This window comes from Cupriavidus basilensis (genome assembly GCF_008801925.2).
Lineage (GTDB): Bacteria > Pseudomonadota > Gammaproteobacteria > Burkholderiales > Burkholderiaceae > Cupriavidus > Cupriavidus basilensis.
The window spans coordinates 115,344-230,249 of the sequence record NZ_CP062805.1 but is presented as its reverse complement, the minus strand read 5'-3'; the positions used below and the strand labels follow the sequence as shown (position 1 = coordinate 230,249).

At 61.4% G+C, this 114,906-nt stretch carries 102 protein-coding genes and 4 pseudogenes (2 of these 106 running past the window's edge); 50 read left to right on the top strand and 56 right to left on the bottom strand.

The genetic code is table 11. From position 1 onward, the window contains the following. The 6 genes and pseudogenes from F7R26_RS36600 to lpdA all read left to right on the top strand — a co-directional run. On the top strand, positions 1–491 hold the end of the coding sequence (locus tag F7R26_RS36600; RefSeq protein WP_081050232.1) for an FAD binding domain-containing protein. 712 nt of this gene lie to the left of the window's left edge; only the last 491 of its 1,203 coding nucleotides appear in the window; its start codon lies off the left edge, out of view; it ends in the stop codon at positions 489–491. A 240-nt stretch (positions 492–731) separates the two neighbouring features. Continuing rightward, complete coding sequence (locus F7R26_RS36595; RefSeq protein ID WP_058697603.1) at positions 732–1,844, top strand: alkene reductase; 1,113 nt, start codon at positions 732–734, stop codon at positions 1,842–1,844. A 304-nt stretch (positions 1,845–2,148) separates the two neighbouring features. Next, the gene (locus tag F7R26_RS36590) at positions 2,149–2,517 is read left to right on the top strand and encodes a DUF2917 domain-containing protein (RefSeq protein WP_058697602.1); all 369 of its coding nucleotides are present in this window, start codon (positions 2,149–2,151) and stop codon (positions 2,515–2,517) included. A 162-nt stretch (positions 2,518–2,679) separates the two neighbouring features. After that, the gene (locus F7R26_RS36585) at positions 2,680–3,348 is read left to right on the top strand and encodes a gamma-glutamylcyclotransferase (RefSeq protein WP_058697679.1); all 669 of its coding nucleotides are present in this window, start codon (positions 2,680–2,682) and stop codon (positions 3,346–3,348) included. Positions 3,349–3,457: 109 nt separating this feature from the next. Continuing rightward, positions 3,458–3,670, top strand: a pseudogene (locus F7R26_RS41245) (biotin/lipoyl-containing protein); the annotation flags it as partial. A gap of 168 nt (positions 3,671–3,838) precedes the next feature. Next, positions 3,839–5,254, top strand: coding sequence for a dihydrolipoyl dehydrogenase (gene lpdA / locus F7R26_RS36580; protein ID WP_058697678.1), 1,416 nt, complete (start codon positions 3,839–3,841; stop codon positions 5,252–5,254). A gap of 70 nt (positions 5,255–5,324) precedes the next feature. On the opposite strand, the gene F7R26_RS36575 is transcribed toward lpdA, so the two are convergent. From F7R26_RS36575 to F7R26_RS36550, 8 genes are all read right to left on the bottom strand, one after another. Further along, on the bottom strand, positions 5,325–7,070 hold the full coding sequence (locus F7R26_RS36575; RefSeq protein WP_058697601.1) for a glutamine--tRNA ligase/YqeY domain fusion protein: 1,746 nt from the start codon (positions 7,068–7,070) through the stop codon (positions 5,325–5,327). A gap of 174 nt (positions 7,071–7,244) precedes the next feature. Beyond that, positions 7,245–8,435, bottom strand: coding sequence for an FAD binding domain-containing protein (locus tag F7R26_RS36570; protein ID WP_058697677.1), 1,191 nt, complete (start codon positions 8,433–8,435; stop codon positions 7,245–7,247). Positions 8,436–8,632: 197 nt separating this feature from the next. Continuing rightward, positions 8,633–12,052: an adenylate/guanylate cyclase domain-containing protein gene (locus F7R26_RS36565; protein ID WP_081050230.1), complete on the bottom strand. Its 3,420-nt coding sequence runs from the start codon at positions 12,050–12,052 to the stop codon at positions 8,633–8,635. A gap of 174 nt (positions 12,053–12,226) precedes the next feature. After that, positions 12,227–12,421, bottom strand: coding sequence for a LysR substrate-binding domain-containing protein (locus F7R26_RS41655; protein ID WP_233528068.1), 195 nt, complete (start codon positions 12,419–12,421; stop codon positions 12,227–12,229). Continuing rightward, complete coding sequence (locus F7R26_RS36560) at positions 12,327–12,731, bottom strand: CoA transferase (RefSeq protein WP_412459402.1); 405 nt, start codon at positions 12,729–12,731, stop codon at positions 12,327–12,329. The genes F7R26_RS41655 and F7R26_RS36560 overlap by 95 nt, the downstream gene beginning before the upstream one ends. Before the next feature lie 31 nt (positions 12,732–12,762). Next, on the bottom strand, positions 12,763–12,906 hold the full coding sequence (locus tag F7R26_RS41885; protein WP_412459401.1) for a CoA transferase: 144 nt from the start codon (positions 12,904–12,906) through the stop codon (positions 12,763–12,765). Further along, positions 12,903–13,568, bottom strand: a complete 666-nt coding sequence (locus tag F7R26_RS36555; protein ID WP_058697600.1) for a 3-hydroxyacyl-CoA dehydrogenase family protein — start codon at positions 13,566–13,568, stop codon at positions 12,903–12,905. The genes F7R26_RS41885 and F7R26_RS36555 overlap by 4 nt, the downstream gene beginning before the upstream one ends. A gap of 1 nt (position 13,569) precedes the next feature. After that, positions 13,570–14,445: a 3-hydroxyacyl-CoA dehydrogenase family protein gene (locus tag F7R26_RS36550; RefSeq protein WP_058697599.1), complete on the bottom strand. Its 876-nt coding sequence runs from the start codon at positions 14,443–14,445 to the stop codon at positions 13,570–13,572. Between the two features lie 143 nt (positions 14,446–14,588). On the opposite strand from F7R26_RS36550, the gene tnpA reads away from it, so the two are divergent. The 6 genes from tnpA to F7R26_RS36525 are packed head-to-tail and all read left to right on the top strand — an operon-like array spanning position 14,589 to position 17,403. Beyond that, on the top strand, positions 14,589–15,002 hold the full coding sequence (tnpA, locus tag F7R26_RS36545; RefSeq protein ID WP_058697598.1) for an IS66 family insertion sequence element accessory protein TnpA: 414 nt from the start codon (positions 14,589–14,591) through the stop codon (positions 15,000–15,002). After that, complete coding sequence (gene tnpB, locus F7R26_RS36540; protein WP_058697597.1) at positions 14,996–15,241, top strand: IS66 family insertion sequence element accessory protein TnpB; 246 nt, start codon at positions 14,996–14,998, stop codon at positions 15,239–15,241. Before tnpA ends, tnpB (F7R26_RS36540) begins: the two co-directional genes overlap by 7 nt. Continuing rightward, positions 15,166–15,345, top strand: coding sequence for an IS66 family insertion sequence element accessory protein TnpB (gene tnpB / locus F7R26_RS41235; protein ID WP_338404736.1), 180 nt, complete (start codon positions 15,166–15,168; stop codon positions 15,343–15,345). The genes tnpB (F7R26_RS36540) and tnpB (F7R26_RS41235) overlap by 76 nt, the downstream gene beginning before the upstream one ends. A gap of 36 nt (positions 15,346–15,381) precedes the next feature. Further along, the gene (gene tnpC, locus F7R26_RS36535; RefSeq protein WP_081050229.1) at positions 15,382–16,788 is read left to right on the top strand and encodes an IS66 family transposase; all 1,407 of its coding nucleotides are present in this window, start codon (positions 15,382–15,384) and stop codon (positions 16,786–16,788) included. Beyond that, positions 16,758–16,916: a transposase domain-containing protein gene (locus F7R26_RS41880; RefSeq protein WP_081050228.1), complete on the top strand. Its 159-nt coding sequence runs from the start codon at positions 16,758–16,760 to the stop codon at positions 16,914–16,916. The genes tnpC and F7R26_RS41880 overlap by 31 nt, the downstream gene beginning before the upstream one ends. Next, on the top strand, positions 16,903–17,403 hold the full coding sequence (locus tag F7R26_RS36525) for a hypothetical protein (RefSeq protein WP_058697594.1): 501 nt from the start codon (positions 16,903–16,905) through the stop codon (positions 17,401–17,403). The genes F7R26_RS41880 and F7R26_RS36525 overlap by 14 nt, the downstream gene beginning before the upstream one ends. 352 nt (positions 17,404–17,755) lie before the next feature. Here F7R26_RS36525 and F7R26_RS36520 read toward each other — a convergent pair whose 3' ends face one another. The 3 genes from F7R26_RS36520 to F7R26_RS36510 form a co-directional block, all read right to left on the bottom strand. Continuing rightward, entirely contained in the window at positions 17,756–19,084 is a 1,329-nt protein-coding gene (locus F7R26_RS36520) for an MFS transporter (RefSeq protein ID WP_058697593.1), read from the bottom strand. A 352-nt stretch (positions 19,085–19,436) separates the two neighbouring features. Then, on the bottom strand, positions 19,437–21,173 hold the full coding sequence (locus F7R26_RS36515) for a thiamine pyrophosphate-binding protein (protein WP_058697592.1): 1,737 nt from the start codon (positions 21,171–21,173) through the stop codon (positions 19,437–19,439). Between the two features lie 18 nt (positions 21,174–21,191). Beyond that, positions 21,192–22,760: a class I adenylate-forming enzyme family protein gene (locus tag F7R26_RS36510; protein WP_058697591.1), complete on the bottom strand. Its 1,569-nt coding sequence runs from the start codon at positions 22,758–22,760 to the stop codon at positions 21,192–21,194. A gap of 463 nt (positions 22,761–23,223) precedes the next feature. Here F7R26_RS36510 and F7R26_RS36505 point away from each other — a divergent pair, with 463 nt between their 5' ends. Continuing rightward, positions 23,224–23,901, top strand: coding sequence for a GntR family transcriptional regulator (locus tag F7R26_RS36505; protein WP_233528044.1), 678 nt, complete (start codon positions 23,224–23,226; stop codon positions 23,899–23,901). 525 nt (positions 23,902–24,426) lie between these two features. Here F7R26_RS36505 and F7R26_RS36500 read toward each other — a convergent pair. The 5 genes from F7R26_RS36500 to F7R26_RS36480 all read right to left on the bottom strand — a co-directional run bounded on the left by F7R26_RS36500 (position 24,427) and on the right by F7R26_RS36480 (position 30,038). Further along, on the bottom strand, positions 24,427–25,437 hold the full coding sequence (locus F7R26_RS36500; protein WP_058697589.1) for an XdhC family protein: 1,011 nt from the start codon (positions 25,435–25,437) through the stop codon (positions 24,427–24,429). A gap of 36 nt (positions 25,438–25,473) precedes the next feature. After that, complete coding sequence (locus F7R26_RS36495) at positions 25,474–26,058, bottom strand: CoxG family protein (protein WP_070940825.1); 585 nt, start codon at positions 26,056–26,058, stop codon at positions 25,474–25,476. Between the two features lie 105 nt (positions 26,059–26,163). Further along, the gene (locus F7R26_RS36490; protein WP_058697588.1) at positions 26,164–28,644 is read right to left on the bottom strand and encodes a xanthine dehydrogenase family protein molybdopterin-binding subunit; all 2,481 of its coding nucleotides are present in this window, start codon (positions 28,642–28,644) and stop codon (positions 26,164–26,166) included. Beyond that, a complete protein-coding gene (locus F7R26_RS36485) occupies positions 28,641–29,138 on the bottom strand; it encodes a (2Fe-2S)-binding protein (protein WP_058697587.1) in 498 nt (165 codons plus the stop codon). The genes F7R26_RS36490 and F7R26_RS36485 overlap by 4 nt, the downstream gene beginning before the upstream one ends. 27 nt (positions 29,139–29,165) lie before the next feature. Continuing rightward, on the bottom strand, positions 29,166–30,038 hold the full coding sequence (locus tag F7R26_RS36480; protein WP_058697586.1) for an FAD binding domain-containing protein: 873 nt from the start codon (positions 30,036–30,038) through the stop codon (positions 29,166–29,168). A gap of 776 nt (positions 30,039–30,814) precedes the next feature. On the opposite strand from F7R26_RS36480, the gene F7R26_RS36475 reads away from it, so the two are divergent. After that, complete coding sequence (locus F7R26_RS36475; RefSeq protein WP_058697585.1) at positions 30,815–32,011, top strand: porin; 1,197 nt, start codon at positions 30,815–30,817, stop codon at positions 32,009–32,011. Between the two features lie 16 nt (positions 32,012–32,027). Here the strand turns inward: F7R26_RS36475 and F7R26_RS36470 are convergent. Both F7R26_RS36470 and F7R26_RS36465 read right to left on the bottom strand, forming a co-directional pair. After that, positions 32,028–32,123: pseudogene (locus tag F7R26_RS36470) on the bottom strand (IS5/IS1182 family transposase); the annotation flags it as partial. Positions 32,124–32,482: 359 nt separating this feature from the next. Next, positions 32,483–32,811: pseudogene (locus tag F7R26_RS36465) on the bottom strand (adenylate/guanylate cyclase domain-containing protein); the annotation flags it as partial. 86 nt (positions 32,812–32,897) lie between these two features. Here F7R26_RS36465 and F7R26_RS36460 point away from each other — a divergent pair. Then, the gene (locus tag F7R26_RS36460; RefSeq protein WP_058697583.1) at positions 32,898–33,989 is read left to right on the top strand and encodes an IS630 family transposase; all 1,092 of its coding nucleotides are present in this window, start codon (positions 32,898–32,900) and stop codon (positions 33,987–33,989) included. 264 nt (positions 33,990–34,253) lie between these two features. On the opposite strand, the gene F7R26_RS36455 is transcribed toward F7R26_RS36460, so the two are convergent. Beyond that, positions 34,254–35,153 (bottom strand): LysR family transcriptional regulator, encoded by a 900-nt coding sequence (locus F7R26_RS36455; protein ID WP_058697582.1) that lies wholly within the window; start codon positions 35,151–35,153, stop codon positions 34,254–34,256. Positions 35,154–35,249: 96 nt separating this feature from the next. Here F7R26_RS36455 and glaH point away from each other — a divergent pair, with 96 nt between their 5' ends. Beyond that, positions 35,250–36,182 carry a glutarate dioxygenase GlaH gene (glaH, locus tag F7R26_RS36450; protein ID WP_058697581.1) on the top strand — a complete coding sequence of 311 codons (933 nt, stop codon included), beginning with the start codon at positions 35,250–35,252 and terminating at the stop codon, positions 36,180–36,182. Positions 36,183–36,267: 85 nt separating this feature from the next. Next, complete coding sequence (locus F7R26_RS36445) at positions 36,268–37,503, top strand: alpha-hydroxy acid oxidase (protein WP_058697580.1); 1,236 nt, start codon at positions 36,268–36,270, stop codon at positions 37,501–37,503. 97 nt (positions 37,504–37,600) lie between these two features. Here the strand turns inward: F7R26_RS36445 and F7R26_RS36440 are convergent, their stop codons facing one another. The 4 genes from F7R26_RS36440 to F7R26_RS36425 all read right to left on the bottom strand — a co-directional run bounded on the left by F7R26_RS36440 (position 37,601) and on the right by F7R26_RS36425 (position 43,092). After that, positions 37,601–39,046, bottom strand: a complete 1,446-nt coding sequence (locus F7R26_RS36440; protein ID WP_058697579.1) for an aldehyde dehydrogenase family protein — start codon at positions 39,044–39,046, stop codon at positions 37,601–37,603. 9 nt (positions 39,047–39,055) lie between these two features. Then, positions 39,056–40,210, bottom strand: coding sequence for an iron-containing alcohol dehydrogenase (locus F7R26_RS36435; RefSeq protein WP_116318645.1), 1,155 nt, complete (start codon positions 40,208–40,210; stop codon positions 39,056–39,058). Positions 40,211–40,470: 260 nt separating this feature from the next. Next, on the bottom strand, positions 40,471–42,123 hold the full coding sequence (locus tag F7R26_RS36430) for a flavin-containing monooxygenase (RefSeq protein ID WP_081050244.1): 1,653 nt from the start codon (positions 42,121–42,123) through the stop codon (positions 40,471–40,473). 54 nt (positions 42,124–42,177) lie between these two features. Continuing rightward, positions 42,178–43,092 (bottom strand): alpha/beta hydrolase, encoded by a 915-nt coding sequence (locus tag F7R26_RS36425; protein ID WP_058697577.1) that lies wholly within the window; start codon positions 43,090–43,092, stop codon positions 42,178–42,180. Positions 43,093–43,833: 741 nt separating this feature from the next. Between F7R26_RS36425 and F7R26_RS36420 the strand changes: the two genes are divergently transcribed. Further along, positions 43,834–45,795, top strand: a complete 1,962-nt coding sequence (locus F7R26_RS36420) for a sigma-54-dependent Fis family transcriptional regulator (protein ID WP_058697576.1) — start codon at positions 43,834–43,836, stop codon at positions 45,793–45,795. Between the two features lie 568 nt (positions 45,796–46,363). On the opposite strand, the gene F7R26_RS36415 is transcribed toward F7R26_RS36420, so the two are convergent. The 6 genes from F7R26_RS36415 to F7R26_RS36390 form a co-directional block, all read right to left on the bottom strand. Next, a complete protein-coding gene (locus F7R26_RS36415) occupies positions 46,364–47,050 on the bottom strand; it encodes a gamma-glutamylcyclotransferase (protein WP_058697575.1) in 687 nt (228 codons plus the stop codon). A gap of 71 nt (positions 47,051–47,121) precedes the next feature. Then, entirely contained in the window at positions 47,122–47,349 is a 228-nt protein-coding gene (locus tag F7R26_RS36410; protein ID WP_143010701.1) for a hypothetical protein, read from the bottom strand. 77 nt (positions 47,350–47,426) lie between these two features. Beyond that, on the bottom strand, positions 47,427–48,524 hold the full coding sequence (locus F7R26_RS36405; RefSeq protein ID WP_058697574.1) for an alkene reductase: 1,098 nt from the start codon (positions 48,522–48,524) through the stop codon (positions 47,427–47,429). A 596-nt stretch (positions 48,525–49,120) separates the two neighbouring features. Then, on the bottom strand, positions 49,121–50,065 hold the full coding sequence (locus F7R26_RS36400) for a TIGR03571 family LLM class oxidoreductase (RefSeq protein WP_058697573.1): 945 nt from the start codon (positions 50,063–50,065) through the stop codon (positions 49,121–49,123). Between the two features lie 147 nt (positions 50,066–50,212). Then, a complete protein-coding gene (locus F7R26_RS36395) occupies positions 50,213–51,145 on the bottom strand; it encodes a nuclear transport factor 2 family protein (protein ID WP_081050243.1) in 933 nt (310 codons plus the stop codon). Between the two features lie 12 nt (positions 51,146–51,157). After that, positions 51,158–52,135 carry an LLM class oxidoreductase gene (locus F7R26_RS36390; protein WP_058697571.1) on the bottom strand — a complete coding sequence of 326 codons (978 nt, stop codon included), beginning with the start codon at positions 52,133–52,135 and terminating at the stop codon, positions 51,158–51,160. Positions 52,136–52,335: 200 nt separating this feature from the next. On the opposite strand from F7R26_RS36390, the gene F7R26_RS36385 reads away from it, so the two are divergent. From F7R26_RS36385 to F7R26_RS36370, 4 genes are all read left to right on the top strand, one after another. Further along, the gene (locus F7R26_RS36385) at positions 52,336–53,265 is read left to right on the top strand and encodes a LysR family transcriptional regulator (protein ID WP_058697570.1); all 930 of its coding nucleotides are present in this window, start codon (positions 52,336–52,338) and stop codon (positions 53,263–53,265) included. Between the two features lie 153 nt (positions 53,266–53,418). Next, on the top strand, positions 53,419–54,441 hold the full coding sequence (locus F7R26_RS36380) for an LLM class oxidoreductase (protein WP_058697569.1): 1,023 nt from the start codon (positions 53,419–53,421) through the stop codon (positions 54,439–54,441). Between the two features lie 50 nt (positions 54,442–54,491). Continuing rightward, positions 54,492–55,625 carry an alkene reductase gene (locus tag F7R26_RS36375; protein ID WP_058697568.1) on the top strand — a complete coding sequence of 378 codons (1,134 nt, stop codon included), beginning with the start codon at positions 54,492–54,494 and terminating at the stop codon, positions 55,623–55,625. Between the two features lie 96 nt (positions 55,626–55,721). Next, positions 55,722–56,708, top strand: coding sequence for an LLM class flavin-dependent oxidoreductase (locus tag F7R26_RS36370; RefSeq protein WP_058697567.1), 987 nt, complete (start codon positions 55,722–55,724; stop codon positions 56,706–56,708). Positions 56,709–57,075: 367 nt separating this feature from the next. Here the strand turns inward: F7R26_RS36370 and F7R26_RS36365 are convergent, their stop codons facing one another. Both F7R26_RS36365 and F7R26_RS36360 read right to left on the bottom strand, forming a co-directional pair. Beyond that, positions 57,076–57,582: an ankyrin repeat domain-containing protein gene (locus tag F7R26_RS36365; RefSeq protein ID WP_058697674.1), complete on the bottom strand. Its 507-nt coding sequence runs from the start codon at positions 57,580–57,582 to the stop codon at positions 57,076–57,078. A gap of 74 nt (positions 57,583–57,656) precedes the next feature. Then, positions 57,657–59,105, bottom strand: coding sequence for a catalase (locus F7R26_RS36360; protein ID WP_058697566.1), 1,449 nt, complete (start codon positions 59,103–59,105; stop codon positions 57,657–57,659). A 799-nt stretch (positions 59,106–59,904) separates the two neighbouring features. Here F7R26_RS36360 and F7R26_RS36355 point away from each other — a divergent pair. Beyond that, positions 59,905–60,978 (top strand): zinc-binding dehydrogenase, encoded by a 1,074-nt coding sequence (locus F7R26_RS36355; protein WP_058697565.1) that lies wholly within the window; start codon positions 59,905–59,907, stop codon positions 60,976–60,978. Positions 60,979–61,070: 92 nt separating this feature from the next. On the opposite strand, the gene F7R26_RS36350 is transcribed toward F7R26_RS36355, so the two are convergent. The 6 genes from F7R26_RS36350 to F7R26_RS36325 all read right to left on the bottom strand — a co-directional run bounded on the left by F7R26_RS36350 (position 61,071) and on the right by F7R26_RS36325 (position 67,353). Further along, the gene (locus tag F7R26_RS36350) at positions 61,071–61,448 is read right to left on the bottom strand and encodes a cupin domain-containing protein (RefSeq protein WP_058697564.1); all 378 of its coding nucleotides are present in this window, start codon (positions 61,446–61,448) and stop codon (positions 61,071–61,073) included. Positions 61,449–61,492: 44 nt separating this feature from the next. Next, a complete protein-coding gene (locus F7R26_RS36345) occupies positions 61,493–62,620 on the bottom strand; it encodes an alkene reductase (protein WP_058697563.1) in 1,128 nt (375 codons plus the stop codon). Between the two features lie 385 nt (positions 62,621–63,005). Further along, positions 63,006–64,460, bottom strand: a complete 1,455-nt coding sequence (locus F7R26_RS36340) for an MFS transporter (RefSeq protein WP_070940824.1) — start codon at positions 64,458–64,460, stop codon at positions 63,006–63,008. Between the two features lie 154 nt (positions 64,461–64,614). Further along, on the bottom strand, positions 64,615–65,409 hold the full coding sequence (locus tag F7R26_RS36335) for a class II aldolase/adducin family protein (protein ID WP_256333795.1): 795 nt from the start codon (positions 65,407–65,409) through the stop codon (positions 64,615–64,617). A gap of 411 nt (positions 65,410–65,820) precedes the next feature. Continuing rightward, positions 65,821–66,744: a LysR family transcriptional regulator gene (locus F7R26_RS36330; RefSeq protein ID WP_058697561.1), complete on the bottom strand. Its 924-nt coding sequence runs from the start codon at positions 66,742–66,744 to the stop codon at positions 65,821–65,823. A 27-nt stretch (positions 66,745–66,771) separates the two neighbouring features. Then, on the bottom strand, positions 66,772–67,353 hold the full coding sequence (locus F7R26_RS36325; protein ID WP_058697560.1) for a TetR/AcrR family transcriptional regulator: 582 nt from the start codon (positions 67,351–67,353) through the stop codon (positions 66,772–66,774). A gap of 445 nt (positions 67,354–67,798) precedes the next feature. Between F7R26_RS36325 and F7R26_RS36320 the strand changes: the two genes are divergently transcribed. Then, positions 67,799–68,566, top strand: coding sequence for an AzlC family ABC transporter permease (locus tag F7R26_RS36320; RefSeq protein WP_058697559.1), 768 nt, complete (start codon positions 67,799–67,801; stop codon positions 68,564–68,566). Then, positions 68,563–68,859 carry an AzlD family protein gene (locus F7R26_RS36315; RefSeq protein ID WP_256333794.1) on the top strand — a complete coding sequence of 99 codons (297 nt, stop codon included), beginning with the start codon at positions 68,563–68,565 and terminating at the stop codon, positions 68,857–68,859. The genes F7R26_RS36320 and F7R26_RS36315 overlap by 4 nt, the downstream gene beginning before the upstream one ends. A 27-nt stretch (positions 68,860–68,886) precedes the next feature. Here the strand turns inward: F7R26_RS36315 and F7R26_RS36310 are convergent, their stop codons facing one another. The 6 genes from F7R26_RS36310 to F7R26_RS36285 all read right to left on the bottom strand — a co-directional run bounded on the left by F7R26_RS36310 (position 68,887) and on the right by F7R26_RS36285 (position 74,887). Continuing rightward, positions 68,887–70,158 (bottom strand): NAD(P)/FAD-dependent oxidoreductase, encoded by a 1,272-nt coding sequence (locus F7R26_RS36310; protein ID WP_058697558.1) that lies wholly within the window; start codon positions 70,156–70,158, stop codon positions 68,887–68,889. Between the two features lie 28 nt (positions 70,159–70,186). Continuing rightward, entirely contained in the window at positions 70,187–70,891 is a 705-nt protein-coding gene (locus F7R26_RS36305) for an ABC transporter ATP-binding protein (protein WP_058697557.1), read from the bottom strand. Between the two features lie 9 nt (positions 70,892–70,900). Beyond that, a complete protein-coding gene (locus F7R26_RS36300) occupies positions 70,901–71,653 on the bottom strand; it encodes an ABC transporter ATP-binding protein (RefSeq protein WP_058697556.1) in 753 nt (250 codons plus the stop codon). Beyond that, positions 71,643–72,581: a branched-chain amino acid ABC transporter permease gene (locus tag F7R26_RS36295; RefSeq protein ID WP_241754817.1), complete on the bottom strand. Its 939-nt coding sequence runs from the start codon at positions 72,579–72,581 to the stop codon at positions 71,643–71,645. The genes F7R26_RS36300 and F7R26_RS36295 overlap by 11 nt, the downstream gene beginning before the upstream one ends. Before the next feature lie 62 nt (positions 72,582–72,643). Further along, on the bottom strand, positions 72,644–73,525 hold the full coding sequence (locus F7R26_RS36290; protein WP_058697554.1) for a branched-chain amino acid ABC transporter permease: 882 nt from the start codon (positions 73,523–73,525) through the stop codon (positions 72,644–72,646). A gap of 156 nt (positions 73,526–73,681) precedes the next feature. Beyond that, positions 73,682–74,887, bottom strand: coding sequence for an ABC transporter substrate-binding protein (locus tag F7R26_RS36285; protein WP_058697553.1), 1,206 nt, complete (start codon positions 74,885–74,887; stop codon positions 73,682–73,684). Positions 74,888–75,309: 422 nt separating this feature from the next. On the opposite strand from F7R26_RS36285, the gene F7R26_RS36280 reads away from it, so the two are divergent. The 5 genes from F7R26_RS36280 (at position 75,310) to F7R26_RS36260 (ending at position 79,830) form a co-directional block, all read left to right on the top strand. Beyond that, positions 75,310–75,789: a VOC family protein gene (locus F7R26_RS36280; RefSeq protein ID WP_058697552.1), complete on the top strand. Its 480-nt coding sequence runs from the start codon at positions 75,310–75,312 to the stop codon at positions 75,787–75,789. Further along, positions 75,786–77,009, top strand: coding sequence for an FAD binding domain-containing protein (locus F7R26_RS36275; RefSeq protein ID WP_058697551.1), 1,224 nt, complete (start codon positions 75,786–75,788; stop codon positions 77,007–77,009). Before F7R26_RS36280 ends, F7R26_RS36275 begins: the two co-directional genes overlap by 4 nt. 36 nt (positions 77,010–77,045) lie before the next feature. Continuing rightward, entirely contained in the window at positions 77,046–77,405 is a 360-nt protein-coding gene (locus F7R26_RS36270; RefSeq protein ID WP_058697550.1) for a DUF485 domain-containing protein, read from the top strand. After that, the gene (locus tag F7R26_RS36265; RefSeq protein ID WP_058697549.1) at positions 77,402–79,045 is read left to right on the top strand and encodes a cation acetate symporter; all 1,644 of its coding nucleotides are present in this window, start codon (positions 77,402–77,404) and stop codon (positions 79,043–79,045) included. The genes F7R26_RS36270 and F7R26_RS36265 overlap by 4 nt, the downstream gene beginning before the upstream one ends. Before the next feature lie 110 nt (positions 79,046–79,155). Continuing rightward, entirely contained in the window at positions 79,156–79,830 is a 675-nt protein-coding gene (locus F7R26_RS36260) for a TetR/AcrR family transcriptional regulator (protein WP_081050226.1), read from the top strand. A 118-nt stretch (positions 79,831–79,948) separates the two neighbouring features. Here F7R26_RS36260 and F7R26_RS36255 read toward each other — a convergent pair whose 3' ends face one another. Beyond that, complete coding sequence (locus tag F7R26_RS36255) at positions 79,949–80,407, bottom strand: Lrp/AsnC family transcriptional regulator (RefSeq protein WP_058697548.1); 459 nt, start codon at positions 80,405–80,407, stop codon at positions 79,949–79,951. 337 nt (positions 80,408–80,744) lie between these two features. On the opposite strand from F7R26_RS36255, the gene F7R26_RS36250 reads away from it, so the two are divergent. The 6 genes from F7R26_RS36250 (at position 80,745) to F7R26_RS36225 (ending at position 86,279) form a co-directional block, all read left to right on the top strand. Further along, entirely contained in the window at positions 80,745–81,767 is a 1,023-nt protein-coding gene (locus F7R26_RS36250) for an aldo/keto reductase (RefSeq protein WP_058697547.1), read from the top strand. Positions 81,768–82,065: 298 nt separating this feature from the next. Next, positions 82,066–83,424, top strand: coding sequence for an MFS transporter (locus tag F7R26_RS36245; RefSeq protein ID WP_081050225.1), 1,359 nt, complete (start codon positions 82,066–82,068; stop codon positions 83,422–83,424). Continuing rightward, positions 83,421–84,053, top strand: coding sequence for a DUF4286 family protein (locus F7R26_RS36240; RefSeq protein ID WP_058697545.1), 633 nt, complete (start codon positions 83,421–83,423; stop codon positions 84,051–84,053). The genes F7R26_RS36245 and F7R26_RS36240 overlap by 4 nt, the downstream gene beginning before the upstream one ends. Continuing rightward, the gene (locus F7R26_RS36235) at positions 84,053–84,496 is read left to right on the top strand and encodes a type II 3-dehydroquinate dehydratase (protein WP_058697544.1); all 444 of its coding nucleotides are present in this window, start codon (positions 84,053–84,055) and stop codon (positions 84,494–84,496) included. The genes F7R26_RS36240 and F7R26_RS36235 overlap by 1 nt, the downstream gene beginning before the upstream one ends. After that, the gene (locus F7R26_RS36230; protein WP_058697543.1) at positions 84,489–85,205 is read left to right on the top strand and encodes an SDR family NAD(P)-dependent oxidoreductase; all 717 of its coding nucleotides are present in this window, start codon (positions 84,489–84,491) and stop codon (positions 85,203–85,205) included. The genes F7R26_RS36235 and F7R26_RS36230 overlap by 8 nt, the downstream gene beginning before the upstream one ends. A 15-nt stretch (positions 85,206–85,220) precedes the next feature. Next, positions 85,221–86,279: an SDR family oxidoreductase gene (locus tag F7R26_RS36225; RefSeq protein ID WP_058697542.1), complete on the top strand. Its 1,059-nt coding sequence runs from the start codon at positions 85,221–85,223 to the stop codon at positions 86,277–86,279. A gap of 42 nt (positions 86,280–86,321) precedes the next feature. Here the strand turns inward: F7R26_RS36225 and F7R26_RS36220 are convergent, their stop codons facing one another. Then, positions 86,322–88,004, bottom strand: coding sequence for a sigma-54 interaction domain-containing protein (locus tag F7R26_RS36220; RefSeq protein WP_058697541.1), 1,683 nt, complete (start codon positions 88,002–88,004; stop codon positions 86,322–86,324). A 268-nt stretch (positions 88,005–88,272) separates the two neighbouring features. Between F7R26_RS36220 and F7R26_RS36215 the strand changes: the two genes are divergently transcribed. From F7R26_RS36215 to F7R26_RS36160, 12 genes are all read left to right on the top strand, one after another. Beyond that, positions 88,273–89,502, top strand: coding sequence for a CaiB/BaiF CoA transferase family protein (locus F7R26_RS36215; protein WP_058697540.1), 1,230 nt, complete (start codon positions 88,273–88,275; stop codon positions 89,500–89,502). A 12-nt stretch (positions 89,503–89,514) separates the two neighbouring features. Continuing rightward, a complete protein-coding gene (locus F7R26_RS36210) occupies positions 89,515–90,294 on the top strand; it encodes an enoyl-CoA hydratase-related protein (protein WP_058697539.1) in 780 nt (259 codons plus the stop codon). A 16-nt stretch (positions 90,295–90,310) separates the two neighbouring features. Beyond that, complete coding sequence (locus tag F7R26_RS36205; protein ID WP_058697671.1) at positions 90,311–91,993, top strand: class I adenylate-forming enzyme family protein; 1,683 nt, start codon at positions 90,311–90,313, stop codon at positions 91,991–91,993. A 2-nt stretch (positions 91,994–91,995) separates the two neighbouring features. Beyond that, positions 91,996–92,766, top strand: a complete 771-nt coding sequence (locus F7R26_RS36200) for an enoyl-CoA hydratase/isomerase family protein (RefSeq protein WP_058697538.1) — start codon at positions 91,996–91,998, stop codon at positions 92,764–92,766. After that, a complete protein-coding gene (locus F7R26_RS36195; RefSeq protein ID WP_058697537.1) occupies positions 92,759–93,514 on the top strand; it encodes an SDR family NAD(P)-dependent oxidoreductase in 756 nt (251 codons plus the stop codon). The genes F7R26_RS36200 and F7R26_RS36195 overlap by 8 nt, the downstream gene beginning before the upstream one ends. Before the next feature lie 202 nt (positions 93,515–93,716). Continuing rightward, positions 93,717–94,883, top strand: a complete 1,167-nt coding sequence (locus tag F7R26_RS36190; protein WP_058697536.1) for an acyl-CoA dehydrogenase family protein — start codon at positions 93,717–93,719, stop codon at positions 94,881–94,883. 9 nt (positions 94,884–94,892) lie between these two features. Then, positions 94,893–95,768, top strand: a complete 876-nt coding sequence (locus F7R26_RS36185) for a 3-hydroxyacyl-CoA dehydrogenase family protein (RefSeq protein WP_081050224.1) — start codon at positions 94,893–94,895, stop codon at positions 95,766–95,768. Position 95,769: 1 nt separating this feature from the next. Further along, positions 95,770–96,435 carry a 3-hydroxyacyl-CoA dehydrogenase family protein gene (locus F7R26_RS36180; protein ID WP_058697535.1) on the top strand — a complete coding sequence of 222 codons (666 nt, stop codon included), beginning with the start codon at positions 95,770–95,772 and terminating at the stop codon, positions 96,433–96,435. A gap of 5 nt (positions 96,436–96,440) precedes the next feature. Continuing rightward, positions 96,441–97,553: a CaiB/BaiF CoA transferase family protein gene (locus tag F7R26_RS36175; RefSeq protein ID WP_058697669.1), complete on the top strand. Its 1,113-nt coding sequence runs from the start codon at positions 96,441–96,443 to the stop codon at positions 97,551–97,553. A 12-nt stretch (positions 97,554–97,565) separates the two neighbouring features. Continuing rightward, a complete protein-coding gene (locus F7R26_RS36170; RefSeq protein WP_058697534.1) occupies positions 97,566–98,555 on the top strand; it encodes an NADPH:quinone oxidoreductase family protein in 990 nt (329 codons plus the stop codon). 111 nt (positions 98,556–98,666) lie between these two features. Continuing rightward, positions 98,667–100,211 carry a 3-hydroxyacyl-CoA dehydrogenase gene (locus F7R26_RS36165; protein WP_058697533.1) on the top strand — a complete coding sequence of 515 codons (1,545 nt, stop codon included), beginning with the start codon at positions 98,667–98,669 and terminating at the stop codon, positions 100,209–100,211. Next, a complete protein-coding gene (locus F7R26_RS36160; protein ID WP_143010700.1) occupies positions 100,208–100,840 on the top strand; it encodes a hypothetical protein in 633 nt (210 codons plus the stop codon). Before F7R26_RS36165 ends, F7R26_RS36160 begins: the two co-directional genes overlap by 4 nt. Before the next feature lie 82 nt (positions 100,841–100,922). Here the strand turns inward: F7R26_RS36160 and F7R26_RS36155 are convergent, their stop codons facing one another. From F7R26_RS36155 to F7R26_RS36130, 6 genes and pseudogenes are all read right to left on the bottom strand, one after another. Continuing rightward, positions 100,923–101,957, bottom strand: coding sequence for a branched-chain amino acid ABC transporter permease (locus tag F7R26_RS36155; protein ID WP_081050223.1), 1,035 nt, complete (start codon positions 101,955–101,957; stop codon positions 100,923–100,925). Next, complete coding sequence (locus F7R26_RS36150; RefSeq protein WP_058697531.1) at positions 101,957–102,844, bottom strand: branched-chain amino acid ABC transporter permease; 888 nt, start codon at positions 102,842–102,844, stop codon at positions 101,957–101,959. Before F7R26_RS36150 ends, F7R26_RS36155 begins: the two co-directional genes overlap by 1 nt. A gap of 14 nt (positions 102,845–102,858) precedes the next feature. After that, positions 102,859–103,584 carry an ABC transporter ATP-binding protein gene (locus F7R26_RS36145; RefSeq protein ID WP_058697530.1) on the bottom strand — a complete coding sequence of 242 codons (726 nt, stop codon included), beginning with the start codon at positions 103,582–103,584 and terminating at the stop codon, positions 102,859–102,861. A 13-nt stretch (positions 103,585–103,597) separates the two neighbouring features. Next, a complete protein-coding gene (locus tag F7R26_RS36140; protein WP_058697529.1) occupies positions 103,598–104,368 on the bottom strand; it encodes an ABC transporter ATP-binding protein in 771 nt (256 codons plus the stop codon). Between the two features lie 136 nt (positions 104,369–104,504). Beyond that, a complete protein-coding gene (locus F7R26_RS36135; RefSeq protein ID WP_058697528.1) occupies positions 104,505–105,704 on the bottom strand; it encodes an ABC transporter substrate-binding protein in 1,200 nt (399 codons plus the stop codon). Positions 105,705–105,992: 288 nt separating this feature from the next. Next, positions 105,993–106,173, bottom strand: a pseudogene (locus tag F7R26_RS36130) (electron transfer flavoprotein-ubiquinone oxidoreductase); the annotation flags it as partial. Between F7R26_RS36130 and F7R26_RS41645 the strand changes: the two are divergent. Continuing rightward, entirely contained in the window at positions 106,167–106,586 is a 420-nt protein-coding gene (locus F7R26_RS41645; protein ID WP_412459398.1) for a tripartite tricarboxylate transporter substrate-binding protein, read from the top strand. The pseudogene F7R26_RS36130 and the gene F7R26_RS41645 sit on opposite strands and share 7 nt — an antisense overlap. Before the next feature lie 297 nt (positions 106,587–106,883). On the opposite strand, the gene F7R26_RS36120 is transcribed toward F7R26_RS41645, so the two are convergent. The 3 genes from F7R26_RS36120 to F7R26_RS36110 form a co-directional block, all read right to left on the bottom strand. Further along, entirely contained in the window at positions 106,884–108,545 is a 1,662-nt protein-coding gene (locus tag F7R26_RS36120) for a thiamine pyrophosphate-binding protein (RefSeq protein WP_143010699.1), read from the bottom strand. 388 nt (positions 108,546–108,933) lie between these two features. Next, a complete protein-coding gene (locus tag F7R26_RS36115) occupies positions 108,934–110,052 on the bottom strand; it encodes a branched-chain amino acid ABC transporter substrate-binding protein (RefSeq protein WP_058697525.1) in 1,119 nt (372 codons plus the stop codon). Positions 110,053–110,288: 236 nt separating this feature from the next. Continuing rightward, positions 110,289–111,527, bottom strand: a complete 1,239-nt coding sequence (locus tag F7R26_RS36110) for an aminotransferase-like domain-containing protein (protein WP_058697524.1) — start codon at positions 111,525–111,527, stop codon at positions 110,289–110,291. 687 nt (positions 111,528–112,214) lie between these two features. Here F7R26_RS36110 and F7R26_RS36105 point away from each other — a divergent pair. Beyond that, positions 112,215–113,114, top strand: coding sequence for a helix-turn-helix domain-containing protein (locus F7R26_RS36105; RefSeq protein WP_058697523.1), 900 nt, complete (start codon positions 112,215–112,217; stop codon positions 113,112–113,114). A gap of 118 nt (positions 113,115–113,232) precedes the next feature. Here F7R26_RS36105 and pntB read toward each other — a convergent pair whose 3' ends face one another. Then, a complete protein-coding gene (gene pntB, locus F7R26_RS36100) occupies positions 113,233–114,690 on the bottom strand; it encodes a Re/Si-specific NAD(P)(+) transhydrogenase subunit beta (RefSeq protein WP_058697522.1) in 1,458 nt (485 codons plus the stop codon). Between the two features lie 24 nt (positions 114,691–114,714). Next, positions 114,715–114,906, bottom strand: partial view of a Re/Si-specific NAD(P)(+) transhydrogenase subunit alpha gene (locus F7R26_RS36095; protein WP_058697521.1) — the end only. The gene runs 1,431 nt beyond the window's last position; only the last 192 of its 1,623 coding nucleotides appear in the window; the start codon falls outside the window, past its right edge; it ends in the stop codon at positions 114,715–114,717.

Sequence of the window (114,906 nt, the reverse complement as noted above, 5' to 3'; positions counted from 1 at the left end):
CCCCGGGTCACCGTCGTTACAACTGGCTTTGGTACCTGAAGGCCGAGCCAGGCGCAGAGCTCGGCGGCGTGCTGACCGATCGCGAGGGGAACCGGCGCAGTCATTCTGTTCCGCCCGGGTCGCTTGCGGCCGACCAGGAGGAGTGGATTCGACAGATGGGCGCCAGTCACGCCAATCCGGCATTCCAGGCCCTGATCGAAAGCACCCAGGATATCTTCGTCCAGGAGATTCAGGACCTGCAGGTGCCGCGCATGCGGTTCGGTCGAGTCTTGCTGACGGGCGATGCGGCGTTCATCCCGCGTCCCCACACCGCAGGCAGCACGGCAAAGGCCGCCGCCGACGCCGTCTCCCTGGCGAAGGCGTTGGACGGTGTCACCAACCTCGGGCGCGCACTGCGGACCTGGGAGCAGGACCGTCTAGAGCAAGGCATGCAGATGACTGAATGGGGAATCGGCATGGGCAACCGCATCATGAGCATCGCGCGACACTGAATCCACATGCTTCGACAGACGGAGATGCCCCACAGGGCGTGGCCGTCTGTCGTGGCTGTCCTCCTTGGCCACACACAGCTTCCGGATTGCTGCCCACGCAACGCAATCTTGCGTCGCACTCCGATTCTCTTCAAACAGGTTGGCGCCTAACCTTTAGGAAATCTCGAACGAGATTCAAGCGCAAGCAGAGCACGAACAGTCTCCCGCTGATCGATCCATTCCGACTACAGGAAAACCACCATGACCAAGCATCTCTTCAATCCGATTCGTCTCGGCAACCACACCCTGGCCCACCGTGTCGCCATGGCACCGCTGACCCGTTCGCGTGCCGGCCAGCCGGGCAACCTCCCGACCGCGATGAACGTCGAGTATTACCGCCAGCGCGCCGGCGCGGCGCTTATCGTCACCGAGGCAACCCAGATTTCCCAGCAAGGCCAGGGCTACGCCTGGACACCGGGAATTCACACCGAGGAGCAGGTCGAGGCCTGGCAGGCCGTCAGCAAAGCGGTTCACAACGAGGGCGGCACGATCTTCCTGCAACTCTGGCATGTTGGACGCGTGTCGCACCCGGTCTTCCAGCCGAATGGGGCGCTGCCTGTCGCGCCCAGTGCCCTGCCGGTTCCTGGCAAGACATTCATCATCGACGAGCATGGCAACGGCGTCTGGGGCGATGTTCCTGTTCCTCAGGAACTGACTGACAGCGGAATTCGCGACATCGTCGAGGACTACCGGAAGGCAGCCCTCAACGCCATCGCTGCGGGGATGGACGGGGTCGAGATTCATGCCGGCAACGGGTATCTGCTCGACCAGTTCATCAACTCCAACAGCAACAAGCGCACCGACGCCTACGGCGGCACGATCGAGAATCGAGCCCGTTTGCTTCTGGAGGTGGTTGACGCCATCAGCGCGGAAATTGGCTCGTCACGCGTTTCGGTACGGCTAACGCCCATGGGCCGCTTCATGGGCATGGGCGACGATACGCCCGAGGCTACCTTCGGCTTTATCGTCCGGCAGCTCAACAGCCGCAAGCTGGCCTACCTGCACCTGGTCGAGCCTGCGATGGTCGGGACCGTCAAGGACGAGAACTTCGATCCCCGCTGGGACGCGATCATCCGGCTCCTGCGTGCGGAATACAGCGGCGTGCTGATGCTCGCCGGCGGCTACGACAGTGAGAGCGCGGAACGCGCACTGGCCAGCGGCCGCGCCGACATCATTGCCTTTGGCCGCCCGTTTATTGCCAATCCGGATCTGCCGGTACGCCTGAAGGAGAACCTCGCCTTGAACACGCCCGATGCCAGTTCCTTCTTTGGCGGCGGTGCCAACGGCTACATCGACTATCCGACAGCGGCATGAGCTGGACAAGCAGATACGGGGATTGATTGAGTGGACGTCGGCCTGTACGCGGAAGGGCGCCACGTTTTGGCACTGCCACAGGCCCATTCTCTCCTCGTTCCCCAATCGCACGAGCACTTTTTTATGTGAGGAAAATTATCAACAACTGGAAACATATTTCGTTTTGCCAGCGGCCGAGCGATCTCTAGAATTCGCTTGACCGGCGCACCAACTTTTCTGCTTTTCCGCCCCTTGATTGTCTAGTCAGAATGGACGCAGCACAGCTCCGGCAACAACGCCACAGGGGGCGGACAGGAGATCCATCATGCAAGCTTTTCTCACAAAGACAGAGTTCGCCCTGAGGCCTGGCGAAGTTACCACGCTGTCGATACATGCGGCACAGCGCCTCCACGTGGACGAGGCCGCAGGTACCGACCTGTGGATGACACGCGAAGGTGATCCAGAGGACTACTGGCTCGATAGTGGCGAAGACCTGCTGCTGCGGCGCGGGGACCAGATAACCCTTAGCGTAGACCCGCGCGCCGGCGACGCCGTCCGGCTGGAACTAATCAGTGAAGCGGACCGTCAGGCAGCGACCCTGGCCGATTTTCCGCACCTGCTGCACCGCTTTGGACGCAAACTGGTGCGAGGGACGGCATGGACTCCGGGCAAGGACCAAGTCGGGGCAGCCTGAGATCGAATGCGGGCAGTGTCCTTATGAAAGACACTGCCCCCGGGTGTCCGCATCTCCAAGCAAGGGCACGGCGAAAGTCCCAAGTTCCAACTGGCCATACTGGCTGCTCTCCGCGGCAGAAGTTGCCAGCCGGCTGCCATGACTCTCCGTGAAATGCACCCCATGGGCAATCTGACCCGAAAAGATCTTGTCGACGGCAGTATCCGCAGCAGACTTGCCATGCCTGCTGACCTGTCGTGGACCGACGCTGCTCTCGAGCAATCGCTTAATGCAACGCTCAATGCGCGCCTCGCTGGTTCGATTTGGGTCTTCGCCTATGGTTCGTTAATCTGGAACCCATTGATCGCCTTCGACGAGCACCGGACTGCCACACTCGAAGGATGGCGCCGCAGCTTCTGCATTCGCTCCATATCTGCGCGTGGTACGCCGGAGCAGCCGGGGCGCGTGCTTGGCTTGGAACCTGGCGGGAATACGCAAGGGGTTGCGTACCGGCTGCCCGACGATCAGGCGCTGAACGAATTGCGCCTCCTGTGGGCAAGGGAGATGTGCAGCGGAGTGTATCGGCCGATCTGGAACCCGCTGGTGCTCGAAAATGGCGAGAAGGTGCAGGCCATTGTCTTTGCCGCGAACACCGAACAGGCGCTTTATGAAGCCGATGCATCGGTACCTACCGTTGCACGGCTTGCGGCGAAGGCAGCCGGTGTATTCGGATCTAATGCGGACTACATACTGGGACTCGACACAGCCCTGGCGGACCGCGGCATTTCGGACCAGTACGTCTCACAGATAGCGCAGAGCATGAGGAGATTTCAGCGGACATTGACGGCCTAGAGCGGGCATCGCGGCTGAGATCACTCCTCCGAGACAAGTCGCTACCCGTCAAGGGTAAGCTCGCCTAAACTGAAAAACCCTCGCCACGCAAAAAACAAGGGAAGAGCACATGGCCGCGATCGAAGTGAAAGTGCCCCAACTCTCTGAATCGGTTTCGGAGGCAACACTGATTCAGTGGAAAAAGAAGGCCGGCGAGGCCGTCCAGCGTGACGAGATTCTGGTGGAACTGGAAACGGACAAGGTGACACTCGAAGTGCCCTGTCCGGCCAACGGTGTGCTGGCCAAAATATTCCAGCCCGATGGCGCCACGGTACATGCCGACGAAGTGATCGCGCTGGTTGATACGGAAGGCAAGGCAACCGTGGCTGCCCCTGCTGCCTCCGCACCTGTAGCGACGCCCACGTCAACGCCGGCTCCCACATCAGTCGCTGCGCAGGTCAACACGACTGCTGGAGGCGGCGCACCCGCTTCAGCCAACGCTGATTTTGACGTGATCGTGATCGGTTCCGGCCCAGGCGGCTATATCGCGGCGATCCGCGCAGCACAGCTGGGAAAGACCGTGGCCTGCATCGAGGAATGGAGAGACGGCGCGGGCAAGCCCCGGCTCGGGGGCACCTGCCTGAACGTCGGCTGCATCCCGAGCAAGGCGCTGCTCGCGTCCTCGGAACACTTTGAACATGCGCTGCACGGGCTCGCCGAGCACGGCGTAAAGGTCAAGGAAGTGGCGCTGGACCTTGCGCAAATGATCAAGCGAAAGGCTGCCATTGTTGACAAGTTCACGGGCGGTGTCGAATTCCTGTTCCGCAAGAACAAGGTGACCTGGATCAAGGGCCATGGCAAGTTCAAGAGTCGCGGCACCGACGGCGTGATCGCCGTGGAAGCGATCGAAGGCAACGACACCAAGACAGTCACGGCACGTAACGTCATCATTGCGACAGGCTCCAAGGCGCGTCATCTGCCTGACGTTCCCGTCGATAACAAGATCGTGTCGGATAACGAGGGCGCGCTGTCGTTCGACACAGTCCCCAGGAAGCTCGCGGTGATCGGTGCGGGCGTTATCGGGCTTGAGCTTGGTTCGGTGTGGCGGCGACTCGGCGCCGAGGTGACCCTGCTCGAAGCGCTGCCAACTTTCCTTGGGGCGCTCGACGAGTCCGTGGCGAAGGAGGCGGCCAAGCTATTCAAGAAGCAGGGACTGACGATCCATCTTGGGGTCAGTATTGGCAAGATCGACGCGAGCGCCAAAGGGGTCAGCATTGCCTACACGGACAAGGACGGCGCCGACCAGAAACTTGATGCGGATCGCCTGATCGTGTCGATCGGCCGGGTCCCCAATACCGACAATCTCGGACTGGACACCGTGGGCCTGTCCTCCGACCCGCGCGGCTTCGTTCCAGTTGACGATCAGTGCCGCACGTCCGTGCCGGGGATCTACGCAATTGGCGATGTAGTACGCGGCCCGATGCTGGCCCACAAGGCCGAAGACGAAGGCGTCATGGTTGCGGAAATCATTGATGGGCAGAAGCCGCACATCGACTACAACTGCATTCCGTGGGTAATCTATACGGAGCCGGAAATCGCCTGGGTGGGCAAGTCCGAGGCCCAGTTGAGTGCCGAAGGACGGGAGGTCCGAACGGGCCAGTTCCCGATGATGGCTAATGGCCGCGCACTCGGCATCGGCCGCCCGGACGGTTTCATCAAGATGATTGCGGACGCAAAGACCGACGAGCTGCTGGGCGTCCATATCATTTCGGCCAATGCCTCGGACCTGATCGCCGAAGCCGTGGCTGCGCTCGAGTTCAAGGCAGCGTCGGAAGACATCGGCATGATCAGTCACCCGCATCCCTCGCTATCCGAAGTCATGCGCGAAGCAGCGCTTGCGGTGCAGAAACGGGCGCTGAATATGTAGCGCTGCGCTCAACAGGGCGCTCGGGGCGGAGACCCCCCCTCGAGCGAAGCCGTAGTGGTCTCCTCGGCGCTTACCTGCCCCAGCTGTCCTTCAGCCCGACGATGCGGTTGAAGACCGGCTTGCCCGGCTGCGAATCGACGCGATCGGCGACGAAGTAGCCGTGGCGCTCGAACTGGAAGCGGTCTTCCGGCTTTGCCTCGCGCAGGCTCGGTTCCAGGTAGGCCGTGATGACCTTCTTGGAGTCCGGGTTCAGGGCCTCGAGGAAGTTCTTGCCGCCGGCATCCGGGTTCGGGTCATTGAACAGGCGGTCGTACAGGCGCACTTCGCACTCGTAGGCCGCGGCGGCGCTGACCCAGTGGATCACGCCCTTGACCTTGACGCTGTCGGCGCCCGGCGTGCCGCTCTTGGTGTCGGGCAGGTAGTTGGCATGCACGGCCACGACGTTGCCGTCGGCGTCCTTGTCTACGCCGGTGCACTCGATCACGTAGCCGTACTTCAGGCGCACCTTGTTGCCCGGGAACAGCCGGAAATAGCCCTTCGGCGGGGCCTGGTTGAAGTCCTCGCGCTCGATCCACAGCTCGCGCGAGAGCGGGAACACGCGCTTGCCCAGTTCCGGCTTCTTCGGATGGACCGGTGCCGAGCACTCCTCGGCCTGGCCTTCGGGGTAGTTGTCCAGGATCAGCTTGAGCGGCTCAAGCACAGCCACGCCGCGGGCGGCGCGGGCATCCAGGTCATCCCGCACGGCGCCTTCGAGCGTGCTCATGTCGATCCAGCTGTCAGCCTTGGCCACCCCCAAGCGATCGCAGAAAAGCTGGATGGCGTCCGGTGTGTAGCCGCGCCGGCGCATGCCCACGATGGTCGGCATGCGCGGATCATCCCAGCCGCCCACGCGTTGCTCGTCCACCAGCTGCTTGAGCTTGCGCTTGCTGGTGATGGCATAGGTCAGGTTCAGGCGGGCGAATTCATACTGGTGCGGCAGCGGATCGTGGAATATGCCGGCGTTCCGCAGGTGTTCCAACACCCAGTCATAGAGCGGGCGGTTGTTCTCGAACTCGAGCGTGCACAGCGAATGGGTGATGTTCTCCAGCGCATCGGAAATGCATTGCGTCATGTCGTACATCGGGTAGATGCACCACCTGTCGCCAGTCCGGTAGTGGCGCGCGTGGCGGATGCGGTACAGCACCGGATCGCGCATCACGACGTTCGGCGCCGCCATATCGATCTTCGCGCGCAGCACATGCTCGCCATCCTGGTACTTGCCGGCGCGCATATCACGGAAGAGTTGCAGATTCTCTTCGACGCTGCGGTCGCGATACGGCGACGGCTTGCCCGGCTCGGAGAAGTTGCCACGGTTGGCGGCAATCTGCTCGGCGCTCTGGCTGTCCACGTAGGCGACACCGCGCTCGATCAGCGTCTCAGCAAAAGCATAGAGCTGATCGAAGTAGTCACTGGCGTAATACAAGTACGGCGAGCCGCCGGGCTGTCCGTTGTCCCAGGAAAAGCCGAGCCAGCGTACGGCATCGATAATCGCGTCGACGTATTCGAGGTCTTCCTTGACCGGGTTGGTATCGTCAAAGCGCAGATGGCAGCGGCCGCCGTAGTCGCGCGCCAGGCCGAAATTCAGGACGATGCTCTTGGCGTGACCGATGTGGAGATATCCATTGGGCTCGGGCGGGAAGCGGGTGATGACCGTCGGCAGCAGATCGCCTTGCACGTCCCCGCGACCGGCGTACGTGCCAGCGGCGAGATCCTGATCGATGATGCTGCGCAGAAAGTTGGAGGCGACTGGCGTGTCGCTGGATTTGGCTTGGCTCATGGTGGTGCCGCAACGGGTGCGGCTTCGAATGCTCGGGGCGGACTATCTGAGTCTAGCTTGAGAGACCGCCTGGCGCAGGAGGCCTCTCTTCCCTTGTTGGCCAAGACCACCGACTGGTCCGCATGCCTTGGTCCAATAGACGCTTGGAACCAACGGGCCTAGTCTGACGTGAATTCAACCACTTACCGCGGCGCGTCGATGAAAAAGCAGATAGTTTCCAGCCTCTACGCCTTGTCGGCGAAGCACCTTGCCAATCGCGATCTGCTCGGGTTCCCAACGCGCCAACGCTGCCGGCACATCATCCGGCGAGCCTTGCAACGCATCGGCCAGGGCCAGCGCATTCGCTGCGGCCTTGGAGGTGCTGGCCGCCGTGTGGGGGCGGGGGATCGACGCGGCGTCGCCCAATATGACAACCCTGCCCGACACCATGTGCTCGGACACCAGATCGCGGATAGCCTGGGCAAAGGGCTGGGCTGTCGCTTCAACGATGTCGCGGAAAGGCGGTGGCAGTAGCGCTCTGGCATCGCGCTGGATATGAGCCAGCCAACGTTCATCTAGCATTCCCTCGGGAATGGAGTAGCCCCGACGGTGACCTTCTCGGTCAGTCATGATCTCGCCTAGCAGGCGATTGTCAGCAACGCGGTACCAGACCCAGTTGTAGAGCCTGTGTCCCGGACGCACATCATTGTTCTCGCCCGGCACTAGATAGCCCAGGATATGCGAACCCGTATTGTTGGCAAAGCCGAAATCGCCAAGCAGCATTTCCCGCGCAGTCGACGGCATCTCGTCCTCAGGAACAAGTCCGCGCCAGGCGAGATACCCGGCGTAGGTTGGCACGCGGTCCGGCCAGAACTGTTGGCGTACCGCCGAATTGCCGCCGTCGGCGCCAATTAGCAGGTCACCGGTTTCGCTAGAGCCATCAGCGAAATATGCCGTGACAGTGCCGGCTTGCTGATCCTGCTCGATCCGCGACAGGGTCTTCGCCCGATGGTAATTTGCATCGCCGAAGGCCGCTTTCAGAGTTGTATAGATCAGCGACCAGGACGTCTGAGTCTGGGGAGCGTATTGCTTGGACTGGATCGAGCCGTCCGGGTGAAAGACCGTGCGATGTGCGGAACGCACGCCAAGGTCGACGGTACTCAGGTCAACGCCGGTACGGCGGAAGACCTCGACCACATCCGGTTGCAGGACAATGCCGCCGCCGCGGCTGTCGAGATCATGGGCGGAACGCTCATATATGTCGACGTTCCAGCCTATGCGGCGAAGCAGATTGCCCACGAAAAGGCCGCCGAGCGAACCACCGATAATCAGAGCCCGGCGCGCCGGGTGGGCAGGGCGGGGAGTGGGTGTGAGCTGGGTGTCCATGAGCATCTCCATGTGATGGCTATACTTTGGAGCCGCCACACAGACATGACAATCCAGCTGATCTGGGTAATTGCTTTGCGTCCCACGCAACGATAAGCCGATAAGCGGGAAGTCAGCTTGCCAGCACGGACCATCTTGTACAAAAAGCTGCCTTTGCGCGTGACGCAACGTTCAGTTGCGCATCAAACCTATTCCCGCTATGGCCCATCGATCTGCGCCAATTCGTCAAGCAGCGCTTTCGCTTGGCTCAAGTCGGCAGTCTCGAACCCCTCGGTGAAGAAGCCATGAATCTCAGTCAAGATGTGCAAGGCTGGCTCCCGCTGGCCCTGTTGTTGCCAAAGACGAGCCAGGCTCAGTATGGCGCGAAGCTCAGGAGATTTTGCACCGCGGTGGCGCGCCACTGCAATTGCCTGATGAAAGCACGCTTCTGCTTCCTGTAGCCCCGGCGACTCCTTAGACTGACCACCCTGATGACGAAGGGTCAATTCTCCCTTGAGGCGATGCAGTTCCGCCTCGTAATAACCCTCTCCCGTCCCCTCCACTACCGAGAGCGCCCGGTCCAGCGCTTTCAGCCCAGCCTGCACCTGTCCGGCGTGCCCGTAGGCTGCGGCAAGCAGCCCCAGAAAGTACGACCGACCCAGAGCCGCCCCTGTGGCCTGGTAGGCTTCCAGACCCTGAAGTATCTCAGCGATCCCCTCCTCGCCGTGCCCCTGCTCTGCCAGTGCCCAGCCCCGGAGGATGGTTCCCCAAGCCCGGTACAGCGGAAACCCCTGCTCGGTCGAAAGCGTGATTGCCGACTCCGCGTACTCCCGGGTCAAACCCGCTTCAAGTCGAAACTGGCGAAACATGGCCGTGGTGACCAGCGTGAAGGCCAAGCCAAGCGGGTGGGAAATCTTTTGGGCCAGGGCAAGTGCCTCTTGGTTTTTTTTGCAGGCCTGATCCGGATAGCCCAGCTGCCACAGACTCAAAGCCGCGAAGTCCAGGGCGCGGACGCCCGGATCCAGACCGTAGATGAAAGCATGCGCACGATGCAGTTCGGGGTCGTAGAGGGCAAGCGCCTGCTCCTGATGAGCACGGGCGGGAACGAACTCCCCTTGCCAGAATGCGCTCCCCCCAAGTCCGCAATGGGCCTCCACAAGCAGTTCCGGATCCTGGGCATTCCGGGCAACATGGAGGAACTGCTCACCTATTTCCCTTGCGGTCTCGTACTCCGCTCGCAACTGATAGATCAGCCGCAGTCCCTGTTGCACCGGGAAAAGTTGGGGAGTTTCCCCAATCTGCCGACACAATGCGAGCGCGCGCGTATAAGTCGCTTCCACCTCCGCGGCGGCGTAACCCCTCGTCGCCATCAAGGCCGGCCCGAGCGTAACCTGCACTGAGAGTTCCTGGCGGCCCCGTTCCGGCGAATCGGGCAGGCGCCTGAGCAGGTCAAGGGCCGCGTTCAGGTGATGAACCGCTTCAGAATTGGATGAGCGCTGGAGGGCCTGTTGCCCCGCGCAGTGCAGGTATTGCACCGCTTTCGGAATATTGCCGCTCAGGCTGTAGTGGTGAGCCAGTACGCTGCAATAGTCCATCAACCGGGAGGGGTAGAACGCCTCGATAGCTTGGGCCGTGCGTTCATGTAGCGCAATGCGCTGCTCCGTAAGCAGGGAGCGGCCGGCGACCTCCTGCGTAAGGCCGTGCTTGAACGAATACTCCACCTCAGGGAAGGCTGGCAGCTCGTAGATGAACTCGCCAGTCTCGAGGCGGGATAGTAAACGACGAAGCTCATCTTCCGGCTGCCCGACAACCTGCCGAATCAGGCTCAGAGGGAACCCTTTGCCAATCACCGCAAGCGTTTGCAGCAGCGCCTTCTCCGCCAGGGGAAGCCGGTCGATGCGGGCGGCGAGCACCCCTTGCACCGTTGTCGGAATGTGCAAGCTGGCGGGCGTCTTCTCGATTCGGTAGTTTCCGGGCACGCCCAGCAGCGCCTTCTCCTCGGCCAGTGTCTGGACTACCTCCTCGATGAAAAACGGATTGCCCTCGGTCTTTTCCAGGATTCTCTGCTTGAGAGAGGCGAGTCCGGGATCATCGCCCAACAGGGTACTGAGCAAACCCTGCGCTTCGGCCGGCCCCAAGGGCGCCAGCACGAGTTGGGTGTGGCGGCACTTTGGGCCCCAAGTCGGTTGGTACTCGGGCCGGTAGTTCACCAGGAGAAGGATGCGGGCATCCGCCAGGCGCTCCGCCAAGAATGTGAGGAACGCCTCCGTCTCGGCGTCCAGCCATTGCAGGTCCTCGAACAGGAGCTCGATCGGCTGATTCAGGCTTTCGCGCACCAGCAGGCGCGTGATCGCATCAAAGGTACGCTCGCGCCGGATACTGGCGTCCATGTCGCCCAGCGCCGAGCCTTGCTCGTTGATACCTAGCAGATAGAGCAGGTAGGGCACCAGATCCTCCAGACCGCGCTCAAGCGTGAGGACCCTACCGGTAACCTTCTCCCGACACTCCCGCTCCTCATCCTGCGCATTAATCTGGAAGTAATTCCTCAAGAGTTCTATCAGCGGCAAATAGGCAAAGGCCCTGCCGTGAGAAACCGAGAAGGTTTCCAGCACAAGGCAGCCGCGCTGCGAACGCGCCTTGAACTCGTGGAACAGTCGTGACTTCCCTATCCCGGCCTCGCCCACCACGCCGACGATCTGGCCCTGCCCCGCCGCCGCTTCCCTGAACGCGTGGTGCATATGGTCCAGTTCAGCCTGGCGGCCCACGAACCGGGCCAGGCCCCGATGTGCCGCCACCTGCAGCCGGGTCCGCAGCGGGCCGAGGCCCAGGACCTCGTAGACATCGAGCGGCTTGGGGATTCCCTTGACCTGAATCGCCCCCAATGCCTTGAAATCAAAGTATCCATCGGTCAATCGATATGTCGATTCGCTCACCAGGATGGACGAGAGCGCGGCCATCGACTCCATCCGGGATGCAATGTGAATCGTATGCCCCACCGGGTCGTAGTCGGTACGCAGGTCGTCCTTGCGGATCGAGCGGACCACCACTTCGCCCGTGTGAATGCCAACCCGAATTTGCAGTGCAATACCCCGTTCCAGGCGAACACGGTCGGCATGGCGGCGCATCGCGTCCTGCATGCGTAGTGCCGCATACAACGCTCGCTGAGGATGGTCCTCATGGGCAATCGGCGCACCGAACAGCGCCAGGATCCCGTCGCCCAGGGACTTGGCGACGTAGCCCTCGTAGTGATGCACGGCCTCCATCATAAGTGCCACCACAGGGTCAATGAGATGGCGTGCTTCTTCGGGATCCAGGTCGTGGATCAACGCAGTCGATCCGGCCATGTCGGCAAACAGCGCCGTGATCGTTTTGCGCTCGCCCGCGCTCTCCCCCCTGGCCTCCAGCGTTGCCTGTTCGGCCAGGATGCGCTCGGCCAAGTGGGGTGGCGTGTAATGAACCGGGGCAGCAGACTCCGCAAGCGGGGTTGCACTTAGAGACGCGCCACACTCACTGCAATACTTGGCTGTTGGGCTCGACTCGTGGCCGCAGCGTGGACAGACGCATGTCAGCTTGGCGCCGCATTCTTCGCAGAATTTTGCCGCTATGGGATTCTCGAACCCACATTTTGTGCAGCGCATATAACCTCTCGACCACTCCGGCCCGCCTTATGGGCCATTAGACGCCCAATTGATGCCGGTATCAATCAGTGCTCGGGTGCCCGAAGGATCGGCTGCGGCCCGCAGACCCAGTCGAAGACCACCCTGCTCTGCGAGAGACAAGCCGAAAAAGCCCGTCACTTGAATACGGCAATGCTATGACCGAGTTTCACAAGACAATGACTCCTCAACAAAGGCGCGAACTGCAGGGGAAAGCTCTCGCTTCCGGCTAGCGATTGCCAAATCAACAGCATATTCAAAGTCCTGGATGGCTCTGTAACAAACCTCCGGCTGTAGAAAATTCCGCATGGACTCGGGTATGACAGCCACGCCGTACCCAGCCGAAGCCAGACTGATCGCAGAGATGAAATCCGGAACACGATAGTCGAGGATTGCCGAGAATCCCCCTGCGAACCCCAACGTCGTGCGCGGCCTCCGCGGCGCGGGGACCGTGTTGCCCGAAGCCGGTAATCGAGCAGTAGACCAGCCACGGATTGATCTCCGCCAGGGCCGCATAGCCCAGTCCGAGGTGCTCCATCAGACTGGCACAATACTGTTCGATCAGTACGTCGGCATCCCGGATCAGCGGCGTCAGTTGGTCGAGCGCGTCGGGCGACTTCAGGTCAATGGCAATCGAACGCTTGCCGCGATTGAGCAGCACGAAGTTTGCACTGTCCGCGTCGACCTTTGGCTCATAGGCGCATCTCGTCACCACGCACCGTGCGCTCGAGCTTGATGACGTCGGCGCCCGCTTCGGCCAGCAGCAGGGAGCACAGTGGCCCGGGCAGGAGGGTGCTGAAGTCCAGCACCTCGACACCGCTCTGTGGCTGCATCATGGCATTCCCCGCTTGACCCGGTCATCACGCTCGGCGGCCACCCGCGCACGACGCGCAGGGGCGTAGGGCTCCTGCCCCAGCGCTTCATGCAGCGCCTGGGTGACGTGGAAATGGTGGACCAGGCCGGTGCGCTCCAGCAGCGAGATCGGTCCTTCCGGATAGCCCAGGCCCAGGCACAGGGTCTTGTCGAGGTCGTCCGCGCTGGCCAGCTTCTCGTCCAGCCGGCGCAGCGCCGCATTGAAATACGGGCGGATCAGCCTGTCGACGATACGTCCCGGGAAATCATTGCACACCGCCACGACCAGGCCGGCCGCCTGGAAGGCCGCCTTGGCCGCCTGCAGCGCAGCGGGATGCGTGCCGGGCTGCCTGACCAGTTCCACGAGGGGGCTGGGTTCGCCATCGCCCAGACGGAAGCGGGCGAAGCCCACCACGTTGGACCCTTCGAGACCCCGGCTTTCGCCGGTGTGGAAGCCCAGGCATTCGGCTCCCAGCTCAATGGCGACGAACGTGCGAGACGCGTGCCCGGCGCCCCGGCTGTATGCCCGACCTGCCTTGGCGCCCAGGTAACACAGGCCTTCGCCTTGTGGCGCGGCTTGCTCCAAGAACGCGTGGGCGGAAGGAAAGGAGCGGCTCTGGCCGGCTTGTACGATCTCGTAGCGCATATCAGGCTCCAAACATCTTGGTGTCGTCATAAGTGCGAAAACCCTGTCCGGTCTTCTTGCCCAGGCGGTTGGCCGCGATCATGCGTCGCACCAGCGGGGGGCAGGCCGCGCGCGGCTCGTGGGTGAGGCCGTGCATGGCTTCACACAGCAGCTTTTGCGTATCCATGCCGACCAGGTCCAGCAGTTCGAGGGGTCCCATCGGATAGCCCATGGCTGTCTTGATGGCGACATCGATATCGGCGGGCTCGGCCACCCCTTGTTCGACCAGACGAATCGCGTCGTTGTTGAAGGGAATCAGGAAATAGTTAAGGATGAACCCCGGCGTATCCTGCGTGGCCACGGGCTTTTGTCCCATGGCCTGGGCGAAGGCCCACGCCTTCTGGAAGGTGTCGTCCGAGGTGGCCAGGCCAGGCGACATTTCGATCAGCTTCATCAACTGTGCCGGCAGGCAGAAATGCATGCCCACAAAGCAGTCCGGGCGGCCGGATCCGCCGGCGATCTGGGTGATTGATATCGTCGACGTATTGGACGCGAAGATGGTGCTTGGCTGGCAAACCTCGTTGAGCTTACCGAACAATTGATGCTTGACCGACAAATCCTCGAAGATGGCCTCGATGATAAGGTCGCACTCGGCCAGCCCAGACAGCTCCGTCGTTCCTTTCCAGCGTTGCATCGCGGCAGCGGCGGCGCCTGCCGGCAGCTTGCCGCGCTGCTCAGATCTCGTCAGGAACGCTTCCGTCTGGCCCCGGGCACGATCCAGCGCTTCCTGTCGCATGTCGAACACAATGGTCCGGAATCCCGCGCGGGCCGCAACGATCGCAATGCCCGCCCCCATGGTGCCGGCGCCCGCGACGCCGACGGTTTGAATGGTTGTCATATCCGTCTCCTATTTCCTCAGGAAGCTGCGGCCAATCAACTGGCGGTGCACCTGATTGATCTGTAACCGTCAGCGGAACCCGTCTGGCGAGTAGAGGGCGGCGATGAGAAGGTAGGAGCTTCACGATCACTGGGAGTGAAGCGATGGCCAATCAGCGGGAAGGCAAGAGCGGACGAGCCGGGGCAAGGTATGACCGCCACGATGAAGCTTTCTGGCGCGATCTACTGGCGCAATGGGGGAACAGTGGCGGGAGCATCCGCGCCTTCTGCCGGAAGCACGGCTTGGCGGTCAGCACTTTCGGTTTGTGGCGCAAGCGCTTGAGCCACGAGCAGCAACTGCCCGTGGTGCCGCCAATGGCATTGACCGCGGACACGGCATTCATCGCCGCGGCAACGGTCGCAGTACCGACTGTCGTGTCGGCGAGCGACCCACTACCGTCGAAGTCTCGCGACCAAGTGGTCGTCACGCTCGGCGGCGCGCGTATCGAGCTGAGTGGGATGCATGCCGAACGCATCGTGCGCTTCGTGCTGGGGCAGTTGGGAGGCGGCCGGTGCTGATCGGCGGCGATGTGCAGGCTTTCATCTGCCGTGACGCGGTCGACATGCGCAAGTCCATCGACGGCCTATCGTATCTGGTGGAGCCGTTGCTGGCCAAGAGTCCGCTGTCGGGGCACTTGTTTGTCTTCGTCGGCCGAGATCGATCGAAGGTCAAGATTCTGTATTGGGGGACCGCACCGGCTTCGCGTTGTGGTACAAGCGGCTTTCGCACGGCCGGTTTCCCTCGCCCGCGACACTAGCCCAGCGTGGCTTCACACTGGCCGAATTGAACGCTTGGCTCGAAGGCATCGAGATCCCGGCGGTTCGACCCCACCGCACTGTCACGGCCACGCGCATCTCGTGACTTGTAAACCTGCCGGCGCTGGCGCATCATGGCGCCATGCTTCCGGTACTGACACCCTCCGACCTGCCAGCCGATCTCGAGGCGGTACGTACTCTCGCGCTGGAGCAGAACCGGGTCGCCCGCGCGCTGTGGGAGCAACTGGAGATATTGAAGCATCAGGTCGCGCAGCTTAACCGTGCGCGGTTCGGCGCCAGTTCCGAGCGCCTGCCGGGGCAGGCCGAACTCTTTACGCAGCCGCTGGACTTGCCATCACCGCCGGCGGCGCCGCAGGTCAAGGTGACTGGCCACATCCGCAAGGGCCGTCCTGCCTTGCCCAAGGACCTGCCACGCACGCGCATCGAATACGACCTGTCCGAGGCGCAGAAGGCAAGCTTCGACTCCCTGGAGCGCATCGGCGAGGAGCGCAGCGAGACGCTGCACTACGAGCCGGCCAGGCTCAGCGTGATCGAGCACATCCGCTTCAAATACGTGGCCACGAAGGGCGGCGAGTCCACCATCGTGACGGCTGCCGCGCAGCCCTCGCCGCTGCCCAAGAGCAACGCCAGCGCAGGGCTGCTGGCCAGCATTCAGGTCGACACCTTCGTGGACCACCTGCCGATCAATCGGCAGGAAACGCGCTATGCGCGCCTGGGGGTGCACCTGCCAAGGGCCACCCTGTGCGAATGGAAGCTGGCTTCTGCCGAGCTGCTGGCAACGCTGCTGCCGCCCTTGCGCAACCACGTCCTGCGAGCGCCGCGCGTGCATCTGGACGACACCACGCTGCCATTGCTCGAACGCGGTCGCACAAGCACACGGCAGGCCCATCTGTGGGGCTACCTCGGGGCCGGGCAGCGGCAGGAGAACGGGTTGTGGGTTGACCACCCGCCGGCGGTCCTGTTCGAGTTCGCCGAGTCCCGCACCGGGACCTACCTCCTGAACTTCCTGCGCGACTACCACGGCTACCTGCAGGCTGATGCCTACAGTGGCCACGATGCGCTTTACCGTACCGGTCGGATCATCGAGGTCGGATGCTGGGCGCATTGCCGTCGACGCTTCTTCGAGATCGCCAAAGCCCAGAAGACACCAGGGCTGGCGGCGCAGGCGCTGACGTGGATCGCCCGGCTGTATGCCATCGAGGCCGACATCAAGGACAAGTCACCGGAGCACAAGCTGGCGGCGCGCCAGGCCGAGGCTGTGCCGCTGCTGGCGCAGTTCCACCAGTGGCTGCAGGGCAATGCCCACGGCCTGCTTGCCAGGCAGCCGCTGGCACAAGCCTTCGGCTATGCGCTGCGGCACTGGCAGGCGCTGGTGCGCTACACCGAGAGCGGCATCCTCGAGCCCGATAACAACCGCCTCGAGCGCGCGATCCGCCCGATTGCCCTCGGCAGGGCGAGCTGGATGTTCGCGGGCGCGGCGGGCGCACTGCTGCCACGATGTATTCCTTGCTCGGGACCTGCCGCCTGAACGGCATCGAGCCCTACGGCTGGCTCAAGGACACGCTGGAGCGCCTGCCGGCCCACCCCACAGCCAGGTCCACGAACTGCTGCCGCTGGCGCGCTAACCGCTACACTGCGCGTCATGGACATCCTTGACGCCCTGCGCCTGGCCCCAAGTGCCGACCTGTACCGCCTGTATCTGACCATCGGGCGAATGATCAACGATCCCAAGCGTATCCTCGAGGCCCGCAGGCACCTGCATATCGGCATGACCGTGGGCTACGTCGCCGACGACCTGACCCAGCCGCTGCGCCAGGGGCGCGTCCTCGAGCTGCGTCAGACCCAGGCCCTGGTCCAGGACACCAGCAGCGGCCGCCACTGGATCCTGCCCTACGCCGCCGTGCTCGCCGAGCCCACTACCGCCGCGCAGCAACCACCGCACGCTTCACCGCCACCACCGCCCCGGGCGCAGCGCGCGGACTTCCGGGTCGGCGATACCGTCACCTTCACCGACCAGCACCTCAGCGAACGCATCGGCACCATCGTGCGCATCAACCAGAAAACCGCCTCCATCGAGTGCGACCCGAACGAAGGCCACTGGCGGGTCTCCTTCGCGCTACTGCGCAAGGTCGTCGACCTGTAGCCCCCACCGCTTACCGTCGCTCGCCAGACGGGTTCCGCTGACGGTTACATTGATCTCTTCCCAGATCTGGGTAATTTTGGCGTCGCGCAGGCGCTCAACGCGATAGTCGTGGTTGTCAATAGCCGTAGCCGCCGAACAACTGCGGCGCGTCGGTCGTGATGCGCATGGCAGGCGGATCTGAATCTCTTCGCCATAACGGAGATCCGCAGTATGGCAATGGCGCCCCCGAACCGCGATCACGGAGACAAGCTTGTATCACCCCGCTGCAGTGCCCGGGTATCCGAGGACATGCGACCACTTACCCGCGGGATGACGGGCTTCCGTCACGCGTCTGTGCGACGCGCCGCTTGCCTTACGCGTCGGCCGCGGTGGGATCCTGTCCCGCCAGTGTGCGCGGCAGGGCAAAGAGAATCAGCAACGCTGCCAGAAGGGTGAATGCGGCAACCGCATAGAGCCCGAGGGTCGTGTCGCCGGTCAGGTCTTTGACCTTACCCACCAGATAAGGGCTGATCATGCCGCCAAGATTGCCCACGGAATTGATCAACGCAATACCACCGGCTGCAGCCGTACCACGGAAGTACTTGGGAGGAAGCGTCCAGAACACCGGAAGACATCCCATGATTCCCACGGCGGACAATGTCAGGGCCGCCAGTGCGATTCCGGTGTGCGCACCAAATGCCGCAGAAATGATGTAGCCAATTCCCCCGGCTAGCACGGCAAGGCCCAGATGCAAGCGGCGCTCCCCTGTACGGTCCGACCGATGCCCAATCCACACCATCCCGATACCGGCTGCTGCATATGGGATGGCGCTCAACAATCCGACGACCTCGGTGCTGGCAATCCCCGTGTTCTTGATCAATTGCGGCATCCAGAACGTCAGCCCATACATGCCCATCAGGATGAACATATAAACGACTGCCAGAAAAATGGTGGCCGGTTGACGCAGGGCGAGACCGAACTTGTGTACCGATGTTCCGGTTGCATCGCCGGCCAAGTTGGCTTGCAGAACCCTCTTCTCCTCCTCGGACAGCCATGTCGCCAGAGCTGGCTTATCGGTTAGGCAGAACAGCACCACGAAGCCCAACAATGCGGTTGGTATTCCCTCAAGCAGGAACAGCCACTGCCACCCTGCCCAATCATTGATTCCTGCAAAATTGGTCATGATGATACCGGCAAGCGGCCCGCCCAATACGCCGGAAATCGGGATCGATGTCATGAAGTAGCCGGTGATACGCGCGCGCCGCGGGGCGGGAAACCAGTACGTGAAGTACAGGATTGCGCCCGGCAGAAAGCCGGCTTCAGTTGCACCGATCAGGAAGCGCAGGATGTAGAACCATGTTTCATTGGTGACGAACATCATGGCGGCAGAGGCGATGCCCCACGAGATCATGATGCGCGCAATCCATCTCCGCGCTCCAGTCCGGGCGAGTATCAGATTGCTAGGTACCTCAAATATGAAGTAGCCCACAAAGAAGATGCTGGCGCCCAGCCCATAGGCCGCGTCCGAGAACCCGAGATCGGCCTGCATCTGAAGCTTCGCGAAGCTGATATTGACTCGATCTAGATATGCAAAGACAAAGCAGACCGCCATCAGCGGAATGATTCGCCACATGACCTTGCGATAGGCGACGGTCTCCAGACTGACCAGCCCACTTGGGGATAGCGCTTCTATTCGTTGCATATGAGTCTCCTTGCGGACCGGCGGTCCGCGCATGATGGATGAGTAGCCGGCGGCGTGGTGACCTCACCAGACCCGGCAACAACAATCACTCCACCGCACGTGGCGGGGTGACCGGCGCTTCTGTCGGCGCCTTTTCGACGACAAGGTGAGAAACGCAGACAACGAGATCGCTCGGCCTCGGCACCAGGCGCCTACAGGTGACCGCTTCTCCAGCGTGAGAATCGCTGCAGATCAACGGATACCCATCGTTTGCGACGCCCGATCCCGGCAATGTCACGGCCTGCCTTGACCACCCGAAGTGCCAGCGAACGAAAGCAGGATAGGCGGCCAGATCGCCTGGCCGCCGACGGACCTACTGTCGTCGGCGGCGTTCGGCTTCATCCCATGCCATCAAAGCCTGATAGTCAGGAACCAGACTCAAGCCCTTCTGCATGTCTGAGGAAACCACCGATTGTGAGGTCACGACGTCGATCAAGGCCGGAGCATTGGCGAGTGCGCGCTCCAATGCGCCCACCATATCTTCTGGCTTCTCCACGCGTTCACCATGGGCGCCGAGTGATCGCGCCAATCCGGCGTAGTCGGAATGACGTAGGGTCGTCCCCACGACACGTCCGCCATAGTTCATTTCCTGATCGATTCGCTCAAGGTTCCAAGCCGCATTGTTGGAGACAATGAAGACCACCTTGGCGCCATGCCTGACCGCTGTGTCGATCTCCATCGCGTTGATGCCGAACGCGCCGTCTCCATTCACCGAGATCACTTGACGGCCGGGTTGCGCAAGCGCTGCGGCAATGGCAAACGGAACGCCCGCGCCGAGGCACCCAAATGCCCCCGAATCCATGTAAGTATTGGATTGCAGCCCGGTTCGCGCGAAGCTCAACAAGTCTCCGCCATCGGCAACGCCAATGTAGTCCTGAAATGCCACTTCGGCGATGGCATCGAAGATCACCCGCGGGTGGATCTTCCCGTCACTGCCGAGCGTTTCGCGTTGCTCCAGCGCAGCCGCTCTGGCCACCCGCGACAGATGCCGGTCGCGCACATTCGCGGCCCACGACACATCCACGGCTGCGGATCGACCGTCCGCCAGAGACAGCATCGATTCGATGGTCTCTCGTGCGGAAGCCAGAATTTCAGGACGCCCGCGCCGGTTGTCGAACAATTCACCAGGCGCGTCGGCAATGCGAATGAAGCGCGCATGCGGGAACACCGCGGGAGAACCATAGCCGAGTTGGTAGTCCAGCTTTCGACCGACCAGCAGCACCACGTCGGCGTCAGTCATCACCTGAGACCGCGCCGCGCCCACCGACGCCGGGTGGTCATAGGGCACGACGCCACGGCTCTCTTGCGTGTCGAGATACAGAGCGCCGGTGGCTTCCAGCAAACGGACGATCGCGTCCCCAGCGCCTTTCGCACCACGGCCGGTAATAACTACCGGTCGCTTTGCCGCCCAGAACACCTCCATGGCTTCGCGCGTCGCGACGGGATCCGGGTACATGGGCCGTCGCGGCGTGGGTTGCATCCAGTCATCAAGAATCAGTTGTGGCAGTATCGGGGTGCGCAGCACATCAGTAGGTACCTCAATGTATGCCGGTCCCGGTTCACGCACATAGCCAGCGGCACAGGCGAAGGCCTCATTGAATTCGCGCACGACATGGTCGGCGATGCGAGCCGTCCGCGAATAACGCGTGACGGGCTTCAGGATGTCGACGTGAGGGATGTCCTGCAACGGCCCCATATTTGACTGCTGCTGCGACGGGCAACCGCCGATTAACAGTACAGGTACACGCGATACAAAGGCGTTCGCCATAGCCGTAACGGTATTGGTGACGCCGGGACCGGCGGTGGCCAGTGCTACTCCAATCTGTCCTGTCAACTCCGCATGAGCATGCGCCATATAAACCGCGGCATCCTCGTCGCGCACATCGACAATCTGTATCCCGGTTCGACCGATATGGTCCCACAGCGGTTGCAGATAGCTGCCCTGCAGGCCGAATACACGATCGATACCCTGTGCCTTCAGAAATTTGGCGATCCAGGCAGCACAACTATTAACGTCCTGATTGACGTCCTGATGCTTATTGAGACTCATGACTACTCTCCTCGTGCGTCAATGATTGCCGTCGCGCTCGGCAAACCTTGTTCTTAATAGACGATGTTGAATTTTTCCGGTCGCGGTTCTGGGCATTTCGCCGTCACAGATGAACGAGACGGAGCGCGGCCTCTTGTAGCCCGCGATTCGGTCCTTGCACCAGGCAATCACCTCGTCAGGCGTCAGTGTTTCCCCCACGCGAGGGACCACCACCGCGTGTACCCGCTCCCCCCACTTCTCATCGCTCAAACCGATGACAGCAACGTCTCCGACTTTCGGATGGGCGGCAAGCATGGTCTCGACCTCTGAGGGATAGATGTTTTCCCCGCCAGAGATGATCATGTTGCTCTTACGGTCAACAAGATGAATGTAGCCGTCCTCATCTCTGAATCCGAAATCCCCTACGGTGCAGTATTCCCCACGGAAAGCATCTTGCGTCTTCTCTGGCAGCCCCCAATAGCCGTCGAATAAGTAGGGGTTGCTTGCATAGAGCTCGCCGGGCTGACCATCGGGAACCTCGTTGCCGTCTTGGTCAAGGAAGCGGATTCTCCGGCCTCCCACGCATTCCCTCCCAACAGAGCCGAGCTTCGAAAGCTGCTCATTCGGGTGAAGCATCGTCACCCAACCGGTTTCGGTGGATCCGTACATTTCGTACAAGCCGGAATTCTTGAAGTATTCGAGAATCTCCAGCTTGGTTTCGCGACGAGCTGGAGCTGATGAAATCATCAGCTTTCGGACTCGACTCACATCGTAGTGATTGCGAATCTGCGGCTCCAAACCGAGCATCATGGTGTAGTGCGTCGGCACCAGAGAGGTGAATGTACTCTCGCCTGTCGAGAAGGTTTGTAGCAGGTGCTCGGGATCAAAGCTCTTGCGACTGTAGACCGTACAGGTGGCGCCTGCATAGAGAAAGGCGCCGAAGAAGTACAAGGAGTTAGCGTGGCAGAGTGGCATGACGAGCAAGGCGCCGTCGTCATGGCTGAGCCCCATCTCAGCCAGCGTGGCAAGCGAAAGCGATGCGCTGCCCGCATGGCTTCGGAGCGCACCCTTAGGCTTGCCTGTAGTCCCCGACGTGTACATCAACGTCCAGGGATCATCCGCAGCGAGCAGTGATGCCGGCTCGGTGTCCGCTGCTGCAGCGATCAATGCTTCGTATTGACTAAAGCCGGCTGCTGGTTGACTGCTCCCAAAGACGATGCAGTTCCTTTCAGGCAAGGACAATTCCCTGCGCGCGTCTTCGAACGGCCCGAGCAATTCGGCTTGCACGAGAAATGCTCGCGCATCGCAGTTTTGCGCGATATAGGCAATTTCGGTACCAACTAGACGGAAATTGACCGGCACTGCGATGAGTCCCGCAATCGCCGTTGCGGCATAGATTTCTAACCACTCGATGCTGTTGTATGCGAGGACACAAACGCGATCCCCCTTCTTAAGCCCAAGCCCCAACAGCGCGTTGGCCAGCTTGCGGGACCGCTGATGCCACTGGCGAAACGTCAGACTTCGCTCGAGATCCTGCGCGCCGATCTTATTCGGCGTGCGCTGAGCGTGAAGGGACAGCATTTGGGGAAGACTTGCGATCGTTGCCATTTCATTGCTCCGCTGACGCACCCATCGTGACAAGGACTATTTGGCGTCGCGATCGCTCGGGCAGGTGATCACTTCCGTTATGTGTTTGTCGGACATGGGTCGTTAGACGCCATGCCATAGGACCTGATTGCATTGACTGGTCTCCTTTCAGGTTTCCGCATTAGTCGTTCGACGCACCTGTTAAAACTTGGCCCTACACGGTGCTGATTCCGCGCGTGCGGTCGCGGCTGTTCGCACTGGCGGGGTTCGGCTCTGGGCTGCGGCTTATTGCTGGCTCCAGAATCCGGGGTTCTGGATTCTGGGTTCTGGATCCAAAGAATAGGACAATGCATCGCCCTTGTATTTATGGGTTTACCCTTCTGCCGGAATCGAAATGGCGCTGCACTCACATTCAACGTTTGACGGTTGCTAGTGCGCGATGTACTCTGGATCCAGAGTACAAGGTACAAACTTGGAGGCCAGTGTGATCAAGCTGCAGAAGATTTCTGCCAGACCGGACTATGTGGAGGAGGTGTACAAGACGCTGTTGGATGCCATCAGCGATGGATCCCTCGAGGCCGGAACCCGCCTGAAGCAAGAGGAAATCGCGGAACAGATGCAGGTTTCCCGCTCGCCAGTGCTGAAGGCCCTCCTTCTGCTGAAGAAGGACGGCTTTGTGCAGGACGTCCCCGGTCGAGGTGTAGAGGTTGCGCCCATGGACGCCACCGCTATTTCCAACCTTTACATGATCCGCGGCGCCCTCGACGCGCTTGCCGCCCGCCTTGCCGCCGAGCGCCGCTATGAGATCGATCCCAAGCTCCTCGCGGCTGGACGACGGGTTATCAAGGGCAAGGACGTCAAGGCCATGGTCGATGCGGATATGGCCTTCCATCGGGCGATTTACGACGCATCCGGCAATCCCCTCATTGCAGAGAGCGCCGAGGTCTACTGGGCCCATCTGCGACGCGCAATGGGTGCCGGCTTGCAGTTCGCCACGCAGCGCGAACCGATTTGGGATGAACACGAGGCAATTGCCAAGGCAATTGCAGCAGGTGACAGCGCGCGCGCGGCCGAACTGAGCGAACTCCACACCACCCGCGCGCGGGAATTGGCCGTTCGGCTCAGCCAGTCTCAGGCGGAGCAGCGGTTGGCGATTGCGTAGCCGGACGCCATCGCGCATGGCCCACAGCTTGCCATTTGCTCAGCGGAAAGCGATTTGCGGCGAGCAGTGAAAGACGTTCGCGAAGCGACTCTCATCAAGGTCCCGTCTGCGAACCAGGAAGTTAGCAAGTACATGGGGGGAGCCTGAAGGCGTGATGACAAGCTTCACAGTTGCTGGCGGGCGCACACGTTTCCGCAGCGCCACACCGGGACGAGTAGGGCTTTCCAGTTGCTTAGCATATCCTTGTCATCGTGCTGTCGCGCCCCCCGCCGAAGTGAGATAGCCCTGTTGGTCAGCTTTCGGCTACCCATATTGCCTTCGCCTGTCTACTGAAGGCTCGGCCCTCGGATCTTCCACCCCAATGACACTCGGTTCCATAGTTTGTACAAATTTTCCGAGAGATTCTGCTCGAACATGGCGATGGTTTCGTCATCGCTGGACCATCTCGACGCCAACCAAGTGGTGTTGACGGGGTAATTACGATTCTTCAAGGCACTCCGTCTTGATGTCCGGACACAGTTGGACTCACAGGACCGCACAGGCGTGCGTGTCCGTTCCCGCCTTGCGGGCCATAATGTTCCAGCCGTCAGGCAGTACGATGCCATTCTTTACTGCGGTTAGTTCCGCGACGATCGAGACAGCGATTTCGTGAGGGGTCTTGCTTCCAATGTGAATCCCGATCGGTCCATGCATGCAGCGAGCCTGGTCTTCTGTGACGCCGAACTCAAGCAGGCGCTCACGTCTCATCCGGTTATTTGCGCGCGAGCCGATCGCACCGACATAAAAGGCGTCCGATTGCAACGCCTCCATCAACGCAAGGTCGTCGAGCTTAGGATCATGCGTCAGGGCAATCACCGCTGTCCTACGGTCAGGCCCCATGGCGATGACCGTGTCGTCCGGCATGGTTCTCACCAGCGTCGTTCCCGCCACGTCCCAATCGCCGACGTACTCGTCGCGAGGGTCGCAAACTGTCACCTGGTACTCCAATGCAACCGCCATGCTCGCCAGGAAGCTAGACAATTGCCCTGCGCCGATCAACAAAAGCCGGTACCGTGGGCCGTACACCGTCACGAGGTGCTGCGCATCGAGACTCAGGACATCATCGGGTTGCGCCGGTCGGAAGCAAATCGCACCAGACCTTAAATCGAGCACACGAGCAAACAGTTCGCGACGCTCTACCCGTTCTAGCATTTCTCCGATGCGGGCCAAGTCGCGATGCGATTCAAGTACGAGTTGAATCGTACCGCCGCAGGGCAAACCCATTCGCCGCGCCTCTTCCGCATTAACACCGTAGGTCACGATCTCCGGCGTGTCGAAGGAGAGGAATCTCTTGGAATTCTGATAGATCAGGTCATCCTCAATGCAGCCACCTGACACCGAGCCAGACACACGACCGTCGTCGCGCAGGGCCAGCATTGCCCCGATCGGACGCGGGCTGGAACCCCAGGTCCTGGTGACGGTCGCCAACGTTACTCCATGACCAGCCTCCAACCAGGCCTTAGCGTCTTTCAGTACTTGCAGGTCAATACTGTCCATGTAGGCTCCTTGGCGCCTCGTTCCGGCCGCAGGCCCCTAACGGAGCAACGTGAATGCCGTGGCAGCAGCCGCGCTCAAGCCAATGATCCAAGGAAGCAGGCGGGCGTAGGGGATGCCGCTGCTCGTTCGTGCAATGGGCGCCGCCATGACCTCTTCTGCCGGAGTAGTGACGGCCGGCGCTGCGGCTGCCAACGTCTGCTCGAAGGCAGTAAAGAAATCGTCAGCCATCTTCCTGGCCGCGCTGTCAACCAGCCTGGAGCCAATCTGCGCGAGCTTGCCTCCGATTTGAGCCTTGGCGGTGTATTGAACCCGCGTACCCTGTTCCTCGGCGCACAGCACGACATCAGCGCCACCCTTGGCGAACCCAGCTGCGCCACCCTGCCCTTCAAAAACGAGTGAATACGAGGTCGGCGCGTGTGCGTCGACAATGGTCAACTTGCCCTTGAAGCGAGCGCTGACAGGACCGACCCTCGCTGCCACCACAACTTCAAATGCGTTATCGGAAGTTGCGGAGATACTCTCGCAGCCTGCGATGCAGGACTTGAGGATCTCCGGGTTATTCAATGCATCCCAGACGGCTTGCTGCGGGGCATTTACATGCTGATGGTTCGAAAGTTCCATGGTCAGACAACTCAAACGTTAATGCGATAGGGAGCGGGCCGTGGCTGCGCCCAATCTCCCCGGATCAAACCTCAATCCTGAGGCGCGCGTGGCTGAGCGGCGCAATCAGCCATTTTTGCACTGCGCTTCCCGTACAATCCGGCGAATACGGCTAGGGGTAAGCGGGACCTCGGTCAGTTCCACACCGTACGGTCGCAGCGCATCCTCAACGGCTTGCACCATCACCGGCGGTGCAGCCATGCGTCCGCCCTCGCCGCCACCCTTAATACCGAATTCCGTGTAGGGCGACGGCGTCTCCACGTGACCGACACGCAGATTCAAAGGCACCTCATGCGCAGTTGGCATGTGGTAGTCCGCAAAAGACGCCGTGAGCAACTGGCCATTGCTGTCGTAGTGGAATTGCTCATACAGGGCCGTGCCGATTCCTTGAGCCGCGCCGCCTCGCACATGGCCATCGAGCGTCATGGGGTTAACCACAGTGCCGCAATCGTGTACAGCGACATAGTCAAGGATGGTCACTTTCCCAGTCTGCGGATCAACCTCGACCGCAGCCGCGTGTGCCATATGCCCCATGATCGGGTAGAAGATGCCAAGATGGCTACGATCGGACGCCGGCATGGTTGTCAGCGGATGGTCGTAAACCGAGGTTGTTTCCAGGCCGCTGGAGAATTCTGGCGTATCCGGGAAGTCCAGACGGAAATAGTGGATAGCCGATGCAAGTTCCGCAATCGTCTTGCCCGATCCCGGGATGCCCTTGATGATAACGCGACCGCCGGACAGTTCCAGGTCGTCGCTACTGCATTCCAGCATATGTGCGGCAAACCGGAACATTTTGTTGCGCAGCGTCCTTGATCCCGCCACGACGGCCCCTGCAACCATCACCGTATATCGACTGCCGCCCGGCCCTGTACCGTTGAACCCCGCGTCCGTATCAGCGTAGCTGACCGAGATGTCAGACGGCTCAACGCTGAGCGCCTCCGAAACAATCTGCGTCACCACGGTCTCGGGACTGTTGCCCCAGAATGGCGCGTTCAGCTTGACAAATACCTTACCGGTGGGATCGATCCGCATCGACACCGCCTCGGGCGAACTGGTCAGCGCGAATCCAGGCTGCTCCGGAGGATTCAGCGACCAGAACTCGGTCGAACTGAACACGCTGCGCTCCTGGCAGGTCACCACGCCGATGCCGATGTACTTGCCTTCCTTGCGCGCGGCTTCCTGCCGGGCACGCCATCCCTCATAGTCGAACATCCTGAGCATCTCTTGCATGACCGCCTGGTAGTTGCCGCTGTCATACACATTGCCCGTGGGAATCACGAAGGGAAATTCCTCCGGGCGGATCAGGTTGCGCCGGCGGATCTCGACCGGGTCCAGATTTAGCTCTCGCGCGGCAGCATCCACCATCCGCTCTATCACGAAGTTGGATACTTCCGAACCAAAGCCACGATACGCGCCCTGCTGGCACTTGTTGGTCAGCACTGCGATGATTCTCGCCTGCACACTATTGATACGATAGGGCCCAACGATCTGAGAGAATGCATTGCCGTGTGTCCCATACCCATACTGCAGGTAAGCGCCATAATCATCCATGACTTCATAGCGAAGGGACAGGATAGTGCCATCGCGTTTGACCGCAAGCTCGGCTTCGTAGACACGGTCGGAGCCGTGTCCGTCAGCGTTGGTCATATTGTCGAGGCGGTCCTCGATGAACTTTACCGGCTGACCTGCAATGCGTGCCAGCCCCGCCGTCAGAACAATAACCTTGTGCAGGAACAGCTTCGAGCCGAAGCTGCCACCGGCAAGCGTCGGCACGATATTGAGCTGCGTCGAAGGGACGCCGAGAGAAGCTGCGCAGAGCCACCCGACATAGGTATACATCGACGTGTTGCAGTGGACCGTAAACTTCCCGGTGCCGGGATCGTACTCCGCAACCGCGCCGACAGTCTCCAGTGGCTGCGGCCCCGACCGGTTCCACCGCAGGCGACGCTTGATAACTAGATCGGAGCGAGCGAAGTCGTCGTCAACGGGACCGAACGCAAAGGTACGGTCCATCGCGACATTACTGTCACCCAGGTCCGGGTGGAGAACGGCTTCACCCTTGGCATGCAACGCCGCCTCGAAATCTGCAACGACCGGCAGCTCCTCGAAATCCACATCAATCAGTTCGAGTGCATCCTCCGCGATGTACCGGTCCACCGCAACGACAGCGGCAACCGCTTCGCCGACATGGCGCACCCGGTCGATGGCGATCGCGTGCTGAACGACAGGCGGGCTCGAGAATGTCACCGTCGGTCCAGTCGTTTCCGCAAACTCCTTGCCGGTGACGACGGCGATCACCCCGGGCAACTCGCGCGCACGACTGACGTCGATCGATTTGATACGGGCGTGAGCGAACGGGCTTCGCAGCAACGCAACATGAGCCATGTTCGGCAGCACGATATCGTCGACGTACTTACCGCGACCAGTGAGCAGTCGCGGATCCTCGACTCGCTTCATGCTCTTGCCGATCCAGCGCAAATTCTGACGAGGCGCTTCCGATTGCCGCGACGCCGGGATTTTTACGTCCGGGATATATCGCTCGGTCATGGCTGCACTCCTTGTTGTTGGCGCATGGTTTCGGCTGCCGACATGATGGCATCGACGATCGTCTGATAACCCGTGCATCGGCAGAGGTTGCCCGAGATGGCTTCTGCGACTTCTTCACGCGTGGGATTGGGATTGACACTCAGCAGCTCCTTGGCGGTCATGAGCATCCCCGGCGTGCAAAAGCCACATTGCAGGCCGTGCTTTTCCCAGAACGCCTGTTGCAACGGATGCAACTTCTCGATCGTGCCGAGGCTTTCGACTGTTTCTACAGCCGCCCCTTGCACCTGTACGGCGAACGTCAGGCACGAGCGTACCGTCTTGCCATCAAGCATGACGTTACAGGCGCCGCAGACCCCATGCTCACAGGCGACGTGTGTTCCGGTCAGATGGCATTCATTACGAAGAAAATCGGAAAGCAGCATACGGGTCGGTATGCTCCGCTCATAAGTTTTGCCGTTAACGTTGACGGCAACATCGATCTTGTGGACTGTCATGGCTTCAACTCCAGTGGTGCGTTGCAGTCAGGCATGCCCTTGGGCGCGCTCCGCCGCCCTGGCGAGCGCTCGGGCGGTCAGCGTACGAATCAGGTCGTGGCGGTACTGCCTGTCCGCATGGATGTCTTCGATAAGGTCGAACCCTTCACTAGCAAGCGCAGCGACGCGGTCGAACAACTCCGTTGACGGCGACTGGCCTGTCAGAGCTTGCTCGACCGCAGGCAGACGCCGCGCCCGGTCTGACACACCCGCGTAGGCGACCGACGCTTCCTCGATACGTCCACCGCGAATATCGAGCAGCGCGGCGACTAAAGTCATGGCGAAGTCGCCCTGGCGCGCCGACACTTCCTCAAACGCGTAACCGCGGCGGCTCGCCGGCACCGGGATTTGCACCTCGACCAATATTTCATTCGGTTCAAGTGCCGTGGCATAGATGCCCTGGAAAAAGTCCTCGGCCGCAATGCGGCGTTCGCCGCCAATGCCTCGAACCACCATAGTGGCCCCTACAGAGAGCATGACTGCCGGCATCTCCGAAGCCGGATCGGCGTGGCACAGATTTCCACAAAGGGTGCCGCGGTTCCGAACGGTTCCGTGCGCGACGTAGTGATAGGCTTCGCTCATCAAAGGACAGCATTCCTGGACTAGCGCTGAATCCTTCAGATCGGCGTGCCGCATTAACGCGCCGATACGGAGGATATCGCCGTCGCGACGGTGATAATCCAGTTCGCTCACGCCATTGATGTCAATCAGCACATCGGGCCGGGCCATCCGAAAGTTCATCATCGGCACAAGGCTTTGCCCGCCAGCAATTACCTTGGCGTCCGGGCCGGACTGTGCCAGCAGCCGCAGGGCGTCATCCAGCGTGCCGGGCCGGCGGTATTCAAAGGATGTGGGTTTCATATGTATTTCCAGGTCGTCGACTAGAGGCCAGTTGCAGATGTGGCCCGACGAATACATGAGGTTCCTGCTCTCGCGCCGATGACAGACGGTCACCGTTGCTGCTGCGACGCATGAGCCAACTGAAGGGGCGACCTAGGGACGCCTGACGAAATTAGAGGTGGAAGCGAGCGGCATCGAGGACGGAATGCCGTTCCACGGATGCAAAGGGCGGATGGGCAACATGTTGTCTCCTTTTGTCTTTATCGTTCGATAATTCTTGGTCGAAGCGCACACATTGTCAAGTGATAAATTACGAGAAGAAAGAAAGACAATATTTGATGCAGCTAGGTCCATGCTGGGGCGTGAAGTAAATCGGTTTCCGCCTTCCTGACAGCCCCCTCGCTCTTGCTGCGCTTCCCTAGCAGAGACATCCCTCTTCCATAATTCGAAGCGTGGGACATTTCTGTCTCCCAACCGGACACTTATGTCCGCCGGCTGTCTTCTGGGATTTGCTTAGGCTCACTTCAGAGCTGAGTTCGACAGCATTAATTACGGGATTACCCTCGAAAATTGCACCTAATCCTCCTTGGCACAGAACTTGATCATGCATCACCGCAATCGCAGCGCCGAACACACCAGCTGCGCATTGCTTGCGGCATGGCTCGCACCCCAAAGCCTGGCTCTGGGCGGCTGTGCAACAGAAATATTTACGCCCCTTCGACAAGGTCATCGCGACCGAACCGAACACATCAAAGAACTGGCGTCGCTCTGTCGCACGCCAACACAGGAGACGAAGTATGAGTCGTTGCGCAAAGCATTCTGCCGCCACGGTGTCAGCCCTGCTGGCCCTGGGCGCCACATTCAACGCCAACGCGCAATCTACTGTCACGCTGTATGGCGTGGCAGATATCAACGTCGAGTTTGCCAACCACGTCGGCAGCGTACCGTCGGCATCCAATCAATTCACTTCCGGCACCGGGGATAATGTCTACCGCATGAACTCTGGCGGCGTCGCCGGGTCGCGATGGGGCCTGCGAGGTGTTGAAGCACTGTCTGGTAGCTTGAACTCAGTCTTCGTGCTCGAAAGTGGCTTTGCCATCGATACTGGAGTCGGTGAACAAAGTGGACGGCTTTTCGGACGGCAGGCATACGTCGGACTGCAGGACCAACGCTATGGCCAGCTATCTTTTGGCCGGCAGTACACCTCTGCCTTTGATGCGCTGGCAAACTTCTCACCAATGGCATTTGCTACGCAGTATGATCCGGTTGTTGCACTCACCGGCCCAAACTTCCGGGAAGACAATTTGCTCAAGTATTCCGGCACATTCGGTCCGGTTACGGCGGTTGCGCATTGGTCCTTTGGTTCGGGCGTTGCCTTGCCACAAGTCGTAGCGCCCGGTGTCGCACTAGGCGGCAATGGCGAAGCGCCTGGGCACTTTCGGCGTGATACGGCGTATGGCGCCGGGCTGAACTATTTCGCCGGGCCGCTTGGCCTGGCGATCAGCTACGATCAGCTCAATCCGTCGATGGGTATCACTGGCGGCTCCATTAGCAGCGGTTCCTTCAAGAAAGCAGCTACTGCCGTCAGCTATAGCTTTGGCGCGGCGAAACTCATGGGGGGTTATCGCTGGGGACAAAACAAGGCACCCAATGGGGACACGCTTCAGCGCGACGATCTATACTGGATCGGTGGAACCTTTCAAGTCACACCCGCATTGAGCATTGCGCTCTCATACAACTACCAGAATCTGAAGAGACTCCTGGACAGCACGTCTTCACCGAATCCTTGGCAAGTAGGCTTTCTTTCCAGCTACTCGCTTTCCAAACGGACTGACCTCTATCTCACCAGCGCATTCTCGAAACATGCCGGGCTAATGCTTGACTCGGCCGCGACAGTGTTCGCAAACAGCCTCGCGCTCGGCAACAGCTACGCGCTTGCCACAGGGAAGGACAACATGTTCGGTGCTGCCGTGGGAGTCCGTCACACCTTCTGAGAGCCAGTTTGAAAGTTCAAGGATGGGCGGCTCTGCGCAGTAGAAGTCCGCCCATTGCAATATAGACCATGGCCTCGAATACGCCGGGACGCCGCTCATAGTCCCTGACCAGTGCATGTAGCGCAATGCGATGTTCCGTAAGCAGGGAACTGCCAGCGACCTCCTGCGCCAGGCCGTGCTTGAACGAATACTCTATCTCGGGAAAGGGGGGCAGGTCGTAGATGAACTCGCCCTCCAGGCAGGAGGGCGAGTTCATCTTCCGGCTGCCCGACAACCTGCCGGATCAGGCTCAGAGGGAACCGCTTGCCGATCACCGCAAGCGTCTGCAACAGTGCCCTCTCCGCGATGGAAAGCCGGTCGATGCGGGCGGCAAGCACCCCTTCTTTGTCGGAATATGCAAGCTGGGGAGCGTCTCCTCGATCTGGTAACTTTCGGGCACGCCCACCAGCGCGTTCTCCTCGGGACCAGAGTCCCGAACAGTGCGAGGATCCCGTCGCCCAGGGACTTGGCGACGTAGCCTTCGTAGTGATGCACGGTCTCCATCATGAGGCCACCACGGTCAATGAGATGGCGTGCTTCTTCGGGATCCAAGTCGTGGATCAACGCCGTCGATCCGGCCATGTCGGCAAATAGTGCCGTGATCGTTTTGCATTCGCCCGCGCGCTCCCCCTCGCTTCCAGCGTTGCCTGTTCGGGCAAGGTGCGCTCGGCCAGGTGGGGTGGCGTGTAATGAACCGGGGCAAACTCCGCAAGTGGAGTTGCACTTGGAGGCGCGCCACACTCACTGCAATACTTGGTTATTGGGCTCGACTCTAGTGTCCTGTCCCGTAAATAACTGGCATTAGTCTTGCATACCGTTTCGGCATTCTGGGAACGGAGATATCGAGATGATTACGGGCAGACCGAAGGCCGAATTGGTGTTGAGCGAAGACGAACGCGCGCAGTTGCAGGCGTTCGCGCGCAGCCGGTCGTTGCCTGCTGCGTTGAGCAATCGGGCGCGCATCATCCTCTGCAGCGCCGACGGTGAGCTCAATAGCGCGATCGCCGAGCGGCTGAAGATGGGCAACGCCACGGTCGGCAAATGGCGTGCGCGCTTCATTGCACGCCGAATCGCCTGTCTGTATGACGACGTTCGCCCGGGGGCCCCTCGCACGGTCGACGACGAACGGGTGGCGCAATTGATTCAGACCACCCTGCATACGAAGCCGGCCACTGGCTCGACACACTGGAGCGTGCGTGCTGTCGCGGCCGAGACCGGCATCTCCAAGAGCAGCGTGCAGCGCTACTTCCAACTCTTCGGGCTGCAACCTCATCGTACCGAAGGCTTCAAGCTGTCTACCGACCCGTTCTTTGTCGAGAAGCTGCGCGACGTGGTGGGCTTGTACCTGAGCCCACGTGACAACGCGCTGGTGCTGTGCGTGGATGAGAAAAGCCAGTGCCAGGCACTGGAGCGCACGCAGCCGATGCTGCCCATGGGATTCGGCTACGTCGAGGGCGTCACGCACGACTACAAACGTCATGGCACCACCACGCTGTTTGCGGCGCTGAACATCCTGAATGGAGCCGTGCTGGCGCGATGCAAACCGCGCCATCGCCATCAGGAGTTCCTGTCGTTCCTCCGAGAGATCGACCAGGCCGTGCCCGCCGAGCTGGACATTCACTGCATCGCCGATAACTACGCTACGCACAGCCACCCGAAGATCAAGACCTGGCTGGCAGCGCGTCCGCGTTGGCACATGCATTTCATCCCGACCTACAGTTCCTGGCTCAATCAGGTCGAACGTTTCTTCTCCCTCATTACCGATAAGGCTATCCGCCGCGGCTCGTTCACTAGCGTCAAGCAGTTGGTCCAACGCATCGATCATTTCGTGACCGCTTACAACGCGGACTGCCAGCCGTTTCGCTGGACTGCCACTGCCGACTCGATTCTCGAAAAGTTGCACCGACTTTGCTCACGTATTAGTGGGACAGGACACTAGTTGCCACAGCGTGGACAGACGCATGTCAGCTTGGCGCGGCACTCTTGAATTTTGCCGCAATTGGATTCTCGAACCGACATTTTGTGAAGCACATATCACTCTCCACCACTTCGGCCCGCCTTATAGGCCACTAGACGCCCAATTGATTCCGGTTTCAATCAGTGCTTGGGTGCCCGATCTGCTGCGGCCCGCTGACCTGCTCAAAGAACCGCCCCGCCCTGCGAGAGACAAGCCGAAAAAGCCCGTCACTTGAATACGGCAACGCTATGGCCGAGTTTCACAAGACAATGACTCCTCAACAAAGGCGCGAACTGCAGGGGAAAGCTCTCGCTTCCGGCTAGCGATTGCCAAATCAACAGCATACTCAAAGTCCTGGATGGCTCTGTAACAAACCTCCGGCTGTAGAAAATTCCGCATGGACTCGGGTACGACAGCCACGCCGTACCCAGCCGAAGCCAGGCTAATCGCAGAGATGAAATCCTGAACGCGATAGTCGAGAATCGCCGAAAATCCTCCGGCGGATCCCAACGCCGACAGTACCTCTCCGAAGCCCTCCTCCTCGTCGAACTGCGGCGAAACAAAGGACTGATCTTTCAGGTCACTGGCAACCAATCTTGGCTTCCTCGCCAGCGGATGGCTCTCCGCCATGGCAACGACCACACGTTCACTCTGTATGAGCGTTGCCGTCAAGCCCGCCGGATACTGGCGCCGCAGCCGCACAATGCCGACATCAATCTCGCCGCTATCCAGCGCTTCAAACTGCCGTGGCGTATCCATGGCCACGACCTCAACGCGCACATTTCCATGGGAAACGCGGAAATGGCGCATTAATCGCGTCAGCACACCGCTGCTCACGCCAGAAGCTACATATGCGATTCGGACAATGCCCGCAAGGCCTCGTGCCGCCAGCCGGCCGACCTGATCGGCTCGTTCCAGATGTCGCAACGCCCCCACGGCTTCCGCATGGAACAGACGCCCCGCATCCGTGAGCGTCACCGGTTGCCGTTTGTTCCGATTCAGCAGGCGAACTCCCATGTCCTGCTCCAACCGCTGAATCTGCGCACTCAGGGCGGATTGCGCCACATCGAGGCGATCTGCCGCCTTGGCGAAGTGCAGCTCCTCGACCACGGCAGTGAAGTATCGCAATTGCCGGGCATCGATCATTTGATCTCCATCTCCGAATAAAGATTATGTTCGGGCCGCTGGATGCCGACCAGGAAGCAGGCTGAAATGGAGTCCCGAACTTAGAAGGAGACCCCAATGAACGCACCGCTCGCAGACGCGATTCTCTCCACCCCCGAGCAACCCCTCTTCCATCTGTTGCCCCACGCCGATCACCATCGCCTCATGCATGTCACGGCCGACGAGGCCGCACTTTCCGGCTTTCTTGACGACGCCCGACATGTCGATGTCCAGAATCTCGAGTACGTCCCGTTCATGCGCTACCACCTCGCCAACCTGCTGGTCCAGCGCCTTGGCAACGGCTTCGCGCAAACCTTGATTGACTTGGTCAAGAACCGCCGCCACGGTGGATTCACGATGGGTCTCCAGGGCCTTTCGGATGACTCTGCAGACTTCGTCCGGCTCGGTACGGCCGTGTGCCATATCCTCGGCCCCAGCAATCACGATGCAATGTCCGGGACATACTACGCCCGCTTCATCGTGAAACACACGGACGACAGCGACTCCTACCTGCGCCAGGCCTATCGCCTGTTCACGATGCACACTGACGGGACGTTTGTCAGTGAGGCGACAGACTGGCTGCTGATGATGAAATTTTCCGAAGAAAATGCCATCGGTGGGGAATCGCGTTTCTTGCATCTTGATGATTGGGACGAGATCGAGCAATTCGTCAATCACAAACTTGGGACCAGGCCCTTCCAGTACAAGGCGCCAGGCTCCAAGAATGTCTCCGATAGAGTCGAGCGCCCCATTTTCTTCCAGAGCCAGTTCGGACTGTCGATGTCGTTCATTGATCAGTTCGTCCAGCCCGCCGACCGCGACGAAGCGGCCTTTCTCCATGCGTTGTCGGCCTCCATGGAGGCGTCCGCCGGCACGAAGGAAGTCTCCCTTCCGGTCGGCGACCTCGTCGTGCTGAACAACTATTTCTACCTCCACGGTCGGGCGCCTTTCAAGAAGAATGAGTCGCTGTTCCGTGAACTGATGCGACAACGCGGCACCCTCGCATCATGAGATGGGCTGGCGCTGTTAATCCCGTATTGCGATCGTGTCGATGCGGATGCCGCGCCACTCGAACGAGCAGAATGCAGGAAGACAAATGAAACTCCACGAAGGCACAAGAATTCCGGAGGGGCTGCCTGCCACGCAGCGCCATCTCGCCGCCTATGCGGCGAAGAAACATCTCCCTCCCAAGCTGCAGAAGATCCTTTCCCTGGCCGACTTCGAAGCCGCCGCGCGCAGCCATCTGCCACGGCCGTTGTTCGGCTACATTTCCGGCGCCGCCGAGGACGGCATATCCCTCAATGCCAATCGAAACGCATTCGAGCAGCTTAGATTTCTCCCCAAGGTCTTGATCGACGTATCCCATCGATCGCAAGACACCGCCATATTTGGCAAGACCTACGCATCTCCATTCGGCATTGCACCGGTGGGCATCAGCGCCATCTCGGCATATCGGGGCGACATCGCGCTGGCGCAGGCGGCGCAGGAGGAGAACATTCCGGCGATCATGAGTGGCTCGTCCCTGATTCCGATGGAAGCCGTCCATGCCGCTGCCCCCGGCACATGGTTTCAGGCCTATCTTCCCGGTGATACCTCGCGCATCGACGCGTTGATAGACAGAGTCGGCGCAGCAGGCTTCTCGACGCTCGTCATTACCGTCGACATCCCGGTATGGGCGAACCGCGAGAACAACGTACGGACGGGGTTCTCGTTGCCGTTGCGCCCCTCCCTCCGACTCGCAATGGACGGACTGGCCCACCCCCGCTGGCTCGCTGGAACCTTCTTGCGAACCCTCATCGCTCATGGCATGCCCCATTTCGAGAACTCCTTCGCGACCCGCGGCGCGCCCATGCTCTCGGCTTCGGCAATACGTGACACGACTGGCCGGGACCACCTGTCCTGGGCGGACATTGCGCGGATCCGCCAGCGCTGGACCGGAAACCTGGTCATCAAAGGCATTCTTCATGCTGACGATGCCAGGCACGCCGTTTCGCTTGGTGCGGATGGCATCATCGTCTCGAACCACGGTGGACGCCAACTGGATGGCGCAGTCGAACCCCTGCACGTACTGCCGCATATCTGCGATGCGGTCGGAGACCAGACGGTCGTGATGATGGACAGTGGCATCCGGCGAGGTGGCGATGTCCTCAAGGCGCTGGCGCTGGGCGCTCGCTTCGTCTTCCTGGGTCGACCATTCATGTATGCAGCGGTTGTCGGTGGCATACATGGTGTAAGACATGCTATCAGCCTGCTCAGGGAGGAAGTCGATAGGAACATGGCTATGCTCGGCACGCCAACGATTGCGCAGGTTCATCGCGACGTGCTTGCCTGAGCCTAACATGGGGTCGCGCAGACCGCGTGGCCCTTCGTACGCTACTCGATGCGTAGTGAGGCGGCCGGCTTGAACCGCCGACCGCCCCGCGCCACCATCACGACAGCGTGTAGGCCGTCTTGACCGCAGTGTAGAACTCGCGCGCATAAGTACCCTGCTCGCGTGCCCCGTAGCTGGATCCTTTGCGACCCCCGAAAGGCGAGTGGTAGTCGACCCCGGCAGTCGGAACGTTGACCATCACCATTCCTGCGACCGAGCGCCGTTTGAAGTCAGTCGCATACTTCAGGGAGTTTGTGCAGATGCCGGACGACAGCCCAAAGTCGGTGTCATTGGCCACGGCCAAAGCTTCCTCATAGTCTTTGACTCGAATCACCGTCGCAACAGGGCCAAAGATTTCCTCGCGATTGACACGCATATCATTGCGTGTCTCCGTGATCAGTGCCGGAGAAAGATAGAAGCCTGGGGTGTCGCGCTCAAGACGTTCGCCACCAGAAACCAGGCGCCCGCCCTCCGAAACTCCCAGGTCGATGTATTGGCAGTCCTGTTCAAGCTGATCCTGCGACGCCACCGGCCCGATATCGGTCCCGTCTTTCAACGCATGGCCGATGCGAAGTTCGGACATGCGCCTTGTCATCGCCGCCACGAAGGCATCGTGGATACCCTCCTGCACCACGAGGCGGCTGGACCCTGTGCAGCGCTGCCCGGTCGAGTAGAACGACCCCTGAATGGCGACGGAGACCGCAACGTCCAGGTTGGCATCATCGAGAATCACCAGCGGGTTCTTGCCGCCCATTTCCATTTGCACCTTTGCGCCACGCTGAACACACGTGACTCCGAGGTGCCGGCCCGTATCGACCGAGCCCGTGAAGCTGACGGCCCTGACCTTTCGCGAAGCTGCGATGGCCTGACCAACACTGGAACCAGGTCCCATGACCAGATTGAAAACGCCCGCGGGCAGTTTTCCTGCGCGGACGATAATTTCCGCCAACGCCCAGGCGCTTCCGGGCACCAGATCGGCGGGCTTGAATACGACGGTGTTGCCGTAGGCCAGCGCGGGAGCAATTTTCCAGGCCGGAATAGCAAGCGGGAAGTTCCAGGGTGTAATGATCCCCACAACGCCCTCGGGTTCGCGCGTCACTTCGACGTCGACACACGGGCGAATGACCGGCAGTTTTTCTCCGCTGACGCGCAACGCTTCGCCTGCAAAGAACTTGAAGATGCGACCAGCACGCACTGCTTCGGCAACGCCTTCGCCACGGGTCTTTCCCTCCTCGCGCGACAATAGTTCCCCCAACGCTTCGCACCGAGCCAGGAGCTCCGTGCCAACTCGATCGAGCGCATCGGCTCTTTGCTCTGCCGTCCACCTTTCCCAAACGCCTCGGACGTCAAAGGCGGCGTCAATGGCTTGCTCGGCTTGCTTGGCGTCGGCGCGGGTGTAGGCACCAATTACGTCGTCGGTATCAGAGGGGTTGATGTTCTGGCCGGTTCTCGGGCCTTCGACCCACTCGCCGCCGATGTAGTTTCTGTGAATGGATGTCGTCATATCAGTGATTCAGTAGGCTGCCTCGTACAGGGCCAGCGCCTGGTCGTATTCGATCTCGCGGGGATTGTGGACCAGTAGGCGCCGAATATTCATCACGTCCCGGGCCAGCATCGGGATGTCCTCCCCCCTTACCTTCACCTCGCGCAGGCTGTGCGCATACGGCATGTCGGAGACCAGTTTGCAGATGGCGTCGACAAAGTTTCTCGCAGCGTAGGTGTCGGTGGTCGATTCGAGTTCCGGCAGCAATGCGCGTCCCATCCGCGCGTAGATGGCGCTTGCCGATTCGAGATTGAATCGCAGCACATGGGGCAGCATTAGCGAGTTGGAGAGCCCGTGCGGCACGTGGTAGTGAACCCCGAGCGGATAAGCTAGTGCATGGACGGCACCGACGGAGGAATTGGCGAAGGCCATGCCGGCAAAAAGGGAGCCGAGCAACATTTGTTCCCGAACATCGAGGTTCTTGCCGTCGTGGATCGCCAGCGGAAGATTGCGGTAGAGCATCTTCAACGCCTCTATCGCCAGCGCATCCGACAACGGGTTCTTCTTCAGATGCGTGGTGAGGGTCTCGATGGCATGAACCATGGCATCCACGCCGGTCATGGCCGTCACCGCCGGTGGCAAGCCGACGGTCAATTCGCAATCGAGCAGCGCGAGATCCGGCAGGAGCAGCCCTGCGACAATCGGCTTCTTCTCATGCGTGGGTGTAGTCACCACGGAAATCGGCGTAACTTCGGAACCAGTGCCCGCCGTGGTCGGGATCTGGATCAGCGGCAGCCGGGGCCCGCGCGCCAGACCCACACCGTAGATCTCGTCCATCGCCTGAGGGGTACGGGCGAGCAAGGCCACCAGCTTGGCCGTATCGAGCGAACTGCCCCCACCGAAGCCGATCACGCCATCGGCGCCGGCCTGCCTCGCGCTGTCGGCGGCATTAATGATGGTGGCCTCTGGCGGATCGGCCAGCACATCAGCGTATACCGTGACCTCCACTGACGCGTCTCGTAGTGCCTCGATAGCCGATGTCGTCAGACCGGCCTTATGTAGTCCGCCGTCCGTGACCAGGAAGGCGTGCCGCATTCCGTGTTCGCGGGCCAATGTGCCAAGATGACGGATTGCGCCGCGCTGACACGTAATCTTTGGGGTGGTGTGGAAATCAAATTGACTCATGTTTGGGTTTCTCCTCGGCATCTCAGTGGACCCTCAACGGCTTCGGTAAGCCAACATGCGCCCGCCATGTTCTGCGTCAAGCGCCGCATGCGAAGGCGGCATTCCGACTGGCGCAATGCATGGTGAGATGCGACCGCAGGGTGATGTGCCACGTGAATGCGGTGCCGTCTGATCAAGACCAGACAGCACCGCCCGCGGGGCAAAGCGGATTGACCTGGCGCTGCTCACGCCAGGCAGACTTGCCGACTTACCTGGCCGGCTCAGCTCGACAGCACAAAGCCTTCATAGCCGTTCCGGGCGTTCTCTTCGCACTTCTCCAGATACAAAGGCAGGCCACCCGGGTAGTTGAGCATCTCGCGCTTCTTGCCAGGAATGTTGGCGCCCATGTACCACGAGTCGGTCTGGACGAACAGCGACTTGGATGCCACGTCATTCACGTGCTCGGCCCAGGATTCGTCGGCTTCCGTCGTCGACTCGATGCGCTGGTATCCGTTGTCCCGCAGGTGCTCGAGACACTGAATGACCACATCGCCCTGTATTTCGGCAGCGGTCGGCCCGTTCAGGAAGCCTGTGGGAGCATGGGGGCCATACACGAAAAGCAGGTTCGGGAAACCAGCGGTTGCCAGGCCCAGGTTAGCGCGAATGCCGTCTTTCCAGCGATCATTGAGCGTCGAACCATCGGTGCCGCGAATATCGATGCTCAGGATGCCGCCGGTGACCGCATCGAAGCCGGTGCCGAGGACAAGAATATCGAGCTCGTGCTCCGCCCCGTCGTTCATGACCACCGCCGTCGGTGTGACGTGGTGGATGGGGTTCTCGCGAATGTCCACCAGTGTGACGTTAGTCTGGTTGAAGACCTCGTAGTAGCCGTTTTCCAGGCACGGCCGCTTGGTGCCAAATGGATAGGGTGCGGTGTCGGGAGCCATCTTACTGGCGATTTCCGGGTCGTTGATGCGCGCACGCGTCTTGTCCCGCCAGAAGGCGTACGCCGTGTCGTTGGCCTCCTTGTTTGACAGCACGTCGTTGAACGTCGCCAACCATGGGTGGAATCCCGCTTTCGCCCAGACCGCCTCATAGGTTGCCTGACGCTCCTCCGGCGACACTTCCATGGCGCCTACAGGCAGGAAGTCCATATCGAATCCGGCGAATGTCCGTCGACGCAAGGCATATCGTTCGGGATAGGCTTCCTTCATCCTCGCTTGCATCTCGGAATTGGTTTGGCGAGGCCCCATCGGCAATGCCATGTTCATGGTGCGCTGGAAGACGGTCAGGTGGGATGCTGTCTTGGCCGCCTCCTGAATAACCTGCACCGCACTAGCACCGGTACCGATGACACCCACGCGCTTGCCCTTGAAGTCCAGCCCCTCCTGCGGCCAGACGCCGGTATGCGGCTTCGGACCGGAAAAGGACTCCAGACCATCGATCTTCGGAATATACGGCTTCGCGGCAAAGCCCGTGCACAGGATCACATAGCGGCCCTGGAACTGCTCGCCGCCGGTCGTCTCCAGCGTCCACTGCTTCTTTGCCTCATCAAAGTTTGCAGATGCCACGCGCGCGTTGAATTGCATGTCCTTGCGCACATGCCATTTGGAATCGACATAGTGGAAGTACTCGCGCAGCTCTTCCCAACCCGGGAAGAGTTCCTTCCAGGTCCAGTCCTTCCACAGGGTCTCATCGGAAAATTCGTAGATCGGGACCTGAGTGTCCACCCGGGCGCCCGGGTAGCAGTTCCAGTACCAGATCCCACCGATGTCCGGCGCGGCTTCAAGCAGGCGCACCTTGAAGCCGCGCTTGCGAAGGTTGTAGAGCTGGTAGACGCCCGAGAAGCCTGCGCCCACGATCAGGACGTCATAGTGGTCGCCCGCTGCATGACTGGCGGAAGGAGTCGTTGCTGAGGAAATAGCGCTGTTCATGATGAAATCTTCGTATAAGGCGATTGTCGAAAGTTCGTGGTTGGCGTTATCCATTCATGCCAATCCGATGCGGGGGCGCACCCACTGCGCCATCCTCTGGATGACGTCATCCGCTTCGGGCGCCACGCCGGCCAGGAACTGGAAGACGTGCTGCATATCGTCGTAGCAATCGAACTTCACCTCGACACCGGCCTGCTTTGCCTTCTCGACGATGCGAATGCTGTCATCGAGCAGCGTCTCCGCATTACCCACCGTCAGGTAGATCGGGGGATATCCGCTGTAGTCGGTGTAGAGCGGGTTCGCCAACGGGTCGTAGCGGTCTCCCTCCGGACCGATGAACAGCGGCCCCAGAAACTCCGTGGTGTCCTTCGACACAAAGGCATCCCGATGTGCGTTGGTCTCGTAGGTTTTCCCGGAGATATCCCAGCCCGCCCACGGCGAAATCGGCATGGTGGCCGCCGGCAGCGGAAGATCGCGCGCACGTGCTGACGCAATGGTTGTCAACGCAAGTGCGCCGCCTGCCGAATCCCCCACCAATGCAATATGCCGGGGCTTCAGGCCCTGATCCTTCAGGAGCCATTCATAAGCTGTCGTCATGTCATTGACCGGACCCGGGTGCGGATTCTCCGGAGCCCGGCCATAGTCGACAATCAGCGCCCGGCAGCCTACGGCCTTGGCAATGTGGGCGAACATCTTCCTGTGCGTGTACATCGATCCGACGACATAGCCACCTCCGTGCGAGCAGAGCAGTGCGCGGTCCGGATCGCACCCTTTGGGAATGGCCCACATTGCCGGCACGCCTGCGGCATTGACTTCGATGTAGTCGACACCACCAGGTTCGGCGGTGACATCGCCCCAATGGGAGAACAGTTGTCGCACTTCTTCCAGCGACATGTCGGGCTTCTCGCTCATTGTCTTGACCCAACCTGCATACAAGGTCTTGAGCGCTTCAGATTCAACGCTAGCCATACGTCTCCTTTCAGTCTTGTGAGTAGTAGTCAGTTCCCTTTGCATCGGGTCGGCGCGTCGCGAACCGCCGCCCCCAGATGCATTGGTGTTACCTGTAGATGCGACATCACGGGCAAACCTCATAGATCAAGTTCTGTGCCACCCGGTTTTGGCACAGAAAGCAAGGGTTTTCCCTGTGAAAATGCGCTGATTTCAAGTGGACGTGCCGCATCTGTCCGAGGCCGGTCGGACAAAAATGTCTCGCGAGTCTTGGGACAGGACACGCCGGCTTTGGAGCGAGTGGACTTGCTAGCGGCATGGCTGGCGCACGACCGCAGGTTGCAGGCCTCATCGCAGTGGATCGTGTGGACGCCCGCCTGGAAACGAGAAGTCGATGGGTGCCGATTTCGTGCTGGATCCGACGAAACGCAATGTGGTGCGCGACGTCATGGAGCCGAAGCAAGGCGCTGGCCCGGTCGTCGTGCCCGGGCGGCTAGGAGCGCATGTGCCGAATGCGCAATGTCGTTTTCAGCCAGCGCATCTGGCTTCCTTGCCTCGTCACGCACAAGTACTCGCTGGACGATGTGGTGGTGCACACGAGTTTGCCCGCAGCTTCACCCGGCTGCGACAAAGCCTGGCGAATCGTCCCCCTTTCTTCCCAAACGGAGTTGTGTAATGATCTAAAGATAAAGAAAAGGCTGCCTGGAAAGGCCCGGTAACTGGTCTCGCACTTCAGACTGTGCAGCCAGAAGGAGACAAGCGGTGACTTCAAACCAAAGCCCCTACTTCGGCTTCGACAAAGATGCCCGTGGCGTGCGAAGCCTGTGGGAACGCTTCAATGCAGGGCTGATCGATATCAGCGACCGGCGGCCGCCCTACCAGCAGTTTCTGCTCAACGAATGGCAACGCTGCACCACGCTCGGCGTCGACGTTGCGTTAACGGTAGCCCAGCGACTCAACGAGGAAGAGTTCCGGCAGCGTCTCCAGTCGGGCCAGCGCCTGCTGAACGCCTCTGTGCCAGTCATCCAGGATGTAGGGCATTTTCTCGATGAGATTCCCGGCCTGATCATCCTTACTGAAGCCACGGGATGTGTCCTGCATATCACGGGCGCTCCCAGGATCCGCGAACAGGCTGCCACTCGCTCGGGCATTGTGGAGGGCTCCAAATGGAACGAGGCTTCCGCAGGCACGAACGGAATGGGCACCGCGCTTGCCACGGGGCAGCCAGTCCATGTCTTTGCCACGGAACATTTTTGCGAAGGCTGGCATTCGTGGTCGTGCGCCGCGGCGCCGATATTCGACATTGACGGGCGCACCGTCCTTGGTGTCGTTGACTTCACTATTGAAGAATCCGCCTTCCGCGACCAGGCATTGGCATTGACTGTGTCGATGGCCAACTCGATTCAAGCGCGCATGGTCATGTACAGGGAACTGGAGCGTAGCCGGCTGATCTCAGCGTTCGGCGAAACGGCGCGCCGCTACCCTCACGACGAAATGTTAGCGCTGGATCACGTCGGACGCGTGGTTGCTCACTCGCCAACCGATCGCTGCAGCAAGATCGTCGCAGCCTGGGGGGCGGGATCGCTGCAGGTCACGCCGGTCAGGCAAACGATCGACGTTTCTTCGCCTGAATCCGGCGAGAGAATTGGCGCGATTATCCTGCTGGCCAGCGAGCCGCAAATCCGCTTGCCTACTTCCGAACGCGCGCCCTTTCCGCAAAGCGATGCGGATCCCGTCAGGCGGTTCGGCCAGTTCCTGACCCGCGACCCGGAAACCCGGCGCATGCTGGACGAACTCCAGCGCGTGGCAACGACGGACGTCAATGTGCTGATCATTGGCGAAACCGGCACCGGCAAGGAATTGCTGGCGAGACATCTGCACGCGTGCAGTCACCGCTCCAATGAGCCCTATCTGCCAGTCAATTGCGGCGCCATCAGCGCGGAGTTGATGGAAAGTACGTTTTTTGGCTACGTGAGAGGCGCGTTTTCCGGCGCCGATCCACGCGGCCGCGCCGGATACTTCGAATCAGCGAGGGGTGGCACCCTGTTTCTTGATGAGGTCGGCGAACTGCCGCTGGCAATGCAGGCCGGCCTGCTTCGGGTATTGGAAGATGGCTCGTACCAACGGGTCGGTTCGTGCGAATCGCAGCGCGCACAGTGTCGGATCATCGCGGCTACCCACCGGAATCTGGAGCAGTTGGTCGCCGAGGGACAATTCCGCCAGGACCTCTACTTTCGCCTGAAGATCGTGCAGAAGACCGTCAAGCCACTGAGGGCGCGCCCTTGCGATATCCCCCCTTTGATCGAACAGTTTGTCGGCGCCATGCGCGAGAAGCACAGGATCGCTGCCGTCGACATCACGCCAGAAGCCCGCGCGGCACTCGAACGCTACACTTGGCCAGGCAACGCCCGCGAGGTGCGCAATGTCATCGAGGCGGCGCTGCTGTGTTCTGAAGGGCCCATCGATATTTCCTGCCTGCCGCCTGAAGTCACGCAACCACCTCAGCAAACCGAGAGGCTAGAAGCCGGCCCGAAACCGCCACCAACGGACAACCTGTCTTCCATGCAGGATTATGAGCGTCAACTGATCATCGGGATGCTGCGCAAGTACCGGAAGGCCAACTACGCTGCCAAGGCGCTCGGCATCGCACGTTCCACGCTCTACCGAAAATTCGCCGAGCTCAATATCGATCCGGGTCAGTACACGTCGGGCCAGGACGATTAATTCGTACTGCATGCGTCCATATCACCCCAAGGTCAGGCTTGCAGACCGTTGAGACGCATCTTCCTTTCCCCTCGCCAAGCCAACTCGCGCGGCACATCTTCGCGTGATTGCGGCGTGCACCCCTTTCCCTTAAAGCTGTTCGGCTCTCTCACGCAGGCTCGCCTGTCACGGAAGACATTCGAAGGACAGCGGGGTCTCATCGATCGGTCGGATTTGTCCGGCGCATCTCGCCCGGACAGGGTGCAAGCCTGCTTCAACACAGCAATTAGACCCAATTTCCCCGGGAATACCTGCAAGCACCGTCTCAAGCGACGACGGCACGGAACTTGATCATGAATGCCGGCAATCAAGGCGCTGGTGCATCACCACCATGGATTGCACAGGGCTCGATCTGAAACACCAGCCTCACGTTCGGATCCGCTGACCACCATGTCAAGCCGCTTGCAACCCGGGAGGCGTCCACATACGCACTTCCGTAATGCGTGCGTATGACAAACTGGCTTAATCGGCAGACTATCGCACGGATGTCCTCTGGCTTGCCAAGCCAATGCCGGTGACCATGCCCTGGTTAGCTTTTCGGTGAAGAGGAACCGCCCGAAGTCCGGTGTACACGAACCGCCTCGGCAAGACTTTTAACGTAGTCGTCGGAAATGTCGTGCTCAACTAGGGATTCGTCGAGCTGCAGCAAATAGTCGCGATTGCTTCCAAGATGCCCATTTGCGGTCGCAATCATCGGAGCGGTTGTCGCGATCGACGAATCATCCTCGTACAAGGCGTGCGCCGTATCGGCGACAAACGTGATAGCGCTCACGGTCTTGCCATCGGCCAGCTTGACCTCCCCCCACGTCGGCTGATAAACACCGCCCACCATTTCTCGCACCCACACCATCATGAGTTCGTGAACCAATTCATCCTCTCTCAGCCTGAACGCCACACCAACCGACTCTCCGGCCAGCTCGAGCCCCAGCATGCGACCAGGGTGCGTGCTGGTTCCGCGTGCCGTGACGAGGCGAATGCAGAAGCTACGGTGCCAGCCATGCAGCGTCGCCCGTTGCTTCTCGGCAAAGTGGAATAGTGGATTCCAGATCAGCGAGCCGTATGCGAACACCCAGACCGGTTCCTCAGGTTGCGGACGTCGCGCCAGGGTTTCGCGCATTGAGGTTTCGATGCGCTCCCGGGACCAGCGGAATTGCTCCGGCAGATCCTGAAACGATTCCAGGTAAGCACCTGTGCTAATCAGCTCTCTTGTCAGCATGATTGGATTCCTGCCCAAGTCTGCACTGAATCACGCCATTCAATGCAGACGAAGGAGGCAAGTATTAACCGTTACGCCACTCGATTGCGCTCGTGTTCGCCTGTTCTCTTTGGCGGCTCCGAAGGCCCTGTTCGGTCCATTCCGGCAATCATTGTCGTTGAATTCATGGATGGCAGACTGCCGACGGCGGCCACTTCAATGCGCTCTAAAACCACAACACTAAAATTGGCAATTGCGAGTGCGCCAACTACAGCGAGAACAGCGGTCTTTGAAAATTTCTTCAGGTTGCTAAAATTCATGATCATTAATCTCGATTGCTCCCGGTACCAGGTCGATGAGGTGTTCCTCCTTTCCTGTTGAACGGAGGATCATTGCATCAGGCAGCATGCGCCGGGTAGTCGGTGTAGCCTTTGGCGGAACCGCCATACCAGTCTTCCGGGCTGGATTGTGCAAGCGGAATGTCGTGCTTCAGTCGCGACACCAGGTCCGGGTTGGCGATGAACGCACGGCCGAATGCAACCAGGTCTGTCGTGCCTTCGCTCACCAGTTGCTTTGCCTTTTCCGGACTGATACCGCCGTTGACAATCAGCGAGCCGGAGTACGCTGGCCGCACGATCTCGAGGATATTGGGCAAGTCTGGACGGTCGAACCAGCCATTGGTATCCGCGATGTGAACGTAAGCCACGCCAAGATCCTGAAGCATGGCTGCGACATATTGGTACGTGCCCACTGGATCGAGGTCACGCACATTGTTGTATGCCGCGAATGGGGAGATTCTCACCCCGATCCGATCTATCGGCATCACTCGCGAAACCTGCTCGATAATCTCGCGCAAGAAGCGGGCACGATTTTCGACGGAGCCTCCGTATTCGTCGTCCCGTTGGTTGGTCGTTGCGGACAAGAACTGATGTGGCAGATAGCCGTTGGCCGCATGGACTTCGACACCATCGAAGCCGGCAGTGCGCGCATTGGCGGCAGCATACCGATATTCCTGAATGGCGGCCTTCACCTCCTGCGTACTCATTGCGCGCGATGGGGTGGCATGGATCCTGGTGTATACGCCGTTCTGCAGTTTTCCCCAGACATGAAGCTGGTGCAGGTCATCGTTGACAGCCGAGGGAGAAACCGGCGCATTCCCGTTCAGGATCGCGAAAGAGCTCGCTCGACCGGTGTGCCAAAGTTGCGCTACGATGCGCCCGCCCGCCAGATGCAGGCTTTCCACGATGCGCCGCCACGCTTCGGTCTGCTCCGGGCTGTACAGGCCAGGCGATCCCTCGAAGGACTGGGAGTTGCGGGTCACATTGATCGCTTCGGAGATCAACAGCCCTGCACCGGCGCGCTGAACGTAGTACTGCTCCATCAATGCGGAAGGGACATCGTTTGCATCCGCTCTGGAGCGGGTCAGCGGCGCCATCACGACACGGTTGGCGAGCGGGATCGCGCCGAGTTGGTAGGAATCAAATAGGTTTGGCATGTGCGCTTTCTCCTGAAAAGACACGGGGTGTTCGGCGCGAAAGGAATACCCTGTTCGCTGCCTGAAAACGAAACGCCTCGATAAAGGCGAGCGTGGTGCAACGGGTAGCCATACTCGGCTGGCTTCCGCTCCTTATGCCGCCTTGCCTGGGCCGGACGACATCTCGGTGCGTCGGTTGATGGTGCGGTAGTCAGCTATTCAATGCTGCCCACCAACCCCGCTGTTGAATGACTGCAGTGTCAGGGATCTGATGTTGGTGATATAGAGGGATGGTGTCCCGGAATACGGGACAATGGATCCCTAATCGGCAGCTGGTTTGCGTTCCGGAACTATGACCCTTCCACACCGTTTAGCGCGCACCAGGTTCCACTTGGCAGGCGCGTCCAAGCATTCGTGTTTGAACTTGGTGGGGTGTTTAGACCTGATCGAGGCGCCGCTGTGAATCGTTGCCGATACGCTGAAGCGAAGAGCGAAACCGCAAGGCTGCCTGACGAAAGGCACGCACATGACCGACTGGGGAATCCTCATCGGCAATCGAGTGATGAGGATCGCCTGGTGTGAAGAAGGCCTGGTAAAGTCGGACCGGCAGAAACAATTCACTGGCGCAAAGCCGGAAGAACAGCCATACCAAGTTCTTCCACAACGCCCAAAAGAGGCCGCGGACCGGGGGCGAGATGCAGCATGGCGTGGGCGACACCATTGGCCTCCAGTCGCTTCAGATAATCGATCAATGCCCAGCGGCCAGTTCGCAGGCCCAGTTCGATAGGTACTGCCTCGGTCGAAGGGTCGTCGACCAGGTCCAGGTGTATGGACTGAACGAACGGCTTTGGCATACCAGGGGACCGTTCTCGTAGCGCGGATTGCCAGAGGCCAATGCGCCCCTGCTGGCGAACTTCCTCTCTGTGGTACGTGGCCCATGCGTCTGCATGGGCTGCGATCCATTGCAAGGTTTGCCGGGCTGAACCCACCGCCATCATCGGCACGCGAGCAGCCGGCGGCACAGCAAGATCGTAGCCATCGGTGGCGCTCAGCAAGGCGGCACGATCGGCCTGCGAAGGCGACAGCGCCGCCCTGACGATCGCCCATCGCGTCCGGAACGCTTCTGCCCTTTGTTCAGGGTCGAGGCCAAACGCCGCAAATTCGGCCTCCCTGTCACCGGAGCCTAAGCCCAGGATAAAGCGGCCCTGCGACAGCCGGTCCAGCGACAGGGCGGACTTCGCCAGGTGGATCGGGTGTCGCAGTGGAAGCACCGCTGCGGCCGTACCGAGTGCAATCGAACGGGTTACCCCGGCAAGGAATGACAACCACACGAACGGGTCATCCAGCGCCGCGGCTTCCATGGTGGATCCTTGCGGGATCATCAGAGGTACGTCGCGGGCCCAAAGCGCAGCGAACTGGAGGGCGTCGGCGCGTGCGGCCAGGCGCAGCTCAGACTCGATGTCGGCCATCTCACCGGGCTTGCGCCCGAGCGGGGTCATCAAGCCTACGGTCAATTGCCCGGCGGCAAGGGTGCGCTCATAAGCGTGATTGAGTAGGTCCATGGCTCGTTCCCGATCGTGACGTGGCTTTCGGTGCCCCCGATTTTGGCGCTACGCTCGACAACCGGAGACTCGGTGAAGCATAGGTGTGATTCGCGCACCTGGACAATATCTGTACGCGAGGCGCTCCCGCCGTTGCACGTGTCCAAATCAGACGCTGAACCAGCCCGGCACGTATGCCATCTGGCCAATCCGCCATGTCTCGCCATCGTCCTTGATCAGCTGTATGCGATAGTGCGCGCCGTAGAGCGGTTTGTTCTCCGGCGTTGTCGTCCGCCCGGGCATAACGCGTCCCAACAGGAGCGCCGCGCTGCTCCCGTCGGACTGGATCTCGACCTGCAGCGGCTCACCATAATGCTGCATCCACGGCCACGGCAGGCGGAACGCCTTGAGCGTTGCCATCAACTCGCGGCGCCCTTTCAGATGTCCCATGGGCGTCAGTTCAGCCTCGGCATCCTCGCTGAAGCATTGACCGAACAACACGAAATCGGCTTGATCCAGGGCCCAGGCATAGCGGAACCAAGCCTCGGCGGCCGCCTCCTCGTTGCTGGTGGCCAATTCCGACACCGGGATTCGATGCCACGGTGCATCCAGCTCGCTGACGACGACGGCAGGCGGATCGCCGGGCTGCCATGCCCTGTCGGTCGGCGGCAGCTGCCAGCCCGTCAGCCTGGCCGACTCGCCATGGACCCAATGGAGCTGGATCCTGATTTCGCGTATGCGCGCACGGCTTCCCTGGCTCTCGAAAGACAGGATCACCACGCCGCCGAACGCTACCGCTTCAGCGTTGCCGGCAGATTGCCGCGCCTCGCCATGAAAATAGGCGCTGACCATGCTCTCGCTCCCATATGCCCGAGGAACACGATTGGTCGCGGCGATATGCACGGCCTCCAGGCCTGGGAAGTCGCTGGCCAGCGCCCCAAGGACATCATGGGCTCCCCGGAAATGGCCACGGTGGCTGCTGAACAGCTCGACTGCATCGGCCAGCAGATCTTCCGCAGGCATCGACGGTCTTCCGGCCCACGTATCGCAGAAGGCAGCAAGCAGATCCAGAAGTTGATGACGTGTAACAGTGGACGACATTGATTTCTCCATTCAGTCGGCCCGGAAGTGGGGCAGGACAAATTCCGCCAGTTCCTCCAGCACCTCTGCCGCGGGCCGGCGCAAGGGCTTGAGGTTAAGCGCGACGTGGCTGACGCCCTGAGCCTGCTGCCTTCGCCACAGGGCGATCAAAGCGTTGCGGCCGGCGCGGATGCCGTTGCCGACGTACTGCAACGGGGCGTTGGGGTTCTCGGACAGGTCGAAGAACGCGGCATAGCCGTATGGCCGCAGCCACCCCTCCTCATGGCTGGCCCGCCAGCTTTCCAATAGCTGCGGCATCCGGTCGAGGTCGCTCAGGTGCCAGATCCAGCCATCGCTGTGCCTGGCGATCCAGCCGAGATCCTGGCGGGCCCGGCCGATCACCAGCATGGGCATGCGCCCACCCACCGGCTTCGGAATCAGATCGATCTCGCCGCGGAAGGTGCCGTAGTAGCTAGTGGCCGCGCGCGGAAAGGACTGCTCCGTAACCGTCTTGATCAGACCGAAGGCTTCGCGGAAGCGGTCCCCGCGGCTCTCGTAGTCCGCCCCGAACGCCGGATATTCGATGGCGCGGTCACCAGTTGAAAGCCCCAGCAGCAAGCGGCCTTGCAGCAGCTGATCAGCGGATGCGGCTTGTTTGGCGACGATGAGCGGGTCGCGCAGCGTCAGGATGATGCCGGCTGTGCCCAGCGCGATCTTTTTGGTGTGAGCAGCGAGAAAGCCCAGATACACCATCGGGTCCAGCATCTGCCCGGTATCCCCGAAGTTGGGGTCGTAGAAGGGAACATCGCGCATCCATAGCGCAGAAAATCCCGCCTCGTCAGCCATCGTGGCCAGGCGCTGATGGTCTTGCAGAGTGGGGAACGGCGACGATGGATAGCCCTCCAGGGGCATGATGAAGCCAAACGTCAGCCGGCCAGGCTGGAAGACCCGGCGGTATCCGGGGTGGGCCTGCAATTCCGCAGGCACTGGACCGATTGAAGGGTTATTCATAGTGATGACTCCGCTAAACGGCGAGCGGCACGCTCCGAGGTCTGCGTTGACCCAATGCCTTGGTAGCAACTCGGCCCGCCGCATTAGCCCGCATTGCTCTGCCTTGTGGACAGGTAGCAAGGATAAGGCGATGATTGGGGATTTGGATTCCCGTGTCAGGGAACGCTGATGCCCCGCTGTGGGTGTGAGGACACAACACCATGGAGCCCAACCGATTCGGCGACATCGCCGCGTTCGTGGCGGCAGTAAAGGCTGGCAGCTTTACCGCCGCCGCCGATTCGCTCAGCCTCACCCGTTCAGCCATTGGCAAGAGCATCGTGCGCCTGGAGGGGCGACTGGGCGTGCGCCTGCTCAACCGCACCACGCGCAAGCTGAGCCTGACTGACGAGGGCCTGGTGGTATATGAACGCTGGCGCCAGATCCTGGAAGACCTCGAGGAGGTGGATGCCACCATGGCACTGCGCCGCGGCAGGCCAACCGGCACCCTCAAGCTGACGGCACCCTTGTCCTTCGGACAGCGCCACATCCTGCCGGTCCTTGATGCCTACCTGAAGCAGTGGCCCGAGCTGCGTGCGGATATCTCGTTCACCGACCGCTTCGTGGACCTCATCGAAGAAGGCTTCGACATTGCCATCCGTATCGGCATCCCGAAGGATGACTCGCAGATCCTCACTCGCACGATTGCCGAGCAGCAGTTCCTCACGTGCGCCTCACCGGAGTATCTAGCCCGGCGTGGGGTGCCACAAGTTCCGCAGGACCTGGCCGGTCACGACACCATTGTCTTCCAGAGCGCGGAGCGGCCACGTCCGTGGCGCTTTGACACGCCTGAAGGCCACTATCTGTTTGATGGCCCGGGACGCCTGAGCATCGACAGTTCGGAGGCGATGCGCGAAGCGGCGCTGGCTGGCTTCGGCCTGGTCTGCCTGCCGTCCTATCTCACGGGCGCCGACGTTCGCGCGGGCACGCTGGTGGAAGTGCTTGGCGCGTATCGCACAACGCCTGACCCCATCCGGGTCGTTTATCCCAGCAAGCGCCACCTGTCGCCGCGCATCCGGGCGTTCATCGACCTGCTGGTGGCACGGTGGGAAGCTGGTGTGCCATGGGAGCCTGGTACACAGGCCAATACCTGACTCGCGCCACTTTGCTGAACAGCGGGCTGCAGGAGAGTGTTGGGGGGTGGGATTGGGGCCCATGAGGACCGAGTGCCGGTCTCGCAAAGCGGTTTATCTCCACACGGGATTCAATGAGACTTACGACATCCCAATCCCCAGTGGTCCTCTGCCATGACTGTCCCAGCCTCTGCCACCCCAAAGGCGTTGCCTGCCGAGCTGCCGAGCCCGCACCCGGCCCTGCAACAGCATCCGGGCTTCCAGCGCCTGTTCCAGCCAGGTGCCCTGACCATCGGGCTGATCCTCCCGCTCGAAACCCATCCGGGACGGCCCGCGCCGACCATGCGCGGCCACGTGCAGATGGCCCAGCGCGCCGAGCAGCTGGGTTTCGGCGCACTTTGGATGCGCGACGTACCCTTCTTCGATCCGAATTACGGCGATGTGGCACAGATTTTCGAGCCAATGGTCTACATCTCGTACCTGGCTGCTGCGACCGAACGAATTGCCCTGGGTACCACTGGCATCGTGCTTCCAACGCGCGAGCCGATGAACCTGGCCAAGCAGGCGACGTCGCTGGACCAACTCAGTGGTGGCAGGCTGGTGCTCGGGCTGTCCTCAGGCGACCGCTATAGCGATTACCCGATGTTCGGCATCGACTACGAGAGCCGCGGCGAGCGCTATCGCGACGCCTATGGCGTCTTCCGGACGCTGTCTGAAGAAAGCTTTCCGAGCTTTCAGTCTGCACGCTTCGGAGGATCGCCTGGCGCCCTCGACCTGGTTCCCAAGGCGCCGTTCGGGCGAGTTCCCGCCATCGCCGTGGGCCAGGCACAGCAAAGCATGGAATGGCTGGCGCATAACCTGGACGGATTCCTGGGAGGAGCGCCCGCTCCGTACGGGCTGGCACAGCTCGGCGAAGAGTGGCGCAAGCACGTGCACGCTGCGGCGGGTGAGCAAGCCTTCAAGCCTTTGGGGCTGGGAGGCTACCTCGACCTGGCCGAAGACCCGGATGTGCCGTTCCAGCGCTTCCCTGGCGGTTTCCGCGCCGGACGCAACGGGCTGCGTGACTATCTGGAACTGGCTCAGGCAGCCGGCATTTCCCACGTTGCCCTCAATCCGAAGGTCAGCCGCCAGCCCTATGGCGAGATCCTGGACGAACTGGCGGAGTACGTGTTGCCACACTTCCCTTCGCATCCGTGAACCGGCAGCACGCACGCCAATACTCGCACCTGCTACCCGGAGCCCTTGCCATGACATCCCTCTTCGATCCTTATGACCTTGCCGGCCTGCAGTTGCCAAATCGCGTCGTCATGGCGCCGATGACACGCGCCCGGGCAGTCGACACCGTCCCGCCGACGGATATGGCCACGTATTACGCCCAGCGTGCCAGCGCCGGCCTGATCATCACCGAAAGCGCCCAGGTCTCGGCTCAGGGCCGCGGCTACCTGTACACGCCAGGGATCCACACGCCCCAGCAAATCGCAGGATGGCAGCGCACCACCGACGCAGTGCATCGCGCCGGCGGCCGGATCTTCATCCAGCTCTGGCATGTCGGGCGGGTCTCGCATGTTTCGCTACAAGCGGACGGCAATGCACCGGTCTCTTCGGTGGCGGTAACGGCAGCCGATACCCAGGTACTCGCCTACGACACCAACGGTCAGCCGGCCCAGGTGCAGGTCAGCGCGCCGGCGGCCCTGGACCTGGCCGGCATCCGCGGCGTGATCGAGGACTTTCGCAACGCCGCACGCAACGCCATGGCCGCTGGCTTTGACGGCGTCGAAATCCATGCGGGTAACGGGTTCCTGTTCGAGCAGTTCATCAATGCCGGCCTGAACACCCGCACCGACCAATATGGGGGCGCGTCCATCGACAACCGGCTGCGCCTCCTGCTGGAGACCGTCGATGCGGTCGCCGGTGAGATTGGCAATGCGCGCGTGGGCGTGCGCGTGTCGCCGCAGGCCCGGCTTAACGACCTGCATGCGTTCGAAGAAGAGGAAGCGACCTGGCTCGCTTTGGCCGAGGCATTGTCCCGCCGCAGCCTGGCTTACATGCACGCGAGTCACCTCGAATCGCCCGCATTCCAGCAGGCTTTCCGCAAGGCCTACCAGGGCACGCTAATGCTGGCAGGCGGTTTCAATTCGGAAAGCGCCCGAGAGGCCCTGGACGCAGGGCAGGCCGATGTGATTGTGTTCGGCCGGCCGTTTATCTCGAATCCGGACCTGGTGGAGCGCTTGCGCAACGATTGGCCATTGGCGGAAGCCGGGCGTGAGGCCTTCTATGGTGGCGGCGCCCGTGGGTACATCGACTACCCGGCTTACGATCCGGCCAGAGCACCGGCAAACGAGCCGACCCATGAAAGACAGGCCAGCCACCGCCAGGCATGACAGGCGGACAAGGCATAGCGCCGCCTCAGACTTGCTCACCAAAACCAGGGGCGTGGGCCGCTGCCCTGCCCCTTGCAACCTCTCAATGGAGTTCCTATGACCGCCCTGTCCGTCCTGGATCTGGTAATGATCGGACAAGACAAGAGTCTTGCCGAGGCCGTGGATGAGTCGCGCCAGCTGGCCCGGCATGTCGAGCAGCATGGCTTCCGTCGCTACTGGGTCGCGGAGCATCACAATATGCCAGGCATTGGCTCGGCCGCCACCTCGCTGATCATCAGCGATATCGCCTCGGCCACGTCGTCCATCCGTGTCGGGTCCGGTGGCGTCATGCTGCCCAACCATGCACCGCTGGTTGTCGCCGAGCAGTTCGGCACCCTGGAAGCGCTATATCCAGGTCGAATCGATCTTGGCCTCGGACGCGCGCCAGGCAGCGGCGGCCCGACGGTTCAGGCGTTGCGACGCGGCGCCAGGGAACGCGACTTTGCGCAGGATGTCGTCGAGTTGATGGACTATCTGGCCGACAACGGCAAGCAGCCGGTGCGCGCGGTTCCGGAACGGCATGACGTACCGCTCTGGATTCTCGGCTCCAGCATGTACGGTGCCGATCTTGCGGCAAAGCTCGGCCTGCCCTATGCATTTGCTTCGCACTTCGCGCCGCGTTACCTGCACCAGGCGATCACCCACTACCGCAACAACTTCCGGCCCTCGCAGCAACTCGCCACGCCGTACGTCATGGTCGGCGTGAATATATTCGCGGCTGAGACAAACGAGGAAGCGGAGTACCTGGCGAGTTCGCACCAACAATGGATGCTGAACCTGCACATGGGGCGCCTTGGCCTGTTGCCCAAGCCCGTGGAGGACTACGTGCGGCGCTTGCCCGATCACGAGCGCGAAGTCCTGGACCAGGTCATGGCCTGCACCGTGGCCGGCGACAAGCCGACCGTCGGCGCGTGGATTGAGAAGATCGTTGACCAGACCGGTGCCGACGAGCTGATGATCGACTGCCGCATCTACGACCCGCAGGCGCGGATGCGCTCGCACCAGTATGCCGCGGAGTCCATGGGCGACCTCCTCAGCCGCTAGTCCATGGGCGACCTCCTCAGCCGCGTAGGACCTGACGCTTTGCAACTTGCCAAGCTGCAAAGAGCGGATGCCAGTAGCGGAGAGGGAACAGCGCAAACCCATCGGATTGGATCGTCCCGCACTTCCTTCGCAGAGACTGCACAATGCACACAAGGCGTCAGAGGGTGACTTGTAAAGGGAACCTGTAGCGTGGCTACCCGCCATTGTCCCCCTGTAGACCTCGGTGGGTGGCATGACGGTAAATTTTCCGATCTCCTGAATCAGAGACTGCTCGAACTCTCGAATCGTCAATACCACTTTAGCGTCGGTATTGGGGTAAATTGGCTCACGTTCAGCGGCATCGCTAAGAGGCGACGCGGCCAGCGTATCAATGACCGCGGTGCCGGCCTCCCATGAAGGCGGCTGCATCGGCGGCGGTCATGCCCCAATTGTCGCGCGCGCCGAGGTTGGCGCCGCTTGAGACTAGTAGATCTACGATTTCAGTCCTGTCGAACATCGCGGCGACCATTAGCGCAGTGCGGCCGTCTGGCGACGCGCCTTCGACGTCGGCGCCATACGCCAGCAGTACTTCAATTACGTCCTTGAAGCCCTTGTAGGCCGCTCCGGCAATTGGTGTCTGGCCAGCCGCGTTACACATGTCAGGCGAGGCTCCGGCATCAAGCAAAGTGCGCAGGGTGTCCACCTGTCCGTGGTAGGCGGCCAGCATCACAAGGCTGTCGCCCTTCTCGTTGCGCAGGTCCGGCGACAAGCCGCGCGCAATCAGGGCAGCAAGCGAACCCGCATCCCCTTGGCGCACCAGGTTGAAAACCTCGGCCAGCGCGGCGACCACGCGAGCCTCTTCCTCAGGCGTCATGTTCCGTTTCCAGTCTGATATAGCTTGGGTCATTATCCTTGTTCTCTCCCCCGCAAGGCGGGAGAGAGCTGTACAGGTCAGACGCAGGGCCGTTCTTACCTTTGGCTTTCGATACGTTCAATCGCCGCAGCTACGCCGGCACCGTAGGCCGGGTCGGCGGCCGTGCAGTGGTCGATGTGGCGTTGCTGAATGTGCTTCGATACACCCTTGATCGAACGAGACGTGTTGTCGAACAGTGACTGCTGCTGCGCTGGCGACATCAGGCGGAACAGCGCCCCCGGCTGAGAGAAGTAGTCGTCGTCCGCGCGATGGTTCCAGTGGTCGGCCGCGCCTTCCAGCGTCAGCGGCGGCTCGAGGAAGTCGGGCTGGTCAGCCCACTCGCCCTTCGTATTTGGCTCATACGCGATGGTGCCACCCTGGTTGTTGTCCGTGCGCATCCGGCCATCCCGGTGATAGCTGTTGACATACTTCGCGGCCTTCGGCGAATTCACCGGGATCAGATGGTGGTTGACACCCAGACGATAGCGCGCGGCGTCGCCATACGAGAACAGACGGCCCTGCAGCATCTTGTCCGGAGAGAAGCCGATGCCAGGAACAATTGTCGACGGTGCAAACGATGCTTGCTCGACTTCGGCGAAGTGGTTGTCCGGATTGCGATTGAGCTCCAGCATGCCAACTTCGATCAGCGGATAGTCCTTCTTCGGCCAGATCTTGGTCAAGTCGAATGGGTTGTACGGCACCTTGCTGGCATCGGCCTCGGGCATGATCTGCACGCAGAGCTTCCAGCGCGGGAAATCGCCACGGTCGATGGCTTCGTACAGGTCACGCTGGTGATACTCGCGATCCTGCCCCGTGACTTCGGCAGCCTCGGCGTCGGTCAGGTTCTGGATGCCCTGCTGGGTCACGAAGTGAAACTTTACCCAGTAGCGCTGCATGTCCTGACTAATGAAGCTGTACGTGTGGCTGCCGAAGACGTGCATATGACGCCAACTGCGCGGGATGCCGCGGTCGCTCATGACAATGGTGATCTGGTGCAGCGCTTCGGGCAGGCTGGTCCAGAAGTCCCAGTTGTTCTCGGCGCTTCGCAAGCCGGTACGCGGGTCGCGCTTCACGGCGTGGTTCAGATCGGGGAACTTGAGCGGATCGCGGAGGAAGAACACTGGCGTGTTGTTGCCCACCAGGTCCCAGTTGCCTTCTTCCGTGTAGAACTTGATCGCAAAGCCGCGGATGTCCCGCTCGGCATCGGCCGCACCACGCTCGCCGGCCACTGACGAGAAGCGCACAAACACTTCCGTCTTCTTGCCGATTTCCGAGAACAGGTCGGCACGCGTGTACTTGGCGATGTCTTTCGTAACCGTGAATGTGCCGTAGGCGCCGGAGCCTTTTGCGTGCATGCGGCGCTCGGGGATGACCTCGCGGTCGAAGTGCGCCAGTTTCTCCAAGAGCCAGACATCCTGTAGCAGTGCAGGTCCGCGCGCACCGGCAGTCTGGATATTTTGATTGTCGGCGACAGGAGCGCCAAATGCGGTCGTGAGCTTCTTCATGTTGGGGTTCCTTTGGTGCATGGCGCGACCTCATTGGCTCGCGCCGGATGTTTGTGGGCGTGCTGAATGCGGGCAGAGTGCTCCCTATTTAGTCGAACCGCAGCCACAAGAACTCCTCCGCCTGAAAATCAGTACGTTAGACGCTAACGGTACAGTGATACCGCCCGAAGCGCTGATAGCAATGTATGAGCGGCCGTGACTAGAATAGTCCAACTCCATCGAGCGCGGTATCAATGTTGATGGCACGAGATAAAAGATGCGATACGGACGAGGAGCGTCCGCGCATAGCTTTTGAGCTCTCCGTGTTGTCACGATCTCGGTGTATTCGTTGTGGACAAACTGTAGTAGCCGACGACATGTATTGCACGGCTCCAGTTTTCAATCCTGGAGTGCATCCGCATGATCGGTGGCACGGTGCAGCCCCCTAAGATCGTCGAAGTACTGTAGGTACCAACGCCATGATTACGCCGACCCAAAGGGGTAAACCACTAGCCCACAGAGCTACCCTGCCTCGAAAGCGCATTCTACAATTTATCCATCGATCACCATCTTGCATTGGCGAGAGCCGCTGAACGGGACCTGCCCGGACAGCACCATGATCATTCCCCACCTGAAACCATTGCTGGCAAGAACGAACCAGGAACCAGGATGGTTGGCGCTCGCTCGATAAGTGGTCGATCGATAACTATCAAGCGTCATTGACTCAGAGGCATGCTGATTGCCGCTGGAGACGCCGATCGTACGACGGGCTGCCCTGGCCCGTAGTGCGATCAGAATGCCCCGCCAACAGGAGACCCGCATGGCAACCATGAAAGCAACTGTGTTCGTAGAGCCTGGCCGTATCGCACTGGAGGACAAACCCATTCCCGACGTCGGTCCGACCGATGCGCTGATCCGCATTACCACTACAACCATTTGTGGTACCGACATCCATATCCTGAAAGGCGAGTATCCCGTCGAGAAGGGCCTGACGCTGGGGCACGAGCCGATCGGAATCATCGAGAAACTCGGCTCGCAAGTGAAGGGCTATCATGAGGGCCAGCGCGTGCTGTGCGCGGCGGTCACCCCGTGTGGCCAGTGCTCGTCATGCCTGATGGGGTTCCATTCCCAGTGCGGCAGCAATTCCGCCAGCGGCTGGAAAGTCGCGGGGGGCTGGAAGATCGGCAACTACCTCGATGGCTGCCAGGCGGAATACTTTGTTGTACCGGACGCGCAAGCCAACCTGACCGTGATCCCCGACAACCTCACCGACGAGGACGTGCTACTGGTGCCGGATATCGTCAGTACCGGCTTTTCCGCTGCCGAATCTGCCGGTGTCAAGATCGGCGACGTTGTGGTCGTGGTGGCGCAAGGGCCTATCGGACTGTGCGCGACAAGCGGTGCGCGGCTGATGGGCGCCGGCCTGATCATCGCAGTCGATCCGGTCGAGGACCGCCTGCAGAAGGCCAAGACAATGGGTGCAGATGTCCTGCTCAATCCAACGAAGTGCGATGTCGTCGAGGAAGTGATGAAGCTTACGCAAGGCGTGGGCGCGGATGTCGCGCTCGAATGCCTGGGCAGGGATGAGACGATCGCTACCTGCGTCAACGTGACACGCCCGGGCGGAACGATCTCAAGCGTCGGCATCTATTCCAAGAGCATCCCCATCCCGCTCGACGGGTTCGGGGCCGGCCTTGCGAACAAACGCATTGTGACTTCCACCTGCCCAGGCGGCAAGGAACGCATGCGGCGGCTGCTGAATGTGGTATCGAGTCAGCGTATCAAGCTCGATCATCTCGTCACGCACACCTACTCGCTCGATGACGTCGTTGCGGCATACGAACTATTCGGTCATCAGCGCGATGGAGTCGTGAAACTAGCACTGAAGCCCTGACGGGCAAGGCCCCTTCCAGCAAGTGCCACGCAAGAATGAGAAACCCGCCGGCTGGCGGGTTTCTCATTGGCGAGAAGCACTACTATGCTGAACTACCCGGCTCTGGCGCCTTCGATATGTTCGTAGTGGATATCGAAAGCCTTGTTGGTAATGAACAGGAACGTCACGTCATTGTCCTCGGTCGCTCCATGGAACATGGTGGTGCCCTCCTGGAACCACACAAAGCTCCCCGGGCCGAACTCTCCGGCATGCGTCTTCAGGATCCCGTCCAGAACGTAGATACCATGAGAGCAATTGTGCCAGTGAGACCGATTAATGAAGCCTGCCTTGTAGCAGATCTTGGAAATGGAGACGCCGGTTTCATCGTCGACATGGCAGGTCTTGACCGGCAGCTTTGCGCCTAACTCAGGAATTTCAAGGAACTCCCAGGGCACTCTGTTGGTGTCCACTGATTTGATTGGCATGTTCATATGTCAGCTATTTATTGGGTCGTGTACCGGAAAGGCAGGGGTATTCACGCCGCCTGACTTTGGTCCAGTTCGGGATAATCCACGTAGCCCTCCGCGCCGCCACCGAAGAAAGCGGCAGGGTCGGGCGTATTCAGCGGATGGTCGCCACGCAGCCGTTCAGGCAGGTCGGGGTTGCCGATGAACGGACGACCGAACGCAATGATGTCGGCACGGCCATCCGCGACGGCTCGTTCGGCGCTCTCACCGTCATAGCCGCCCGCCAGCATCAACACCCCCTGATAGGTCTTGCGCAACTGTCGGATGATGGCGTCCCAGCGAGGATCAACCTGCTCATCCCGCACAGTGCCGACGATGGCGGGCTCCACGAGGTGCAGGTAGGCGAGCGGCCAGTCGTTGAGGCGCCCGACGATGTAGCCGAAGGTGTCCTCCGGCGTCGCATCGCCCATGCCCATGAAGCGACCCATTGGCGTCAGGCGTACGGCCACGCGCTCGGCACCAATCTCCGCACTGACCGCGTCAACCACCTCGAGCAGGAAGCGCGCGCGGTTCTCGATGCTGCCGCCATAGTTGTCCTGCCGATGGTTACTGGCGGAATTGATGAACTGGTCGAGCAAGTAGCCGTTGCCTGCATGGATTTCCACGCCGTCCATCCCCGCAGATATGGCATTGCGTGCAGCCTGGCGGTAGTCCGCCACGATGTCTGCAATCCCCGCCGCCGTCAGGGCTTGCGGCACCGGTATTTCGGCCCAGATGCCATTGCCGTCCGCATCGGTTACGAAGGTCTTGCCAGGAACAGGCAAGGCGCTGGGGGCGACCGGCAACGCGTTGCCGGGCTGGAACATGGGGTGCGAAACCCGGCCCACGTGCCACAGCTGCAGGAACATCCTGCCCCCTTCAGCGTGAACGGCATCGGCCACGGCCCGCCAGCCATCGATCTGCGCCTCGGTATGGATACCGGGTGTCCAGGCGTAGCCCTGACCTTGCGGCGAAATCTGGGTCGCTTCCGAGATGATCAACGCCGCCGATGCACGCTGCCGGTAGTACGTCGTGTTCATGTCGGTCGGTATGTTGCCGGGCTGGCCCGCACGCGAACGGGTAAGTGGCGCCATCGCCACGCGATGCGGCAGGGACAGCGGACCGACCGAGATCGGACGGAAGAGATGAGTAGTCATGGATGGACTTCCTGATGCGTGGAGAAGTGCTTTCGATCCTGTTGCGCCGCGAGCTCCCGGTGATGGTGAGGCGGCGAACGATACGCGCGGAGCTTCGATGTCCTGCGAGCAATTGGCCCGACAGGGCTCCGGTGCCTTGAAGCGTAGGCAAGCCGCCCTTCGCTGAGAATGGGTTCGTAGCGCAAGTCTGCGTTGCGCGCGGCGCAACGTCTGGCTCAAGTCAGCCCGGGCGGCACACATGCCCCACCCTGTTCTCCCGCAAAGACGTGCCGCCAGGCTCAGAAAACCCTGTCCGCGGCACGCCTGGAGAATGGGCAGCGCGCGCAAGATGGGCTGGTGGCCGCTGCTTCCTTACGCGTAGCGCCGCGGAGCGCGCCCCGATGGATCATGAAGCAGCATGTGAATCCGCTTCCCCTCTTTCCTTTACATGCGTCGACGAACGGCCCCTGCCGAAGGAGGAGGCGGGCCCGCCATAGGCTGCGCTAGCGCGGCTTCCTGTGGTTACGAAGTCCGTATGACTCCCGCAACCTGTCGGTTGTCGCTGTGGTGTCAGGGAGAGACTGTTCCCCGGTCGGCCAGACAGCTTCCGGGTCAATACCATCAACACGATGAAGCCACAGGCACCGACCACCGAGATGAGAATCAGGCCATATGTGTAGCTTCCCGTCTTATCCCTGATGACTCCCATAAGCAGCGAGTGCGCGAAGCCGGAGATGTTGCCAAGCGAATTGATCATCGCAATGCCTCCCGCCCCGATCGAGGCGCCGAACAGCAGTGGCGGCAACGTCCAGAACACCGGCAGTGCCGCCATGACCCCGAAGGCCGAAACGCTGATGAGGACGATCTTGAGCCAGGGAGACGGCGCCATCGTGGACGCAGCAAGACCCACCACGGCAATCATCAACGGGATGAGGACATGCTGCCGGCGTTCCCCCAACCGATCGGAGCGCCTGCCCCAGACCACCATGCCAATGGCTCCGACGGCAAACGGCAACGCCGTAGCCACGCCGGTCTGCATCACGGACAGATTTGCATCTTTCAAGATCAGGGGCAGGAAGAAGGCCATGCCATAAGAAAATCCCGTGATGCCGAAGTAGACAAAGGCGAGCAACCAGACCCGTGGATTCTTCAGGATATCGACCAGCGTCTCCTTCTGCCCTCCACTCGCCTGCTGCCGTTCTGCGGCCAGTGCCTGCTGCAACCACCGCTTCTCTTCGGGATCCAGCCATTCAGCTTGGTCCGGCGTGTCACGCAACACCCTTAGCACAACGAAGGCGAGGAAGATCGCGGGCACGGCTTCGATCAGGAACATCGTCTGCCAGCTTTTCAGCCCCCAGAGTCCAGGGCTGTTGATCAGAAAGGCGGAGACCGGCGCACCGACCACGCTTGCCAGCGGAATCGCCACCATAAAGCTGCCGACGAAGGTTGCCCGCCATTTGCCCGGCACCCATAGCGTCAGAAAAATGAGGATGCCTGGGAAAAACCCGGCTTCCGCCGCACCAAGCAGCAGGCGGACCACGTAGAAGCCCGTCTCGCCCTGCACGAATGCCGTGGCACCGGACAGCAGTCCCCAGGTGAGCATGATGCGGGCAATCCAGCGTCTCGCGCCGAACCGCTCCAGGGCCAGGTTGGACGGAATCTCGAAAGCAAAGTACGTAATGAAGAACAGGCCCGCACCCAGCCCGAAGGCCGCCGTCGTCAAGCCGATATCGTGGTTCATCGTCAATGCCGCGTAGCCGACATTGACGCGATCCAGGTGCGCAACCACATAGCAGATCAGCAACAAGGGGAGGAACCGGATGAGGATCTTGCGCATACAGCGCTGATCGACTGGGGTCATGTCTCTTCCATCCTTATATAGTTATGCGTTGTACCAGGCGAGCAGGCGTGCGCGGTTGACCGCCTGCCTTGCTCGCTTTCGCAATTCGGGGCGATACACCTTTCGTACAGACTTTCGGAAGCCGGAGAGGCCCGGCGCTGCGCGACGCCAGGCGTCAGCTGTCGTATCTCGGAGCGTCGTCCTTGATCAATCTGATCGCTGCGTCAAAGCCGACCTGATGGTAGCTTTGCAGGCCACCGGTATCGATGGCGAGGTTGTCGGCAATATCGAGTTCTGCAAACTGCTGCGCGGTGTGCTGCCTCACCGCGACAGGCGGATATGTCAGCCTGGAGCCGCCGGCAAGTGCCGCCACTTGCGCCTGACATGCACGCTCCAGATAGTAGATGACAATAAACGCCTCCGCGACCGTGGTTCCCGCCGCCAGCAGTCCATGGTTGCGCAGGACCATTGCCTTGTTGTTTCCAAGGTCAGCTACCAGCCTGGCCCGCTCCGCTTCGTCTGACGCGATTCCTTCATACTCATGGTAAGAGATTCGCTCGTAGAACTTGAGCGCGTGCTGACTAATGGGCAACAACCCCTGTTCCTGTGCGGATACTGCGATACCTGCGGCGGTATGGGTATGCACGACACAGGAAATATCATGGCGGGCCATGTGGACTGCGGAATGAATCATGAAGCCCGCGGTATTCACCCGCTGCGGTCCCTTGCTTCCGCTCTCCAGGATCCGGCCATGCATATCGATCTTGACCAGACTGGAAGCCGTGATTTCATGGAACATCAGGCCATACGGATTGATCAGGAAATGATGTTCATCCGTGCCGGGCACCCGCGCGCTGATGTGCGTATAGATGTGATCCGTCATTCTGTGATGGGCTAGGATTCGATAGAGCGCTGCGAGTTCGCAGCGCGTCTTCCACTCGGCATCGCTGTAGTTCGAACGCATGGGTATCTCCTGTCTGTTGTTGTTGGCCTATCGGGCCCGAGCCAATCAGCAAGGCCTATGCCAGCAGCAGAACAACGGACCCCGATGCCACGGCGCAATTAAGCGTTTGCATAAGACCAACTGGAACAGCCGTTGGCAGCGCGCAGCGAAATGCCCGCGCGAGAGACACTTTGTCTTCGACATGTTCGTCGCGACGACACGGCATACGCCCGCAGCACCCTCGGCCTCATTCACTTATCAGAAGCGAATCGGATACGCCGTGTAGGAAATCTCGAGTTGCAGGAATGTTGTCGTAAAGCACAGCGCGGACTTGGCCACGCCTCTGGGGGACATCCTCCTGGAGGAGGAGGCATCAGGATCGCAAGCCTGGAGAATCAGCTTGAATGTAACCCGCAATGCGAGGTACACAACGGGCAATTAAGCCGCGGCCCTGTCCCTGTGAGTCGGGCCAGGTATCTCGCCCAGAAAGTCGAGGAAGGCCGCAATACGGCGGGAGCCGCGCTGGTTAGGCAGATACAGCGCTGTAATTGCCGAGCTGGCACGATTGGGATTGACCGTCCAGTCATCGAACAATGACGTCAGCTTGCCAGCCTGCACGTCCTCATCGACCATCCAATCCGGCAAAAGGCCGACGCCGCCGTCGGCGAGCGCCAGCTCGCGCAGCACCTCGGCATTGTTGCTGCGGAATCGCCCTGAGACAGGCACCTGAACCTCCTCGCCCTCGCGATGGAATGTCCAGACTTGAGGATGGGCCCCGTAGTTGAAGCGCAGACACGAATGGTTTGCCAGTTCGATCGGCGATGCCGGGATTTCACGCTCAAGCAGGTATGCCGGGCTGGCAACGACCCTTCGCCGGAATACGCCAACCTGGCGCGCCACGACATCGTCGTACGATGCCGCGCTGCCGAGCCGGATCGACACGTCGATGCGCTCGCCGATCAGATCGACGATCTCGTCGGTCATTGTCACCTCAAGTTCCAGCTGGGGATACTTGGCCATCAGGCCGCCGAGGAACGGGGCAATGCAGCGACGTCCAAATGCGACGGGCAAAGATACGCGCAACTGACCGACCGGCGTATCGCCCCGGTCAGCAATCAGTGAATCCGCCTCAGCCACGGCTTCAAGGATCTTGCGCGCCCGCTGGTAGTAGGCTGCACCGGCTTCGGAGACTGTTACCTGCCGCGTCGAACGGTTCAGGAGCACGGCGCCGAGCTCCTCCTCAAGTCCATCGATGGTGCGCGTGACCGACGAGGTGGCCAGGTTCAGCCGCCTGGCCGCTGCCGAAAATCCCTTGGCATCCACGGCCTCGACAAACATCTTCAGTGCCAGCAGCTTATCCATGCCATGCGTCTCCGAGCTTGCGCCTGCTCAGGTGCGCGCCTGCCGCAGCTTGCGCATGGCTGCCGGCGCGCCGTTAAGGAACATATCAACCTGCTGCCGCACGGCCGCATCAATATCCACCGGTACCTTCAGACCATACACCCACCTGCGCAACCCGAGATAGAAGATCGACGCATGCAGACTCCAGATCATCTCGATTTCCGCCTCCAGCTCCGCCGCATTGCGCGGCTCGCCGATGCCGAACTCGGCCCGCACCTCGGCCAGCACCGGGAGGAAGACTCGGTTGCGCAATTTGCTGAGATACTTGTTGTTGATCCCTTCCCGCGTCAGGCCGGCGAAAATAAAGATCCGGATCCACTCCTCGCGCAAGATCACCGACGCGTAGTCGACATAAAAGGCAGGCAGGCGCTCGACGAGCGGCACGGACCGATCGGCAATCTGCCGCTCCCACTCCCGGCGCCACTGGAATACCTCGTTGTAGACGCGGTCGATCAGCGCTTCCTTGTTTTCGAAGTAGCGGTACAGCAGCGGCTGGGTCACACCGATCTGCTTGGCCAGTTCACGCGTGCTGCCGGAGAAGCCATTGCGCGTGAAGTGCTCGATGGCCATGCGGACAATCTGCTCTTCCCGCTCCTCTGGTGGAAGCCGTCTACCGGTCTTCTCGGGCGCTTCCCCCCTCGCCCCTGTTTCCCCTCGCTCCATGCATCCCCCTGGCACCAGACAATGGCGTGTTACGCCTCCATTCTACCAATCAGGCGATAAATTGTAAGGCAAAGGCAGGGGCGAACCATTGGCCCTCCGATTGCGAAGAAGATCTCACGTTCCACTTCTGACGAGGCCCCGCGAAACCTATCAAGTCCCCGGCGAATGTATCACGCGGCACCAAGAAACCTACCTGGCATTGACTGCCAACGTTTCTGACATTTCTGGCATCAGACACCAAGCAACCAATCAATTTACCACAACAAAACAAGCAAATTGCTACCAAAAGCGCATACAATGCTTTCTTTGAATTGTGGCCTGACAAATCCGGCCAACGAAGGACTGTAGTGAGATGGAAGCAGTAGAGGGCCAGAACGTTGGAAGACGCCCGGCACAGGTTCAGCAACTTGCGGAGTTGAAGCGGGGAGCTAGGGACAGCGTGCCCATGCTGGTTGGCTTTGTTCCCTTTGGCCTCGTACTCGGCGCACAGGCGGCTCGCCACGGCCTGAACCCTGCGGAAGTCTCCCTGATGACCGGCCTGAACTTTGCCGGCGGCTCGGAATTTGCCGCAATCGCCTTGTGGGCGTCCCCGCCCAGCGTTCTTCTGATTGTTGCGATCACCTTGCTGGTCAATAGCCGCCATCTCCTGATGGGCGCAGTGCTCGCACCATTGCTTCACCACCTGCCTCGGCGCAAGGCACTAGCTGCGCTGTTCGTGATGTGCGACGAAAGCTGGGCGTTCGGGCTGGCAGATGCAAAACAACGCGCCCAACGCCAGCGAACGCCCGTGTTGCCCGTGTTGAGCCTGCCGTATTACTGGGGCGTCGCAGCCCCGTTCTATCTGACATGGGTCGGGTGCACTGCCATCGGCGCGGCAGTTGGACCGATACTTGGTGATGTTGAGGCCTACGGCTTCCACATGGCTTTCCCTGCCGTGTTTCTGGTGCTGATGCGTGGCATGTGGAAAGACCTTCGCACAGCCAGGCCATGGCTTGTCAGCCTGGCCGTCGCGGCGATTACACATCTTCTGGTGCCTGGCGCCTGGTATGTGTTGGCCGGTGCCTTGTCCGGCGTCACCGCCGCATACTGGATGGCTGATCGCAAGGAGGCGAAGCAGTGACATTCCTTACACTTGCCACGATCTTCGCTATGGCCTCGGTCACTTATCTGACGCGTATCGGAGGGTACCTCCTGCTGCACAACAGGAAACTGAGTCCGCGCGCTGCCGCCACGCTGGAAGTCGCACCGGGATGCGTACTGATTTCAGTCATTGCGCCATATTTTGTATCGGATCGCCCCGCCGACCTCGCAGCCCTCGCACTGACTTTAGCGGCCGCCACGCGGCTCTCGATCCTTCCTACCGTCGTGATCGGCATCGCTTCTGCGGGGACACTGCGATATTTGCTCGGCTAATTGACGCACGACGCAAGTAACGGCGCCTCACCCCTGATGGGCCAGGTGCTGATGAACGAACGACACCGCCATGGCGCCCTCGCCCACAGCCGACGCAACCCGCTTGATCGAGTTGTGCCGAACGTCGCCTGCTGCAAACGAGCCTGGCACGCTCGTCTCGAGATAAAACGGCGCTCTTTGCAGCGGCCACGACTCGGGGGCACGTCCATCCCGCAACAAATCAGGCCCCGTGACCAGATACCCGGCGGCGTCCCGCACGATGTCGGTATTGCGAGCCCATTCGGTATGTGGTGCCCCGCCGATACACACGAAGATGCGCGTGGCGGCAAGTGTTTCCGTCCCGCCGTTCACGCGATCGCGAACCGTTACCTCTCGCAAGCGATGGTCCCCGTCGACAGCAACCACTTCGCAGTTGCTGACGACACGCACGACACTCGATCGCTCGATCTTCTTCACGAGATAGTCCGAGAGCGTTGCGGCCAGCGACGGGCCTCGCACAAGCATCACAACCTCGTCGGCGTACTCGGACAGGTGCATGGCCGCCTGACCGGCGGAGTTACCTCCGCCTACCACATAAACCGTTTCACCTTTGCATATGGGTGCTTCGCTTGCGCCCGCCCCGTAGAACAACCCCGCGTGCAAAAAGCGGCTCTCGTTCGGCAGGTTCAACCTTCGCCATTCGATGCCCGTCGCGCAGATGTTGGTCTTTGCCCTGAGCTTCGAGCCATCGGCCATGTCGACGATGATTTGACCATTCTCGAACGTAGCATTGACACCCTCGCGCATCTGGAGAATCTCGGCACCAAATCGAACGGCTTGCTGGCGGGCGCGTTCCGCCAGCTCGGCACCACTGATGCCTTGCGGAAAACCCATGTAGTTCTCGATCAGCGATGAGCAGCCCGCCTGTCCACCTACCGCGTGACGTTCGATAAGAACGGTCTTGAGCCCCTCGCTTGCAGCGTAAACGGCCGCACTCAATCCGGCTGGGCCCGCACCGTAGATGGAAACGTCGTATTCTCGCAGCCGCGGTACCTGCACCCATCCCAGTCGCGCGGCGACCTCCTTGACGCTCGGATCAAACAAGCGCGTTCCGTCCGGAAACTCACAAACGGGCAAACGTGTATCGTCCAATCCACGGATGCCGGGTATCGTCCTGGCGTCCTCATCCGACTGCAAAGGCCTCCAGTCGAACGCGACAACACTACGGTTCAGGAAGTCCCTCAACTCGAAGGCCTTCTTGCTGTCCGTCGCGCCGGTAAGGACAACTCTCGCACGCCGTTCGGTGTCATCAGTCTTCATGGCTTCTGGCCCTCCGTCACTCGTCTGATCAGACCGAGCAATACCGCTCCTGGATTTCCTCGTCGCCCAGCATTGCTTGCGCCGTACCGCTGTAGACTACCTCGCCCTGATCCAGAATATAGGCGCGGTCGGCAATTCTCAAGGCCAGGCCCACGTTCTGTTCGATGAGGAGAATCGTGACTCCGGCGCGCTTCAATGCCGCGAAATACTCGAACATTTCATCCACGAGAACTGGCATGATCCCTTCGGACGGCTCGTCGAGCAGCACCATCTTCGGCTTCGATGCCACTGCCCGCGCAATGGCAAGCATTTGCTGCTCACCGCCAGACATTGTCACTGCCTGCTGGTCGAGCCGCTCCTTCAGTCGAGGAAAAGTCTCGGCAATTTCATCAATGACATCCGACTCTCGTGTACGGTGCGGCGACGCGAGCAGTCCGAGTCGAATGTTTTCCCGAACAGTGAGACCAGGTACGATGCGACGCTCCTCCGGGACGTAGGCGAGTTGCCGCAAGTATCTCTTATGCGCAGGCTGCCCCAGGAGTTCAACGCCTTCAAACTTTACCGACCCGGTGACCTTGGACATGAGACCAGCGATGGACTTCACGGTAGTGGTCTTACCTGCCCCATTGCGGCCGATAAGACAGACCAGCTCGCCCTCACCAACCTTGAGGTCGACACCTTGCAATACGTGACTCGACCCGTACCAGGCGTTGAGATTCGCAACTTCCAGCATGATGTGCCCTCAATGGTTGCCTTGTCCAAGGTACACGCGCTTCACCAAATCATTGGCCCGGATATCATCCGGCGTACCTTCCGCGATCAGTTCACCGTGATGCAGGACTACGACACGCTCGCTGATCCCCATGACAAGCTTCATCTTGTGCTCGACAAGCACGACCGTCCGCTGTTCCACGAGTCGGCGGATAAGTCCCATCATCACCTTTGTTTCCTCCGGGCTCATTCCCGCGGTCGGCTCATCCATCAGTAGCAACTTCGGTTGAGCAGCAAGAGCGACGGCGATCTCGAGGCACCGTTGCTGCCCATGCGCGAGTTCCCTGGCGAAGCTCTTTGCGCGGCCAGAAAGTCCCACTGTCTCCAGCAGGACGCTGGCTTGCTCCGTCAGCCCCGACAAGGCTGAGCGTCGGCGCCACATACCGTAGCGCGAAACGTGCGCTTGCAAAGCAATCCGTACGTTTTCGAGCACGGTGAAGTTCGGAAAAAGGCTGGTGATCTGAAACGACTTGGCGATCCCGATATGCGCGAACTCGTGTTGCCGCATGCCGGTGATATCCCTGCCCATGAACAGAATCCGACCTTCACTAGGCGCGAACGCACCGGACAGCAGGTTGAAGTAGGTACTCTTTCCAGCGCCGTTAGGGCCGATGATAGACGTCAGCATTCCGGGGCGAATGCTCACGCTCACATCAGTGAGCGCCTTGAAGTCACCGAAGCGCTTGCTGACCCCTCTGGTTTCAATAATGGCGTCAGCGCTCATGGTGCACCTTCTCCAGAAACGTGCCCCAGACGCCCTTTGGGAAGAAGAGCACGAAGACCACGAAGACCGCCCCGACAATCAGCTGCCAGTGCTCAGTCCAGCCTGAAGCAAAATCCTGAATAAGCAGGAACAGCGCCGCGCCGACGAACGGACCGAAATAAGTGCCCATGCCTCCGAGCAGGCACAACATTACAACCATCCCGGACGTCGAGTAATGGAGTGTTTCAATGGGAACACTTCCGAGATGGATAGCGTTGAGCGCTCCGGCAAGGGCGCAGAAGGCGGCGGAAAGGACGAATGCCAACAGCTTCGTGCGTTCAATATCGAAACCACAGGCACGGGCGCGAGCTTCGTTCTCGCGGACGGCTTCGATAACGCCACCCAGAGGAGATGCGAGGATGCGAGAGAGCACCCAAAGAGAGACCGAGACGAGCGCGAAGATGAAGTAGTACTTCTGCAACGGATCGAGCAGGTCCAGACGGAATCCAAAGAGATCCAGCTCGGCAATGTTCACGCCTCGCAATCCGTTCTCCCCCCCGGAGCTTGGCATCTGATAAACCAGGAAGTAAACACATTGGGACAGCGCCAGCGTCACCATCGCAAAGTAGATGCCCCTGGTCCGAATGGCCAGGAGTCCCATCACGAGGGCTACCATGCAGCCAGCGACCATGGCCGCGGGAATCGCCGCCCACCATGCCAATTGGTACTGTGCGATAAGAATGCCCGCCGAATATGCACCGACCCCGAGGAATGCGGCATGGCCAAACGAAAGGAGACCGGTGTATCCGAACAGCAGGTTGAAGCCGACTGCAAACAGTCCATAGATCAGAACGTTGATGGCCAATGAGTGGTAGGGCACCAGCCATGGAAATGCCGCGAAGAAGACGACAGTCGCCAGGACGCGGTGCATCGCGACAACCCTGCACATCTGGCTTGCAAGTCCGGTAGCTTCATTCCTTAGGCGAATGGCGCCATGAACATGGAAGTTCTTCATGTCATCAATCCTGTTCGGCCGAAGAGTCCTTGCGGCCGGATGAGAAGCACTGCGGCCATGATCACGAACATGGACACCTTCGCTGCCTCAGGGAAGAAGAGTACGGCCATGCTCTCCACAACGCCGACAAGCAAGCCCGCCACGACGGCACCCATCAAGGACCCCATCCCGCCCACAACGGTAACAACGAAAGCTACAGTGAGAACGGACGTCCCCATTTCCGGCGATACGCCTTGCAACGGCGCCGACAGGACGCCAGCCAGCGCCGCAATGCCAGTACCCATCCCGAACACGATCAGCCAGACACGTGAGACGTCGATGCCAAGTACGCGAACAATGACCGGGTCACGGGCTCCTGCCCGGACAATCAGGCCGAATGGCGTCCGCTCGATCAGCAACCACAAGGCGAGCAGCAGAAGCGAAACGACGCCGATCACAAACAATCGGTAGGTAGGAAAATCGGCAAAGCCAAGATTAGTAGCCCCTTGCAGGACTTCCGGGGTGTCGAACGGCAGCCCGGCCTTTCCGAACCAGATACGTATGGCCTCGACCATGATGTATGACAAGCCGAAGGTGAGCAGAAGCGGGTAGTCGATACCGCGACCATACAAGGGGCGAATCAGCCATCGCTCGCATAGCATGCCAATGGCCGCAACGGTCAACGGAGCAACTACGAGCGCAGCCCAGAAGCTTCCTGTCTTTTCGACAGCCAGCAGCCCAACATAGGCGCCTATCATGTAGAAGGCGCCGTGCGCAAAATTGACAACTGTCAGCATCCCGAAGATAAGGGACAGGCCGACCGCCAGCAGCACGTAAATTGCACCTAGCGCCAGCCCTGTAAAGAGCTGCAGTGCCAGTAGATCTAATGAGATTTCCATCGCTTTCCCGCCTCTCGCCGTGCGCCCGCTACGACAGCCCTAAAACTTCCTCTGGCGACGCTGCAGGTGCAAGGCGCTAGCCACGATCAGTGACATCATGCTCCGTAGGGACGACCAGCGTTGTAACGGATCGCCCCATACCGACCTGCCGATAGCTCAGCCCTTGAAGCCGAGTTCGGTGCACGGACGCAACAGCTTCTCGCTGGCTGGTTCGACGTGCAAAACCTTGAACACGTCGTCGGGATTGGCCGCTTCCTTGGAGTTCGACTGGATCACAAGTACCGACTGAACGGATTGCTGGTCACAGGGTCTGTAGTACTGCTGCCCCTTGTAGGTGTCATATTTCAGGTTGCGCAGCGCCGTCGCGACCTTTTCCGTCTCGCTGCTACCGGCGGACTTGACCGCCAGGAGCAATGACTTGACGGCCGAGTATGCCATCGCGCCATAGTCAGACGGGTAGCGTCCCTCGTTCTTGGCCCGGAAAGCCGCATTGAAGGCTTTCGCGGATGACGTTGTCGCTTCCATCTCCCAGAAGTACTGCGTCCCGCCAATGACACCTTCATATGTGTTAGCCCCGCCTGCGACGCGAGAGGTGTAAGTCATCACGGGGGTGACGAACTTTATGGACTTCTTCATGCCGTAGTCCGAGGCCTGCTTGATGGAGATCTGGTTATCGCGGCCGAAGTTGTTGAATATCAGCACATCCGGCTTGAGTGCCATCAGCCGTGGCAGAAAGGTGGAGTAGTCCTGTTGCCCAAGCGGATGCCGCACTTCGCCAACCACCTCGGCGCCAAGGTCTTTGGCCACTCGCGTGAAGCCGCGCGTCATCTCGTGGCCATAGGCGTAGTCAGCGGTCAGGAAGGCAATACGCATCCCCTTCTTGAAGACATAGCGGCCCACGGCCTGCGTCGTCATGTGGGGATTCATTGCCTCATGAAACGTGTAAGGGCTCGCATCGGTCGCCTCATTAATGACGTCGGACTGACTGATCGAGATATAGATGACCTTGCGCTGCTTGGTAACGTTGTTGATGGATAGCTGCGTCGCGGCAGAAAGACCACCTACGATGAACTGCGCACCGTCCTTCTCGAGCAATTCCAGGGTCCGCGTGGCTGCCTCACCGGGATTGAGCTTGTCGTCACGCACCAGCAACTCGGCCTTGCGGCCGTTCAGACCGCCGGCATCATTGAATTCCTTGACGGCCAGCTCGGCATTTCGCACCTGGTCCTTTGCCTCCGCGCCGTAGGGACCGGTAAGCGGTACAGGAAGCCCAATCTTGATCGTCTGTGCTTGCGCACCCACGGCGAGCAAGCCAGCGAACACCCCAATACAGAAGCGACGAGCGGTGCGCTGCGCACCCATGACTGCATGTCCCATGAAGGTCTCCTGTTAGGCCGCAGCTATTCGATGCAGCCCGGTTCTTTGTTTAGCTATCGATAACTTTGATATACGTCAAATTGCTTGTCAAATGATAAATACGAAGGGAAAACCCGGAGAAGTACACCTGGTCTGAGGACGCCTTGGGCAAGGCTGCCGCTGTGATTGTGACCTCCCGTCTACCCTGCCAACGGATCGCTTTTCAGTTTGCGCAGCAGCAATCAGACTGACGAACTCGCCGGCTTCCACGCTTCGGCGTCTAAAGGTGCACCCCAGGTCATTTATCGGCCGAAAATAATCAGGAAGTTAGGGTATGTCCCACCCTAGAGGTTCTTGGCCTCCAACAGCTTCCGCCCTACTATTTATCCATCGATCACTGATCGGTTGATAATTTACAGGAGGCTTCGATGGCACTGGCCAAACTAGCACACTATTCGATACGCACCACGGACCTGGAGCGGTCCTGCGCGTTCTACGAACGCGTCCTGGGGTTCCGGCGCGGCTATCGACCACCCTTCGACTTTCCCGGCGCATGGCTCTATATGGGTGACGACGAGAGCGACTACGGGACGGTTCACATCATTGGCGTGGATCCGGACAACCCTTCCGGCCTGTCCGCCTATCTGGGCGACAAATCCCTGCCCGCGTCTGGCACCGGCACGCTGGACCACATCGCCTTCCTGGCCACGGGCGTCGAGCAGATGTGGGCGACCCTGCGTGCTGAAGGCATCTCCTGGCGTGATCGCACGGTACCAAGCCTCGGCCTGCATCAGGTTTTCCTCGAGGATCCTTCCGGCGTCACGATCGAACTCAACTACCCCGCTGCCGAAGTGGCAGGACTGGCACTGCCCGACAGTGCACAAGCAAAGACTGGAGCACTGGCATGAATACCGTATTGCACAACAAGCCGAAGGCGATTGTCGTAGGTGGATCGCTGGGCGGGCTGTTTGCGGCCAACATGCTCAGCCGCAATGGCTGGAATGTAGAGATCTTCGAGCGCACGCCCGAAGCGCTGACTGGGCGCGGCGCCGGCATCGTCACGCACCCGGAATTGTTCGACGCGCTGGCATCGGCGGGCGTGGTGGTCGATGAAAGCATTGGCGTGCACGTCAATACCCGAATCACGCTCTCCCGGGAGGGTGTGTCGCTTGCCGATCGGGACATGCCTCAGACGCTGACCGCCTGGGGCAAGATGTATGACGTGCTCGGCAAGGCTTTCACGGGCACCTATCGGACGGGCGCGTTCGTGACGTCCGTCGATACGTACCGGGACCACGCTACGGTGACGCTGCAGGACGGTTCGACCCACCGGGCCGATCTGGTTATCGCCGCCGACGGCTTCCGTTCCAGCGTGCGCGAACAGCTCTTGCCTTCGGCCGGCCTGGAATACGCCGGATACATTGCGTGGCGCGGCCTGGTCGACGAGTCACAGCTTTCGCCCGACACTCACGCGGCGATCTTTGACAAGTTCGCCTTCTGCCTGCCTCCGCGCGAGCAAATCCTCGGGTATCCGGTGGCGGGTGAAGCCAACAGCACCGAACCTGGGCAGCGTCGCTACAACTTCGTCTGGTATCGCGCGACGCGCGAGGACGACGAATTGCCCGATCTGCTGACTGACGCCAGCGGCAAGCGCTGGCCCAACGGCATCCCGCCGGGCCTGATTCGCCCCGACGTGATCGCCGACATGGAAGATGCGGCGACATCCTTGCTCGCCCCGCAGTTTGCCGAGGTCGTCACCAAGACAGCCCAACCACTGTTCCAGCCGATCTTCGATCTGACGGTGCCGCGCATGGCTTTCGGCAGGATTGCCTTGCTCGGTGACGCCGCTTTTGTCGCCCGCCCTCACTGCGGCATGGGCGTCACCAAGGCTGCGGGAGATGCGATGGCAATCGTGCGCGCCCTCAGCGAACATTCGACCGTCGAGACGGCCCTCGACGCGTACAGTACCGAGCGCGTCCAGTTCGGACATGCGATTGTCGAGCACGCGCGCCACCTCGGCGCCTACATGCAGGCCCAGCTCAAGAGCGATCAGGACCGCGAAATGGCCGAACGTTATCGCACACCGGAGGCGGTCATGCGCGAGACAGCAGTATCCCGTCAGTTCTGACGCAGATCCAGACAACAGGCATATGGAGACAATGTCATGACCCACACCGCCCCCTTTCCTTCGGCGCCAGGACTAGCCCGCATCGACGGCTCGGTGGACCCGCACCCGATGCTGAGGCAACCGCGCTTCGAGCGCTTGCACCGCGCGCGTCGCGCCTTCTCCTGGACGCTCACCGCTGTCATGCTGCTGGTCTACTTCGGTTTCATTCTCACGCTGGCCTTCCGCCCGGACTTGCTTGCCGTGCCGCTGACGCCGGGACAGCCGATGACGGTGGGCATTCCCATCGGCTTTGGCATGTTTGCCTTCACGTTCGCGATGGTGGCAGTCTACGTGTACCGCAGCAACACCGTCTACGACAAGATGATCGACGAGATCCGCCAGGGAGAGCCGTCATGAAACGCGTACTGACTGCAGCCGCTGCCCTCACGGCTGCCACTCCCGTGCTGGCAGCCACCCCGCCGGTTGGCCAGGGCCTGAACCTGATCGCCATTGCCATGTTCCTGGTGTTCGTAGCCGCGACGCTTGTCGTGACGCGGTGGGCGGCAAAGCGCAATAACAGCGTCGCCGACCACTACGCCGCGGGCGGCAAGATCACCGCCATGCAGAACGGCTGGGCCATTGCCGGCGACTATATGTCCGCCGCATCGCTCCTCGGCATTTCGGCGCTCGTCTTCACCAGCGGCTATGACGGCCTGATCTATTCGATCGGCTTCCTGGCAAGCTGGCCGATCATCCTGTTCCTGATCGCGGAGCCGTTGCGCAACCTGGGCCGCTATACGCTCGCCGATGTGCTCTCGTACCGGCTCAAGCAGCGACCCATCCGGGCGTTCTCGGCGTCGAGCTCGATCGTGATCGTCCTGCTCTATCTGGTGTCGCAGATGGTGGGCGCGGGCAAGCTGGTGGAGTTGCTGTTTGGTTTCAGCTACACCTCGGCCGTGGTGCTGGTCGGCGTGCTGATGGTCGTGTACGTGTTCTTTGGCGGCATGCTGGCCACCACCTGGATCCAGATCATCAAGGCCGTCCTGCTGCTTGCCGGTTGCGCCTTCATGGCCTTCATGGTGATGAGCCGCTTTGGCTTCAACCTGAACAGCCTGTTCGAGCATGCCGTCACCACGCATGGCAAGCATGACGCCATCATGCGTCCAGGCGGTCTGGTGTCCGACCCGGTGTCGGCCGTGTCGCTCGGCCTGGCGCTGATCTTCGGCACCGCAGGCCTGCCGCACATCCTGATGCGCTTCTTCACCGTCAGCAATGTCAAGGCCGCGCGCAAGAGCGTGCTCTATGCCACCGGCATCGTCGGCACTGGCTACGCCATGATCATCGTGATCGGCTTCGGCACGATCGCACTGGTCGCCGGCGATCCGCTGTACCACAATGGCACAGGTGCCGTGATCGGTGGCGTCAACATGGTGGCCGTGCACCTGGCCCATGCGGTCGGCGGCAACGTGTTCCTCGGCTTCATCTGCGCCGTGGCGTTCTCGACTATCCTTGCCGTCGTTGCCGGGCTCGCCCTGGCTGGCTCTTCCGCCATCTCGCATGACCTCTATGCAACGGTCATTCGCCAAGGCAAGGCATCTGAGAAGGATGAGATGCGGGTCTCGCGTACCACTACGCTGGTGCTGGGTGTGCTGTCGATCCTGCTCGGCATCCTGTTCGAGAAGCAGACCATCGCCTTCATCGTCAGCCTGACGTTCTCGATTGCCGCCAGCTCCAACTTCCCGGTGCTGCTGCTGTCGATCTACTGGCGGGGACTGACTACGCGTGGCGCCGTAATCGGCGGGACGCTGGGACTCGTCACGGCTGTGGTTCTCACGATCCTGAGCCCAACGGTCTGGGTGCAGGTACTGGGCCATGCCTCGGCAATCTACCCGTACGAGTATCCGGCACTGTTCTCCATGCTGGTCGCGTTCGCCGGCATCTACGCCTTCTCGGTGACGGACCGTTCGGCAAGAGGCGCGTGGGAGCGTGCGGCGTATCAGAATCAGCGCGTGGCTTGTGAATTGGGGATGGGGACCAAGGGGACGGCCGAGGCGTAAGGGCATGACTTCTACCCTCTCCCACCTGGGAGAGGGGCCCTTAACCGGAGCATCCGCGGCATGGTCGGGTTCCCACGGGCGCGATCCGCGGCAAAGTCGGGCCATACATCATGGAAACAAGCAAAGTAGCGGATTGGGATAGCGCCTCCGACAAAGTTGCCCGTCGGCTCCTGCCCGCGGAACGGCAACAGCAGATTGTCGAAAAGGCGATCGAACACTTTACCCGGAGCGGCTTCGGAGGCAGTACGCGCGATCTCGCCAGGCAGATCGGGATCACCCAGCCGCTGCTCTATCGGTACTTCGAGAACAAGGAGGCCCTCATCGAGCGCGTGTACAACGAGGTCTTCCAGTGGCGTCCCGAATGGGAACAGCAGATCGCCGACTGTTCGCTCCCACTGATCGAGCGGCTCTATGCCTTCTATATCGACTACTCGTCAGTGATCCTGCGCGAAGAATGGATCCGGCTGTTCATCTTTTCCGGCCTGACCCACGAGGGCATCAACGACAGGTACATGGACATGCTGCGCAGCAAGGTCTTCCTGCCGGTCCTGGCTGAGATACGCGAAGCGTTCGGCATTGCCGCGCCGCGCAATGCCGCGGAAAACGATGCCGCGATCGAGATGGTCTGGAGCCTGCACGCGGCAATCTTCTATCTGGGCGTGCGCAAGTGGGTGTATGGACTCAGTGTGCCGGACGACATGGAAGCGGTCATCCGACAAAAGGTCGACATATTCTTGTGCGGTGCCCCGGCTACCTTGCGCAAAATCCAAGGCGCCACGATTTAGCGCAACGCTGGAACTTCCCTGCCGCGGGCTGACTCGAGCATGTGGCCACCTCGGCGGTCACATGCAGCCTCGACGGCTTTGATACGGCGAGATCTGCATCGCGCCACGCAATGCAGCTTCAAAGGAGGATCGTGGACGTCTGCTTGATCCGCTGCATCGGGATTTCGCTCTTGACGTTCTGGACGGCCTTCAACCGGGCAAGATGGGTCATCTGAAACTGCCGGTACGCGTCCAGATCCTGGCTCACGACGCGCAAGAGAAAGTCGCAGTCGCCCGCCATCAGGTGACACTCCGTCACCTCGGGCATGTCCTTGATGGCTGCCACGAAGCTGTTGACCGTCTCCTCGTCCTGCCCCTTGAGCCAAACTCGCACGAAGACCGTCAGGCCCACGCCCACCTTCGCCGGGTTCACAACCGCAACGTAGCGCTCGATAACTCCCGCCTCCTCCAGCAATCTGACGCGCCGCAAACAGGGCGAAGGAGACAGCCCCACCCGCTTGGCCAGATCCACGTTCTGCAAACGTCCATCCTCCTGCAAGGCGTTCAGAATCCGGCGATCGATGTTGTCGAGCTTCATGTTCTCACGGCGGGCAGGATGGGCCTGCTTGAGTGTTCGTGTGGCACGCCATGCTAGCACATCGATTCGTTGCACTTAGTCGCCGTGAATGACTGGTCTCGCAGGCTAAGGCGCCCAACTGTCTTCCGCGTGCACAACCGCGGACAGTCATTGTCCTCTGCGCGTACATGCCAACGCCACAAAAGCGCCTCTGCACACGCCGCCTGAACGTAGAGAGGACGATCCCAGGCTGGCATGCATAGTGCTCAGCCAATCGCTCGACCCGACAGACGGTGCGGAAGCAATGCCTTCCGCTCCGATCCTCGGAGCGTCATGCATACAACCTGGAGACATACGCATGGAATACGTCCGCCTCGGCACGACCGGCCTGAAGGTTTCGCGAATCTGCCTCGGCATGCTGACATTCGGGAGCCCTGAGTGGCGTCCCTGGGTCATGGATGAAGACGCATCCCGGCCGCTGGTCAAACGCGCGGTCGACCTTGGCATCAATTTCTTCGACACCGGCGACACCTATTCGGGCGGCATGTCGGAGGTCCTGACCGGCAAGTTCCTCAAAGAGATGTTTCCGGGGAGCCGACGCGAAGAAGCCGTGGTCGCTACCAAGGTCTACGAGCCGGTCGATATTGCCTACGAGGGCGTCAAGATGGCCTCGTTCGTGCGCCGGCCGAACAGGGATGGCTTGAGCCGTAAACGCATTTTCCATGCGGTCGACGCTTCGTTGCAGCGCCTGGGTACCGACTACATAGACCTGTACCAGATCCACCGTTACGACACGCAGACGCCGATCGAGGAAACGATGGAGGCCTTGCATGATGTGGTCAAGGCCGGCAAGGTCCGCTATCTCGGCGCCAGCAGCATGTGGGCGTGGCAATTTGCGAAGGCCCAGCAGGTGGCGAAGGAAAATGGCTGGACCCGGTTCGTCAGCATGCAGAACCACTACAACCTCTTGTACCGGGAAGAAGAGCGCGAAATGAATCCCTTGTGCAAGGACTCCGGTGTAGCCCTGCTGCCGTGGAGCCCGCTCGCCCGCGGCTTCCTCGCGGGCAACCGCAAGCGTGAGGGGTTCGGAGACACCGAGCGCGCAAAGACCGATCATCTGGCCAAGAAATTCTATTTTCGGGAATCGGATTTCAATGTCGTCGACAACCTCACCCGGATGGCCGGCCAGAAGGGCATCAGCAACGCGGAACTGGCCTATGCCTGGCTACTGCACAAGGGCGTGACGGCTCCCGTCATCGGCATCAGCAAGGCGGCCCAACTGGACCAGGCGGTGGCCGCGCTGGAAGTGAGGCTCACACCCGAAGAAGTTCGGCACCTCGAGGAAGGATATGAACCGCATCCGGTGCTGGGACACGTTTAGGACCTGGCACTGACAGCCCGACGCCGCCGCGACCGGCCGGCCTGATGCCGGCCGTTCTTTCCAGCCTTTTTTGAGTGGCGCGCGCCGCGCGCCAGGACCGATGTCCTCGCGGCAAACATGTACGTGGACACAATTGTCATCCTGACAACGCTCCGACCCCAGAAGGCACGCCTGTTTGCCCTTCAGTTGCGTCGTCGCGGACATGGCATCGATGTTGCGAGGCTTCCCCGGCGGAGGGATTTCCGGTGAGCTTCTTCCGTCCTAACTATCCAACATCCACTCCAACAATGGAGGAGACATGACGACATCGCTTCAGTCCATTCCCGGGGCACTTAGTCCCGATGCGGTTGATGAGAGCATCGCAGAACAGCAGCGCATCGTATCGAAAGTCATCCGAAAGATCATGCCTCTGGCATTGATCGGGATCTTCGTGTCCTATGTCGACCGCACCAACCTCTCCGTTGCCGGCCCCGACATGCAAGCCGCGCTCGGCCTGACGCCGGCAATGTTCGGTCTGGCCTCGGGACTCTTCTTTATCGGTTATGTGCTGTTCGAGATCCCATCGAACATTGCTCTGCAACGTTACGGCGCCAAGCTTTGGATCGCCCGGATCATGGTCACGTGGGGCCTGATCTGCATGGGCACATCCCTGGTCACCGGTGCCACGTCGCTCTATATCTTCCGCCTGTTGCTTGGGGTCGGCGAAGCCGGCTTTTACCCCGGCATTCTCTTCTATCTCAGTCTGTTCGTGCCGATCCGCTATCTGACCAGGGCATTTGCGGTATTCCAGATCGGCATTCCCATTTCACTGGCGCTGGGCAGCGCCATGACCGCCGCCCTATTGACCATGGACGGGATCCTTGGCGTTTCCGGCTGGCAGTGGGTCCTGATCATCGAGGGCGCCCTGGCCGTGGTGGTGGGCATCATCACCTGTTTCGCCATGGCCAGCACCCCTGAGAAGGCGCGATGGCTGACGGCCCGCGAGAAGCAGACGCTCATCGCGGCGATCCGCAGCGACCGGAACAGCGGGGCCGATGACAGTCACGGCCTGAGCGCCATCGCCTCGGTCATGAAGACCCGCGCGGCGTGGTACTACTGCTTCCAGTACACGTCCATGCTCATCGGCTTCTACGCCGTCACCTACTGGCTGCCGCAGATCATCAAGCTGCGCTTCTCGGTCAGCGCGGTCCAGGCCGGACTGCTCTCGGCGGTGCCCTGGGTGTTCTGCGCCATGGCGCTCTTCACGCTGTCGCGCATTCCGCCGCGCGAAAAGAATCGCGCCGGCGTGCTCAGCGCCATCCTGATGCTGGCGGCGATCGGATTGACCATGTCCGCATTCGCGCAGAGCGCTATCCTGGCGTTCGCCGGGCTATGCATGGCTGCCTGCATGCAGGCAGCCGTGCCCCTGTTCTACAGCTTTCCGTCACAGCACTTTGCCGGCGCACGGGCGGCCGTTGCTCTGGCGCTCGTGAATTCCGTCGGCAATATCGGCGGCTTCTTCGGCCCATACATCCTCGGCGTGTTCCGCCAGACCTTCCACACCGACACCGTTGGCCTGGTGTTCCTGGCAGGAACGTTCGTGATCGCCGCGTGCATGGCATTGGGGCTGCCCCGGCAACTCAGGTCGGCCGAAGCGCAAGCCGGAGCACGCGCATGAGCGGGATCCTGGCTATCTGGAATGACTGCAATGCGTCGCGCGCAGCAGCCTACGAATCCTGGTATCAGGAGGAACACCTGCCGGAGCGGCTTGGCATCGCCGGCTTCCTGACGGGTCGCCGGTTCGAAGCCATCTGCGCTTCGCGGCAGTTCCTGACCACCTACGAGGTGGTCCATCCCGAGGTGCTGAGGTCGGCGGCATATCGCGAACGGCTCGCCCACCCCACCGCGCGCACCATCTCCATGATGCAGGACGGCTTCACCAACATGTCCCGCACGGTCTGCGAGCGGCGCGATCTCCGCGGGGCGAGTCGCGGCAGCGTGGTGCTGACCGTTGCGCTGAATGCAGCCGATGCCTACCCGCGGCTGCGCGACGCCGTTGGCATGCTGGAGGTCGACGCGGCGCACACGCATTCCGAGATGTGGATCTCGGCGGAGCCCGACACGAAGGAGATCTCCGCAGAAGAAGCACTGCGCGGCGGTGACGTGAAGATCAACGCCTGCCTGGTGTTGGAATACCTGCGGCCCGAAGTGGCAAATCGCGTGGCGAACACGCTGCGCCGGCAGTTCCCGGACGCCTACGTCGGCACCTATCGTCTGCTGTGCTCACTGAACCAGGAGGACTTGTAATGCGAATTCTGCTGATCCAGGGTGCCAACATGGAGTATCTGGGTTTTCGCCAGCCGGAAATCTATGGCACCACCACCGCCGCCGAACTGGACGACATCCTGCGCGCGGACGCCGTGGGGCTCGGCATGCAACTCGACATCCTCTACACCAACGTCGAAGGTGAAGCCATCAGCGCCATTTATCGCGCCACACGCGAGCAAGTAGACGGTCTTGTCATGAATCCCGCGGGCTTTCTCTATGCGGGTCATGCCTTGCGCGATTGCCTGAAAGCGGTGCCGCTGCCCTACATCGAAGTGCATATGAGCAATATCGACGCCCGCGGCATGCATTCTGTTACCGCTTCCGAGAGCGCAGGCATGGTGACAGGGCTTGGTGTCGACTCCTACCGGCTTGCGCTGGTTGCCATCCAGAAGGTCATTCACAAGAGGAACAAACATGCCTGAAGCGAAACCAAGAACGGCGCTGGTTACCGGGGCGGCCGTTGGCATTGGCCTTGCCATTGCCGAACGCTTCGAACGGGACGGCTGGACCGTATACCGATTTGACCGCATGCCGCAGGATCGCGAGCGCGCCGTAAGCGGTGATGTCCGCTCCGAAGCGGACTGGCAAAGGCTGGCAGATCGTATCGGTACCGAAGTCGGGCAACTCGACGTGCTGGTGAACAATGCCGGCATCCTGCGCGAGGCGCCATTGGAGGACACCAGCCTGGCGGACTGGAACGAAGTCATCGGCGTCAACCTGACCGGCGCCTTCCTTGGCTGCCGGACCATGCTGACGCTGCTGAAGCGCAGCGACTCGCCGTGCATCCTCAATGTGGCCTCCATCGACGCGCTGCGCGGCAGCCTGCGTCACAGCGCTTACGCCGCCAGCAAGGGCGGCGTGGATTCCCTGACCCGCGCCCTGGCACTGGAACTGGCCAACGACGGCATTCGCGTCAACGCGATCTGCCCCGGCACCGTCGATACCCCGATGTTCCGCAACATTCATGGCAACACCGCGGATCGGGCCCAGGAGCGGCTGGCGTTGCATCCCCTGAAGCGAATCTCGACCGCGGAAGACCAGGCAGCGGCGGCGGCCTTCCTGTGCAGCGCGGAAGCCGCCTTCATCACCGGAGCGTCCCTGAGCGTCGACGGCGGCCGGGCCATTCGATAACCAGCAAAAGACACCATGACACAACCAAGGAAGACCGCACTGATTGCCGGCGCCACCGGCGTGGTAGGACGGAACCTGCTGCGGCTGCTTGCCGCCGACCCGGAATGGGATGTGATCGCCGTTTCGCGTCGCGAGCCAGATATCACCGGCGAGTACCGCCACATCCCGGCCGACCTGCTTGACGCCGGCGATACGAAGGCCAAGCTCGGCGGGCTGCGGGAGGTCACCCATATCTTCTTCTCTGCCTACATCGAGAAGGCCGGCTGGGCCGAAATGGTGGCGCCGAACATGGCATTGCTCGCGAACCTGATGGATGCCATCGAGCCGGTGGCGGACCGGCTCCAGCACGTCAACCTGATGCACGGCACCAAGTGGTATGGCAATCATCTCGGACCGTTCAAGACGCCCGCAAAGGAAACCGACCCGGGTCACATGCCGCCCAACTTCTACTATGACCAGCAGGCATTCATCGCCCAGCGCCAGAAAGGCAAGGCGTGGACGTGGTCTGCCGCGCGCCCCCACGGCATCTGCGGCTTTGCCATCGGCAACCCGATGAATCTCGTCATGGTCCTCGCCGTGTACGCCACTATCTCCAAGGCACTGGGGCTGCCGTTGCGCCATCCGGGCTCCGAGGCCAACGCGCGCGCGCTGTACAACGTGACCGACAGCGGCTTGCTGGCACGCGCCTGCAAGTGGATGGCAACCGATCCGGCCGCTGCCAACGAGCCGTTCAACATCACCAACGGCGACATTTTCCGGTGGCAGGACTTGTGGCCCGCCATCGCGCGCTACTTCGACATGGAAACCGCTGCGGCCCAGAAGATCGATCTGGTCCACATGATGGCCGACAAGGGACCGCTCTGGGAGCGACTGGTCAGGGAGCACGACCTGCGGCCGATCCCGTACGAGCAACTGGTGGGCTGGAAGTACGGAAACTTCGTCTTCACCCCGGAGTTCGACGTCATTTCGTCCACCACCAAGGCTCGCCAGCATGGCTTCAGCGAAGCCGTGGATTCGGAGCAAATGTTCCTGCGCCAGTTCGACGAACTGCGCGCAAACCGGATCATTCCGTAGGCGGGCACTAGCGACGCTTGCACCGCCGGCCCGCGCAACCGCCTAGCGCGGCGCCGGCACCTCGCTCTTTTCTTCCTCCATCATGCTCAGGCGCTTGTAGAGGTACGAACGCGAGATCCCAAGTTCTTCGGCGACGCGCTTCTTGTTACCACCGGTACGGCGCATGGCTTCCAAAATCAACGCCGATTCCAGCCGTTCCTTCGCTTCACGGATATCGGGCTGCCGCGACTTTTCCGCGGCGCCCGCCGGGGCTCCGCTCTGGCGCCACGCCAGCGTCTGCTCAGCGCCTTCCATACTGCCGAACTCTGCGACCGACAAGACCGGTCCGTCGCAGAAGATTGCCGCGCGCTCGATCGCATGTTGCAGTTGCCGGATATTTCCCGGCCAGGCGCGCGACTGGAGGAAGCGGATCGCGGATTCGGCAATCGACTTCTTCGGCGCGCCGTGCCGGATCGCAAACGCCTCCAGGAAGGTATCGGCCAGCTCCGGAATGTCCTCCAGACGGTCGCGCAATGCCGGCAGCCGCAGCGTCACCGCGCTGATCCGATAGAACAGGTCCAGCCGGAAGCTCGAGTTGGCGATCATCGCCTTGAAGTCCCGATTGCTGGCCGATATCAGGCGGAAATCCGAATGCCGGGCGCGATCGCCCCCGACACGCTCGAACTGGCCATCCTGCAGCACGCGAAGCAGCTTGACCTGCATGTCGATCGGCATGTCGCCGATTTCATCGAGAAACAGCGTGCCGGTATCGGCGGCCTCGAACTTGCCCTTGCGGCCTTTTCGGTCCGCGCCGGTGAAAGCGCCGGGCTCATAGCCAAACAGTTCGCTCTCGACCAGGTTGGGCGGCATCGCCGCCGAGTTCACCAGCACTAACGGCTTGTCGCTGCGCGGGCTTAGCATATGGATCGCGTGCGCCACCATCTCCTTGCCGGTCCCGCTCTCGCCCGCCAGCAATACCGGCACATCCAATGGCGCCACGCGCAGGATGTCCTCCTTCAGCCGTCGCACGGCATCGCTGCTGCCCACGATCTGATCCAGGCCGTAGCTCCGGTTGCGGATCCCGGACAACTCCCGGCGATAGAAATCGAGTTCCTGCTTGACCTTGGCAAGCTCCACGGTGAGTTCGCGCATGGCCTCGGGCCCCTTGAACATCACCTGCCCGATGGCTGCCACGACGCGCTTGTTGCGATCGAAGATCGGCAGCCGCGACACCACGCGCGTCACGCCGTTCATCTCCTGCAACTGGGCCACCTGCCCCTTGCCGGTCGCTACCACCTCCTGCAGCTTCGTGTTCTCGATCACCGATGTCACATCCCGCCCGATCGCCTCGCCATGCTTGAGGCCGAAAAAGCGCTCATGGACCGGGCTCATGTAAGTGATGCGCGCCGACGTATCCACCACGACCATCGCCTTGTAGGGATCGGTAATGAAATGCCTGAGGATGTCCGGCGCCGCATCCACGCTTGCCAGGAACTCGCTCAGCTCATCGCCTTCCTGCACGGCAAAGATCAGGAAGCACACTGAATCGCGCGTCGGGATCGCCGCGACCGTCAGTGGGCGCTCCAGGTCGGCCATGGCCGACATCCGCCTGAGCGGCACGCGGTCGCGGTTCTGCCAGAGCCGGCCCAGCGACTTGGCGACCAGCGAATCCCTGCCGAGTCCGCTGGCGAATGTTGTGTTGCCCTCGGCATCGAGTACGAGGACGCCCTCTGATTCTCGTTTCATGTCTCCACCACGGTTCGTCTGTTTTACGGAACGCTGTGTATTCGGCGACTACACAATTGCCTTCTCGATGGCAGGCAAGGACACTGCAAAGACAGTCTCATTCTAAGCAGTTTCCCCCCGGTTCGTCGGCCTTCCGATCCGCCCGCAAGGCCGCTAACGCAGGCAGTGCCTAAGCCCCCAGGCAATCACTCGCGTAGCCGCAAATTTCGCGCCATGTGTTGGCACACGCTTTGCAGTATGTCGGTCACTTGCGTAGATCCGACCTGAAATGGACACACTGAAGACACTCCCGTTCCAGACACCCGGCGCAGGCCTTTCCTGCCTGCGGGGTATTCGCGTGCTCGACTTCACCACCTCGGTGGCTGGCCCTTATGGCACGCTCCTGCTCGCCGACCTGGGGGCCGAGGTCGTCAAGGTGGAAAAGCGCCATGGCGGCGACGATACACGCAGCTGGGGGCCGCCGTTCCTGGACGGTGAGTCCCTGTGGTTCCTGAGCATGAACCGCAACAAGCAGAGCATGACCATCGACCTCACACGCCCGGAGGGCCAGCGGGTGGCGCATGAACTGGTGCGCCATGCCGACGTCGTCGTCCTCAACACCGCCCAGCGTGTGCAGGAAAAGCTCGGCCTCGATTACACGACGCTCAAGGCCATCAACGGCAGGCTGATCCATGTGTCCGTGACCGGGTTCGGGCTCGAGGGCGAACGCGCCGACCTGCCATGCTACGACCTCATCGCAGAGGGCTACTCAGGAGTCATGCACCTGACCGGCGAGGCGGATCGCCCGCCCCAGAAGGTCGGCACCCCTGCCGCCGATCTGCTGTCCGGCCAGGACATTGCCATGGCCACGCTGGCCGCGCTGTTCGAACGGGAACGCACGGGGGCCGGAAAGCAGATCGATGTGTCGATGGTGGCGACGATGGCGCGGTTCATGGCGCCGCGGATCGTGCCCTATCTGGGTTCCGGCGAGGCGCCGAACCGCTCGGGCGGGACTGATTCCGTGATCGCGATCTATCAGGTCTTCGATACCGCGGATTCCCCCATCACGCTGGGACTCGGCAACGACGCCATCTGGCAGCGCTTCTGGACGGCGGTCGGGCGTCCGGACTACGCGCGGCAACCGGGATTCGAGACCAACGCCCGCCGGCGCGAGGCGCGCCAGGCGATCGTGCAGGCCATTGCCGAACTCCTTGCGACGCAACCACGCCAGCACTGGCTTGCGCTGTTTGCGCAACACCGCATCCCGTCCGGCCCCATCAACAGCATTGACCAACTGGCCGACGACATCCCGCTGCGCGAGAGCGGCATGTTCTTCGCCACCCAGGGCATTACCGGCCTGGTGCCGCAGGTTGGCCTGGGCATCCGCTTCGACGGCGCCAGTGCCGTGCTCCGCAACCCGCCGCCGGCGCTGGGCGAGCACACCGAACGCATTCTCAGGGAAGAACTTTCCATGTCCGCGACATGCATCGCGGGCCTCATCGACTCAGAAATCGTCTAAACAGGAGACACGATGTCCTATACCGAAATTCTCTACAAGGAAGACGGCCCCATCGGCACGATCACGCTGAACCGTCCCCACGACGGCAACATGTTCACCGAGACCATGTGCCACGAGATCCGTGACTGCATCAACGCGATCCGCCGCGAAACCCGCACCCGCGTCATCGTGATCACCGGCGCGGGCGACAAGTTCTTCTGCACTGGCGGGCGCAAGGACGGCATGCAGGACACCACGCTCTACGCGGGCGTGCTGCCGACGCTGGAGATGTACGAAAGCATCGACCGCCTGCAGAAGCCGGTCATCGCCTCGGTGAACGGCTTTGCCGTCGGCGGCGGCAACGTGCTGCAGGTGGTCTGCGACCTGACCATTGCCAAGGAGTCGGCCATCTTTCGCCAGGTCGGTCCGATGGTCGGCAGCTTCGATGCGGGCTATGGCACCTGGTATCTGGAAGACCTGGTGGGAAAGAAGCGCGCCAAGGACATCTGGTATCGCAATCCCAAGATGACGGCACGCGAAGCCATGGAAATCGGGCTGATCAATCGCGTCGTCCCGGATGAGCAACTGGCCGAAGCCACGCGCGAATATGCGCTGGAGGTGGCCGAGCGCGGCGCGTTTGCGCTCGCCTCGCTGAAGAGCGCGTTCAACGCGCGTCATGGCGGTGTCAGCGGGCTGTCCCGCATGGCGCATGACCTGCTGCTGCGCGGTTATCTCGACACCAGCGAACACGACGAACTGGCGGCGGCGTTTGCCGAACGCCGCAAGCCGGATGCTTCCAAATTTGGCCATTGATGCCCGGGTGAAGATCATGCAAAACATCCTGACGCTGCACAATCCGCAGAATGCACGGGACTACTACCTGTCGGGGATCTGGCAGCAGGAGACCCTTTACACGCTCGCCCGTCGCCATTCGCGGGAACGCCCCACGTCGGCCGCCCTGCGCGACGCGGATGTCCGGTTGACCTGGCGCGAAGTGGTCGACTGGGTCGATAGCGTAGCCGAGGCGCTGCACAGGCAGGGCCTGAAACCTGGTGACCGGGTCGGCATCTGGCTGCCCAACGTGGTACAGGCAACCATCGTGTTCCTGGCCTGCTCGCGCAATGGCTACGTCTGTTGCCCGTCACTGCACCAGAACTACACCGTCGACGAGATCTGCACGCTGCTGAACCGCATCCAGTGCCGGGCCCTGTTCGCAATGCCCGGCTACGGCGCCGATTCGGACCACAACTCGATCTTCGGCCGCGCCGCCGACATTCCGACGCTCGCCGCCATGTTTGCCATGCCCGGCCAGGCCAATGGCGACTTCACCCTGCCCGCCGACGCCCATCCATTCCCGGATCAGCTGCCGCCCTCCGCACTGTCGACGCCGGACCTGAACCCGGACAAGATCGTGTATCTGGCCTTCACGTCTGGCACCACAGGCCTCCCCAAGGGTGTGATGCACAGCGACAACACGCTGCTGGCCAACGGACGCGCACTGGTCAACGACTGGGGTCACTCGGCCGATACCACGGTTCTGACGCTGAGCCCGATGAGCCACCACATTGCCACCGTGGCCCTGGAACAAGTGCTGGTGGCAGGCGCGGAGCTGGTCATGACCAACCTGCGTGCCGGCAAGCATGCTCTCGATTGGATCCTGGAAACCGGCGCCACGTATGTGATGGGGGTGCCGACCCACGCCATGGACATTCTGCAGGCCGTGCGCGACCGCAAGCTGACGTCCCTCGGCGAAGTCCGCACCTTCTACATGGCGGGCGCGGCAATCCCGCGTGATGTGGCGCAGAAGTTCCTGACGCTCGGCGTGACGCCGCAGAACGTCTACGGCATGACCGAGAACGGTTCGCACAACTACACCATCCCGTCCGATACCGCGGACACCATTGTGTCGACATGCGGGCGCGCGTGCCGCGGATATGAGGTCCGCCTGTGGAAGCAGGACAACTGGGACGTCGAGGCCGAAGTGGGCGAGATCGGTGAGATCGGCGGGCGCGGCGGCTTGCTGATGCTGGGCTACTTCAGCAACCAGGTCGCCACGGAAACGTCGTTCAACATCCATGGCTGGTTCATGAGCGGCGACCTCGGGATCATCGACGAGAACGGCTGCATCGTGATCGTCGGGCGCAAGAAGGACCTGATCATCCGCGGCGGCCACAATATCCACCCCGCCCGTATCGAGGAACTGGCCATGCGGCATCCCCTGGTGGAGCGCGCAGCGGCCTATCCCGTGCAGGACGAACGACTCGGCGAGAAGGTCTGCCTGTCGGTTGTGCTCCGCGCGGGTCAAACGCTGGAACCGGCTGACATGCTCGCCCACCTGGCGAGCTGCGGCCTGTCGAAGTACGACATGCCGGAGTACTTCCTGGGCCTGGACCAGTTCCCGCTGACACCCAGCGGCAAGATCCTGAAACGCGATCTGGTCGAGATGACCATGCGTGGCGAACTCAAGCCGCAGGCGGTGCGCTACAAGGCCAGCGCTACAGCAGGAGCATGACCATGTCCATCGATATCAAGTTTGACGGCCCGTACGCGATCCTCACGCTCAACCGGCCCGAAGCCCGCAACGCCTTGCAGTTCACGATGATCGAAGCACTGTCGTACACGCTCGATCAGGTGGCAGCCTCCGGCGCTCGCGCGCTCATTGTGACTGGGGCCGGGCCGAAGGCGTTCTGCGCCGGCGCCGACATCAAGGAACTGATGGACCGCAGCCTGATGGCACAACGCCAGGGCGCACAGCTGGGTCAACGTATCTTCGACAAGCTGGCCAGCCTGCCGATTCCGTCGGTCGCCGTATTGCATGGCTATGCCTTTGGCGGCGGGCTGGAGCTGGCCATGGCCTGTACCTTCCGTATCGCGACGGTACATGGCCGAATGGGTCTGCCGGAGATCAAGCTCGGTCTGATCCCTGGCTACGGTGGCACGCAACGTTTGCCACGCCTCGTTGGCGAAGGCCGTGCGCTGGAGATGGTGATGTCCGGACGAACAGTCGACGCGATCGAAGCCGAGCGCATCGGATTGGTGAACCGTGTGGTGGCCGCCGGCGACCCGGCCGAACTTGGCAAGGCTTTCATGTCCGAGTTCATCGGCTATAGCCGTTGCGCCTCTCAGTTCGCAAGAGAGGCAGTGGTACGCGGCATGGAGACCACGCTCGACGCCGGACTCGAGATCGAGGCCGACCTGTCCACGCTGGCCTACCAGACGGATGACTCCGTCGAAGGCATGCGCGCCTTTATCGAGAAACGCACACCGGAGTTCAAGGATGCCTGATCTCACCCAGGGCGCCGTCATCGTGACCGGCGGGAGCCGCGGCATCGGTGCCTCCATTTCCGTGGAGCTGGCACGCGCCGGCCTGCACGTTGCCTGCCTTTCGCGTTCGGGCGAACTTCCTGACGCCGGCTCGCTCGATGCCGATGCACAGAAGCGGCTGGCGGCAATACACTGCGATATCACCGATGCCGCTTCTGTCGACGCGGCATTCGCCGAGGTGCCCACTCTGTTCGGCAAGCCGATCGTCGGCCTGGTCAACAACGCGGGCATCCACCTGCAGGGGCCGTCCGCATCGTTCCCGATCGCCGACTTCGAGCGCGTGATGCAAACCAACGCCTCGTCGGTCCTGCTCGCCAGCCAGGTGGCCTACCCCTACCTGCGCGAGGCCGGCTCGGCGCTGATCGTCAACATTGGCTCGTTCTACGACAAGCTCGGCGTGCGCGGCAATGCCGCCTATTGCGCATCCAAGGCTGCCGTCGGCGCGATCTCGCGCTGCCTGGCCGTCGAATGGGCGCGCGATGGCATACAGGTCGTCAATATCGCGCCTGGCTATATCGAGACCGATCTGAACCGCGACGAGTTGAACGAAGGTGCGCTCCAGGCATTCCTCAAGAAGCGCATTCCCGTCGGAGGCCCCGGGCAGTCCGACGATATCGGACGGCTTGCCGCCATGCTGTTCCGGCTGCCCGGCCGCTTCCTGACCGGCGAGACGCTCTATGTCGATGGCGGCCAGGGCATGGCGCTGTAGCACTAGTCCACTGAATCATTGAAATGGGAGGCGAAGGACATGTCAGGCGGGATGCAGCGCAGGCGCAAAGCGCAGCAATAGCACGGCTATTGCGAGCATTTGCAACGACGCGATGCGCCCGCATGACATGGCAGGCGCCGACCAATTTCAGTGATTCAGTGGACTGATCCGGGCGGTTCACAGCCCACCAACGGAGGAAGACATGAACATGCTGGACCGGATGGACGCGCGGCTGCCGCTATCGTCCGAGGAACGCATGCTCCTCGACAGCGTCAAGGAGCTTTGCAACACCCAGATCGCGCCACGGGCGGCCGAGTACGACCGCACCGGGGTGTTTCCCTGGGAGAACGTGAAAGCCATCAATGAACTGGGCCTGAACGCCATGTTCATCCCTGACAACTATGGCGGCGCGCAACTGTCCTTCCTGAGCTATCTCGCTTGCGTGCGGGAGATTTCGAAGGCTTGTGCCTCCACCGGTATTGTCTGGGCCACGAACTTCCACGCCATTAAGCCGCTGATCCAGTACGGGAGCGAAGAACAGAAGAGTCGTCTGCTGCCGCGCATTGCCGAAGGCGGCCTGGCGTCGCTGGCAATCACCGAGCCCTCTGCGGGATCGGATGCCACTGGCATGCGCACCACCTTTACCCCCGACGGTGACGACATCGTCATCAATGGCGGCAAGACCTTCATTACCAACGGCGACGTGGCCGACCTGTATCTGGTGTTCGGCAAATGGTCCGAGATCAGCGATCCGAAGGCCGCCATCTCCGTGCTGATTCTGGAAAAGGGCACGGAGGGTCTGCGCGTGCTCGGCACCGAGCACAAGATGGGCACCCGTGCGTCCAGCACGGCCAGCCTGGCCTTCGACGGCTGCCGCGTGCCACGCGCCAACCTTATCGGCGCTCCCGGCGAGGGCCTGCAGATCCTGTTCGGCTCGCTGAACCGCTCGCGCCCCAGCGTTGCCGCGCATGCCCTGGGCATTGCGCGCGCGGCGTTCGAGGATGCGGTCGACTACATCAACGAGCGGCGCCAGTCCGGCAAGCGGATCCTCGAGTTCCAGGGCATCCAGTTCATGCTGGCAGACCTGGCCACGGAGCTGGCCTTGTGTGAATCGTGGCTCTGGCGCGTGGCCGAGATGGTCGATGCCGGCGACCAGGATTTCGGCATCGAAGCCTCGATGCTCAAGCAACGCGCCACCGACGCGGCCATGCGCATCACGACCGATGCCGTGCAACTGTTCGGCGGCTATGGCTACTGCAACGACTACCGGGTCGAGCGGCTGATGCGCGACGCCAAGATTACCCAGATCTGGGAAGGAACCAACCAGGTGCACCGGCAGCTGATCGGGCGCAGCTTCCTGAAGAAATAGGAGACGAACGTGACAACCATTCAAACCGTCGGCGTCGCGGGCGCCGGCACCATGGGCGCGGGCATCGCCATCGTTGCGGCCCGCGCGGGCTTCAAGACCATCGTATTCGATGCCCGGCAGGATGCGCTGGACCGCGCCCGCGGCCAGACCGAAGCGTTCCTGAAGAAATCCGAGGAGCGCGGCAAGCTGCCGGCCGGCGCCGCCGCTGAGGCGTTGTCCCGCTGGGAGGGCACTACCTCACTGAGCGACCTGGCCAAATGCGACATCATCATTGAAGCCATCTTCGAGGATCTTGCAGTCAAGCATCAGTTGTTCGGCCAGCTCAATGAGGTCTGCCCGCCGGCTACCCTCTTCGCATCCAATACGTCCACGATCTCTATCACCGAAATCGCCGGCGGTTCCGGCCGGCCGGACCGCTTCGTCGGCATGCATTTCTGCCTGCCTGCGCAGCTGATGAAGCTGATCGAGATGTCGCCAGGCCTGGCCACTTCGGATGAGACCTTCCAGAAAGCGTGGGCCTTTGCCGAGGCAATGGGACAGAAGCCGGTGGCCACACAGGATACGCCGGGCTTCATCCTCAACTACTTCCTGATCCCGTTCAATAACGATGCGATCCGGCTGGTGGAACAAGGCGTCGCCGAGCCGGCCGACATCGACACCGCCATCAAGACTGCGCTGGGCTATCCGATGGGCCCGCTCGAGCTGCTGGACCTGGTCGGCATGGACACCCAGAAGCTGCTGTGCGAAGCCATGCATGGCCTGACCCACGAGCCGCGCGCCGCCTGCCCGCCGCTGGTGCGCCGCATGATCGCCGCCAGGCGCCTGGGCAAGAAGACCGGCAAAGGCTTCCATACCTACGGCGACACCAAGATGTTTGGAGCCTGATATGCGCTACGAAATCATACAAGCTGGCGAGAGCCGTTCCTTTCCCGAATCCCATCCCTTCCTCGAACAGGCAGCGGCGCAAGGCGACGGGCTGGTCTACCTCGGTTCGCAAGCCGGTCGCGCCTACAGCGTAGGCAAAGGACACGAAGCGCGCACCTTTGTCGCCATCGAGCTGGGCACCGAATGCCTGGGCATCCACACAGGCGAGAGCCGCGGCGTCGAAGGCTCCAATGTGGTTGGATTCGCCCGCTTTCGTCTCGGCGACGCCGACCCGAGCCCGCTGGTGGAACTCGTCAGGCAACCGGGCACGACCCCTGGCGCGATCGAAGCCGCCAAGGTGGTGTTCCAGGCTGCGGGGCTGGTTGTCGCGGTATGTCATGACTTTCCGGGTCGCATCGTCGACCGGCTGATCCGCCCGTACTTCAATGCGGCGCTGCGCCGCCTGGACGAGAAACTGGCCAGCGCCGATGACCTGGACAAGACCTTGTGCCTGGGCCTCGGCTACCCGGAGGGTCCGATCTCGCTGCTGGAACGGACTGGCCTGGCGCACCATTTCCGTGTCACTCAAGCCTTGCATGAAGCTCTCGGGCAGGAGCCTTATGCCCCGGCGCGGCGCGCGCGCGTCGCAGCGGAGCGCGAGGAACGCGAAGAGCGGGTAAAGCGATGATTGCCATGAGCCAACCCCTGACCGGTGTGAAGGTGCTGGATTTCAGCACCCTCCTGCCCGGACCGCTGTGCTCGCTGCTGCTGGCCGAGGCGGGAGCCGAAGTCATCAAGTTCGAGCGCCCCGGCCGTGGCGACGAAATGCGCGCGTATGAGCCGAAGGTCGATGACGACAGCGCGAATTTCGTGCTGCTCAACCGCGGCAAGCAATCTGTCGCGATCGACCTGAAGGCGCCTGAGACGCTGAGCCAGTTGACGCCGTTGATCCGCGATGCCGATGTCCTGATCGAGCAGTTCCGTCCCGGCGTCATGGATCGTCTGGGCCTCGGCTATGCAGCGCTTTCGGAAATCAACCCACGGCTGGTCTACTGCTCGATCACCGGCTTCGGACAGTACGGCCCGCGCGCATCAGAAGCCGCGCATGACCTGAACTATGTGGCGGCATCCGGCACGCTGTCGCTGACTGCCGGCAACGATGGTGCGCCGGTCCTGCCGCCTGCCCTCATTGCCGACATTGCTGGCGGCACCTATCCGGCCATGATCAATATCCTGCTCGCCTTGCGTCAGCGCGACCAGACCGGCAGGGGCGTTCACCTGGATGTGGCCATGGCCGACAACCTCTTTACGTTCCAGTACTGGGGGCTTGGCAACGGCGCGCTGGGATCGTGGCCCGCACCGGCGTCGGAGCTGGTCACGGGAGGCACGCCGCGCTACCAGATCTACCGTACCGCCGATGGTGCCTTCCTGGCGGCCGCGCCACTGGAAGACAAGTTCTGGGACAACTTCGTCGCACTGGTCGGGCTGGATGCGGACGCGCTGGCGCGGATGTCACCGGACCAGGCCATCGGTGCCGTTGCGGCGGCCATTTCCCGGCACCCGGTTGCCTATTGGGAAGACCGCTTCGCCGGGCAAGACGTCTGCACCAGCCGTGTGGTCAGTCTGGAAGAAGCCCGGCACGATCCGCATTTCCGGGAACGCGGCCTGTTTGACCGCACCGCTACCACTGCGGCGAACGGGAGCATGCCGGCATTGCCGGTGCCCATCGATGCCGCCTTTCGCAGCCAGGATCGCTCCGCCGCGTCCCCGGCCCTGGGAGCACACAACCAACTTCTGAATCGCTGAGGTCCAGCCGACATGAAAGCCATCGTCATCCAGGAATTCAATGCACCAGACGCCGTCACCATCGGCGACCTTCCCGACCCGCAGGTTGGCGACGGCGACGTGCTCGTCGAAGTCCGAGCCGCCGCGGTCAACTATCCCGACGTGCTGGTGGTGCAGGGCAAGTATCAGATCCTGCCGCAACGCCCGTTCGCACCGGGCAAGGATGCCGCCGGCGTGGTACGCGCCGTCGGTGCCAATGTCACCCATGTCCAACCTGGCGATCGCGTGGTGGCGCAACTGGAATATGGCGCGTTCGCCGAGCTCGTCAGCGTGCCTGCCGATTCATGCTTCCGCATCCCCGATGCCATGCCGTTCGAAGACGCTGCCGCGATGGGGCTGGCATATCAGACCGCCTACTTCGCCCTGGTGGAACGTGGCGGATTCCGTGCCGGCGAGACTGTGCTTGTCACCGGGGCTGCCGGCGGCGTCGGCTCGGCGGCCATCCAGATCGTCAAGGGTCTCGGCGGCATCGCGCTGGCCGGCGTCAGCGGTGCCGAGCACGCGCAGGCGGCACGGGAACTGGGAGCCGACGCAGTGATCGATCTTTCCGCCCCTGACCTGCGCGAATCGCTGCGCGAGCAGGTGCGCAATGCCACCTCGGGCCATGGCGCCGATGTGGTGCTTGACACCCTGGGCGGCGATGTCTTCGATGCCGCACTGCGTGCGATCGCATGGTGCGGCCGCGCGGTGGTCATTGGCTTCGCGGCCGGCCGCATCCCCGAGATCAAGGCCAACTATCTGCTGCTCAAGAACATTGGCGTCAGTGGCCTGCAGTGGAGCGACTATCGCGATCGCCAGCCGGAAAAGGTGCTGGCCGTACAGCAAGAGATCTTCAAGCTGTATCAGCAAGGTGCGCTCAGGCCGAAGATCGCCGGTGCCCTGCCCCTTTCCCGTGCCGGTGAAGCGCTGGCGCAGCTCGCCTCCGGGCAGGTGTCCGGCAAGTACGTGCTGACGCTGAACTGAGGCTTACCGAACAACCCTGGGCGAATGCCATGCCCGTCTGCAGCCGTGGGTTCCTCCTCACGGCTGCAGTGCTTTGCGGCGTCGCCCACCATCTCCTGCGATCCGGACATCATGAACACAACCTCTCCTTCGATCACCGCTATCCAGACACTGGGCATCGTCGGCACCGGCGCCATGGGCCGCGGCATCGCCCAGATCGCCGCGCAGGCAGGCCTGACCGTCAACCTGTACGACGCCAACCCGCAAGCGGTGGAAGCGGCACGCAAGTACCTGCAGGATACGCTCGGCAAGCTGGCCGAAAAGGGCAAGATCTCGGCGGCTGACGCCCAGGCCACGCTGGGCCGCGTGAAGCCGTGCGGCGCGCTGGAAGACCTGGCCGGCTGCGACATGGTGGTGGAAGCCATCGTCGAGAAGCTCGAAGTGAAGCGAGATCTCGTGGCGAAGCTGGAAGCCGTGCTGCGTCCTGACGTGGTCATCGCCTCGAACACCTCGTCGCTGTCGATCACCGCGATCGCCGTGGGCGCAAAGGAACCGGGCCGCGTGGTCGGCTACCACTTCTTCAACCCGGTGCCGCTGATGAAGGTGGTCGAGGTCATCGACGGCCTGTCCGGCAACCCGGCCGTGGGCGATGCGCTGATGGCGCTGTCGCGCCGCATGGGCCATACGCCGGTGCGCTGCAAGGACATGCCGGGCTTTATCGTCAACCATGCCGGCCGCGGCATGAATATCGAAGGCATCAAGGTCGCGCAGGAAGGCGTGGCGGAGTTCGCCGACATCGACAACATCATGCGCGAGCAGGCCGGCTTCCGCATGGGGCCGTTCGAGCTGATGGACCTGACCGGGCTGGACGTGTCGCACCCGGTGATGGAATCGATCTACAACCAGTTCTACCAGGAGCCGCGCTACCGCCCGTCGCCGATCACGGCGATCCGCTCGGTTGGCGGGCTGGTCGGCCGAAAGGCCGGCGCCGGCTTCTACCGCTACGTGGATGGCCAGAAGCAGGTCCCGGCCACGGCCGCGGCCGCGGTCCCGTCGGCCCGTCCGGCCAGCGTGTGGGTCAGCCGCGCCAGCGAACGCGGCCATGCCATGGTGACGAAGCTGCTCGGCGCGCTCGGTATCACGCCTGAAAGTGGCGACCAGCCTTCCGCCGAGGCACTGATCGTCGTCACGCCGCTGGGCCTGGACGCGACCACCACCGCGCTCCAGCAGGGCCTGGACGCCTCGCGCACGGTGGCCATCGACACCCTCCTGCCGTTCGAGGCCACCAAGCGCCGCACGCTGATGACCACGCCGGCCACTGGCGCCGCCGCGCGCGACGCCGCGCACGGCCTGTTCGCGAGCGACGGCGTGCCGGTCACGGTGATCCGCGACTCGGCCGGCTTCGTGGCCCAGCGCGTGCTCTGCTGCATCATCAACATCGCCAGCGATATCGCGCAGCAGCGCATTGCCTCGCCCGCGGACATCGACCTGGCCGTGAACCTGGGCCTGGGCTACCCGAAGGGCCCGCTGGCCCTGGGCGACGCCGTCGGCCCGCAACTGGTGCTGGAGACGCTGCGCAACATGGAAGCCCTGACCGGCGACATGCGCTACCGCCCGAGCCCGTGGCTGTGGCGCCGCGCCGGCCTGGGCCTGTCGCTGCTGACGGACGAGGCTTGATCGCCCCCCGACCATCAAAGACCGCAGTGCAGCCAGAGGTCGCTCCCCTTTCGCTCATTCTCCAATCGCCAGCGTATGCGCGTGTCCATCTGCGCGGGCTGCGTTTCCCGTTCCCCGTGATTGCAGAGGTCATCGAAGGTGATTGTGAGCTCAACGTGCCGGGTCAGATGCGTGCAACCCACGACGGTGGATGGCACGCGATCCGCCCGCTCGAGTCGCCACACCTTGTGCTGGCAGAGCGCGCCCGCGTAGCGTTCCGGCAGCTGCCGTGGTCCGGTCAGCGGATACGGGTAGAAGAGCGATCGCACAAGCCAATTGCGAGTAGCCTGGCTATGGCGGTGTTCCAGGCACCGCAAAAGCCGTGGCGGCTCGCATCGGCGTCGCGAGAGCTCCGCATCGATCAGGCGGGTCAATTGTCCCGAACCTTGTTGAGTGAAGGCGAGAGCTTTGTCGATCTGGTGGCGACGCAGCGCCTGATGCGCGCGCTGTTTGACCTCGCCGGCGCCGACCGGGAAGCTGCAAGGGTCGGATCCTATGGCTTCCCGGATCGCGCTCGCTTCGAAGATGCGATCTTCGATCGATTCGGGGTGAACGCTTCACTGCTGCATCGTCTGCTGAATGGCCGCTAGCAAGGGCGAACAACCTGCCCGCGGCGCCCCGTAGCGATGACTTAGCCGGCCGACCGCGTGCTGCCGGCCGTCTTTCTAGCAATCATCGTCCGGACGGAAGCCGGCCAAGGACCGCCCCAACCAGTCCTTTCCGGAACAACAGAACGCACAGAATGAAAATGACACCGGTCACGAGCGTCACTGACTCGCCAAGGGATGCGAACCAGTCGATCCCGGTGACATTGGCAAGTCCGGCACCTATCTCGCCCAGCTTGTTCTCCAGGATCACAATGACGAGCGCACCGGCGACTGGCCCGCTCAACGTCCCCATCCCGCCCACCAGCGTCATCAGGATGACTGCCCCCGACATGGTCCAATGGACGTCGGCCAGCGTCGCAAAGCCAAGCACCAGCGCTTTCATCGCTCCCGCCAGTCCCGCCAGCGCGGCCGACAGCACGAAGGCCATCAGCTTGAAGCGGTCTGTACTGTAGCCCAGCGAGATGGCGCGACTCTCGTTCTCCTTGACCGCCTGGAGGAGCTGGCCAAACGGGGAACTGACTATGCGGGCAATCAGCACCATCGCTGCGACAAAGACGGCGACAACGACATAGTAGAAGCTGACATCCGATGACAGGTCGATCACCCCGAACAACGCGCCGCGCGGAACGCCTTGCAAGCCGTCCTCGCCGCCCGTTTGCGGTGTCTGCAGGCAAATGAAAAAGAACATCTGTGCCAGCGCGAGCGTGATCATGGCGAAGTAGATGCCCTGGCGGCGGATTGCCAGCACGCCCATCAGAAATCCAATCGCTACGGCGGTTGCCACGCCGATCAGCAGGCTGACCTCCGTCGTGACATGCCAGTTCTTGATCGCATACCCGGCTATGTAGCCCGCGCCGCCGAACAAGGCGGCATGGCCGAACGACAGCAAGCCGGTGTAGCCGAGCAGCAGGTTGAATGCCGCGGCAAACAGCGCAAAGCACAGGATCTTCATCACGAAGACCGGATAGAAGCCAAGATGGGGCGCCAGCAACAGCAGTGCAACCAGCACGATGGAGATGTATGCCGGCGCCCGGCTTCGCACCAACGCGTCCCCACCGGCCGCCGAGGTCACCGTTGAAGGGAGAGAGAATTCGGTCATCACTTTTCCTTGCCAAACAGCCCCGCCGGACGAAGCAGCAGGACAATCACCATTACAACAAAGACCACCGTTGACGACGCTTCCGGGTAGACCACCTTGGTCAGCCCCTCGATCACGCCCAGGCCCAGACCGGTGACGATGGCGCCGAGGATCGAGCCCATTCCACCGATCACTACAACTGCAAACACCACGATGATCAGGTTCTGTCCCATCAGCGGCGACACCTGGATCACCGGCGCGGCCAGCACCCCGGCGAACGCAGCCAGTGCCACGCCGAAGCCGTAGGTCAGGGTGACCATCAGCGGCACATTGACGCCGAACGCCTCGACGACCTTGGGGTTCTCGGTGCCCGCACGCAGGTAGGCGCCCAGCTTGGTCTTCTCGATCACGAACCACGTGCCCAGGCAGACCGTGATGGAAGCCACCACGACCCAGGCGCGATAGTTCGGCAGGTGCATAAAGCCAACGTCGGTAGCGCCCTGCAGCAGCTCGGGCGCGGAGTAAGGCTGGCCCGAGACGCCGTAGATTGACCGGAACACGCCTTCGATCACCAGCGTAATACCCAGCGTGAGCAGCAGACCGTAAATATGGTCTAGCTTGTAGATCCAGCGCAGCATCGTCTTTTCGATCAGCACGCCCAACAAGCCGATGACCAGGGGCGACAGCAGCAGCATTGCCCAGTAGCTCAGCCCGACGTACTCCATGCCGGCCCACGCCAGCAGAGCGCCCAGCATGAACAGCGCACCGTGCGCGAAGTTGATCACGTTGAGCAATCCAAAGATCACCGCCAACCCCAAGCTTAGCATTGCGTAGAACGCGCCATTCGCCAGGCCGAGCAGCAACTGCGACATCAAAGCCGGCAGGGGAATTCCAAAATCAAGGTTCATTGCACTTCCCCTCGTTACACGCCGAGCAGCTCATTGAGCACCGGCATCTTGTCCTGCAGCTCGTCGGCGGCAAAGCGCTCGACGATCGCGCCGTGCTCCATCAGGTAGAAGCGGTCGGCCAGCGGCGCGGCGAATCGGAAATTCTGCTCCACCATTACCACCGTGTAGCCCTTCTTCTTGAGCATCAAGATCATGCGCGCCAGGGCCTGCACAATCACAGGCGCCAGCCCTTCCGAGATCTCGTCAAGCAGGAGCAGGTTCGCCCCGGTACGCAAGATCCGGCCCACGGCAAGCATCTGCTGTTCACCGCCGGAGAGGCGCGTGCCCTGGCTCTGCTTGCGCTCCATCAGGTTCGGGAACATGTCGTAGATCTCGGCCTTGCTCATGCCTTTTCCCGCATTGGCGCTCTTGAGTTCCGGCGGCAGCAGCAGGTTCTCTTCGCAGGACAGGCTTGAGAAGATCGCCCGCTCTTCGGGACAGTAGCCAATGCCGTAGTGCGCGATCTTGTGTGTCGGCAGGCCGATGGTTTCGTGGCCGTTGACCTTGATCGATCCCTTGCGCGTACCGGTGAGTCCCATGATCGCGCGCAGCGTTGTCGTGCGCCCGGCACCATTGCGCCCAAGCAGCGTGACCACTTCGCCACGATTGACGGTCAGGTCCACACCATGCAGGATGTGCGACTCGCCGTACCAGGCATGCAGGTCCCTGATCTCGAGGGCCGGGGTGTTGTCGTTTGCCATTACTTTTTCCCCCTCAATGCGCGCCTTGCAGCTCGGCGTCGGCCGTACCCATGTAGGCTTCCATGACGCGCGAATCCTTCGAGACTTCGGCGTAAGGGCCCTCGGCCAGAATCGCACCGCGTTGCAGTACGGTGATCTTGTCGGCAATCGACGACACGACATTCATGTTGTGCTCGACCATCAGGATCGTGCGGCCGGCAGAAACCTGCTTGATCAGCTGGGTCACGCGATCCACGTCCTCATGGCCCATGCCCTGCGTCGGCTCATCGAGCAGCATCAGTTCCGGCTCCATCGCGAGGGTGGTCGCGATCTCGAGCGCACGCTTGCGGCCGTAAGGCAGGTTGACAGTGATGGTCTCGGCGAACTCGGTCAGCCCGACTTGTTCGAGCAAATCCATCGCGCGGGCATTTAGCACGTCGAGCGAACGCTTGCTGCGCCAGAACTGGTAGGCAGTACCCAGTTGACGCTGCAGGCCGATGCGTACGTTCTCGCGTACGGTCAGGTGCGGGAACACCGCGGAAATCTGAAACGAGCGGATCACGCCCCGCCGCGCAATCTGCGCTGGCTTTTCGCGCGTGATGTCGATGCCGTTGAACAGAATGGTGCCGGCGGTCGGCTCCAGGAACTTGGTCAGCAGGTTGAAGCAGGTGGTCTTGCCCGCGCCGTTCGGCCCGATCAAGGCGTGGATCGAGCCGCGGCGTACATTCAGGTCGACTTCACTGACGGCAGTAAAGCCTCTGAATGACTTGGACAACCGCTGCGTCTGCAGAATGAAATCCGGCATAACAGGAGCAAAGCCAATCTGGAGAAAAAGGAAGCGTCTTCCGCGCGGCCGGGGCGACGCAGCGGCCGTGGAAAGACGCCCGGAGAGTGCGTAGAAGCGTGGCCAGCTGCCTGGCCACCTCAAGTTCCCTAGTGCGTCAGCCCTTGAGCGGACAGGCGCTCTTTTCCAGTGGCTCGAAGGCCTTGTCCTTGGGGATGATCTTGCGGATCTTCAGCAGGTCCCATTCGCCCTTGGACTCAGACGGCTTCTTGGCTTCAGCCAGGTACATGTCATGCGCCATCAGCCCGTTTGCCAGAATGCGGCCGTCCTTGGCAAAGAAGTCATTGACCGGCGTCGCGCGCATCTTCGCCATGACCTTGTCGGGGTCCGCGCTACCTGCCGCCTGTACCGCCTTCAGGTAGTGCGTCACCGCGGAGTACATACCGGCCTGAACCATGGTCGGCATCATCTTGGTCTGTGCGAAGAACTTCTTGCCAAAAGCGCGGGTCTCGTCGTTGTAGTCCCAGTAGAATGCCGTGGTGAACTGCAGTCCCTGCGCCGCCTTCAGGCCCATGCCTTTCAGGTCGCTATCGAAAATCAGCAGCGGCGCCACCACCTGCTTGCCAGTCCCGAGTCCGAACTCCGAAGCCTGGCGAACCGCATTCTGTGTATCGCGTCCCGCGTTGGCCAATGCAATCACCTGCGCATTTGACGCCTGTGCCTGCAGCAGGAACGATGCGAAGTCCGATGCCGCAAGCGGATGGCGGACCTTGCCGGCAACCTTCCCGCCCAGCTGCTCCACCACATTGATGGCATTCGACTCGAGCGAATGGCCGAATGCATAGTCGGCGGTGATGAAGAACCAGTCCTTCTTGCCTTCTTCCAGGATTGCGCGTGCCGTGCCGTTTGCCAGCGCGTAGGTGTTGTACACGTAGTGAATACCGTAAGGCGAGCACTGCTTGCCCGTCAGTTCCGTAGTGGCGGAACCCGCGAAGATCGTGATCTTCTTTTTGCTCTCGCCAAGTTTCTGCAGCGCCAGCGCCGAGGCCGAGTCGGTGGACTCGATGATCATTTCGACGTTGTTCCGGTCATACCACTCCCGGGCACGGGTGGAAGCAATATCGACCTTGTTCTGGTAGTCGGCACCCAACACCTCGATGGGCCGGTCCAGAACCTTACCGCCGAAGTCCTGAACCGCCATCTTGACGGCTGCGATACCGCCAGGACCGCCGATGCCGGAATAGACCCCGGACATATCTACCAAGGCGCCGATGCGGAATGGCTCCGCGGCGGAAGCCAACTGGCAAATCGCCGTCAGTGCGGCGAGTGCGCCGAAGCGCAGTGCGGGTGCATTCATGGATGTCTCCAATCGTTCGTTATCATGACGGACAGCGTTTTCCTCGAACACATTCACCGTCCATACCCGCTATCTGCAACTTCGGTGCCAGGTCCAATTACGTCCGTTTTAGCCATAAATATGCCCTTGGAGGTGTATTCGCCCCCCGCTGAGTACACTCGTGCCTGCGAACATGTATTTACCGAAGACAGTCCCAAGGCAGGCCATCGGCTACAAGTCCGGCATGCAAACCTTCTGCAAGCGCACAGCAGCGAACTCTCCTTGAAGCAGTTCTTGAAATTTTGATAGATCCGTGCAGCCAGGTTCCCTCGAAGCTCTCTGAGAAGCCTGTGAGTTCATCGTACTGGCAGCCGGCGGCGATCGCGTCGGAAGCCGCCTCGGCGCACAGCATGCCGCTCTTGATGGCGGCGTGACTGCCCTTGAGGCGCGCCGCATTCAGAAAGCCGGCGTCGCAACCGACGAGTGCGCCGTACGATCCTTTCAAGGACTTCGCCTACCTCACCGTTGCCGTGCAGGCGCCCAACGTCCTTTCGGTGCCAGCAAACTCCCGCTTCAAGACCATTCAGGACAACATCGTTTCCTACGAGAAGGCCAATCCCTGAGACGAAGACGTCCGCATCTGCCGGAAACGGGACAAGCGACCATCTCACCGCGGATCTGTTCTGGCAGAAAGGATCTGTTCTGGCAGAAAACCGGCACAACCGGGATCCACATACGTACATGGGCGGCGCCCCGGCGAAGAACGACCTGCCTGGCGGACAGGTCGACGCCACCTTCATGAATCTCAATACAGCGGTCCCGCACATCAAGGCAGGCAAGCTGCGCGCTCGCCTATCCTGCCCGACGTGCCGACCATGGAAGAGTCCGTCGTCAAGGGCGTGACGGTCTACTCCTGGCAAGCGGTTGCTATGTTCCGTTGACTAACTCGAGCATGAAGATGCTCGGCACTACATCGCAGTTGCATCGCCTGACGGCCGGAAAAGGCTGTATCGCTCAGTGAATCGCTCTGCTCAGCTAGTATCTACATCTGAGCTTCTTTGTGATGCGCCGCCCACTTGCCGGCGGCCGATGGGTTCCCGGCGCGCAGGGGCACCGTCGGAGGCTGCAGCCCGCCCGACGCGGAAAACGAACGCGCAGACCTGCCGCCACAGGAAGAAGGTCCGGCGGCGTGGCGCCGACCTATTTGTCATCGAAGAGCCAACCCACGGGAATCGCCCCGTTGATCTTGACGTCGAGGAGCACAGGCCCCTCGGGGTTCCTGAGCATCGGCGCTGCCTGTTCCAGGTCCTGCATGCTGCGAATGGTGGCCGTCTGGAAGCCCAAGGCCTCGGCAATCGGCGCAAAGTCGATATCCAGGAAAACCGTCTTTGCGGTCGGCATGTTCTGCAGCTTGAGGAAGTGGACTTCCGCGCCATAGGCACAGTCGTTCATCAGGATCACGACGAGCGGAATATCTTCCCGAACCACGGTCTCCAGCTCACCGAGCGTCATCAGCAGGCCACCGTCACCGATCACTAGTACAGTGGTGGCATCGGGTTCGCCGCGCGCGTAACCCAGTGCCGCGCCGATGCCCAGGCCGATCGAGGCGAAGTCTGTGGCCTGGCGGATGCTGCGTGGATCGGGAACGCTCAAGTAGGGCAACGCCTGCAGGAAATTGCCGGCGTCGTACACGACGTTACGGTTGCGCGGCAGGATGTTGTCCAGCGCGAGCGCGGCCGCGCGTGCATCGACGGTTCGGGGGGTGTGCTGCGGCGTGAAGTCCTTGTCCAGCGTGAAGCTGTCGAGCCAGCTCCGGTAGGACTCGCCGTGGAATTCCTTGATCTCCGGGCGGCGAGCGGGAACCGACTCAAGCAGCGCCTGGGCCGCGAGCTTTGCATCGGCCACCATGGCCACGTCGGCATCCAGCCAGCGTCCGATGTTGGCGCGGGTGCTGTCGACGTGAATCACGGGCACCTCGGTCGGTATAGCCGTTCCCATGGAGGTGGTCCGGCCGTTCAGACCGGCGCCGAACGCAAGAATGCAGTCCGCCTGCTCGATCAGCCGGCGTCCGCCGGCATGGGAATAGGAGCCCACCAGCCCGCAGTCCATCGGGTGGCCTTGGAATAGATCCTTGGCCTTGAGCGTCGTGCTGAGTGCCGCCCCCAGGTGTTCGGCCAGGGCGATCAGGTCTTCTCGCGCTCCGGCCTCGTAGGCCCCCCAGCCAGCGATGATCAGGGGGCGCTTGCTCGCGGCCAGCAGTGTGGACGCGGCCGCGAGCGCCGTCTTGCGCGGAGGACGCCTGATTATGGTCGGGGGCGGCGCGAGCGTCGGGGTGGTGGCCGAGAGGTCGACGCTGGCCCGCTGTACGTCGGTTGGCAGCAGCAGTGCCGCCGCGCCGGCATGGGCGGCACTGACCGCCTGCGCGAGCACCTGGCGGGCGCTATGGGCGTCCCTCGCGACGAAGGGCTCGAGTCCGGCTGAACGCAGCGCGCCCACGGCGTCGAAGGCCTTCAGGTCGGGGCCACAGCTGTGAGCGGGCGGCCGAAGCGCCGCGTCACCGAAGATCATCAACACCCCCGAACGGCTGCGTTGCGCATAGGTGGCCGCGTGCATGGAGTTCGCGGCGGCGGGGCCCCGTCCCAGCACCGCGACGCCCAGCTTGCCGGTGGCAGCCGCATAACCGTCGGCCATGGCGATCGCGGTGTTCTCATGTCGGCTGCCATGGAACTGAATGCCTATGGAGTCCAGGGTTGCGACGAAGAGTGCCGTATCGTCGCTAATCAAGCCGAACGCGACCTCCACGCCCATCGTCTTGATGTCCTGAGCCAATGCCTCATACACGGGCACGAGTTTCTGAGTCAATTTATCTACCTCCAACGATTGCCACACACTGCTGCCTGGGCCAGAAGGCCGTGGGTTTCAGTATCGAATGCTTGGTACAGCAACTTGCGTGTGCCACGCGATGACCACGGTGAATCTGTTGGACACTCTTTGCATCCCAGCCTATGGCGTGCGAGGCAGTGTATTCCGTGAACACAACCTGTCCATGTCGCGGACATGAAGTCGCCATGCGTGTCGCTGCCGCTTCAGGTCATCAGCACACGGCCCGAGCTGATCGATGCTCGCGCTTCCGGTGCGAGCGCGTGCGCCCGATCCATGAGGCTCTTGATCAAGCCCCCATCCCGCATGCTCGATACCAAACGCCCCGCTCGCCGAATGAGTAGCGGGGCGTTTCGGCAAAGGCGCTGGCTCAGTTGACAGCTGTCTTCGTGGCATCCTTATGCCAGGTGAAGACCACGAACTGGAACGACTTCAGGTCGCCCTGGGCATCGTATTCGACCTTGCCGATCGGGGTCTGGAAGGTCTTCTGGTGCATGAAGGCCGCAACCTTGGCGGGATCGGTGCTCTTGGTTTCACTGATCGCATCGGCGATGATCTTCACGCCCGCGTATGCGGACATCTGGAACGGACCATTGACGTCACGCTTCTTGTCGGCAAAGGCCTTGACAAGCGCAGCATTGGCCGGATCGGCCGAGAAATTGGCCGGCAGCGTCACCAGCATACCCTCGGAGGCCGCTCCGCCAATCGATGTCACATCCTTGTTGCCCACGCCCTCCGGTCCCATGAAGGTTGCCTTCACGCTCTGCTCCCGCGCCTGGCGCAGCAGCAGCCCCATTTCGGGGTGGTAGCCGCCGAAGTAGACGAAGTCCACACCCTGCGACTTGAGCTTGGTGATGATGGCCGAGTAGTCGGTATCACCTGCATTGAGGCCCTCGAACAGAACCACCGGTACCTTGGCAGCATCCAGCTCTTTTTTCACCGCAGCAGCAATGCCCTGACCATAGGACTGCTTGTCGTGCAGCACGGCCACCTTCTTGGGCTTGACCTTGGCGATGATGTACTGGGCGGCGACAGGCGCCTGCTGGTCGTCACGGCCGATGGTGCGGAAGATGAGCTTGCGCTTCTTGCCCTCGGTGATTTGCGGCGCAGTGGCAGTCGGAGTCACCATCACAACGCCTTCGTTCTCGTAGATCTCGGAAGTCGGGATAGTCGAGCCGGAGCAGACATGTCCGATGACGAACTTGATGCCCTGGCTCACGATCTTGTTCGCCACTGCTACGGCCTGCTTCGGTTCGCAGGCATCGTCCATGATGACAGGTTCGAGCTTGTTCCCACCGGCTCCGCCAGCGGCATTGATCAGTTCGATAGCGGTCAGGGCTCCGGCTTTGATCATGTCGCCGTTCTGGGCCATGGGACCGTTCATGGGGCCGGCAATGGCAATTTTGACCGTCTGGGCCTGTGCCGACAGGCCAAGGAAGGTCAACACAACTGCCGTCCCGATCGAGCGAAGGTTCTTTGTGGATTTCATGGATGTCTCCTGGGTTGAAAAAGTCAAGGGTGCTCGACTGGTGTGCGGCTTTCATTGCGCCGCTTCCAAGGTGTACCCTGAAGCGAAGGCACGCGCTCAGGTCAGAGCATCAGCACGAGGCAGCCGGCCGTGTGGCGGCGTTCTAGCGCGCGACCACCAGGGGTGTGGATGCTGACTACTTGAGCCATTGATGTTCTCCTAGTGGCTCTTGTTGCGGACACTGTCCGGGCTTGAGGTCACACGCCCGCAGACTTCAGTTTTCGAACTGCCTGGGCCAGACGGCGCACCCCTTCGGCGAGCCGCTCAGGAGAATTGGCGGTGAAGTTCAGTCGAAGCGCGTTGCGGCTTTTCACCCAAGGATCAAATGCGCTACCCGGCCCTGCAAGGACACCGACTTCGGTGCCGACGGACACAAGGCGATCAGTGTCCATCGAAGGATCCCGCGCGGTGGCCCACACGAACATTCCACCAACAGGCACCTCCCACACAAACCATTCGGCAAGGTGTTCCGCCATGGCAGCGCAGAGTGCGTCGCGCCGCTCCCGATACAATTCGACCATCCGAGGGCTCAGCCGCTCCATCAGACCGCTGTCAATGGCGGCCAGGGCAATCCGCTGATTGAGGCCGCTCGAGCAGAGATCCGCACCTTGCTTTGCCGCGGACAGCATCTGGATCATCTGGGGGGCTGCGATGATCCAGCCAACACGAAGCCCCGGCGCCAACTCCTTCGAGACGCTGCCCAGATGGATGATGGGACCTTCGTACCCTCCCTTCCCCAAGCGCTCAGCCGAGAGTTCGATCATCCGAGGCAAAGGCACTCCCTCGTATTGGAGGGCGCAGTAGGGATCGTCCTCGACTAGCCACACTCCCGTCCGGTGGGCGGCATCGACCATCGCATTGCGGACCGAGACGCCAACCAACCTGCCTGTAGGGTTGGAGAAGTTCGGCACCGAGTAGACGAACTGCGCACCCTCGAAGGAGGACAGGGGGTCGAACGCGTCGTCTTCCAGCACAAGATTGCGATACCGAGGTGCCCGTGGCCTCCAGGCGTCCATAGCGCCGACATAGCTGGGGAACTGGGCAGCAATGACGTCCCCCTGCTCGATCAGCACCTTCCCAATGAGATCCAGACTCTGGGTGCCGCTGGCGGTAAGCAGGACGTTTTCACGCCGCAACCGCAGCACAGGCGAGCTGTAGCGCGTGGCAATCGCATCGCGCAGCTCCGGAAGACCATCGGTGGGAGCATACCCGAGGCAATCCTGCGGATGCTTCAAGATCACCTCCCGAGCGTAAGTGGCCAACTCCTCAGTCGGAAAAACTGTCGGCTCGGGCAATCCCCCGGCAAGATTGATCAAACCCGGAATACGCCCGGCGGCGACAAAGCGAGCCGTCAGGTCGTTCCTTGTCGCCAGCCACGCGGCGTAGCGGGGTCCCTTGACAGCGACCACGAGGGATTGGTGCGCCAGTTTAGTCATCCTGGAAGCCTTTCTCGGGCGCCATGGACGCTTCGACAGGGTCCGTGGCGAATACGAACTCACACTCACCCCAACCGTCGGGGGGCGGCCGGTGCCAACAACCATCCTGCCACCTCTTCAAGCGGGGTCTCTCTGTCTTCGAAAACGCATGATCCAAGCGGAACTGTCCGCGTCGAATACACATGGGTGACAGTACCGACAACAGTACCGCTGGCTAACACCATCCGTATTGCTCTGATTTGCGGAGCCGTTGCACCACCTTGGGAATATTTCGGGCGCCGGACAACCCATCCAAATCGCTCAGGCCACTTGATGTCAGCCTTGACAGGGCACACAAAATGGCCTGCCCGATTGTTTTGCGATACGGCATCACCATGGGCCGGGCGACGTTGCCTGTCAGATCAGATCTGAGAGTCCCGACCGACGAAATGACTGCCCGACAGGGATCCCGTACGATACTGTTTCTCAACGCCAAGATCGGGCGCCAATGCACGACAACGGCAAGGCCGAAGCGGCACATCTTTTGCATGTGACTGGCTGACCGTGAGCCTCCCTGCGTCCCAACAAACCGCCCTTGAGTCCGTAAATGACAGAGCAGCCAACGCACCGATGTATCAAAATGCCTTTACAGACTCCCGATGGATGGGCTCAACCGTGCGATGCCCGAGTAAACTAGGGGTGAAAAAAATGGAGACTTCCGCGATCCATGTGAGCGAGGTCCTTTCTCAGACCAGCGCTCGTCTTTGGCGCAAGGGAACGGCCGCGTGCGGCCTTGCCTTTGCGGAATGGGAGTGGCGGGACGCTGAAGGTTGGGCGAACTACGACCAGCCGGATCACCATACGCTGAGCGTGTATCTTGACGGTGGAGACAAGATCGTCCGTGCGGACAGGCAACTGCTTGGAGGAGGTCCCGACAAGTTTTGTTTGATGCCTGCGGGACATGCAAGCCGGTGGCACGTCGGGGGACCGATTCGAATGTTCCATCTCTACATCGATCCGGCTGTTCTCGCCTACCAGGCCCATGCAGCATTCGACATCACCCCGCGCCGGATCGATCTGCAGGATCTCACGTTCGTTGATGACCCGGCGCTCGCAATGATCGTGAGAGGAGCCGTCCTTCCCCTCGACTGGTCCGATCTCGCCGATCGAATGGCGCTCGAATCAGCCTGCCATTTGCTTCTTCATCGCCTGCTGCGCCACCACACCAACCGAGCAACAACAGAGGTCATAAAAGGCCGCTTGGCTCCCGCTGTCCAGAGAAACATTATCGAGTACATCGAAGCGAATCTGAGCTCTGCCCTCAAGCTCGAAGAGTTGGCTTGCCGAGCCAAGCTCAGCACCTTTCACTTTGCAAAGATGTTCCGTGCAAGCGTGGGATTGCCCCCCCACGCTTATGTCGCAAAGCGGCGTGTCGATCGGGCAAAGTCTCTTCTTCACGACGGCAAGTTGGAGCTCGCGCAAATCGCCCTGGCCTGTGGCTACGCTTCGCAGAGCCATTTCACGAGAGCCTTCAAAGGGGAAGCAGGCATGACCCCCGGTGCGTGGCGACGCGTCCAGGAGGTGAGACTCAGGGGCCTGGGGGATTGAATTCCGAGTTGGCGCCCGGGCGGGAGGAAGTCTATGGCGTCCGCGGGAATTCACCCGCCCCAACGCGCCGTCATCGAACAGCTCAAGGACGAGGTCTCCATTCGGATCAAATACGAGCCTATCCAGCCGATGGATCAATCCAAGGAGCCGACTTCTGCATTCGGCCTCCTTTGAGCGCGGCCAGCCCTTCGTCCAGCATCTTCTTGGCGTCGCCGAACAGCATTCGGTTGTTCTCCTTGTAGAACAGCGGGTTATCCACGCCGGCGTATCCCGAAGCCATGGAGCGTTTCATGACGATCGAGTGCTTGGCCTTCCAGACCTCCAGCACCGGCATGCCCGCGATCGGGCTGGTCGGATCGTCCTGCGCCGCCGGGTTCACGATGTCGTTGGCGCCGATGACCATCGCCACGTCGGTGTCCGGGAAGTCCTCGTTGATCTCGTCCATCTCCATCACGATGTCGTAGGGCACCTTGGCCTCGGCCAGCAGCACGTTCATGTGGCCCGGCATGCGGCCGGCCACCGGGTGGATGGCGAAGCGCACATCCACGCCCTTCTCGCGCAGCGCCTTGGTGATCTCGTTGACCGTGTGCTGGGCCTGCGCGACGGCCATGCCGTAGCCCGGCACGATGACCACGCTCTTTGCCTCGCGCAGCATCTCGGCGGTTTCGGCGGCGCTAATGGGCGTGACCTCGCCTTGTGGCGAGGCGGCTTCGCCCTTCTTGGCCGACTTGCCCGCGCCGGAGCCGAAGCCGCCGGCGATCACGCTGATGAAGTTGCGGTTCATCGCGTTGCACATGATGTAGCTCAGGCTCGCGCCCGACGAGCCCACCAGCGCGCCTGTGACGATCAGCAGGTCGTTGTTCAGCATGAAACCGGTGGCGGCCGCGGCCCAGCCCGAGTAGCTGTTGAGCATGGACACCACCACCGGCATGTCAGCGCCGCCGATGGCCATCACCATGTGCACACCGAATAGCAACGCGATCACGGTCATCACGACCAGGGCCGTCATGCCGGCGCCGCTTTCGTGGGTGCCCAGGAACTGCTTGCCGAACCAGATCACCACCAGCAGCGCAACGAGGTTGAGCCAGTGGCGCGCGGGCAGCAGCAGTGGCTTGCCGCCGATCTTGCCGTTGAGCTTGCCGAAGGCGATCAGCGAGCCCGAGAAGGTGACGGCGCCGATCAGGATGCCGACGTAGATCTCCACCTCATGGATGGCCTTCTCGGCGCCGCTGAACTGCACCGAGGTATCGACATAGCTGGCAAAACCCACCAGGCAGGCCGCCAGGCCCACCAGGCTGTGCATGAGCGCGACCAGTTCGGGCATCTGGGTCATCTTTACGATCTTCGCGGCGTAGAAGCCGATGCCGCCGCCGATGACCAGCGCGATGACGATCCAGGCAATGCCGCCCGAGCTCACACGCGGGCCGAACACCGTGGCCAGCACGGCCAGCGCCATGCCGACCATGCCCAGCAGGTTGCCGCGGCGCGAGGTTTCGGGGTTCGAGAGCCCGCCCAGGCTCAGGATGAAAAGTATGGCGGCGCCCAGGTAGGCCACCGTCGACAAGCTGTGGGACATGTTCCGTTCTCCTCGTCGTTCTGGTTATTTGCGAAACATGGCCAGCATGCGGCGCGTGACGGCAAAGCCGCCGAACATGTTGACGGCCGTGAGCACCAGCGCAGCAAAGGCCAGCCAGCGGATCAGCTCGTCCGGCCGCCCGCCGCCCACGCCGTCGGGCGGCGCGATCTGCACCAGCGCGCCGATGGCGATGATGCTGGAGATGGCGTTGGTCAC

Bases quoted from the DNA above. Each gene is read 5' to 3' on its own strand.
- F7R26_RS36575 (WP_058697601.1), bottom strand. From the start codon at position 7,070: ATGAGCCAAGCCAAATCCAGCGACACGCCAGTCGCCTCCAACTTTCTG.
- F7R26_RS36220 (WP_058697541.1), bottom strand. From the start codon at position 88,004: ATGAAACGAGAATCAGAGGGCGTCCTCGTACTCGATGCCGAGGGCAAC.
- F7R26_RS36215 (WP_058697540.1), top strand. From the start codon at position 88,273: ATGGACACACTGAAGACACTCCCGTTCCAGACACCCGGCGCAGGCCTT.
- F7R26_RS36415 (WP_058697575.1), bottom strand. From the start codon at position 47,050: ATGCTGACAAGAGAGCTGATTAGCACAGGTGCTTACCTGGAATCGTTT.
- F7R26_RS36430 (WP_081050244.1), bottom strand. From the start codon at position 42,123: ATGAACAGCGCTATTTCCTCAGCAACGACTCCTTCCGCCAGTCATGCA.
- F7R26_RS36305 (WP_058697557.1), bottom strand. From the start codon at position 70,891: ATGCTGGAAGTTGCGAATCTCAACGCCTGGTACGGGTCGAGTCACGTA.
- F7R26_RS36320 (WP_058697559.1), top strand. From the start codon at position 67,799: ATGGAAGCAGTAGAGGGCCAGAACGTTGGAAGACGCCCGGCACAGGTT.
- F7R26_RS36590 (WP_058697602.1), top strand. From the start codon at position 2,149: ATGCAAGCTTTTCTCACAAAGACAGAGTTCGCCCTGAGGCCTGGCGAA.
- F7R26_RS36300 (WP_058697556.1), bottom strand. From the start codon at position 71,653: ATGAGCGCTGACGCCATTATTGAAACCAGAGGGGTCAGCAAGCGCTTC.
- F7R26_RS36355 (WP_058697565.1), top strand. From the start codon at position 59,905: ATGGCAACCATGAAAGCAACTGTGTTCGTAGAGCCTGGCCGTATCGCA.
- tnpC (WP_081050229.1), top strand. From the start codon at position 15,382: ATGCTTCCGGTACTGACACCCTCCGACCTGCCAGCCGATCTCGAGGCG.
- F7R26_RS36265 (WP_058697549.1), top strand. From the start codon at position 77,402: ATGAAACGCGTACTGACTGCAGCCGCTGCCCTCACGGCTGCCACTCCC.
- F7R26_RS36205 (WP_058697671.1), top strand. From the start codon at position 90,311: ATGCAAAACATCCTGACGCTGCACAATCCGCAGAATGCACGGGACTAC.
- F7R26_RS36360 (WP_058697566.1), bottom strand. From the start codon at position 59,105: ATGAAGAAGCTCACGACCGCATTTGGCGCTCCTGTCGCCGACAATCAA.
- F7R26_RS36370 (WP_058697567.1), top strand. From the start codon at position 55,722: ATGACCGCCCTGTCCGTCCTGGATCTGGTAATGATCGGACAAGACAAG.
- F7R26_RS36245 (WP_081050225.1), top strand. From the start codon at position 82,066: ATGACGACATCGCTTCAGTCCATTCCCGGGGCACTTAGTCCCGATGCG.
- F7R26_RS36405 (WP_058697574.1), bottom strand. From the start codon at position 48,524: ATGCCAAACCTATTTGATTCCTACCAACTCGGCGCGATCCCGCTCGCC.
- F7R26_RS36155 (WP_081050223.1), bottom strand. From the start codon at position 101,957: ATGACCGAATTCTCTCTCCCTTCAACGGTGACCTCGGCGGCCGGTGGG.
- F7R26_RS36190 (WP_058697536.1), top strand. From the start codon at position 93,717: ATGAACATGCTGGACCGGATGGACGCGCGGCTGCCGCTATCGTCCGAG.
- F7R26_RS36250 (WP_058697547.1), top strand. From the start codon at position 80,745: ATGGAATACGTCCGCCTCGGCACGACCGGCCTGAAGGTTTCGCGAATC.
- F7R26_RS36325 (WP_058697560.1), bottom strand. From the start codon at position 67,353: ATGGCCATCGAGCACTTCACGCGCAATGGCTTCTCCGGCAGCACGCGT.
- F7R26_RS36260 (WP_081050226.1), top strand. From the start codon at position 79,156: ATGGAAACAAGCAAAGTAGCGGATTGGGATAGCGCCTCCGACAAAGTT.
- F7R26_RS36310 (WP_058697558.1), bottom strand. From the start codon at position 70,158: ATGAAGACTGATGACACCGAACGGCGTGCGAGAGTTGTCCTTACCGGC.
- F7R26_RS36345 (WP_058697563.1), bottom strand. From the start codon at position 62,620: ATGACTACTCATCTCTTCCGTCCGATCTCGGTCGGTCCGCTGTCCCTG.
- F7R26_RS36525 (WP_058697594.1), top strand. From the start codon at position 16,903: ATGGACATCCTTGACGCCCTGCGCCTGGCCCCAAGTGCCGACCTGTAC.
- F7R26_RS36585 (WP_058697679.1), top strand. From the start codon at position 2,680: ATGGGCAATCTGACCCGAAAAGATCTTGTCGACGGCAGTATCCGCAGC.
- F7R26_RS36460 (WP_058697583.1), top strand. From the start codon at position 32,898: ATGATTACGGGCAGACCGAAGGCCGAATTGGTGTTGAGCGAAGACGAA.
- F7R26_RS36400 (WP_058697573.1), bottom strand. From the start codon at position 50,065: ATGGACCTACTCAATCACGCTTATGAGCGCACCCTTGCCGCCGGGCAA.
- F7R26_RS36385 (WP_058697570.1), top strand. From the start codon at position 52,336: ATGGAGCCCAACCGATTCGGCGACATCGCCGCGTTCGTGGCGGCAGTA.
- F7R26_RS36510 (WP_058697591.1), bottom strand. From the start codon at position 22,760: ATGGCAACGATCGCAAGTCTTCCCCAAATGCTGTCCCTTCACGCTCAG.
- F7R26_RS36200 (WP_058697538.1), top strand. From the start codon at position 91,996: ATGTCCATCGATATCAAGTTTGACGGCCCGTACGCGATCCTCACGCTC.
- F7R26_RS36270 (WP_058697550.1), top strand. From the start codon at position 77,046: ATGACCCACACCGCCCCCTTTCCTTCGGCGCCAGGACTAGCCCGCATC.
- F7R26_RS36515 (WP_058697592.1), bottom strand. From the start codon at position 21,173: ATGAGTCTCAATAAGCATCAGGACGTCAATCAGGACGTTAATAGTTGT.
- F7R26_RS36495 (WP_070940825.1), bottom strand. From the start codon at position 26,058: ATGGAACTTTCGAACCATCAGCATGTAAATGCCCCGCAGCAAGCCGTC.
- F7R26_RS36140 (WP_058697529.1), bottom strand. From the start codon at position 104,368: ATGCCGGATTTCATTCTGCAGACGCAGCGGTTGTCCAAGTCATTCAGA.
- F7R26_RS36135 (WP_058697528.1), bottom strand. From the start codon at position 105,704: ATGAATGCACCCGCACTGCGCTTCGGCGCACTCGCCGCACTGACGGCG.
- F7R26_RS36105 (WP_058697523.1), top strand. From the start codon at position 112,215: ATGGAGACTTCCGCGATCCATGTGAGCGAGGTCCTTTCTCAGACCAGC.
- F7R26_RS36475 (WP_058697585.1), top strand. From the start codon at position 30,815: ATGAGTCGTTGCGCAAAGCATTCTGCCGCCACGGTGTCAGCCCTGCTG.
- F7R26_RS36565 (WP_081050230.1), bottom strand. From the start codon at position 12,052: ATGCGCTGCACAAAATGTGGGTTCGAGAATCCCATAGCGGCAAAATTC.
- F7R26_RS36375 (WP_058697568.1), top strand. From the start codon at position 54,492: ATGACATCCCTCTTCGATCCTTATGACCTTGCCGGCCTGCAGTTGCCA.
- F7R26_RS36295 (WP_241754817.1), bottom strand. From the start codon at position 72,581: ATGTGCAGGGTTGTCGCGATGCACCGCGTCCTGGCGACTGTCGTCTTC.
- F7R26_RS36550 (WP_058697599.1), bottom strand. From the start codon at position 14,445: ATGACAACCATTCAAACCGTCGGCGTCGCGGGCGCCGGCACCATGGGG.
- F7R26_RS36395 (WP_081050243.1), bottom strand. From the start codon at position 51,145: ATGTCGTCCACTGTTACACGTCATCAACTTCTGGATCTGCTTGCTGCC.
- F7R26_RS36230 (WP_058697543.1), top strand. From the start codon at position 84,489: ATGCCTGAAGCGAAACCAAGAACGGCGCTGGTTACCGGGGCGGCCGTT.
- F7R26_RS36340 (WP_070940824.1), bottom strand. From the start codon at position 64,460: ATGACCCCAGTCGATCAGCGCTGTATGCGCAAGATCCTCATCCGGTTC.
- F7R26_RS36350 (WP_058697564.1), bottom strand. From the start codon at position 61,448: ATGAACATGCCAATCAAATCAGTGGACACCAACAGAGTGCCCTGGGAG.
- F7R26_RS36240 (WP_058697545.1), top strand. From the start codon at position 83,421: ATGAGCGGGATCCTGGCTATCTGGAATGACTGCAATGCGTCGCGCGCA.
- F7R26_RS36595 (WP_058697603.1), top strand. From the start codon at position 732: ATGACCAAGCATCTCTTCAATCCGATTCGTCTCGGCAACCACACCCTG.
- tnpA (WP_058697598.1), top strand. From the start codon at position 14,589: ATGGCCAATCAGCGGGAAGGCAAGAGCGGACGAGCCGGGGCAAGGTAT.
- F7R26_RS36500 (WP_058697589.1), bottom strand. From the start codon at position 25,437: ATGGACAGTATTGACCTGCAAGTACTGAAAGACGCTAAGGCCTGGTTG.
- F7R26_RS36455 (WP_058697582.1), bottom strand. From the start codon at position 35,153: ATGATCGATGCCCGGCAATTGCGATACTTCACTGCCGTGGTCGAGGAG.
- F7R26_RS36390 (WP_058697571.1), bottom strand. From the start codon at position 52,135: ATGAATAACCCTTCAATCGGTCCAGTGCCTGCGGAATTGCAGGCCCAC.
- F7R26_RS36110 (WP_058697524.1), bottom strand. From the start codon at position 111,527: ATGACTAAACTGGCGCACCAATCCCTCGTGGTCGCTGTCAAGGGACCC.
- F7R26_RS36255 (WP_058697548.1), bottom strand. From the start codon at position 80,407: ATGAAGCTCGACAACATCGATCGCCGGATTCTGAACGCCTTGCAGGAG.
- F7R26_RS36275 (WP_058697551.1), top strand. From the start codon at position 75,786: ATGAATACCGTATTGCACAACAAGCCGAAGGCGATTGTCGTAGGTGGA.
- F7R26_RS36145 (WP_058697530.1), bottom strand. From the start codon at position 103,584: ATGGCAAACGACAACACCCCGGCCCTCGAGATCAGGGACCTGCATGCC.
- F7R26_RS36195 (WP_058697537.1), top strand. From the start codon at position 92,759: ATGCCTGATCTCACCCAGGGCGCCGTCATCGTGACCGGCGGGAGCCGC.
- F7R26_RS36445 (WP_058697580.1), top strand. From the start codon at position 36,268: ATGAAACTCCACGAAGGCACAAGAATTCCGGAGGGGCTGCCTGCCACG.
- F7R26_RS36235 (WP_058697544.1), top strand. From the start codon at position 84,053: ATGCGAATTCTGCTGATCCAGGGTGCCAACATGGAGTATCTGGGTTTT.
- glaH (WP_058697581.1), top strand. From the start codon at position 35,250: ATGAACGCACCGCTCGCAGACGCGATTCTCTCCACCCCCGAGCAACCC.
- F7R26_RS36225 (WP_058697542.1), top strand. From the start codon at position 85,221: ATGACACAACCAAGGAAGACCGCACTGATTGCCGGCGCCACCGGCGTG.
- F7R26_RS36330 (WP_058697561.1), bottom strand. From the start codon at position 66,744: ATGGATAAGCTGCTGGCACTGAAGATGTTTGTCGAGGCCGTGGATGCC.
- F7R26_RS36520 (WP_058697593.1), bottom strand. From the start codon at position 19,084: ATGCAACGAATAGAAGCGCTATCCCCAAGTGGGCTGGTCAGTCTGGAG.
- F7R26_RS36180 (WP_058697535.1), top strand. From the start codon at position 95,770: ATGCGCTACGAAATCATACAAGCTGGCGAGAGCCGTTCCTTTCCCGAA.
- F7R26_RS36115 (WP_058697525.1), bottom strand. From the start codon at position 110,052: ATGAAATCCACAAAGAACCTTCGCTCGATCGGGACGGCAGTTGTGTTG.
- F7R26_RS36280 (WP_058697552.1), top strand. From the start codon at position 75,310: ATGGCACTGGCCAAACTAGCACACTATTCGATACGCACCACGGACCTG.
- F7R26_RS41885 (WP_412459401.1), bottom strand. From the start codon at position 12,906: ATGATGCAGCCACAGAGCGGTGTCGAGGTGCTGGACTTCAGCACCCTC.
- F7R26_RS36440 (WP_058697579.1), bottom strand. From the start codon at position 39,046: ATGACGACATCCATTCACAGAAACTACATCGGCGGCGAGTGGGTCGAA.
- F7R26_RS36285 (WP_058697553.1), bottom strand. From the start codon at position 74,887: ATGGGTGCGCAGCGCACCGCTCGTCGCTTCTGTATTGGGGTGTTCGCT.
- F7R26_RS36435 (WP_116318645.1), bottom strand. From the start codon at position 40,210: ATGAGTCAATTTGATTTCCACACCACCCCAAAGATTACGTGTCAGCGC.
- F7R26_RS36175 (WP_058697669.1), top strand. From the start codon at position 96,441: ATGAGCCAACCCCTGACCGGTGTGAAGGTGCTGGATTTCAGCACCCTC.
- F7R26_RS36425 (WP_058697577.1), bottom strand. From the start codon at position 43,092: ATGGCTAGCGTTGAATCTGAAGCGCTCAAGACCTTGTATGCAGGTTGG.
- F7R26_RS36480 (WP_058697586.1), bottom strand. From the start codon at position 30,038: ATGAAACCCACATCCTTTGAATACCGCCGGCCCGGCACGCTGGATGAC.
- F7R26_RS36290 (WP_058697554.1), bottom strand. From the start codon at position 73,525: ATGGAAATCTCATTAGATCTACTGGCACTGCAGCTCTTTACAGGGCTG.
- F7R26_RS36165 (WP_058697533.1), top strand. From the start codon at position 98,667: ATGAACACAACCTCTCCTTCGATCACCGCTATCCAGACACTGGGCATC.
- F7R26_RS36210 (WP_058697539.1), top strand. From the start codon at position 89,515: ATGTCCTATACCGAAATTCTCTACAAGGAAGACGGCCCCATCGGCACG.
- pntB (WP_058697522.1), bottom strand. From the start codon at position 114,690: ATGTCCCACAGCTTGTCGACGGTGGCCTACCTGGGCGCCGCCATACTT.
- F7R26_RS41880 (WP_081050228.1), top strand. From the start codon at position 16,758: ATGTATTCCTTGCTCGGGACCTGCCGCCTGAACGGCATCGAGCCCTAC.
- F7R26_RS36555 (WP_058697600.1), bottom strand. From the start codon at position 13,568: ATGCGCTACGAGATCGTACAAGCCGGCCAGAGCCGCTCCTTTCCTTCC.
- F7R26_RS36380 (WP_058697569.1), top strand. From the start codon at position 53,419: ATGACTGTCCCAGCCTCTGCCACCCCAAAGGCGTTGCCTGCCGAGCTG.
- F7R26_RS36410 (WP_143010701.1), bottom strand. From the start codon at position 47,349: ATGAATTTTAGCAACCTGAAGAAATTTTCAAAGACCGCTGTTCTCGCT.
- F7R26_RS36170 (WP_058697534.1), top strand. From the start codon at position 97,566: ATGAAAGCCATCGTCATCCAGGAATTCAATGCACCAGACGCCGTCACC.
- F7R26_RS36150 (WP_058697531.1), bottom strand. From the start codon at position 102,844: ATGAACCTTGATTTTGGAATTCCCCTGCCGGCTTTGATGTCGCAGTTG.
- F7R26_RS36485 (WP_058697587.1), bottom strand. From the start codon at position 29,138: ATGACAGTCCACAAGATCGATGTTGCCGTCAACGTTAACGGCAAAACT.
- F7R26_RS36570 (WP_058697677.1), bottom strand. From the start codon at position 8,435: ATGGACACCCAGCTCACACCCACTCCCCGCCCTGCCCACCCGGCGCGC.
- F7R26_RS36490 (WP_058697588.1), bottom strand. From the start codon at position 28,644: ATGACCGAGCGATATATCCCGGACGTAAAAATCCCGGCGTCGCGGCAA.